The organism is Burkholderia metallica (assembly GCF_902832845.1).
In the GTDB taxonomy this organism is placed as follows: domain Bacteria; phylum Pseudomonadota; class Gammaproteobacteria; order Burkholderiales; family Burkholderiaceae; genus Burkholderia; species Burkholderia metallica.
Genome location: NZ_CADFDB010000008.1, coordinates 227,736 through 338,602, shown reverse-complemented (window position 1 = coordinate 338,602; position 110,867 = coordinate 227,736). Strand labels below are relative to the sequence as shown.

Annotated in this window: 107 protein-coding genes and 4 pseudogenes (2 of these 111 cut by a window edge); 50 read left to right on the top strand and 61 right to left on the bottom strand. The window is 68.5% G+C overall.

Annotated features, from left to right (window positions below; translation table 11 throughout):
- The 3 genes from HWX08_RS23170 to HWX08_RS23160 all read left to right on the top strand — a co-directional run.
- Nucleotides 1-162 carry the 3' portion of a porin gene (locus tag HWX08_RS23170; protein WP_174921265.1) on the top strand. The gene continues 966 nt to the left of window position 1, outside the view, so only the last 162 of its 1,128 coding nucleotides appear in the window; its start codon lies beyond the left edge, outside the window; the stop codon is at nucleotides 160-162.
- Between the two features lie 183 nt (nucleotides 163-345).
- Complete coding sequence (hutC, locus tag HWX08_RS23165; protein ID WP_069259326.1) at nucleotides 346-1,041, top strand: histidine utilization repressor; 696 nt, start codon at nucleotides 346-348, stop codon at nucleotides 1,039-1,041.
- A gap of 303 nt (nucleotides 1,042-1,344) precedes the next feature.
- Nucleotides 1,345-1,698, top strand: coding sequence for a hypothetical protein (locus HWX08_RS23160; RefSeq protein WP_069259325.1), 354 nt, complete (start codon nucleotides 1,345-1,347; stop codon nucleotides 1,696-1,698).
- 37 nt (nucleotides 1,699-1,735) lie between these two features.
- Here the strand turns inward: HWX08_RS23160 and HWX08_RS23155 are convergent, their stop codons facing one another.
- From HWX08_RS23155 to HWX08_RS23135, 5 genes and pseudogenes are all read right to left on the bottom strand, one after another.
- Nucleotides 1,736-2,545, bottom strand: a complete 810-nt coding sequence (locus HWX08_RS23155) for an alpha/beta fold hydrolase (RefSeq protein WP_069259324.1) — start codon at nucleotides 2,543-2,545, stop codon at nucleotides 1,736-1,738.
- Nucleotides 2,546-2,663: 118 nt separating this feature from the next.
- Complete coding sequence (locus HWX08_RS23150; protein ID WP_069259323.1) at nucleotides 2,664-3,581, bottom strand: LysR family transcriptional regulator; 918 nt, start codon at nucleotides 3,579-3,581, stop codon at nucleotides 2,664-2,666.
- A 191-nt stretch (nucleotides 3,582-3,772) separates the two neighbouring features.
- Complete coding sequence (locus HWX08_RS23145) at nucleotides 3,773-4,018, bottom strand: DUF3717 domain-containing protein (RefSeq protein WP_174921266.1); 246 nt, start codon at nucleotides 4,016-4,018, stop codon at nucleotides 3,773-3,775.
- Nucleotides 4,019-4,406: 388 nt separating this feature from the next.
- Nucleotides 4,407-5,729: pseudogene (locus tag HWX08_RS23140) on the bottom strand (amino acid permease); the annotation flags it as partial.
- Nucleotides 5,730-6,224: 495 nt separating this feature from the next.
- On the bottom strand, nucleotides 6,225-6,419 hold the full coding sequence (locus tag HWX08_RS23135; RefSeq protein WP_159068992.1) for a hypothetical protein: 195 nt from the start codon (nucleotides 6,417-6,419) through the stop codon (nucleotides 6,225-6,227).
- On the opposite strand from HWX08_RS23135, the gene HWX08_RS23130 reads away from it, so the two are divergent.
- The 4 genes from HWX08_RS23130 (at nucleotide 6,406) to HWX08_RS23115 (ending at nucleotide 11,555) form a co-directional block, all read left to right on the top strand.
- The gene (locus HWX08_RS23130; RefSeq protein ID WP_174921267.1) at nucleotides 6,406-7,938 is read left to right on the top strand and encodes a GGDEF domain-containing protein; all 1,533 of its coding nucleotides are present in this window, start codon (nucleotides 6,406-6,408) and stop codon (nucleotides 7,936-7,938) included. The two genes, HWX08_RS23135 and HWX08_RS23130, sit on opposite strands and share 14 nt — an antisense overlap.
- Before the next feature lie 171 nt (nucleotides 7,939-8,109).
- Complete coding sequence (locus HWX08_RS23125; protein ID WP_174921268.1) at nucleotides 8,110-9,177, top strand: FUSC family protein; 1,068 nt, start codon at nucleotides 8,110-8,112, stop codon at nucleotides 9,175-9,177.
- A 330-nt stretch (nucleotides 9,178-9,507) separates the two neighbouring features.
- Complete coding sequence (argG, locus tag HWX08_RS23120; RefSeq protein ID WP_021157353.1) at nucleotides 9,508-10,842, top strand: argininosuccinate synthase; 1,335 nt, start codon at nucleotides 9,508-9,510, stop codon at nucleotides 10,840-10,842.
- Between the two features lie 215 nt (nucleotides 10,843-11,057).
- Nucleotides 11,058-11,555, top strand: a complete 498-nt coding sequence (locus tag HWX08_RS23115; RefSeq protein WP_174921269.1) for a nucleoside/nucleotide kinase family protein — start codon at nucleotides 11,058-11,060, stop codon at nucleotides 11,553-11,555.
- Nucleotides 11,556-11,680: 125 nt separating this feature from the next.
- Here HWX08_RS23115 and HWX08_RS23110 read toward each other — a convergent pair whose 3' ends face one another.
- Nucleotides 11,681-11,905 (bottom strand): hypothetical protein, encoded by a 225-nt coding sequence (locus HWX08_RS23110; RefSeq protein WP_174921270.1) that lies wholly within the window; start codon nucleotides 11,903-11,905, stop codon nucleotides 11,681-11,683.
- Between HWX08_RS23110 and HWX08_RS23105 the strand changes: the two genes are divergently transcribed.
- Nucleotides 11,889-12,683 carry a polysaccharide lyase family 7 protein gene (locus HWX08_RS23105; protein WP_174921271.1) on the top strand — a complete coding sequence of 265 codons (795 nt, stop codon included), beginning with the start codon at nucleotides 11,889-11,891 and terminating at the stop codon, nucleotides 12,681-12,683. The genes HWX08_RS23110 and HWX08_RS23105 overlap by 17 nt on opposite strands.
- Before the next feature lie 75 nt (nucleotides 12,684-12,758).
- Here HWX08_RS23105 and HWX08_RS23100 read toward each other — a convergent pair whose 3' ends face one another.
- Entirely contained in the window at nucleotides 12,759-14,069 is a 1,311-nt protein-coding gene (locus tag HWX08_RS23100) for an MFS transporter (RefSeq protein ID WP_174921272.1), read from the bottom strand.
- Nucleotides 14,070-14,279: 210 nt separating this feature from the next.
- Nucleotides 14,280-15,362 carry a tartrate dehydrogenase gene (locus HWX08_RS23095; RefSeq protein ID WP_174921273.1) on the bottom strand — a complete coding sequence of 361 codons (1,083 nt, stop codon included), beginning with the start codon at nucleotides 15,360-15,362 and terminating at the stop codon, nucleotides 14,280-14,282.
- Nucleotides 15,363-15,470: 108 nt separating this feature from the next.
- On the opposite strand from HWX08_RS23095, the gene HWX08_RS23090 reads away from it, so the two are divergent.
- Complete coding sequence (locus tag HWX08_RS23090) at nucleotides 15,471-16,391, top strand: LysR substrate-binding domain-containing protein (RefSeq protein WP_069259316.1); 921 nt, start codon at nucleotides 15,471-15,473, stop codon at nucleotides 16,389-16,391.
- Between the two features lie 246 nt (nucleotides 16,392-16,637).
- A complete protein-coding gene (locus HWX08_RS23085) occupies nucleotides 16,638-17,150 on the top strand; it encodes a helix-turn-helix domain-containing protein (protein WP_069259315.1) in 513 nt (170 codons plus the stop codon).
- 52 nt (nucleotides 17,151-17,202) lie between these two features.
- Here the strand turns inward: HWX08_RS23085 and HWX08_RS23080 are convergent.
- The 3 genes and pseudogenes from HWX08_RS23080 to HWX08_RS23070 all read right to left on the bottom strand — a co-directional run.
- Nucleotides 17,203-17,326 (bottom strand): annotated as a pseudogene (locus HWX08_RS23080) (helix-turn-helix domain-containing protein); the annotation flags it as partial.
- 95 nt (nucleotides 17,327-17,421) lie between these two features.
- On the bottom strand, nucleotides 17,422-17,841 hold the full coding sequence (locus tag HWX08_RS23075; protein ID WP_107310289.1) for an ATP--cob(I)alamin adenosyltransferase: 420 nt from the start codon (nucleotides 17,839-17,841) through the stop codon (nucleotides 17,422-17,424).
- Between the two features lie 122 nt (nucleotides 17,842-17,963).
- Complete coding sequence (locus tag HWX08_RS23070; RefSeq protein ID WP_174921274.1) at nucleotides 17,964-18,764, bottom strand: AraC family transcriptional regulator; 801 nt, start codon at nucleotides 18,762-18,764, stop codon at nucleotides 17,964-17,966.
- 173 nt (nucleotides 18,765-18,937) lie between these two features.
- Here HWX08_RS23070 and HWX08_RS23065 point away from each other — a divergent pair, with 173 nt between their 5' ends.
- Together HWX08_RS23065 and HWX08_RS23060 are read left to right on the top strand one after the other, a co-directional pair.
- Nucleotides 18,938-19,564 (top strand): LysE family translocator, encoded by a 627-nt coding sequence (locus HWX08_RS23065; protein ID WP_069259312.1) that lies wholly within the window; start codon nucleotides 18,938-18,940, stop codon nucleotides 19,562-19,564.
- Between the two features lie 13 nt (nucleotides 19,565-19,577).
- Entirely contained in the window at nucleotides 19,578-20,327 is a 750-nt protein-coding gene (locus HWX08_RS23060; protein WP_174921275.1) for a class I SAM-dependent methyltransferase, read from the top strand.
- A gap of 20 nt (nucleotides 20,328-20,347) precedes the next feature.
- Here the strand turns inward: HWX08_RS23060 and HWX08_RS23055 are convergent, their stop codons facing one another.
- From HWX08_RS23055 to HWX08_RS23040, 4 genes are all read right to left on the bottom strand, one after another.
- Nucleotides 20,348-21,037, bottom strand: a complete 690-nt coding sequence (locus HWX08_RS23055) for a DUF2848 domain-containing protein (RefSeq protein WP_174921276.1) — start codon at nucleotides 21,035-21,037, stop codon at nucleotides 20,348-20,350.
- A 71-nt stretch (nucleotides 21,038-21,108) separates the two neighbouring features.
- A complete protein-coding gene (locus HWX08_RS23050; RefSeq protein ID WP_089453518.1) occupies nucleotides 21,109-21,495 on the bottom strand; it encodes a cupin in 387 nt (128 codons plus the stop codon).
- A 49-nt stretch (nucleotides 21,496-21,544) separates the two neighbouring features.
- On the bottom strand, nucleotides 21,545-23,023 hold the full coding sequence (locus HWX08_RS23045) for a 4-hydroxyphenylacetate 3-hydroxylase family protein (RefSeq protein WP_069259308.1): 1,479 nt from the start codon (nucleotides 23,021-23,023) through the stop codon (nucleotides 21,545-21,547).
- A 36-nt stretch (nucleotides 23,024-23,059) separates the two neighbouring features.
- Nucleotides 23,060-23,596 carry a flavin reductase family protein gene (locus HWX08_RS23040; protein WP_174921277.1) on the bottom strand — a complete coding sequence of 179 codons (537 nt, stop codon included), beginning with the start codon at nucleotides 23,594-23,596 and terminating at the stop codon, nucleotides 23,060-23,062.
- A 276-nt stretch (nucleotides 23,597-23,872) separates the two neighbouring features.
- Here HWX08_RS23040 and HWX08_RS23035 point away from each other — a divergent pair, with 276 nt between their 5' ends.
- Nucleotides 23,873-25,084: an IscS subfamily cysteine desulfurase gene (locus HWX08_RS23035; protein WP_069259306.1), complete on the top strand. Its 1,212-nt coding sequence runs from the start codon at nucleotides 23,873-23,875 to the stop codon at nucleotides 25,082-25,084.
- A 17-nt stretch (nucleotides 25,085-25,101) separates the two neighbouring features.
- Here the strand turns inward: HWX08_RS23035 and HWX08_RS23030 are convergent, their stop codons facing one another.
- Nucleotides 25,102-25,644: a MarR family winged helix-turn-helix transcriptional regulator gene (locus HWX08_RS23030; protein ID WP_069261088.1), complete on the bottom strand. Its 543-nt coding sequence runs from the start codon at nucleotides 25,642-25,644 to the stop codon at nucleotides 25,102-25,104.
- Nucleotides 25,645-25,772: 128 nt separating this feature from the next.
- Here HWX08_RS23030 and HWX08_RS23025 point away from each other — a divergent pair, with 128 nt between their 5' ends.
- Both HWX08_RS23025 and HWX08_RS23020 read left to right on the top strand, forming a co-directional pair.
- Nucleotides 25,773-26,357: a nuclear transport factor 2 family protein gene (locus HWX08_RS23025; RefSeq protein WP_174921278.1), complete on the top strand. Its 585-nt coding sequence runs from the start codon at nucleotides 25,773-25,775 to the stop codon at nucleotides 26,355-26,357.
- Between the two features lie 404 nt (nucleotides 26,358-26,761).
- On the top strand, nucleotides 26,762-27,913 hold the full coding sequence (locus HWX08_RS23020) for a DUF1176 domain-containing protein (protein ID WP_174921279.1): 1,152 nt from the start codon (nucleotides 26,762-26,764) through the stop codon (nucleotides 27,911-27,913).
- A 9-nt stretch (nucleotides 27,914-27,922) separates the two neighbouring features.
- Here the strand turns inward: HWX08_RS23020 and HWX08_RS23015 are convergent, their stop codons facing one another.
- Complete coding sequence (locus HWX08_RS23015; protein WP_174921280.1) at nucleotides 27,923-28,591, bottom strand: O-methyltransferase; 669 nt, start codon at nucleotides 28,589-28,591, stop codon at nucleotides 27,923-27,925.
- 133 nt (nucleotides 28,592-28,724) lie between these two features.
- Between HWX08_RS23015 and HWX08_RS23010 the strand changes: the two genes are divergently transcribed.
- Both HWX08_RS23010 and HWX08_RS23005 read left to right on the top strand, forming a co-directional pair.
- Nucleotides 28,725-30,020, top strand: a complete 1,296-nt coding sequence (locus HWX08_RS23010) for an O-acetylhomoserine aminocarboxypropyltransferase/cysteine synthase family protein (protein ID WP_174921281.1) — start codon at nucleotides 28,725-28,727, stop codon at nucleotides 30,018-30,020.
- 182 nt (nucleotides 30,021-30,202) lie between these two features.
- Nucleotides 30,203-30,928 (top strand): ZIP family metal transporter, encoded by a 726-nt coding sequence (locus tag HWX08_RS23005; protein ID WP_174921282.1) that lies wholly within the window; start codon nucleotides 30,203-30,205, stop codon nucleotides 30,926-30,928.
- 22 nt (nucleotides 30,929-30,950) lie between these two features.
- Here the strand turns inward: HWX08_RS23005 and HWX08_RS23000 are convergent, their stop codons facing one another.
- Nucleotides 30,951-31,412 (bottom strand): hypothetical protein, encoded by a 462-nt coding sequence (locus HWX08_RS23000; protein WP_244122755.1) that lies wholly within the window; start codon nucleotides 31,410-31,412, stop codon nucleotides 30,951-30,953.
- Between the two features lie 106 nt (nucleotides 31,413-31,518).
- Nucleotides 31,519-31,794 carry a DUF4148 domain-containing protein gene (locus HWX08_RS22995; RefSeq protein ID WP_174921284.1) on the bottom strand — a complete coding sequence of 92 codons (276 nt, stop codon included), beginning with the start codon at nucleotides 31,792-31,794 and terminating at the stop codon, nucleotides 31,519-31,521.
- Nucleotides 31,795-32,120: 326 nt separating this feature from the next.
- Between HWX08_RS22995 and HWX08_RS22990 the strand changes: the two genes are divergently transcribed.
- The gene (locus tag HWX08_RS22990) at nucleotides 32,121-33,281 is read left to right on the top strand and encodes a porin (RefSeq protein WP_174921285.1); all 1,161 of its coding nucleotides are present in this window, start codon (nucleotides 32,121-32,123) and stop codon (nucleotides 33,279-33,281) included.
- 285 nt (nucleotides 33,282-33,566) lie between these two features.
- Here the strand turns inward: HWX08_RS22990 and HWX08_RS22985 are convergent, their stop codons facing one another.
- Complete coding sequence (locus HWX08_RS22985; RefSeq protein ID WP_174921286.1) at nucleotides 33,567-33,896, bottom strand: hypothetical protein; 330 nt, start codon at nucleotides 33,894-33,896, stop codon at nucleotides 33,567-33,569.
- Between the two features lie 206 nt (nucleotides 33,897-34,102).
- Here HWX08_RS22985 and HWX08_RS22980 point away from each other — a divergent pair, with 206 nt between their 5' ends.
- Nucleotides 34,103-34,396 (top strand): DUF4148 domain-containing protein, encoded by a 294-nt coding sequence (locus HWX08_RS22980; protein WP_174921287.1) that lies wholly within the window; start codon nucleotides 34,103-34,105, stop codon nucleotides 34,394-34,396.
- 79 nt (nucleotides 34,397-34,475) lie between these two features.
- On the opposite strand, the gene HWX08_RS22975 is transcribed toward HWX08_RS22980, so the two are convergent.
- The 14 genes from HWX08_RS22975 to HWX08_RS22910 form a co-directional block, all read right to left on the bottom strand.
- A complete protein-coding gene (locus HWX08_RS22975) occupies nucleotides 34,476-35,900 on the bottom strand; it encodes a heavy metal sensor histidine kinase (RefSeq protein ID WP_174921288.1) in 1,425 nt (474 codons plus the stop codon).
- Entirely contained in the window at nucleotides 35,897-36,580 is a 684-nt protein-coding gene (irlR, locus tag HWX08_RS22970; RefSeq protein ID WP_021157388.1) for a heavy metal response regulator transcription factor IrlR, read from the bottom strand. Before irlR ends, HWX08_RS22975 begins: the two co-directional genes overlap by 4 nt.
- Nucleotides 36,580-39,804: an efflux RND transporter permease subunit gene (locus tag HWX08_RS22965; protein ID WP_174921289.1), complete on the bottom strand. Its 3,225-nt coding sequence runs from the start codon at nucleotides 39,802-39,804 to the stop codon at nucleotides 36,580-36,582. The genes irlR and HWX08_RS22965 overlap by 1 nt, the downstream gene beginning before the upstream one ends.
- A 137-nt stretch (nucleotides 39,805-39,941) precedes the next feature.
- A complete protein-coding gene (locus tag HWX08_RS22960; protein ID WP_174921290.1) occupies nucleotides 39,942-41,420 on the bottom strand; it encodes an efflux RND transporter periplasmic adaptor subunit in 1,479 nt (492 codons plus the stop codon).
- 34 nt (nucleotides 41,421-41,454) lie between these two features.
- Nucleotides 41,455-42,765 carry a TolC family protein gene (locus tag HWX08_RS22955; protein ID WP_174921291.1) on the bottom strand — a complete coding sequence of 437 codons (1,311 nt, stop codon included), beginning with the start codon at nucleotides 42,763-42,765 and terminating at the stop codon, nucleotides 41,455-41,457.
- A gap of 378 nt (nucleotides 42,766-43,143) precedes the next feature.
- A complete protein-coding gene (locus HWX08_RS22950) occupies nucleotides 43,144-43,584 on the bottom strand; it encodes an OmpA family protein (protein WP_244122756.1) in 441 nt (146 codons plus the stop codon).
- Nucleotides 43,585-43,631: 47 nt separating this feature from the next.
- Complete coding sequence (locus HWX08_RS22945; RefSeq protein ID WP_174921293.1) at nucleotides 43,632-44,303, bottom strand: M35 family metalloendopeptidase; 672 nt, start codon at nucleotides 44,301-44,303, stop codon at nucleotides 43,632-43,634.
- Nucleotides 44,296-44,844, bottom strand: a complete 549-nt coding sequence (locus tag HWX08_RS22940) for a PAAR domain-containing protein (RefSeq protein WP_174921294.1) — start codon at nucleotides 44,842-44,844, stop codon at nucleotides 44,296-44,298. Before HWX08_RS22940 ends, HWX08_RS22945 begins: the two co-directional genes overlap by 8 nt.
- A 712-nt stretch (nucleotides 44,845-45,556) precedes the next feature.
- Nucleotides 45,557-46,747, bottom strand: a complete 1,191-nt coding sequence (locus HWX08_RS22935; RefSeq protein ID WP_174921295.1) for a phosphotransferase enzyme family protein — start codon at nucleotides 46,745-46,747, stop codon at nucleotides 45,557-45,559.
- 42 nt (nucleotides 46,748-46,789) lie between these two features.
- Nucleotides 46,790-47,422, bottom strand: a complete 633-nt coding sequence (gene pnuC, locus HWX08_RS22930; protein WP_174921296.1) for a nicotinamide riboside transporter PnuC — start codon at nucleotides 47,420-47,422, stop codon at nucleotides 46,790-46,792.
- A 59-nt stretch (nucleotides 47,423-47,481) separates the two neighbouring features.
- Nucleotides 47,482-49,713 (bottom strand): TonB-dependent siderophore receptor, encoded by a 2,232-nt coding sequence (locus HWX08_RS22925; RefSeq protein WP_174921297.1) that lies wholly within the window; start codon nucleotides 49,711-49,713, stop codon nucleotides 47,482-47,484.
- Between the two features lie 561 nt (nucleotides 49,714-50,274).
- Nucleotides 50,275-50,478, bottom strand: a complete 204-nt coding sequence (locus HWX08_RS22920; RefSeq protein WP_046549365.1) for a DUF2970 domain-containing protein — start codon at nucleotides 50,476-50,478, stop codon at nucleotides 50,275-50,277.
- A gap of 123 nt (nucleotides 50,479-50,601) precedes the next feature.
- Complete coding sequence (locus HWX08_RS22915) at nucleotides 50,602-52,668, bottom strand: pyridoxamine 5'-phosphate oxidase family protein (RefSeq protein ID WP_174921298.1); 2,067 nt, start codon at nucleotides 52,666-52,668, stop codon at nucleotides 50,602-50,604.
- Between the two features lie 36 nt (nucleotides 52,669-52,704).
- A complete protein-coding gene (locus HWX08_RS22910) occupies nucleotides 52,705-53,349 on the bottom strand; it encodes a glutathione S-transferase family protein (RefSeq protein WP_069259285.1) in 645 nt (214 codons plus the stop codon).
- A gap of 127 nt (nucleotides 53,350-53,476) precedes the next feature.
- Between HWX08_RS22910 and HWX08_RS22905 the strand changes: the two genes are divergently transcribed.
- Nucleotides 53,477-54,454 (top strand): LysR family transcriptional regulator, encoded by a 978-nt coding sequence (locus HWX08_RS22905; protein ID WP_244122757.1) that lies wholly within the window; start codon nucleotides 53,477-53,479, stop codon nucleotides 54,452-54,454.
- A 107-nt stretch (nucleotides 54,455-54,561) separates the two neighbouring features.
- On the opposite strand, the gene HWX08_RS22900 is transcribed toward HWX08_RS22905, so the two are convergent.
- The 3 genes from HWX08_RS22900 to HWX08_RS22890 form a co-directional block, all read right to left on the bottom strand.
- Nucleotides 54,562-54,891 (bottom strand): type II toxin-antitoxin system RelE/ParE family toxin, encoded by a 330-nt coding sequence (locus HWX08_RS22900; protein ID WP_174921299.1) that lies wholly within the window; start codon nucleotides 54,889-54,891, stop codon nucleotides 54,562-54,564.
- A complete protein-coding gene (locus HWX08_RS22895) occupies nucleotides 54,888-55,160 on the bottom strand; it encodes a type II toxin-antitoxin system Phd/YefM family antitoxin (protein ID WP_069259282.1) in 273 nt (90 codons plus the stop codon). Before HWX08_RS22895 ends, HWX08_RS22900 begins: the two co-directional genes overlap by 4 nt.
- 94 nt (nucleotides 55,161-55,254) lie before the next feature.
- Nucleotides 55,255-55,896, bottom strand: coding sequence for a TetR/AcrR family transcriptional regulator (locus tag HWX08_RS22890; RefSeq protein WP_226239862.1), 642 nt, complete (start codon nucleotides 55,894-55,896; stop codon nucleotides 55,255-55,257).
- A 103-nt stretch (nucleotides 55,897-55,999) separates the two neighbouring features.
- Here HWX08_RS22890 and HWX08_RS22885 point away from each other — a divergent pair, with 103 nt between their 5' ends.
- From HWX08_RS22885 to HWX08_RS22875, 3 genes are read left to right on the top strand one after another with little or no spacing between them, the layout of a single operon-like run.
- Nucleotides 56,000-56,902 (top strand): SDR family NAD(P)-dependent oxidoreductase, encoded by a 903-nt coding sequence (locus HWX08_RS22885; protein ID WP_174921300.1) that lies wholly within the window; start codon nucleotides 56,000-56,002, stop codon nucleotides 56,900-56,902.
- Nucleotides 56,899-58,473: a flavin-containing monooxygenase gene (locus HWX08_RS22880; RefSeq protein WP_069259279.1), complete on the top strand. Its 1,575-nt coding sequence runs from the start codon at nucleotides 56,899-56,901 to the stop codon at nucleotides 58,471-58,473. Before HWX08_RS22885 ends, HWX08_RS22880 begins: the two co-directional genes overlap by 4 nt.
- 8 nt (nucleotides 58,474-58,481) lie before the next feature.
- Nucleotides 58,482-59,468, top strand: coding sequence for an alpha/beta fold hydrolase (locus HWX08_RS22875; protein WP_174921301.1), 987 nt, complete (start codon nucleotides 58,482-58,484; stop codon nucleotides 59,466-59,468).
- Between the two features lie 70 nt (nucleotides 59,469-59,538).
- On the opposite strand, the gene HWX08_RS22870 is transcribed toward HWX08_RS22875, so the two are convergent.
- On the bottom strand, nucleotides 59,539-59,937 hold the full coding sequence (locus tag HWX08_RS22870) for a carboxymuconolactone decarboxylase family protein (protein ID WP_069259277.1): 399 nt from the start codon (nucleotides 59,935-59,937) through the stop codon (nucleotides 59,539-59,541).
- 361 nt (nucleotides 59,938-60,298) lie between these two features.
- Between HWX08_RS22870 and HWX08_RS22865 the strand changes: the two genes are divergently transcribed.
- Both HWX08_RS22865 and HWX08_RS22860 read left to right on the top strand, forming a co-directional pair.
- The gene (locus HWX08_RS22865; RefSeq protein ID WP_175807075.1) at nucleotides 60,299-62,695 is read left to right on the top strand and encodes a collagen-like triple helix repeat-containing protein; all 2,397 of its coding nucleotides are present in this window, start codon (nucleotides 60,299-60,301) and stop codon (nucleotides 62,693-62,695) included.
- A 120-nt stretch (nucleotides 62,696-62,815) separates the two neighbouring features.
- A complete protein-coding gene (locus HWX08_RS22860) occupies nucleotides 62,816-64,099 on the top strand; it encodes an isoprenylcysteine carboxylmethyltransferase family protein (RefSeq protein ID WP_174923081.1) in 1,284 nt (427 codons plus the stop codon).
- 64 nt (nucleotides 64,100-64,163) lie between these two features.
- Here HWX08_RS22860 and cml read toward each other — a convergent pair whose 3' ends face one another.
- On the bottom strand, nucleotides 64,164-65,369 hold the full coding sequence (cml, locus tag HWX08_RS22855) for a CmlA/FloR family chloramphenicol efflux MFS transporter (protein ID WP_174923080.1): 1,206 nt from the start codon (nucleotides 65,367-65,369) through the stop codon (nucleotides 64,164-64,166).
- Nucleotides 65,370-66,057: 688 nt separating this feature from the next.
- Here cml and HWX08_RS22850 point away from each other — a divergent pair.
- Together HWX08_RS22850 and HWX08_RS22845 are read left to right on the top strand one after the other, a co-directional pair.
- Nucleotides 66,058-66,654 (top strand): histone acetyltransferase, encoded by a 597-nt coding sequence (locus tag HWX08_RS22850; RefSeq protein WP_174923078.1) that lies wholly within the window; start codon nucleotides 66,058-66,060, stop codon nucleotides 66,652-66,654.
- A gap of 54 nt (nucleotides 66,655-66,708) precedes the next feature.
- Nucleotides 66,709-67,281 carry an NADPH-dependent FMN reductase gene (locus tag HWX08_RS22845; RefSeq protein WP_174923076.1) on the top strand — a complete coding sequence of 191 codons (573 nt, stop codon included), beginning with the start codon at nucleotides 66,709-66,711 and terminating at the stop codon, nucleotides 67,279-67,281.
- 79 nt (nucleotides 67,282-67,360) lie between these two features.
- Here HWX08_RS22845 and HWX08_RS22840 read toward each other — a convergent pair whose 3' ends face one another.
- Complete coding sequence (locus HWX08_RS22840) at nucleotides 67,361-67,666, bottom strand: DUF4148 domain-containing protein (RefSeq protein WP_174923075.1); 306 nt, start codon at nucleotides 67,664-67,666, stop codon at nucleotides 67,361-67,363.
- A gap of 237 nt (nucleotides 67,667-67,903) precedes the next feature.
- Between HWX08_RS22840 and HWX08_RS22835 the strand changes: the two genes are divergently transcribed.
- Entirely contained in the window at nucleotides 67,904-68,407 is a 504-nt protein-coding gene (locus HWX08_RS22835; protein ID WP_069259269.1) for a DM13 domain-containing protein, read from the top strand.
- A 33-nt stretch (nucleotides 68,408-68,440) separates the two neighbouring features.
- Here the strand turns inward: HWX08_RS22835 and HWX08_RS22830 are convergent, their stop codons facing one another.
- The 5 genes from HWX08_RS22830 to HWX08_RS22810 all read right to left on the bottom strand — a co-directional run bounded on the left by HWX08_RS22830 (nucleotide 68,441) and on the right by HWX08_RS22810 (nucleotide 74,496).
- Complete coding sequence (locus HWX08_RS22830; RefSeq protein ID WP_069259268.1) at nucleotides 68,441-69,058, bottom strand: DUF2894 domain-containing protein; 618 nt, start codon at nucleotides 69,056-69,058, stop codon at nucleotides 68,441-68,443.
- Complete coding sequence (locus HWX08_RS22825) at nucleotides 69,055-69,699, bottom strand: OmpA family protein (protein ID WP_069259267.1); 645 nt, start codon at nucleotides 69,697-69,699, stop codon at nucleotides 69,055-69,057. The genes HWX08_RS22830 and HWX08_RS22825 overlap by 4 nt, the downstream gene beginning before the upstream one ends.
- Before the next feature lie 3 nt (nucleotides 69,700-69,702).
- Nucleotides 69,703-72,750 (bottom strand): DUF802 domain-containing protein, encoded by a 3,048-nt coding sequence (locus tag HWX08_RS22820; protein ID WP_174923073.1) that lies wholly within the window; start codon nucleotides 72,748-72,750, stop codon nucleotides 69,703-69,705.
- Nucleotides 72,751-72,760: 10 nt separating this feature from the next.
- Nucleotides 72,761-73,504 carry a DUF3348 domain-containing protein gene (locus HWX08_RS22815; RefSeq protein WP_174923071.1) on the bottom strand — a complete coding sequence of 248 codons (744 nt, stop codon included), beginning with the start codon at nucleotides 73,502-73,504 and terminating at the stop codon, nucleotides 72,761-72,763.
- 353 nt (nucleotides 73,505-73,857) lie between these two features.
- Nucleotides 73,858-74,496, bottom strand: a complete 639-nt coding sequence (locus HWX08_RS22810; RefSeq protein WP_069261083.1) for a LysE family translocator — start codon at nucleotides 74,494-74,496, stop codon at nucleotides 73,858-73,860.
- 151 nt (nucleotides 74,497-74,647) lie between these two features.
- Here HWX08_RS22810 and HWX08_RS22805 point away from each other — a divergent pair, with 151 nt between their 5' ends.
- Both HWX08_RS22805 and HWX08_RS22800 read left to right on the top strand, forming a co-directional pair.
- Entirely contained in the window at nucleotides 74,648-75,112 is a 465-nt protein-coding gene (locus tag HWX08_RS22805) for a GNAT family N-acetyltransferase (protein WP_174923069.1), read from the top strand.
- Nucleotides 75,113-75,343: 231 nt separating this feature from the next.
- The gene (locus HWX08_RS22800) at nucleotides 75,344-76,723 is read left to right on the top strand and encodes an FAD-containing oxidoreductase (protein WP_174923067.1); all 1,380 of its coding nucleotides are present in this window, start codon (nucleotides 75,344-75,346) and stop codon (nucleotides 76,721-76,723) included.
- Between the two features lie 203 nt (nucleotides 76,724-76,926).
- Here the strand turns inward: HWX08_RS22800 and HWX08_RS22795 are convergent, their stop codons facing one another.
- Nucleotides 76,927-77,820, bottom strand: coding sequence for an SDR family oxidoreductase (locus HWX08_RS22795; RefSeq protein WP_174923066.1), 894 nt, complete (start codon nucleotides 77,818-77,820; stop codon nucleotides 76,927-76,929).
- A 95-nt stretch (nucleotides 77,821-77,915) separates the two neighbouring features.
- On the opposite strand from HWX08_RS22795, the gene HWX08_RS22790 reads away from it, so the two are divergent.
- Nucleotides 77,916-78,773 (top strand): helix-turn-helix transcriptional regulator, encoded by an 858-nt coding sequence (locus tag HWX08_RS22790; protein ID WP_174923064.1) that lies wholly within the window; start codon nucleotides 77,916-77,918, stop codon nucleotides 78,771-78,773.
- Nucleotides 78,774-78,856: 83 nt separating this feature from the next.
- On the opposite strand, the gene HWX08_RS22785 is transcribed toward HWX08_RS22790, so the two are convergent.
- From HWX08_RS22785 to HWX08_RS34780, 4 genes and pseudogenes are all read right to left on the bottom strand, one after another.
- Nucleotides 78,857-79,240, bottom strand: coding sequence for a hypothetical protein (locus HWX08_RS22785; protein WP_107311452.1), 384 nt, complete (start codon nucleotides 79,238-79,240; stop codon nucleotides 78,857-78,859).
- 286 nt (nucleotides 79,241-79,526) lie between these two features.
- Nucleotides 79,527-80,866, bottom strand: a pseudogene (locus HWX08_RS22780) (serine hydrolase domain-containing protein).
- A gap of 46 nt (nucleotides 80,867-80,912) precedes the next feature.
- A complete protein-coding gene (locus tag HWX08_RS22775) occupies nucleotides 80,913-81,311 on the bottom strand; it encodes a BON domain-containing protein (protein WP_244122759.1) in 399 nt (132 codons plus the stop codon).
- Nucleotides 81,312-81,347: 36 nt separating this feature from the next.
- Nucleotides 81,348-81,593 carry a hypothetical protein gene (locus HWX08_RS34780; RefSeq protein WP_174923061.1) on the bottom strand — a complete coding sequence of 82 codons (246 nt, stop codon included), beginning with the start codon at nucleotides 81,591-81,593 and terminating at the stop codon, nucleotides 81,348-81,350.
- Nucleotides 81,594-81,700: 107 nt separating this feature from the next.
- Between HWX08_RS34780 and HWX08_RS22765 the strand changes: the two genes are divergently transcribed.
- The gene (locus HWX08_RS22765; RefSeq protein WP_174923062.1) at nucleotides 81,701-83,038 is read left to right on the top strand and encodes an MFS transporter; all 1,338 of its coding nucleotides are present in this window, start codon (nucleotides 81,701-81,703) and stop codon (nucleotides 83,036-83,038) included.
- A 155-nt stretch (nucleotides 83,039-83,193) separates the two neighbouring features.
- Here HWX08_RS22765 and HWX08_RS22760 read toward each other — a convergent pair whose 3' ends face one another.
- Together HWX08_RS22760 and HWX08_RS22755 are read right to left on the bottom strand one after the other, a co-directional pair.
- Nucleotides 83,194-84,204 carry a 3-hydroxybutyryl-CoA dehydrogenase gene (locus HWX08_RS22760; RefSeq protein WP_174922875.1) on the bottom strand — a complete coding sequence of 337 codons (1,011 nt, stop codon included), beginning with the start codon at nucleotides 84,202-84,204 and terminating at the stop codon, nucleotides 83,194-83,196.
- Nucleotides 84,201-85,307, bottom strand: coding sequence for an NAD/NADP-dependent octopine/nopaline dehydrogenase family protein (locus HWX08_RS22755; protein ID WP_174922876.1), 1,107 nt, complete (start codon nucleotides 85,305-85,307; stop codon nucleotides 84,201-84,203). Before HWX08_RS22755 ends, HWX08_RS22760 begins: the two co-directional genes overlap by 4 nt.
- Nucleotides 85,308-85,456: 149 nt before the next feature.
- Between HWX08_RS22755 and HWX08_RS22750 the strand changes: the two genes are divergently transcribed.
- Nucleotides 85,457-86,425: an AraC family transcriptional regulator gene (locus HWX08_RS22750; protein WP_174922877.1), complete on the top strand. Its 969-nt coding sequence runs from the start codon at nucleotides 85,457-85,459 to the stop codon at nucleotides 86,423-86,425.
- Nucleotides 86,422-87,459 (top strand): LysR family transcriptional regulator, encoded by a 1,038-nt coding sequence (locus HWX08_RS22745; RefSeq protein ID WP_174922878.1) that lies wholly within the window; start codon nucleotides 86,422-86,424, stop codon nucleotides 87,457-87,459. Before HWX08_RS22750 ends, HWX08_RS22745 begins: the two co-directional genes overlap by 4 nt.
- A 44-nt stretch (nucleotides 87,460-87,503) precedes the next feature.
- On the opposite strand, the gene HWX08_RS22740 is transcribed toward HWX08_RS22745, so the two are convergent.
- Nucleotides 87,504-88,622 carry a porin gene (locus tag HWX08_RS22740; protein ID WP_174922879.1) on the bottom strand — a complete coding sequence of 373 codons (1,119 nt, stop codon included), beginning with the start codon at nucleotides 88,620-88,622 and terminating at the stop codon, nucleotides 87,504-87,506.
- 412 nt (nucleotides 88,623-89,034) lie between these two features.
- Here HWX08_RS22740 and HWX08_RS22735 point away from each other — a divergent pair, with 412 nt between their 5' ends.
- Complete coding sequence (locus tag HWX08_RS22735) at nucleotides 89,035-90,432, top strand: spinster family MFS transporter (protein ID WP_174922880.1); 1,398 nt, start codon at nucleotides 89,035-89,037, stop codon at nucleotides 90,430-90,432.
- Between the two features lie 157 nt (nucleotides 90,433-90,589).
- Nucleotides 90,590-91,579 carry a PDR/VanB family oxidoreductase gene (locus tag HWX08_RS22730; protein ID WP_174922881.1) on the top strand — a complete coding sequence of 330 codons (990 nt, stop codon included), beginning with the start codon at nucleotides 90,590-90,592 and terminating at the stop codon, nucleotides 91,577-91,579.
- A gap of 23 nt (nucleotides 91,580-91,602) precedes the next feature.
- On the opposite strand, the gene HWX08_RS22725 is transcribed toward HWX08_RS22730, so the two are convergent.
- Nucleotides 91,603-92,523, bottom strand: coding sequence for a LysR family transcriptional regulator (locus HWX08_RS22725; RefSeq protein ID WP_069259250.1), 921 nt, complete (start codon nucleotides 92,521-92,523; stop codon nucleotides 91,603-91,605).
- Nucleotides 92,524-92,662: 139 nt separating this feature from the next.
- Between HWX08_RS22725 and HWX08_RS22720 the strand changes: the two genes are divergently transcribed.
- The 3 genes from HWX08_RS22720 (at nucleotide 92,663) to HWX08_RS22710 (ending at nucleotide 94,898) form a co-directional block, all read left to right on the top strand.
- Nucleotides 92,663-93,946, top strand: coding sequence for an aromatic ring-hydroxylating oxygenase subunit alpha (locus HWX08_RS22720; protein ID WP_069259249.1), 1,284 nt, complete (start codon nucleotides 92,663-92,665; stop codon nucleotides 93,944-93,946).
- Nucleotides 93,943-94,446, top strand: a complete 504-nt coding sequence (locus tag HWX08_RS22715; RefSeq protein WP_174922882.1) for an aromatic-ring-hydroxylating dioxygenase subunit beta — start codon at nucleotides 93,943-93,945, stop codon at nucleotides 94,444-94,446. The genes HWX08_RS22720 and HWX08_RS22715 overlap by 4 nt, the downstream gene beginning before the upstream one ends.
- A gap of 65 nt (nucleotides 94,447-94,511) precedes the next feature.
- On the top strand, nucleotides 94,512-94,898 hold the full coding sequence (locus tag HWX08_RS22710) for a tautomerase family protein (protein ID WP_107311471.1): 387 nt from the start codon (nucleotides 94,512-94,514) through the stop codon (nucleotides 94,896-94,898).
- A 44-nt stretch (nucleotides 94,899-94,942) separates the two neighbouring features.
- Here HWX08_RS22710 and HWX08_RS22705 read toward each other — a convergent pair whose 3' ends face one another.
- Nucleotides 94,943-96,496, bottom strand: a complete 1,554-nt coding sequence (locus HWX08_RS22705) for a sensor histidine kinase (RefSeq protein WP_174922883.1) — start codon at nucleotides 96,494-96,496, stop codon at nucleotides 94,943-94,945.
- Nucleotides 96,497-96,669: 173 nt separating this feature from the next.
- On the opposite strand from HWX08_RS22705, the gene HWX08_RS22700 reads away from it, so the two are divergent.
- The 5 genes from HWX08_RS22700 (at nucleotide 96,670) to HWX08_RS22680 (ending at nucleotide 100,823) form a co-directional block, all read left to right on the top strand.
- Entirely contained in the window at nucleotides 96,670-97,863 is a 1,194-nt protein-coding gene (locus tag HWX08_RS22700) for an acyl-CoA dehydrogenase family protein (RefSeq protein WP_174922884.1), read from the top strand.
- A gap of 93 nt (nucleotides 97,864-97,956) precedes the next feature.
- Complete coding sequence (locus HWX08_RS22695) at nucleotides 97,957-98,334, top strand: hypothetical protein (RefSeq protein ID WP_011356094.1); 378 nt, start codon at nucleotides 97,957-97,959, stop codon at nucleotides 98,332-98,334.
- Between the two features lie 8 nt (nucleotides 98,335-98,342).
- Nucleotides 98,343-98,864: a nuclear transport factor 2 family protein gene (locus tag HWX08_RS22690; protein ID WP_174922885.1), complete on the top strand. Its 522-nt coding sequence runs from the start codon at nucleotides 98,343-98,345 to the stop codon at nucleotides 98,862-98,864.
- A 31-nt stretch (nucleotides 98,865-98,895) separates the two neighbouring features.
- Nucleotides 98,896-100,020: an amidase gene (locus HWX08_RS22685; protein ID WP_174922886.1), complete on the top strand. Its 1,125-nt coding sequence runs from the start codon at nucleotides 98,896-98,898 to the stop codon at nucleotides 100,018-100,020.
- A 59-nt stretch (nucleotides 100,021-100,079) separates the two neighbouring features.
- On the top strand, nucleotides 100,080-100,823 hold the full coding sequence (locus HWX08_RS22680; protein WP_174922887.1) for an SDR family NAD(P)-dependent oxidoreductase: 744 nt from the start codon (nucleotides 100,080-100,082) through the stop codon (nucleotides 100,821-100,823).
- 39 nt (nucleotides 100,824-100,862) lie between these two features.
- Here HWX08_RS22680 and HWX08_RS22675 read toward each other — a convergent pair whose 3' ends face one another.
- On the bottom strand, nucleotides 100,863-101,495 hold the full coding sequence (locus HWX08_RS22675) for a response regulator transcription factor (RefSeq protein WP_069259241.1): 633 nt from the start codon (nucleotides 101,493-101,495) through the stop codon (nucleotides 100,863-100,865).
- Nucleotides 101,496-101,848: 353 nt separating this feature from the next.
- Here HWX08_RS22675 and hpaC point away from each other — a divergent pair, with 353 nt between their 5' ends.
- Nucleotides 101,849-102,394, top strand: coding sequence for a 4-hydroxyphenylacetate 3-monooxygenase, reductase component (gene hpaC / locus HWX08_RS22670; protein ID WP_069261080.1), 546 nt, complete (start codon nucleotides 101,849-101,851; stop codon nucleotides 102,392-102,394).
- Nucleotides 102,395-102,423: 29 nt separating this feature from the next.
- Here the strand turns inward: hpaC and HWX08_RS22665 are convergent, their stop codons facing one another.
- Entirely contained in the window at nucleotides 102,424-103,692 is a 1,269-nt protein-coding gene (locus HWX08_RS22665) for a YbfB/YjiJ family MFS transporter (protein WP_174922888.1), read from the bottom strand.
- A 153-nt stretch (nucleotides 103,693-103,845) separates the two neighbouring features.
- Nucleotides 103,846-104,433, bottom strand: a complete 588-nt coding sequence (locus tag HWX08_RS22660; RefSeq protein ID WP_174922898.1) for an RBBP9/YdeN family alpha/beta hydrolase — start codon at nucleotides 104,431-104,433, stop codon at nucleotides 103,846-103,848.
- Nucleotides 104,434-104,551: 118 nt separating this feature from the next.
- On the opposite strand from HWX08_RS22660, the gene HWX08_RS22655 reads away from it, so the two are divergent.
- The 3 genes from HWX08_RS22655 (at nucleotide 104,552) to HWX08_RS22650 (ending at nucleotide 106,493) form a co-directional block, all read left to right on the top strand.
- A complete protein-coding gene (locus HWX08_RS22655) occupies nucleotides 104,552-105,007 on the top strand; it encodes an Lrp/AsnC family transcriptional regulator (protein WP_069259238.1) in 456 nt (151 codons plus the stop codon).
- A gap of 351 nt (nucleotides 105,008-105,358) precedes the next feature.
- A complete protein-coding gene (locus HWX08_RS34625) occupies nucleotides 105,359-105,481 on the top strand; it encodes a hypothetical protein (protein ID WP_006766865.1) in 123 nt (40 codons plus the stop codon).
- Nucleotides 105,482-105,539: 58 nt separating this feature from the next.
- Nucleotides 105,540-106,493 (top strand): CgnE/CgnB domain-containing protein, encoded by a 954-nt coding sequence (locus HWX08_RS22650; protein ID WP_069259237.1) that lies wholly within the window; start codon nucleotides 105,540-105,542, stop codon nucleotides 106,491-106,493.
- Between the two features lie 19 nt (nucleotides 106,494-106,512).
- On the opposite strand, the gene HWX08_RS22645 is transcribed toward HWX08_RS22650, so the two are convergent.
- Nucleotides 106,513-107,022: a GNAT family N-acetyltransferase gene (locus tag HWX08_RS22645; protein WP_069259236.1), complete on the bottom strand. Its 510-nt coding sequence runs from the start codon at nucleotides 107,020-107,022 to the stop codon at nucleotides 106,513-106,515.
- A 463-nt stretch (nucleotides 107,023-107,485) separates the two neighbouring features.
- Here HWX08_RS22645 and HWX08_RS22640 point away from each other — a divergent pair, with 463 nt between their 5' ends.
- Together HWX08_RS22640 and HWX08_RS34430 are read left to right on the top strand one after the other, a co-directional pair.
- Nucleotides 107,486-108,040 carry an arsenate reductase/protein-tyrosine-phosphatase family protein gene (locus HWX08_RS22640; protein WP_069259234.1) on the top strand — a complete coding sequence of 185 codons (555 nt, stop codon included), beginning with the start codon at nucleotides 107,486-107,488 and terminating at the stop codon, nucleotides 108,038-108,040.
- A gap of 141 nt (nucleotides 108,041-108,181) precedes the next feature.
- Nucleotides 108,182-108,452, top strand: a pseudogene (locus HWX08_RS34430) (helix-turn-helix domain-containing transcriptional regulator); the annotation flags it as partial.
- Here the strand turns inward: HWX08_RS34430 and HWX08_RS22635 are convergent.
- Together HWX08_RS22635 and HWX08_RS22630 are read right to left on the bottom strand one after the other, a co-directional pair.
- Nucleotides 108,442-110,460 carry an LssY C-terminal domain-containing protein gene (locus HWX08_RS22635; protein WP_174922889.1) on the bottom strand — a complete coding sequence of 673 codons (2,019 nt, stop codon included), beginning with the start codon at nucleotides 110,458-110,460 and terminating at the stop codon, nucleotides 108,442-108,444. The pseudogene HWX08_RS34430 and the gene HWX08_RS22635 overlap by 11 nt on opposite strands.
- Nucleotides 110,461-110,550: 90 nt before the next feature.
- Nucleotides 110,551-110,867, bottom strand: partial view of a hypothetical protein gene (locus tag HWX08_RS22630; protein ID WP_174922890.1) — the 3' portion only. Its footprint extends 136 nt past the window's final position; only the last 317 of its 453 coding nucleotides appear in the window; its start codon lies beyond the right edge, outside the window; the stop codon is at nucleotides 110,551-110,553.

The window sequence follows — 110,867 nt, the reverse complement described above, 5'->3', positions numbered from 1 at the left end:
GCGCTGAGCAAGCGCACCGACGTCTATGCGGAAACCGTCTATCAGCATCAGTTCGGCGTGCCGTCGGGCGCGACGCTCGGGTTTGCGAACGTCACGGGGCTCGCGGCTTCGTCGAACCATACGCAGGTGGTCGGGACGGTCGGCATCCGGCATCGGTTCTGAGCGCACGCCCGTCGGCAAAGGCCGGCCGCTCTGTGCAATCCCGCATGGACGCGCGCCGGCCGAACAGGGATCATTCGGGGGAATCCGGGCCCGCGCGTCCGCGAAACCGGTACACTCGGCGCCGGGCGCGCGCCGGATCGGCATTCGGCGGCGGGCCGCTGCCGACTCTGGAATCGTGATCCCATGACCACACCGATCTATCAGGAAATCAAGGACTTCATCCTCGCGCGCATTCATGCCGGCGAATGGGCGGAAGGCGACCAGGTGCCGTCGGAGAACGAGCTGGCGCGCGAATTCAACGTCGCGCGGATGACCGTCAACCGCGCGCTGCGCGAGCTGACCGCCGAACAGGTGCTCACGCGTACGCGCGGCTCCGGCACCTACGTCGCGTCGCCGAAGTACGAATCGACGCTCGTCGCGATCCGCAGCATCTCGGACGAAGTCGCCGCGCGCGGCCACGGCTATCGCGCGCAGGTGCTGCAGGTCGGCGCGGCCGTCGCCGACGCGAAGCTCGCCGACGAGCTGCAGATCGACACCGGCAGCCCGATCTTCCATTCGCGCGTGCTGCACTTCGAGAACGACACGCCCGTGCAGCTCGAGGAGCGCTGGGTCAATCCGGCCTGCGCGCCGGAATATGCGTTGCAGGACTTCACGACGACGACGCCGAACCAGTACCTGACGCGCGTCGCGCCACTGCAGCGCGTCGAATACCGGATCGAGGCCGCGATGCCCGACGCCGAAACGCGCCGCCACCTCGCGATGGACGACCGCGAGCCGTGCCTGCTGCTGCATCGGCGCACATGGTCGCAAGGGCTGGTCGCGTCGGTCGCCAATCTGTGGCACCCGGGCAGCCGCTACCGGTTCACCGGGCATTTCTGATGCCGATGCGCGCGCTTACCGCGCGCCCGGCTGCGCCCAGCGCTCGATCGCTCTGACGGCCCGCACGGCCGAATGCGGGTGCCCGATCCCCTGCGACGGATTGCCATCGATACTTGCAAGCACCGCCGGTCGCGCAGCGCGTAGGCATTTTTACGACGATCGCAACCATCGCATGCCAAATTTCCCGCGCAGCGGTATGCTGATGTCGTACGGTTGCGCACGACGCCTCGGGTAATCCCTTCATCGGCACGTCGTCACGCCGCCGTCGCGACCGCAATCATGCGTTGCAAGGAGGGATTCGTGATGGCATCCACGCATCAGCACTTCCACCTCGAACTACGGCACGCCACCGCGCCGACCTATTTCATCAGCTACCTGTTTCCCGCATTGCTGTTCGTGTACGAACTGCTGCGCGTCGGCCAATGGATCCGCGATCACGGGATGCAGTTCGCCGCGTTCAAGCAGATGGGTTACGAATATCTGCTGATGCTGCTGTTCGTCGGGCTGCAGATCGTCGTCGAGGCGATCTTCCTGCTCGGCGCCGCGATGCGCAAGGATCATCGCGACTTCGAGCACCGGCTGCCGAACGTGGTCCTCGGGATCGGCTGCTCGATCGCACTGCTCGCGATCGATCTCGCGATCCAGCTCGCGTTCTGACGATCGGCGGGCGCAGGCCCGCCGACGGCGGTCGCGCTCACGCGCGCGCGTCGCGCAGGAACGTCGCGACAGCGGCCAGCACGTCGTCGGTCCGCTCGCGGTGCGGCATGTGTCCGCACCGGCCGAGCAACAGATACGACGACGGCCCCGCGACCTGCGCGGCGATCCGCTTCGGATGCACGTCGGACCCGTATTCGTCGTCTTCGCCGTGAATCGCGAGCGTCGCGCAGTGCACGCGCCGCAAGTCGTCGTCGAGATTCCAGTCGCGAAACGCCGGCGACAGCCACGTGTCGACCCACGCGCGCAACACCCATTCGGCCTTGTCGCCGTGATAGCGCGCGAGCCGGTCGAGCTGCCCCGGTTCGTCGAACTGCTGCCCCGCGTCGCGAATCCCGGCCAGCGTTCGATCCTCGACGAACGCCTGCGCGGCGATCGTCACGAGCGCGCGGCAGCGCTCCGGATGCGCGGCCGCGCAACCGATCGCCATCCCGCCGCCGACGCTGTGCCCGAACGCGACGAACGCATCGACGCCAAGCTGTTCGAGCAGCGTCGCGAACGCATGATCGGCCTCGTCGCGCACGAACGTCGTGCCGAGTGTGCCCGGATGACGATCGGAACGACCGAAGCCGAGACGGTCGTATGCGATCACGTCGCGCTGCGTGGCGCGCGCGAGCTGCGCGGGGAAGTCGCGCCACAGCTCGACGCAACCGAGCGAATCGTGCAGCAGCACGATCGGTGCGGCCGGCTCGCCTGCCGCCGGTTGCGCGGGGCCGCCGCGCCAGCGTTTCGCGAAGAGACGCCCTTGCGGCGTCTCGACGGTGGTCTCCTCGGTCACGATTGCGGTCATGTGTGTGATGTGCCTGTCGTCTGCATGAGAACGGCCGCCCGCCGGCGGCCGCATCGAATTGCGCGATGGTGGCCCGCGGCCGCCCGCAGCGTCAAGCAAGCCCCCACCGCCCGCGCGTTCATTCGGGCTGCGGCGGCAGATAGTCCATCTTCGCCTCGTCGTACAGCCGGTAGATCAGCGCCTGCATCGCGCGGATGTCCTCCGATTCGTCGAGCATCCGCATGCTCATGATGATCGGCGACACGAGGTTCGGATCGTCGAGCGGCTTGTAGCTGATGTCGTCGCGCTTCAGCCCGTACACGCTCTGCGGCACGACCGACACGCCCTCGCCCATCGCGACGAGGCCGAGCGCGATCTGCAGTTCGCGCGTCTCGTAGATCTTGCGCGGCTGCAACGCGCGGTCGTGAAACGCCGCGAGCACCTGGTCCGCATAGCTCGGGCGCGGCGCCTTCGGAAAGATGATCAGCGTGTCGTTCACGAGATCGTGCAGCGACAGCACGGGCTTCGCGCTGTCGAGCACGTGGCCGACCGGCAGCGCGACGATCATCCGCTCCTCGCGCAGCACGACGCGCCGCACGCTCGGATCCTCGTGGCGGATGCGCCCGAACCCGACGTCGATGCGCCCTTCCTTCAGCGCCTTGATCTGGTCCATCGTCGACATCTCGTGCAGGCTCAGCTCGACGGCCGGATACTCGCCGCGAAAACGCCGGATGATCTTCGGCAGCATCCCGTACAGCGTCGAGCCGACGAAGCCCACCGACATGCTGCGCTCGATCTTGCCGACCCGCTTCGTCATCGATTCGAGCTCGGTCGTCTGCGCGAGCAGCTGCACCGCGTGCGAATAGAAGAAGCGCCCCGCGTCGGTCAGCTTCAACGGCCGCGCATTGCGCTCGAACAGCGGCACGCCGAGCGCTTCCTCGAGCTGCTGGATCTGCCGGCTCAGCGGCGGCTGCGCGATATGCAGCCGTTCGGCCGCCCGCGTGAAATTCCGCTCTTCCGCAACCGCGACGAAGTAGCGGAGGTGTCTCAACTCCATGTTCGATGCCTCCGGACAACAATCCGGCGCTCAACCCCGGCCGGACGATGCCGTCACGATACCGCAGGCGGCGCAAACCGCCACGCGCGGCCGCGCGCCGCCCAAAGCAAAACGGGAAGCCCGCGAGCTTCCCGTTGCTTCGTCGATGCCGACGCGCGGCGCCGCGGCGCCTCGGCATCGCGCGCCGCCCGTCACACCTCGGTCGCGTAGAGCGCGTCGCGCTGCGCGTCGCTCAGCGTGTCGAGCGGCACGTCCGGCAGCTGGTAGCAGATCATCGTGCCGTACAGTTCGGCGAGGCAATTGCTGCCGGCATCGAGCGCGTAGCCGTCCTCGCCGTCCGGAGCCGGCGGGTACACTTCGCGCCACGCGTTGATCGCGGCTTCGATTCGCGCGATGGAAACGGGTCCGGCCTTCCGCTCGGCGGGTGATGCGCTCATGGATTCCTCTGGGTTGCGCGCTCCGCGGGCCGTATCGGCCCGCACGGAGCGATGAAAACGCCGGGCATCGCGCCGGCCGCCGCAGGTCGCGCGCCGGATGCCGATCCGCGCTGCGCGCCTCGCGCCGGCCGGGCCGTGGCCCGGTAGGGTCGGGCAATATAACCGGCTTTGACCCCGTGGAGGCAAAAGCCGGGCAAAAAAAACGGGAAGCGCGAGGCTTCCCGTTTCGTCGCATCGCGCGCGGCCGCATGCCGCGCCCGCGTCAACCCGCGGTTTCGCGATTCGCCACCGGCTGGCGCTGCGCGCCGCGGCTCGCGGCGATCCACGGCGCGATTTCCATGTCTTCGTAGCGCACGAAACGGCTCTTCTTCAGGAACCGGAAGCCGAGCCACACGACGAGGAACAGCGGAATGCCGACATAGGTCGCGGCCACGCCCGCCCAGTCGATCCGGTTCGCGAGGAACGCCTGATAGTCCTGGCCGAGCGCGATCACGAGGCACAGCACGAACGCGAACAGCGGGCCGAACGGGAACCACTTCGACTGGTACGGCAGCTGGTCGAGCGAGTAGCCCTGCTTCACGTAGCCCTTGCGGAACCGGTAGTGGCTCACCGCGATGCCGAGCCACGCGATGAAGCCCGTCATCCCGGACGTGTTCAGCAGCCACAGGTACACGGTCTTGTCGCCGTACAGCGACGTGAAAAAGCACAACGCGCCGACGGCCGTCGTCGCATACAGCGCGTTGCGCGGCACGCCGCCGCGCGACAGCTTCGCGAAGATCTTCGGCGCACGGCCTTCGGTCGCGAGGTTGTAGAGCATCCGCGTGGACGCATACATGCCCGAGTTGCCGGCCGACAGCACGGCGGTCAGGATCACCGCGTTCATCACGCCGGCCGCGAATGCCAGACCTGCGTGGCGGAACACGAGCGTAAACGGACTCACGCCGATGTCGGTCACGTCCGTCTTCAGCAGGTTCGGGTCGGTATAGGGAATCAGCACGCCGATCACGAAGATCGCGAACACGTAGAACAGCAGGATGCGCCAGAACACCTGGCGCACCGCGCGCGGGATCGTCGTGCGCGGGTTTTCCGATTCGCCGGCCGCGACGCCGATCAGCTCGGTGCCCTGGAACGAGAAGCCCGCGATCATCGCGACGCCCATCAACGCCGGCAGGCCGCCCGCGAACGGTGCGTCGCCGATCGTCAGGTTGCCCCAGCCGTTGCTCGGCGCGCCCTTCAGAATGCCGAAGATCATCAGCAGGCCGACGCCGATGAACGCCACCACGGTGACGACCTTGATCAGCGCGAACCAGTATTCGGCCTCGCCGAAGCCGCGCACGGTGAGCGCGTTGAGCAGGAACATCACGCCGAGGAAGGCCGCGCTCCACCACACGCCGGGCACGTCCGGAAACCAGTAATGCATCACGAGCTGCGCGGCGACGAGTTCCACCGCGATCGTCACCGCCCAGTTGTACCAGTAGTTCCAGCCGAGCGCGAAGCCGAAGCCTTCGTCCACGTATTTCGCGCCGTAGGTCGCGAACGAGCCCGACACCGGCATGAACGCAGCCATTTCGCCGAGGCTCGTCATCAGGAAGTAGACCATCAGGCCGATCAGCATGTACGCGACCATCGCGCCGCCGGGGCCCGCCTGCGAGATCGACGCGCCGGACGCGACGAACAGGCCCGTGCCGATCGAGCCGCCGATGGCGATCATCGTCAGGTGGCGCGCCTTCAGCGCGCGATGAAGCTTGGGTGGGTTCGCGGGCGAACCGGGTGGGTCGGATTTCGGAATTGCGGACATAAACGAGACGAACGTTGAGCGGGCCGGCATCCGTAGCCGGCGCATGCGGAATCGGAGCGCAGTGCGCGTCCTGCGATGCATTCGATGCAGCCCCGATTTGCGTTGCGCGGCGGGCGCCTGCGGCGAAGCGCGGATTCTACCTGATTCGCCACGGGGACAGCTCAGGTGCCGCGGCCCGCCGTCGCCGCGGAGATTTCGCGGAATCAACACGTTGGCTCCCACCGGACCGGCCATGGGCGAGGACCGGCGGAAAAACCACGCGCGTCGGGCAGCTGTCCGTTTTTCCAAATCCGCCGGTGTTGCGCCGCTGTCCGCCGCCCTCCCGTCGATACCACGCCGACGGACATAATCGCCGGGTAATCACTGGATTATTCAGACAAAACACCCAATATCGATCATTGATTCAAATCAAATCGCCTGCATGCAAAGCGGTAATGATGCGTAACCGTTGTGAATCGCCGTATCCGCATGCATGTTTTGCATGCGCGCACGAATGTCGTGAAATCGCGAGATAATGCGCCCCGATTCAAAATAATCAGTGTGCGGAATCGCCGACGATGCGCCAATCCGCCGCCCGCCGCCCCCGAGGATGAAGTCATTCACGCTGCCCGCCGCGCTGCGCCGCCATACCGCGTCGATCGTGGCCCGCATTCTGTCGCCCCGCGGCGTGCTCGTTGCGGGGATCGTGCTGCTGATGTTCAGCTGGGGACTTTCCACGTCGCTGTTAATCGAGGCGCGGCGAGATGCATACGACCATGCGGTCGAAAATGCACGCAACCTGATGCTGCTGATCGAACGCGATATCGTGCGCAATATCGAGCTCTACGATTTGTCGCTGCAGAACGTCGTCGACGGCATTGCCGACCCGGAGTTGATGACGCTGCCGCCGCGCCAGCGCCACCGGCTGCTGTTCGACCGCGCGGCGACCGGCGAATATCTGGGCTCGATCTTCGTGATGGATGCGCACGGCAATATCGTGATCGATTCGAGCGCGTCGCCCGCGCGGCAAGGCAATTTCGCCGACCGCGACTACTTCGCCGTGCATCGCGACGGGCTCGCGCAGGGCCTCTACCTCAGCCGGCCGTATGCGGCCCGGCTGCGCGGCGGCGCGCTGACGATCGCGCTCAGCCGCCGGATCAGCCGGCCCGACGGCAGTTTCGCCGGCATCGTTGTCGGCACGCTCAGCATCGACTACTTCCGCGCGCTGCTCGACGGCCTCGCGGTCGGCCAGCACGGCAGCGCGGCGATCGTCGAGGACAACGGCACGCTCGTGTCGCGGCTGCCGTTCGACGCGCGCGTGGTCGGCCTCGACCTGCACGACTCGCCGCTGTTCGTCGAATCGCAGCGCACCCGCGCCGGCGCGCTGACCGGCACCGGCGCGATCGACGGCGTGCGGCGCATCTATGTTTACAAGCATCTCGCCGGCCTGCCGCTGATCGTCGACGTCGCGCCCGCCGAAGTCGACATCTACGCGCCGTGGCTCCACCGCGCGATCTGGACCATCGTGCTGATGTGCCTGTTCACCGGCTTCATCGCGTGGGGATCGATGGCGCTGTCGCGCGAACTGCGGCGCCGGCAGATCGCCGAATCGAAGCTGTACCGGCTCGCGCACACCGATGCGCTGACGGGCCTCGACAACCGCGGCACGTTCGACGCGGTGCTCGCGAAGGAGGCACAGCGTGCGTCGCGCAGCGGCCGCCCGCTGTCGGTGCTGTTCGTCGACGTCGATCACTTCAAGGCGTTCAACGACTACTACGGCCACCCGGCCGGCGACGACGTGCTGCGGCGCGTCGCGCAAACCGCGTCGCGCTGCCTGCGCCGCGACAGCGACCACGTCGCCCGCTACGGCGGCGAGGAATTCGTCGTCACGCTGCCCGACACCGATGCGCAAGGCGCGGTGGTCGTCGCCGAGGGCATCCGGCGCGCGATCGCGGAACTCGACATCGAGCACGCGCGAAGCCCGTACCGGCGCGTCACCGCGAGCATCGGCACGGCGACCGCCGTCGACGGGCGCCTGAACGCCGCCGCGCTGCTGCGGCAAGCCGACGAGGCGCTGTACCGCGCGAAGTCCGGCGGCCGCAACCGCGTGCTGGAAGCGCAGCCGCGCACGGCCGACGCCTGACGCCACCGCGACGTGACGTGACGCGAACGCGCGCGGCAGCCGGCCGCGCCGGATGACCAACCGCACCGTGGACAGTCCCCCCGCGTTCGGCTAGCGTTACGTCTGCTGCACATGCGGCGCGGCGCCGGCCCGCGCACGCCGCCGTGCGCGTTCCGCCACTCCAGCTCCGCCATGACCACCCCGCTCCCGACCCGGCTGCCGCCGATCCTGCGCCACGCGCTCCGCCCGCTGCTCGACCCGTATCGCCGCTACCGGCACGCGAAGCTGATCCATGCGGCGCGCGTCGCGCTCGCGATTCTCGTGTCGATCGCGCTGTCCACCGGGCTGAACGTGCCGCACGGCGAATGGTCGACGATCACCGTGCTGATCGTCGTCGGCGGGCTCCAGCATCACGGCAACATCCGCAAGAAGGCGGCCGAGCGTGCGCTCGGCACGTCGATCGGCGCGCTCGCGGGGCTCGGGCTGATCCTGCTGTATTCGTTCGTGCACGCGCCGCTCGCAATCTACCTGCTGATGGCGCTCGCATGCGGCATCTGCGCGTACCACGCGATCGGCAAGGCCGGCTACATCGCGCTGCTGTCGGCGATCACGATGGTGATCGTCGCCGGGCATGGCGACAACGAGATCGTCGACGGCCTGTGGCGCGCGGTGAACGTGCTGACCGGTATCGCGATCGCGCTGGCGTTCTCGTTCGCGCTGCCCCTCTACGCCACCTACTCGTGGCGCTACAAGCTCGCCGACGCGCTGCGCGCGTGCGCGGCCGTCCATGCGCGACTCGCGGGCGACCGCCAGGTGAGCGACGACGCGCACCTGAAGGAAATGGCCGCGCTCAGCGCGCTGCTCGTGCAGTTGCGCTCGCTGATGCCGTCGGTGTCGAAGGAGTGCGAGACGTCGATGGCGCAGCTCGAAGCGATCCAGCGCAGCCTGCGCCTGTGCATCGGCTATCTGGAGATCCTGTCGAGCGCGGTGCCGGCCCGCGACGACGTCGCGGCCCGCGAATACATGCGCGTCGACATGAAGGCGATGAACCGGCGCATCCGCGACACGCTGGTCGGCGCGAGCCGCGCGCTCAAGTTCGGCACGCCGAGCCGGCTCGCGCCGCGCCGCCGGCCGGCCGAACCGCCGCACGACGCGCCGCCGCAACTGTCCGGCTACGTGTCGATCACGGCCAAGCTGGCCGGGGAAGTCGACCAGTTGCGCGAGAAACTGCTCGATACCGCGCAGTCGTGGAACATCTGACGTTGGCAGCGACCGGCGCTTTACACGCCATACTTTCAAATACCTTTCGATACGATGCGGCGGGCATCACGACGCCGACCGCCACGCTTTTTGCCCCGATCCAACCCCGATAACACGCGTCCCGAGCGGGCTCGCCGGGGGCGGAATCGCTGCGATTTCGCGCCGGCCCGCGGGGCGCTCTCCACCCGGTTAATCCCTCGTCAGGCCCGCCGCGACAGGCGCGGCGACGGTTCTGCACCAAAATCAGCCCTTGCTCCAACCTTCCGGACAGCCGATACTCGCATATTCCGCGAAATACGATCCCACCGGCTTCAATCCACGGTAATTCCTATGAGCACGATTCTCGAAAGCCTCCCGACCGGCCAGAAGGTCGGTATCGCCTTCTCCGGCGGCCTGGACACCAGCGCTGCGCTGCACTGGATGAAACTCAAGGGCGCCGTCCCGTACGCATACACGGCGAACCTCGGCCAGCCCGACGAAGACGATTACGACGCGATCCCGAAACGCGCGATCGAATACGGCGCAGCCGGCGCCCGCCTGATCGACTGCCGTGCGCAGCTCGTCGCCGAAGGCATCGCGGCGCTGCAAAGCGGCGCGTTCCACATCACGACGGCCGGCGTCACGTACTTCAATACCACGCCGATCGGCCGCGCCGTGACGGGCACGATGCTCGTCGCCGCGATGAAGGAAGACGGCGTCAACATCTGGGGCGACGGCAGCACGTACAAGGGCAACGACATCGAGCGCTTCTACCGCTACGGCCTGCTCGTGAACCCGGACCTGAAGATCTACAAGCCGTGGCTCGACCAGACGTTCATCGACGAGCTCGGCGGCCGCGCCGAAATGTCGGAATTCATGAACCAGGCCGGCTTCGCGTACAAGATGTCGGCCGAGAAGGCGTATTCGACCGATTCGAACCTGCTCGGCGCGACGCACGAAGCGAAGGATCTCGAAAGCCTCGAAAGCGGCATCAAGATCGTGAACCCGATCATGGGCGTCGCGTTCTGGCGCGACGACGTGAAGATCGCCGCGGAAGAAGTGACGGTGCGCTTCGAAGCCGGCCAGCCGGTCGCGCTGAACGGCGTCGAGTTCACCGACCCGGTCGAGCTGCTGCTGGAAGCGAACCGCATCGGCGGCCGCCACGGCCTCGGCATGAGCGACCAGATCGAGAACCGCATCATCGAGGCGAAGAGCCGCGGCATCTACGAAGCCCCGGGCCTCGCGCTGCTGTACATCGCGTACGAGCGCCTCGTCACCGGCATCCACAACGAAGACACGATCGAGCAGTACCGCGAGAACGGCCGCCGCCTCGGCCGCCTGCTGTACCAGGGCCGCTGGTTCGACCCGCAGGCGATCATGCTGCGCGAAACCGCGCAGCGCTGGGTCGCGCGCGCGATCACCGGTGAAGTGAAGATCGAACTGCGCCGCGGCAACGACTACTCGATCCTGAGCACGAAGTCGCCGAACCTCACGTATCAGCCGGAGCGCCTGTCGATGGAGAAGGTGGCGTCGACGTTCTCGCCGCGCGACCGAATCGGCCAGCTCACGATGCGCAACCTCGACATCACCGATACGCGCGACAAGCTGCGCGTGTATTCGCAAGTCGGGCTGCTGACGCCGGGCGAAGCATCGGCGCTGCCGCAGATCAAGGGCGACGACAAGTAAGCCGTTTCGCTCGACGCCATGCCGCATCGCTTGCGGCATGGCCGGGCAGGCCGCGTGGGCGGATCGAATTTCGCACATGCGGCCTGCCGCTTCTCCTCCCCCGCCTTTTTGCTTTCCCTCCGTATTCGCATCACCCCGAGTAACGCACCCGAGACGTCGCACCGCCGCCGCGTGAGTCATGGCAAGCTGCGGTCTTCCGATTCCAGCGCCGACTCATGACCGCCCTTACCGTCATCCACCTGAACGGCCCGATCAACAGCGGCAAGACGACGATCGGTGTCGCGCTCGCACGCGTGCTGCCCGACGCGCGCTTCATCGACGGCGACGATCACGATGCGCCCGAAGACGCGCCGTTCGCCGTGCAATGGGCGATCGCGCTCGAACGTCTCGTCACGCAGATCGCGAACGCGCGCGAGCGTTACCTGGTCATCGCGTATCCGATCGGCGACCCGGAATTCGAGCGACTGCGCGCCGCCTGCGATGCGCGCGACGCACGGCTGTTCGTCGTGACGCTCGCACCGCCCGAAGCGGTTGCGTCGTCGAAGCGCGGCGCGCGTGTGCTGACGGACTGGGAGCGGAGCCGGATCGCCGAGATGTATCGCGAAGGCCATGCATCGCGGCCGTTCAGCCAGATGGTGCTCGATACGTCCGACGCGACGCCCGACGCTTGCGCGGCACGGATCGCGCAGCACGTCGCCGCGCCGGCGTCGTAACCGACACGCCGGCGCGCGAATACCTCGCAGCGATCGGCGTCCATCCGCTTTTCCGGCTCGAATAGGAAAACGTTTACTCTTCCAACGCTTCTTGTTAGCATCGTCCTCGATCGGCCGGACGCGCTTCACGGAAAGCCGATTGCAAGCTTCAGATATTCCGCAATTTCCCCGAGATTTACCGCATCACTGTTCCAGCCGTCGAGCGTTACCTGCTTTCTGTATTTTGGAGTGCTTTCTATGGGCAACCGGTCTCGTTTCGACGATCGTGCGCCATAAAAGGAAAACGTTATCCACAACGTGGCACCGAGCCACGGACCATCAGAGAGAGACACCATGAAGAACAGGATCATCCCGTGCGTCATCGCCGTTCTGTCCGTTGCGTGCCTGTCCGCGTGCGGCGGCGACGATCCGGCCAGCCCGGCCGCCGCCGCCCGCCAGCAGGCCACCGCGATGGCGCTCAGCCCGTCGAATCCGCCCGGCTCGAACTTCAACCTCGCACCGTTCACGCTGCAGTTGCCGACCGGCTCGTCCGGCAAGGTCGACACGGTGAGCGGCTCGTCGCTCGCGGGCGGCTACGTGAACCCGACGTATTTCTATACGGACGGCAGCGACGGCTCGATGGTGATGATGGACCCGACGCAGGGCTGGACGACGTCCGGCTCGCTGCATCCGCGCACCGAGCTGCGCGAGAACGCGACCTGGCCGACCTCCGGCACGAACCGGCTGAATGCGACGGTGGCCGTCACGCAGGTGCCCGATCACACGACGATCGGCCAGATCTTCCAGGGCACCGGCCCGAGCAAGCCGCTGTGCGAGCTGCAGTTCACGTCCGGCGGCGTCGTGCAGCTGCTGCTCGAAAGCACCAACCAGGGCGGCAAGTCGACGACCACGCCGATCACGACGGTCGGTGTCGGAAAGAAGTTCAGCTACGCGCTGAGCCTGAGCGGCACGACGATCACCGTCACCGCGAACGGCACGACCAAGACCTTCACGATGGATTCGAGCTTCGACGGCGAGAATTTCTACTTCAAGGCGGGCGACTACGACCAGACGGCCGTGTCCGGCACGCCGCTCACGACGCCGGGCACCGTCGTGAAGTTCTATGCGCTGACGCTCACGCATGGCTGATCGCACGTAACGCAACATGGCGCCGGGCGGGCATGCGATGCGCGTCTGTCCGGCGTTTCGGCGCAAACACCGCGCTCACGAATGATGCCGCACGCCCGGCGCGACCGCTTCCCGCTCCCCCTTGCGGCTCAGCATCAGCGTGACGACCGCCGACACCGCGAGCGTGCCAGCCACCACATAGAGCCCCGCCGAATACCCGCCCGTCACGTTCTTCAGCCAGCCGATCGCGAACGGCCCGACGAACCCGCCGAGATTGCCGATCGAGTTGATCATCGCGATCCCCGCGGCCGCGCCGGCGCCCGACAGGAACGCGCTCGGCATCGCCCACAGCGGCGCCTTCGCGGCGCTGATCCCGATGTTGACGACGACCAGCGCGAGCACGGTCAGCAACGCGGTGCTCGCCTGCCCCGCGAACACGAAGCCGATGCACGCGAGCACGCACGGAATCACGACGTGCCACGTGCGCTCGCCGGTGCGATCCGAATTCCGCGCCCAGACGATCATCGCGACGACGGCGGCGATGCTCGGGATCCCGGTCAGCAAGCCCGTCTGCAGCGCGGTGAAGCCGAACTGCTTGACCATCAGCGGCGCCCACAGCCCGAGCGTGTAGAGCCCGGCCGACGTGCCGAAATAGATCAGCGCGAGCGCCAGCACGCGCGGATCGCGCAACGCCTGCCACGCGCCGGCCGTGTGCCCGGCATGCGTGTGGCGCACGTCGGCTTCGGCCTTCAGCTTCGCGATCAGCCAGTCGCGCTCGTCCGGCTGCAGCCACACGGCCTTCGACGGCGAATCGGTCAGGCACTTCAGCACGACGAAGCCGAGCACGACCGCCGGCAGCGCTTCGACGATGTACAGCATCTGCCAGTCGGCGAGCCCGAACAGCGGCGGCATCTGCATGATCGCGCCCGACAGCGGCGAACCGATCGCGGTCGAGATCGGCGCGGCCGCCATGAACCACGCGGCGGCCACCGCGCGCTGCTTCGCGGGGAACCACAGGCTCAGGTACAGGATGACGCCGGGGAAGAACCCGGCTTCGGCCACGCCGAGCAGGAAGCGCAGCACGTAGAAGCTCGTCGGCCCGGCCGCGAACGCGGATACGGCCGACACGAGGCCCCACGTGATCATCACCCGCGCGATCCAGATGCGCGCGCCGACGCGATGGAGAATCAGGTTGGACGGCACTTCGAACAGGAAGTAGCCGATGAAGAACAGGCCGCCGCCGAACCCGAACGCGGTCGGCGACAGGCCGATCGCCTTGTTCATCGTCATCGCGGCAAAGCCGACGTTGACGCGATCGAGAAAGCTGACGAAGTAAAGCAGCATCACGAACGGAATGATCCGCCACATCAGTTTCCGCGCGACGCGTGTTTCCAGATCCGCTTGCATGTGTCTCCTCCTTCGAGGTCGAGCCGTGCTCTGCCGGTGAATACTCGCCGGCGCCGCGACGAAGCGCGCGCGCCGGCACCCGGCTCGCGTCGGACGCGCGAGTCGCGGGCATCAAAAACCGCGGGGACGATGAACGGGCGGCGCCCGGCTACCGGTTGCGCACACACGCCGCCTACGTTGCGGCCCGCATGCGTAGCGTCGCGTTGATCGTCAGGCCGCAACCGCCGCGTTTGCGACGCGCTCGCACACGGCCGCCGTCACCTGCGCGGTCGTCGCGCTGCCGCCGAGGTCGCGCGTATGCAGCGACGGGTCGGCCGTCACGGCCTCGATCGCCTGCATCACGCGCGCGGCAGCGTCCGTCTCGCCGAGATGCTCGAGCAACATCACGACCGACCAGAACGTGCCGACCGGATTCGCGAGCCCCTTGCCCATGATGTCGAACGCGGAACCGTGGATCGGCTCGAACATCGACGGATAACGACGCTCGGGATCGATGTTGCCGGTCGGCGCGATACCGAGGCTGCCGGCGAGCGCGGCCGCGAGATCGCTGAGGATGTCGGCATGCAGGTTGGTCGCGACGATCGTGTCGAGCGACGCCGGCCGGTTGACCATGCGCGCGGTCGCCGCGTCGACGAGTTCCTTGTCCCACGTGACGTCCGGGAATTCCTGCGCGACCTGCTTCGCGATCTCGTCCCACATCACCATCGCGTGCCGCTGCGCGTTGCTCTTCGTGACCACGGTCAGCAGCTTGCGCGGGCGCGACTGCGCGAGCCGGAACGCGAAGCGCATGATGCGTTCCACGCCGGCGCGCGTGAGGATCGACACGTCGGTCGCGGCCTCGATCGGATGGCCCTGGTGCACGCGGCCGCCGACGCCCGCGTATTCGCCTTCGGAGTTCTCGCGGACGATGACCCAGTTCAGGTCGTCCGGCCCGCAGCGCTTCAGCGGCGCGTCGATGCCGGGCAGGATGCGCGTCGGGCGCACGTTCGCGTATTGGTCGAAGCCCTGGCAGATCTTCAGGCGCAGCCCCCACAGCGTCACATGGTCGGGCACGTCGGGGTCGCCCGCCGAGCCGAACAGGATCGCGTCCTTGCCGCGTAGCGCGTCGAGGCCGTCGGCCGGCATCATCGCGCCGTGCTGGCGGTAATAATCGGCGCCCCAGTCGAAATCCTCGAACTCGAACGCGAAGCGGTCGCTGCCGCGGGCCAGCGCTTCCAGCACCTGCTTGCCGGCCGGCACCACTTCCTTGCCGATGCCGTCGCCCGGAATCGTTGCGATACGGTAGGTCTTCATGCGGACATCCTCGATTGATCGTGAGCGTGAACGCACTTTACCGAACCAGGAGTGCAGGAACCGGCGCTAGAATCAAGGCATCTTTAACTTCGATTCACGAATCCCGTCATGGTGGATACCGTCCAGCCGGCCGATCTCGGCTTCTTCTCGACGCTGGCCGCATCGGGCAGCCTGAGCGCGGCCGCGCGCGAACTCGGGTTGACCGCGGCAGCCGTCAGCAAGCGGCTCACGCAGATGGAGCGGCGCGCGGGCGTGACGCTCGTCAACCGCACGACGCGACGGATGATGCTGACGCCCGAAGGCGACGTGTATCTCGACTACGCGCGCCGGATCCTCGACCAGATGGACGAACTCGGCGAGTTGCTCGGCAGCGCGAAGCAGCGGCCGAAGGGGCTGCTGCGCGTGAACGCGACGCTCGGTTTCGGGCGCAGCCACGTCGGCCCCGCGATCTCGCGCTTCGTCGCGCGCTATCCGGAGGTGTCGGTGCAACTGCAGTTGTCGGTCATGCCGCCGCCGCTCACCGACGACGCGTTCGATGTGTGCATCCGCTTCGGCGAGCCGCCCGACACGCGCGTCGTCGCGCGGCGGCTCGCGCCGAACCGCCGGCTGCTGTGCGCGGCGCCCGCGTATCTCGCGCGGCACGGGATGCCCGCCACGCCGCACGACCTGGCGCGGCACAACTGCATCGGCATCCGGCAAGGCGACGAAGGTTACGGGATCTGGCGCCTGACCAGCGGCCGCGGCGCGGCACGCAACACGGAAGCCGTGCGGATCAACGGCAACCTGACGACGAACGACGGCGAGATCGCCGTGAAGTGGGCGCTCGACGGGCACGGGATCCTGATGCGCGCCGAATGGGACCTCCGCGACTATCTCGCCGACGGTCGCCTCGTCGTCGTGCTGCCCGACCACGAAACGCCGAGCGCGGACATCTATGCGGTGTATGCACAGCGTCACCAGATGTCCGCGCGGATTCGCGCGTTCGTCGACTTTCTGGCGGACGAATTGGGGCGGTTGAGGGCCGTGTAGGAAACGGTCTGGATCGCGCAAGCCGCGATCGTTGCGCGCAGCCGGCCAGACGATATCCGGCCGCCGAATCGCGTTGCGCACGGAGGGATGGCCGTCAAAAATGACATTACTTTGGCTAAATTTCCTAAAAATAGCCAAAATATTTACATTCTCACTTGCCAACCGGACCCAAAGTCGCTCACGCCTCGCATCGATTACGCTAATATTTTGGCATCTTCGTTGGCAAAACATTGAAATATTAGCCTCATGGCACAAAAGACAGCCCCGCTCCTGCCGGCATCGACCCAGCTACTCGCCGAATTCGGCGAGCGGCTGAAGCTTGCTCGCCTGCGCCGGAAGCTGACGGCCAAGCAGGTTGCGGAACGCGCCGGCATGTCGCCGATGACGCTTCGTTCGCTGGAAGCCGGCGGATCGGGCGTCACCATCGGCGCCTATCTGTCCGTCATGCAGGTGCTGGGGCTCCAGGGCGATCTGGAAAAGCTGGCCGCCGCGGACGAATTCGGCCGCCGGCTTCAGGACGCCCGCCTCGTCAAACCACGATCCGCCCGACGCACCGCGCCGGCCCTCTCCGCCGCCACATCGTCCACACCCGGCCGGCGCATGCGCGCAAGCGCGCCGGCCGCCACGAAAGCGGCCGGAGCAGGCACGCCGGCAGCCGGAACCACCGAACCCGGCGATGCTCGCGGCACGACGGCAGCCGATCTGGTCGCGTTGCTGAAGCCGGCAAGAAAACGGCATGGGGAGCATCGAGGGAAATGACGACGATCGGCGTCTACGCGGATTGGGACGGCTTGCCCGAACCGCGAAAGATCGGACTCCTGCACGGTTCGCGTCGCGGTGGCGCGCGAAATGCCGAGCACCTGCGCCGCGCGCGTGAAGCTGTTCATTTCGACGATGCGCGTGAAGATGCGCATCGCGCGGATCGGATTGTCCACCGCACACCCCTGCAGGTTTGCCGCATGCCGCGGCGCCCGCTCGCGCACCGTGCATGCGTATCGAGAAACGCCGCGCCGCCGGCGCGGCCGACGGTTCAGCCGTTCGCCGCCGCGGCGCCGCGCGCCGGTTCGTCGAGCAGCCGCTGCGCGAGCGCAAGCGCGTCGTCGCGGGTTGCCGCCGCATTCAGCGGATAGCCCCACACTTTCTCGAACGCGCCCGAAAAAGCGTCGAGCGCCACGCGCCGCGACGCATCGGGCTCGATCGCGATCATCGCGGGGATCCATTCGCGCGACTGCGCACGGTTGGCCTTGCTCCATTTCGCGAGCTGCTTGCGCATCTCGTGATCGTCGCCGCCGCGATCGTCGCCGGACGGCGCATCGTCCGTCAGCAGAACGAACGGTTCGCGACGCGCGAGCAACGCATCGAGTTCGGCGATCAGGCGGGCGGGCTCGGTGTGCGTCGAACCGGTGTAACGCAACCAGACAAACGGGAATTCGGTCGTGATGATCTGCATGTCGGCCTCCAGATGAGAACGATTCTCATTTTATGGGTCAAGGTCGATCGCGTCATTTATCGTGCCGGCCAACTGCTTGCTCGATCCGGCCAATTGCATGCGAGCGGCGCGGATCGCGCCGTTCAGCGCTGCCGGTCGGTCAGGAATTGCGTCGGCGACTTGCCGGTCGCCTTGCGGAACATCGTCACGAAGCTGCTCGCGCTCTCGTAGCCGAGGTCGATCGCGATCTGGTGCACGCGGCGGCCGGTGGTCAGCATCCGCAGCGACAGCGCGACGTGCAGCCGCCGACGCCAGTCGCCGAGGCTCATTCCGAGCTCCTTCGCCGCGAGCCGCGTCAGGCTGCGCTCGCTGACGCCCGCGCGTCGCGCGAGTTCGGGCAGCGACGACTTGTCGGCCGGACAGTAGAGCAGATGATCGATCAGCTTGCGCAGCCGGCGGTCGGCCGGCATCGGCAGGTACAGATCCTCGACCGGCGCCGCGACGAGTTCGTCGAGCAGCGTCGCCATCAGCCGCCCCTGCGGCCCGTCGACGTCGTACAGGTTCGGAAAGCTCGCCGCCTTCAGCAGCAGTTCGCGCAGCAGCGGCGACACCGACAGCGTGCAGCAGCGCGCGGGCAGGTCGAGCGCGGCGGCCGGCTCGACCAGCACCGCATAGAACGTCGCGCCGGCCGAGCCGCGCGCCGCATGCGCGACGCCGCCCGGAATCCATACCGTGCATTGCGGCGGCGCACTCCACACGCCGCCTTCGATCTCGCAATAGACGACGCCGCTCAGCGTGTAGAGCAACTGCGCCTGCGGATGGCTGTGCCGCTCCAGCCTCCATTCGGGCTCGACGACCGAGCCGCCGAACACGACGAGCGGACGCGGCACGTGGAAGACTTCGTCGTCCGCTGCGGGATCGGTGATCGATGGAAGCGTGCGCATGAAACGGTGAACGATGGAGAAAAACCGGACGCCGGGCCCGCGCGTCCTTTCGTGCTTATACCAGAAAGGCGCCGGCGCGGCCGGGCGGCTGCCGAAGCCGCGTCTGCGGGCGCGCGCCGAAGCGAATACAATGCCCCGATCCCCCGCCGCTGCGCCCACCTGCCGGAGCCGCCATGTTCGACCTGACCACCCTGACCACCTTCACGGCCGTCGTCCTGGGCCTGTTCCTGATTCCCGGCCCCGCCGTGCTGCTCGTGCTGAGCCGCACCGTGCAGGGCGGCCGCAAGACCGGCATCCTGACCGGCCTCGGCGTCGCCAGCGGCGACTTCGTGCATACGCTGTTCGCGGCCGTCGGGCTGTCCGCGCTGCTGATGACGTCGGCGCTCGCGTTCAACGTCGTCAAGCTGGTCGGCGCCGCATACCTGATCTATCTCGGCGTGCGCGCGCTGCTGGAGAAGGCGTCCGATCCGTCGCTGCCGCAGGTATCCGCCGTCACGCCGCTCAACGCGTACCTGCAGGCGATTCCCGCCGAAGTGCTGAATCCGAAGACCGCGCTGTTCTTCCTCGCGTTCATGCCGCAATTCGTGCATCCGGAACGCGGCTCGACGTTCGTGCAGTTCGCGGTGCTCGGGCTGATCTTCGTCGTGCTCAGCTCGCTCTACACCACGCTGATCGCGTGCTCGATCCGCCCGCTCGGCCGCATCGTGAAGCGGCTCACGTGGCTCACGCGCTGGCAGGGGAAGATCATCGGCTCGATCTTCATCGCGCTCGGGCTGCGCGTGGCCGTGCAGCAGCGCTGACGCGCGCGGCCGCATGACGTCCGCCGGCGAAACCCTCTATACCGACCCGCGCCTCGTCGCGGTGTACGACCTGTTCAACGCGGGCGATCAGGATTTCAGGTTCTACGCGTCCGCGATCGGCGCCGCGCGGCAACGCGTTCTCGATCTCGGCTGCGGCACCGGCACGTTCGCGCGCCGGCTCGCGGCGGCCGGGCACGAGGTCGTCGCGATCGATCCCGCACCGGCGATGATCGAATACGCGCGTCGCCAGCCAGGCGCCGACACCGTGCACTGGCTCGCCTGCGGGCTCGACGGCCTGCCGCCCGGCGCGCCGTTCGATGCAGTGGCGATGACCGGGCATGCGTTCCAGTGCCTGCTGACCGACAACGCGATCGACACGACGCTGCGCGACGTGCGCCGCGTGCTCGCCGACGGCGGCCGCTTCCTGTTCGACACCCGCAACCCGCGCGTCGCGCCGTGGCGCGCGTGGACGCCCGAACATTCGGCACGCAGCGTCGCGTCGCGCGAAACGGGCATCATCGATCTTCATCATGCGGTGCGGTCCGTCGCCGACGCGATCGTGACGTTCGATACGCACTACCGTTTCCGCCGCGACGATACGGTGCTGACGAACACGAGCCGGCTGCGCTTCATCGCGCAACCCGAACTGCGGGCGCGCGTGAGCGCAGCCGGATTCTCGTCGGCCGACTGGTACGGCGACTGGCAGCACGCACCGTTCGACGACGCGACCAGCGCGGAGATCATCGCGATCTGCCGCGCGTAACCGCGCATGCGTCGACCGCGTCAGCCCGCCACGGGCAGCGTGTCCACCGCGTACGCATGCCGCAGCGTGCGCCCCAGCACCGGATCTTCCAGCTCGACCTCGAACCGCTCGGCCGGCCGGATGCCGCCGATCGCCGCCAGCGTGCCGCACAGCATCGCGGTGCCGTCGACGAAGCGGCCGTCGTGGCGGGCGAACTGCGCGAGCAGGTCGTCCGGTGCGCGCATCGCGGTCACGCTGCCTTCCTGGTACAGCACGCGCTCGTCGTCGATCGTCGCGTACGCGCGCAGCACGAGCCGATCCCAGTGCGCGGCCACGTCGTCGAACTTCCACAGCGTGTTCGCGCACGGCTTGCCGCACATCTGCTTCGACACGGTGATCCCGTAGGTCTCGACCTCGCGGTCGGTATGGTCGGACGCGACACCGACGAACGTCTCGCCGCCGTCGCGCACCAGCACGAATTCCGCTTCGCCGCTGCTCTGGCCGCCCGATACCTGGATCGCGGGTGACGGATCGAGACGATCGGCCGCGACGCGGTAGAACACCGGGGTCGTCGCCGGACGCTTGACGCCGAGCGCCTCCAGCTCGCGAATGTGCTTTTCCATGGCGACCGTGTCGCGGCCAGTCCAGCCCGCGATCACGAGCGTATCGATCGTGATCGCGCGCTCGGTGCGGCCGTCGCGACCGTCGATCGCGAACGTGATGGTTTTCATCGAATGCTCCTCGTTGCGGGCCGCACACGCAGGATGCGCGGCCGCCCGCCTCTGTCGGTAGTAGGCCGTGCTTACGCCGGGTCGTAGTAGTGGATCTCCAGCAGCACGCAGCCGCCGTTCGACTTGAACGGGCCGTGCCATGCGCCGGGCGGACGCACCGCGTACGTGTAGCCGTTGAACGGCGTGCCGCCGTTGCCGTGCTCGTCGTTGCCGACGGTCAGGTCGCCTTCGACCAGAAACACTTCCTCCCAGTAGTCGTGCACGAACGGCTTCTTCGTGTGCAGGCCGGCCGGCAGGCGCAGCAGGCGCGTGCGGCTGCCGCGCTTGCGCTCGGTGTCGAGCGCGCCGGACAGGATCAGTTCCTGCGCGCCGGACGCCGGGTCGTAGCCTTCCGGCAGCCGCCAGTCGCGCTGCATGTCCAGCGTGTGGAATTCGTCGTGAAGCTTGTTGATGGCCATCTGTCTCTCCTGAATGCGATAGCGGGTAAAGCCGGTTCGGTGCGGCCGGTCAGGCCGCGCGCGGCGTCGACAACGACTGGTTCAGCGAATAGCTGCCGAGCATCGAATCGACGAGATGCGACGCGCGCTGCCAGTCGTACGTGCGGTACGCGTGCCCCTTCGTGACGAACGACGCGCCGGCATAGAACAGCTCGTACTGGTTATGGCGCGATGCGAATTCGGAGCCGACCGCGTCCCATGCGAGCTTGAAGAACTTCACGCGCTCCTCGGACGAACATACGGGCGACTTCTGCGTCTTCTCGATGATGCGCAGCAGGTCGGGGTTCTCGAAATCGCGCGCGCTCGACGGCAGCATGATCATTCCGCCGCCGGCGAGTTCGCGCAGCGTGTTGAGCACCTTCGAATAGAGCTGCTGCGTGACGACCTGCGAGCCGTACAGCATGTTGCGGTCGGGCACGTAGAAGCCGTTGACGACGGTGCCCTTCGCTTCCATTGCGTAGACCCACGCCTCGACCATCGACGCTTCGGCCGCGAGCTGGCCCAGCGTCTCGCGCACCTGCGGGAAGGCGTTCGTGCCGTTGACCTCGGAGATCTTCAGGCCGAGCCCGACGAGGAAACGCAGCTTCGTCATCAGGCGCACCTGGCATTGATAGTTCTGGAACACGTGCGCAGGCGTCGCGTGGAACTGCTTCGCGCACATCGCGGTGTTGCCGGCGACGAAGATCCGCTCCCACGGCACCTTGACGTCGTCGAAGTACAGCACCGCGTCGTTCTCGTCGAAGCGGCTCGACAGCGGGTTGTCGAACACCGACGTCGCGTGCTCCTCGTACGACTTGCGCGACAGGATCTTCATGCCCTTCGCGTTCATCGGCACCGCGAACGACAGTGCGTACATCTCGTCGCCTTCGCGCAGCGGCTGGATGCAGCTGCAGAACACCTCGTTCGCCATGATCCCGCTCGTCGCGAGCATCTTCGCGCCGCGCACCGTGATGCCTTCGGCATCCTGATCGACGATGCCGACCGCGAGGTACTTGTCCTCCTGCTCGTGTGCCGACTTCGACTGGTTCGCCTGCGGATTCACGATCACGTAGGTCAGGAACAGGTCGTTGTCGCGGGCATAGCGGTAGTAGTCGCGCAGCGCGCCCGCGCGCGCCGGATCGTATTGCTCGAACACGTCGGCGCCCATGTACATGCCCGACAGGCACGACGCAACGTGATCGGGCGAGCGGCCCATGAAGCCGTAGTGCAGCTCCGACCACGCTTCCAGCGCGGCGCGGCGTTCGACGAGCTCGTCGTAGGACGTCGGCAGTTGCCAGATCCGGCTGACGCGGCGGCCCGAATCGGGCGAGACGAACGTCATCTTCTCGACGTTCTCGCCGCGCGCCTGGTAGTCGTACAGGCTCGCGTAGCTGCGGATCGAATTGCGGAATGCCGCGTGCGCGGTCACGTCGCCGACCGGCTGGCCGTTCAGGTAGACCTGCCGCCCGTCGCGCAGCGACGCGATGTGCTGAGTCCCGTTCTTGATCATGATGTGCTCCTGGGTGGAATGAAGCGTGGATGGCATTCAGGCAGACGGCGCATGCATGCCGTCGAGCGTGCGATAGCGGCCGCCGAAGAAGATCAGCGGGCGCCCTTCCGAGCGCGCGTGGTGCCGCGTCACGCGGCCGACGAAGATCACGTGGTCGCCGCCGTCGTATTGCGCATAGGGTTCGCATTCGAACGTCGCGAGCGCGTCGGGCAGCAGCACCGTGCCGTCGTCATCGGCGGCCGCGTCGGCGCGCCAGCCCCATTTGTCGCCGTTCGCTTTCGCGAAGCAGTTCGACAGGTGCTGCTGCGTCTCGTCGAGCACGTTCACCGCATAGCGGCCCGCGCCGGCCAGATCGTCGAGGCTCAGGCTGCGACGGTCGACCGAGAACAGGATCAGAGGCGGGTCCAGCGACACCGCATTGAACGACGCGACCGTGATGCCGATCGGCATCCCCGCTTTGCGCGGGGCGGTAATCACCGCGACGCCCGTCGCGAACATCGACAGCGCGGCGCGAAAGCGCCGCTGCTCGTCGGCGCATGCGCCGTTTCCGGTTCCGGCATGGTTCTCGCTCATCTCGTCCTCCTTGGGTTGCAACGCCGGATTCCGCAGTGGAATCCGGCCCAACAAAGCACCGTGATTTAGCTTTGTTATTTAGCTTTTATTAAATGCAAACACAAAGGCGGGTTCAAGCTGTCGTAAACCCTGACCTTGAAAGCTTTGTTTGAAAGACAACCCTACTGCCGGGATGGATGTTGCGCGGCGCCCGCGAATGTCCACGTACACTGCGCCTACCCGATGCCCCGGGGCGTGCGTGCCCCGCGGGAGATACCGCTTTCCGGAGCCGCTTCGATGCAATCCCGCCCGATCTACATGGACTACAGCGCGACGACGCCCGTCGATCCGCGCGTGGTCGACAAAATGGTGCCGTTCCTGCACGAGCAGTTCGGCAATCCGGCTTCACGCAGCCACAGCTACGGCTGGGATGCCGAGCAGGCCGTCGAGGAAGCGCGCGCGCACGTCGCCGCGCTGCTCGGCGCCGATCCGCGCGAAATCGTGTGGACCTCCGGCGCGACCGAGGGCAACAACCTCGCAATCAAGGGAGCCGCCCACTTCTACCAGGGCAAGGGCAGGCATCTCGTCACGGTGAAGACCGAGCACAAGGCCGTGCTCGATACGTGTCGCGAACTCGAACGCCAGGGCTTCGACGTCACGTATCTCGACGTGCGCGAAGACGGCCTGCTCGATCTCGACACCGTGCGGCAGGCGCTGCGCGCCGACACGATCCTGGTGTCGGTGATGCTCGCGAACAATGAAACGGGCGTGATCCAGCCGGTGGCCGACATCGGCGCGCTGTGCCGCGCGCGCGGCATCGTGTTCCACTGCGACGCCGTGCAGGCGGCCGGCAAGATTCCGGTCGACGTGAATGCGCTGAACGTCGACCTGCTGACGGTGACTGCACACAAGGTCTACGGCCCGAAGGGGATCGGTGCGCTGTACGTGCGCCGCAAGCCGCGCGTGCGCATCGAAGCGCAGATGCACGGCGGCGGCCACGAGCGCGGGATGCGTTCGGGCACACTGCCGACACACCAGATCGTCGGGATGGGCGAAGCGTTTCGGCTTGCGAAGGAAGAGATGGCGGAAGAAAGCCGCCGTGTCGGCGCGTTGCGCGACCGGCTGCTGGCCGGCCTGTCGACGCTCGACGAGGTTTACGTGAATGGCGATTTGACCCACCGGATTCCGCACAACCTGAACGTCAGCTTCAATTTCGTCGAAGGCGAATCGCTGATCATGGGAATCAAGGGTGTCGCGGTGTCGTCAGGCTCCGCGTGCACGTCGGCATCGCTGGAGCCGTCGTACGTGCTGCGCGCGCTGGGCCGCAGCGACGAGCTCGCGCACAGCTCGATCCGCTTCACGCTCGGCCGCTTCACGACCGAGGCCGAAGTCGACAGCGTGATCGCGCAGGTGCGCGACACGGTCGGCAGGCTGCGCGCGTTGAGCCCGCTGTGGGACATGCATCTCGACGGGGTCGACCTGAATACGATCGAGTGGGCCGCGCACTGAGTGCGGCCGCCCGCGCGTCAGCCTTTTTCCTGCCGCGCGATCAGGTGCGCGAGATCGAGCGTCGCGCGATCGCCGTTGGTGACGAGGCGGTCGATCACCGAGCAGAGCGCCTTGAATTCGGTCTTCGTCACGCCTTCGAACAGTACGTTGTTGATACGCTGCTGCGTGTCGGCGAGCGCCTTCAGCAGCTTCGTGCCGGCCGGCGTGACCGTGAGCCGCATCTTGCGCTTGTCGTCGGGGTCCGAGCGTTTGTCGATCAGGCCGAGCTTCTTCAGCTTGCCCGTCTCGATCGTGACGAAGGCGCCGCTCAGGTGCAGGTGATCGGCGAGACGGTTGACGGTCACGACGTCGTCGTGCGAGAGGTGGGAGACCGACACGAGCAGCGAATACTGGATGCCGGTGAGGCCGATCAGCGAGCCGAAGCCGTCGCGCACCGACAGCAGGCGGGCCGCGAACGGCAGCAGCCCGTTGATCAGGTGGCGGAATTGCGTGTCCGTGCCGTCGGTCAGGCAGGCCGGGTTGGTAATGGTCAGAACGGACTCCTCTTGCTGCTTGGCCATGACTTCGACGCTCCGTACGGTCATGCGGATTTAGCTTTGAAACGAAATTATACGGCAAAGGCACATACGCCTTTGGCCCGGCCCGGCCGGCGCCTGCGGCCCGGTTTCACGATACAGGAGGTACGTCGATGCCCTTTCCGCTTCATCCCGCGACGGTTCGCGCGCCGCTCGAATGCTATCTGCGCGCGAAGGACCTGAACCGGCCCGCGCTGATCGCCGAGTGCTTCGCGGCCGACGCCGAACTGAGCTTTTCGCTCGCGAACGACGATATCGATTTTCCGCCGCGCGTGACGGGCGCGGCCGCGATTGCGCGCACGCTGGTCGAGGAATTCGGCGAGCGGTTCGAGCGGTGCCGGACCTATTACGTTTGCACGGAACCCGAAGTCGACCCGCACGGCGTCAGCGGGATGTCGTGGCTCGTCGTGATGCGGCAGAAGGACAACGGCGCGTTGCGAATCGGGCATGGCACGTACCGCTGGCAGTTCGACGTTGACGGCGACGACGTCGCACGGATTGCCGCGCTGCATATTCACATCGCGCGGATGGATACGGTCGACGATCCGAAGGCGGCGAAGCTCGATGCGCTGCACGCGGCGTTCGGCTATCCGTGGCTGCCGGCGCACGCGCTCGCGCGCGGGTTCGCGGATGTCGCCGCCGCGCAGCCGGAGTGGGCATTCCTGGCGCCGTTCCGGAACGCAGTGGTGGGGGCGTAGCCGATTTCTTCGGCCTGGCTCTACGGATCCTGTCGCTCCACGCGGCGCTCGCGACGACGTACGCGTCATGCGCGGTCAAGCGCCTGCCGCCCCCCCTCCCAATCCAGCCCGAATCGCGCGCGAAACCTGCGCACTCGGTCCGCACCGCTCGGCGCTTCTTGCTCTGCCGCAATATAGCGGACAGCGTGCGCCCGACCTGCTCCGTTTCATGCGTGCCAGCAATGATCGTGCCCGCACTTGACGCGTCGCCGCCGCGATCGCGACGCGTTGCGGCGGTATACTCGATGCGGTTCGGCAACGCGCGCCGCCGCATGCGCCGCAGCCTTCGACCTGCGCCGCCGGCTGACGATGCGCCTGCAATCGGACCGCTTCCGCCCGCCCATCCATAGTCGATACGAACCGTCATGTCGCACCGCCTTACGCTCGCCGTCGTCGCCCTCCTCGCCGTGTCCCCGATCATTGCCCAGGCCCGTCCGCTCGCGCGGCCGCCGGTCGAGCGCGATTTCAAGAACTGGTCGGTCGTCTGCGACAACGGCAACCGCTGCATCGCCGAAAGCCACGCCGACGACATCGACGACGCAGGCACCCGCGTCATCCTGCGCGTGACGCGCGACGCCGGCCCGGACGCACCGGCATCGCTCGACATCTACGCGTCGGCGCCGCTGGACTTGCGCACCGCTCGCGTGGATGGCCGCCCGTTCGACGCAATGGCGCCCCAATGGCATGCGTTCGGCGGCAAACCGGACGATGACGAAGCGCACCCGTTCCGGATCAGGACCCACGATCCGGCGACGGTTGCCGCATGGCTCGCGGCAGCGCGCGATGCGCAACTGCTGAGCTTCGGCGATCCGGCGTCGGCACAAACGGCCCGCACGCCGTTGACGGGATTGAATGCGGCGCTGCTGCTGATCGACGACACGCAGGGCCGGGTCGGCACCGTCACGGCGCTGCTGCGCCCCGGCAGCCGGCCCGCGTCGTCGGTGCCGGCCGCGCCCGCATTGCCGCCCGCCGTCACCCCGGCACCGACCACCGCGACCCTCGCGGCCGCCGAGCAGCGCCCGCTCGTCGACGCGGTGCTCGCGAAATTCGGCGACGACGTGAAGCAATGCGCGGCCGATGTCGAAGATGAAATGCCGGCAAGCGATCGCAGGAAGGCGTCGCGCGCGGTGGCGATCTCCGCCGACGAAGCGCTCGTCGCGATACCGTGCCAGACCAGCAGCATGTATAACCACACCGACCTGTGGTACCGCGTGCGGCGAACCGCGCCCTATGCGCCGACGGCGATGAACTTCGGCGAAAACGCGAACGCGGGGCTCGATTCGGCGTCGTTCGCGAACGAACTGACCGACGCCGGCTACGACCGCACCCGCGCGACGCTGTCGAGCAAGGTCCGGCTGCGCAGTGCCGGCGACTGCGGCTCGAGCGCGTCGTGGATCTTCGACGGCCGGCGCTTCATGCTCGACGACATCGCCACGCACGGCACCTGCAACGGCCTCTTCGACGATCAGTGGCCACGCCTGTATCGACGGGCCGACGCGGCAGGCACCGCGCGCTGACGCGTCACGTTACGCGCCGACGATCGAGATCGAGAACCCGTCCCAGCCCTTCTGGCCTACCGTCTGCACGGCGGTCGTCGTGAGATTCGGGGCGGCCGCGAGACGCGCGAACCCGTCGCGCACGCCGACCACGTCGGGCTCGCGATTGTCCGGATCGGCCACGCGCCCGCCGCGCACCACGTTGTCGACGACGATCACCGTGCCGGGCCGCGACAGCTTCAGCGCCGCGTCGAGATAGGCCGGGTTGTTGTCCTTGTCCGCATCGATGAAGATGAAATCGAACGGCGCCTCGCCTGCGTCGATGAGCCGTGCGAGGCTGTCCTTCGCGCGGCCGACCATTACCGTCACGGCCTGCTCGAATCCGGCACGCGCGATGTTCCGCGTCGCGACCTTCGCATGCTCGGGGTTCAGTTCGAGCGTCACGAGCGTGCCGCCCGGCGGCAACGCGCGCGCGAGCCAGATCGTGCTGTAGCCGCCGAGTGTGCCGACTTCGAGGATGCGCCGCGCGCCGCGAATCGTCGCGAGCAGTTGCAGCAGCTTGCCCTGGTTCGGCGCGACGTTGATCGCGGGCAGCCCGGCCGCGTCGCTCGCCGCCAGCGCGGCGTCGAGCGCATCGTCGGACGGCACGAGCGTCGCCGACAAATACGCATCCACCTGGTTCCATCGATCCTGATTCATCGCGCGCCCCCTCGTTTGTGGAACAGGCATTTTATGCGTCGCGCCGCCATAAGCAACCCACCATTCGTTCTAAGGGCAGCCGCGGACGTGCTCCTATAATCGCCCGACCACCACAACTACAGATGGAGCACCCATGACCGATCAGGCCGCATCGAACTGGCGCCTCGAAACCATCGCCGTGCACGGCGGATATCGTCCCGACCCGACCACGCGCGCGGTCGCCGTGCCGATCTACCAGACCGTTGCGTACGCATTCGACGACACGCAGCACGGCGCCGACCTGTTCGACCTGAAGGTCCAGGGCAACATCTACACGCGGATCATGAACCCGACGACGGACGTGCTCGAGCAGCGGATCGCCGCGCTCGAGGGCGGCATCGGCGCGCTCGCGCTTGCATCGGGGCAATCGGCCGTCACGTACGCGATCCAGACGATCGCGGAAGCCGGCGACAACATCGTGTCCGCGAGTTCGCTGTACGGCGGCACCTACAACCTGTTCGCGCATACGCTGCCGCAATACGGGATCACCACGCGCTTCGCCGATCCGCGCGATCCCGCGTCGTTCGCACCGCTGATCGACGCGCGCACGAAGGCGATCTTCGCGGAATCGGTCGGCAACCCGCTCGGCAACGTCACCGACATCGCCGCGCTCGCGGAAGTCGCGCATCGGCACGGGATTCCGCTGATCGTCGACAACACGGTGCCGTCGCCGTACCTGCTGCGTCCGTTCGAGCATGGCGCGGACATCGTCGTGCACTCGCTGACGAAGTATCTCGGCGGCCACGGCACGAGCCTGGGCGGCGCGATCGTCGATTCCGGCAAGTTCCCGTGGGCCGAGCATGCGGACCGCTTCAAGCGGCTGAACGAGCCGGACGTCAGCTATCACGGCGTCGTCTATACGCAAGCGCTCGGGCCGGCCGCCTATATCGGCCGCGCGCGCGTGGTGCCGCTGCGCAACATGGGCGCGGCCATCTCGCCGTTCAATGCGTTCCAGATTCTTCAGGGTATCGAAACGCTGGCGCTGCGTGTCGAGCGAATCAGCGACAACGCGCTGAAGATCGCGCAGCATCTCGCGCGCCACGAGCACGTCGAATGGGTGAACTATGCGGGCCTGCCCGATCATCCCGACCATCCGCTCGTCGCACGCTACCTGTCGGGCCGCGCGCCGGGCATCCTGACGTTCGGCGTGAAAGGCGGCCGCGACGGCGGTGCGAAGTTCCAGGACGCGCTGAAGCTATTCACGCGGCTCGTCAACATCGGCGACACGAAGTCGCTCGCGACCCATCCGGCATCGACCACGCACCGGCAACTGTCGCCGGTCGAACTCGCGAAGGCCGGCGTGAAGGAAGAAACGGTGCGGCTGTCGATCGGCATCGAGCATGTCGACGACCTGCTCGCCGATCTCGACCAGGCGCTCGCGCAGCTTTGACCGGCCCGGCCGCGCCGGCTTGCCGGTGCGGCCTGCATCGAACGGGTTGACCTTGAAGCGGCTTCAAGGTGTTCAATCTGCGGTCGATGCCGGGGCGATGCCCGGCGCGTACGATCCGTACCACGCAACCGGGCAGCACGATGCCGAGCCCGCCGCGGTACGCCAACCGTTCGAGAGGCCCCATGACACCGACCGCGAAGCTTGCGCTGCTCACGTTACCGCCGTTGCTGGCCGCCTGTTTCGGCGCCGTCGCCGCCGCCTGGCGCGCGCCCGGCCCGAAAACGTCCAGCGTCATCCAGCATTTCACCGGCGGCATCGTGTTCGCGGCCGCGGCGCTCGAACTGCTGCCGCAGGACCGCGCGCACGCGCTGTTTCCGGTCGTCGTCGGTTTCGTGCTTGGCCTCGCGCTGATGCTCGCGATCCGTGCGCTGTCCGGCGCGATCGAGACGCGCTTCGAGGCAGCGCGGCTGCCCGTGAGCCTCGTCATCGTCACCGCGATCGATCTCGTCATCGACGGCCTCGTGCTCGGCATCGCGTTCTCCGCGAGCGACGAAAGCGGCATCATCCTGACCGTCGCACTGACGCTCGAAGTGCTGTTTCTCGCGCTGTCGGTCAGTGCGGCGCTCGCGGCCGCCGGCATCGGCCGTCTGCCGTCGGTCGCCGTGCCGGTCGGGCTCGCGGCGCTGCTGAGCCTCGCGGCCGTCGCCGGCAACGCGGCGTTCGCCGGGCTTCCGGCCCCTATCTACGCGGCCCTGCTCGGGTTGGGCACCGTCGCGCTGTTGTACCTCGTCACCGAGGAGCTGCTGGTCGAAGCGCACGAAGTGCCGGAGACGCCGTTCGCGACGGCCGCGTTCTTCATCGGCTTCATCGTGTTCTTCCTGATCGAAGGATCGGTGAAGGCCGGATAAGCGCGACGCGGCCGCGCACCGGCTACCACGTGGTCGCGCCCGCCGGATACGTATCGACGATGCGGGTGCCGTTGACGGGCGTCACGCCTGCGTTGCGCAGCGCGGCCCACAGGTCGATCGCATGTTCGCGCGACTTGCGGCTGCAGTCGTCGGTCAGCACGTTCAGCGCGATCACTTCGTCACGCGTCGTCAGTTGCACCTGCTCCTTCAGCTTGCGCGACTGATGCGATGCGGTGCGGACGTCGCCGAGCAGGACCTGCGTTGCCGCAACGGTCGATTCGCCGCCCGCGTCGGCCGGCACGAACGTCAGCCGGCCGTTGTCGACCTCGCATTGCCCTTGCGCGAACGTCGCGCTCCACTCGCCTGCCGGGACGGCTGCATACTCGCAACGCATCCGCTCGTTCGCGCGCCGGCCGACGTCGTGCGCCGACGCGTGCGACAACGCCCGTTCCGGCCAGCCGGCCGCCATGGCGGCCGTCGACATCAGGCACGCCGCCAGTACGATTCCTTTCGCGCAATTGCGCATGTCATGCTCCTGTTCGAATGGGAGGCGGCCGACGGGCACTGTGTCGCCAGCCGCAAATGAACGATCAACGCGCCGCGAAGCGCTTGTCGTGCGCGTCGAGCCACGGCGCCGCCTCGCCGCGATGCACCGTCGCGCGATGGATTTCCTGGTTGCGCGCGACCGTGGCCGGGCTCGCCGGATAGTCGTGATTCGGGCTCGGGATCACGCCGTCGTGGCGCGCCCGTACCAGCTCCTGCCGGACTTCCTGACGGGTCTTCTGCTGCGCGGCTACCGCCTGCGAAAAGGCCGCCATCGACAGTGCGGCAGCGGCAATGACGATCATCGGTCGCTGAAGGTTCATGTTGTTCACTCCTTGCTGAAAAGCCCTGACGGGAGGGGAGCCTTCACTTTGATCCGGTAGCGGTGCGCAATCGTGATCGCCACATGACGGTTTCGTCACCGATCCGGCATCTTCTGCATCGCAGTGCGAATCAAATGCGTCGCATGCTTCGACGCGCATGACGCCGCGATGACATTTTTCTCATTTGTCCGTCACCGTCACGATCCGAACGCTTCCCAGAATCGGCAACGCGATGGGGATATTCCGCATTCGGCGGCACGACGCACAGCGTCGCGTGGAATCGACCCAAGCTCGCAACGATCATCTTGAATACCAGGGGGCACTCCATGAAAACGCCAATTCGGCTCGCCATGATGTCGGGCGCGCTGCTCGCGACCGCAAATGCGGCGCAAGCGTCGGAAGTCACGTTATACGGCCTGTTCGATACGTCGCTGACCTACGTATGGAACGCCAACGCGGACGGCAAGCACCTCGTCGGCCTCGGCAACGGCAATCTGCTCGGCAACCGCTTCGGCGTGAAGGGCTCGGAAGACCTCGGCGGCGGCCTGAAGGCGATCTTCACGCTGGAAAACGGCTTCAATCCGAACACCGGCGCGCTCGGGCAAGGCAACCGGATGTTCGGCCGGCAGGCATTCGTCGGCCTCGAGAGCGCGCGCTGGGGCACGCTGACGCTCGGCCGCCAGTACGACGCGCTCGCGGATGTCGCGTGGCCGGTCACCGGCGACTTCTACTTCGGCAGCGTCTACGCGACACCCGGCGACGTCGACAACTACGACACGTCGTCGCGCACCGACAACGCGGTCAAATACACATCGCCCGTGATGAGCGGATTCCAGTTCGTCGGCATGTATGCGCTCGGCGGCGTGGCCGGCAAGCGTGGCGCCGGGCAGACCTGGTCGGCCGGCCTGTCGTACAGCAACGGCCCGGTCGACGCGGCGGGCGGCTACTACTACGCGGCCAATCGCGCATCGCTCGCCGACGGCATCCGGACCGGCTGGAACGGCACCTCCGACGGCACGTTCGACGGGTCGCTCGTCAATGGCGGCTATGTCTCCGCGAAATCGATCGGCATCGCGCGCGGCGCGCTGCGCTACAGCTTCGCGCCGTTCGCGGTCGGCATCGACTACAGCAACGCGCTGTACAAGGCCGATGCGATGTCCGCGTTTCGCAGCACGCAGAAGTACGACACCGCACGCGGCTTCTTCAACTATCAGGCGACGCCCGCGCTGCTCGTCGGCGTCGGCTACAGCTACACCCGCGCCCGCGGCGACACGGGCGCGACCTATCATCAGGTATCGGCCGGCGCCGACTATGTGCTGTCCAAGCGCACCGATCTCTATGCGGTCGGTGCGTGGCAACGGGCGAACGGCGAACAGCGCACGTTCGACGGCGGCACGCAGACGGCGCAGGCGTCGATCGGCTCCTACGGCTACGGCGGAACGCGCACGCAGGGCATCGTCAATCTCGGGCTGCGCCACCGGTTCTGAGCGCGGCGGGAAGATACGCGCCGCATGACGAAGTTTTCATGTTGCGGTCAGGTTCGCGAAGCTTCGCATCGCTACGATCGGATACGTGACGGGCAGCGCCCGTTCCAGACCACGCAAGCGGGTCGCTGCCGCACGGCACGTCACGCGTTAGGCCCGGACACGTCGAGTGCCGGGCCTCTTTTTTTGCCATCGCGACGGACCGGATGATGGTCCGGGCGGGAACGCTCCCTTGAACCGCGAGATCTGTCGATGCAAGCGCAGTCACCGAAGACCGGACGATCGCGCTCAACGCGTACCGTTGCGCTGCGGAAACAGGCACGTATGCGTTTTTACATACAGGTTCGGATTGCCGCAGCGATGCCCTGCATAGTCGATCTGCTCGCCAGGCATGAGGTCGGCCGGCGCCGGCTTGCGCGCGGCGGCGGGCGCGGTCGAAGCGGTGCCGGAGCGTGTCGACGCGCAGCCAGCCAGCAACGGGACGATCAGGACTGCGATCAAGGTTAAACGAAGGACGGGACGATGCACTTTTCGGTCCGGAGTGAAAGTCTGAACAGGGCCGCCCGCTTGCGAGACTGCTGCAGCGAACGGCGCGAACGCCGCGGGCCACGTAGCCATCGGCAGACTTCATGTTCCGCTTCGCGCACATCGCCCCCGTGACGCGAACATGACGATCGCGTCAGATCGGTCGCGTCCGAACGGCGCATCGCCGCGTCAAGCAATCTGACGCATTTTTCATCTCGCGATCACGATCACGCAGGGCTGCTTTCGCATACTGGGTCCACGGTTCGCCACCCGGCGGCCCCGATCACGGAGAGCACTCGATGAAAACCGCAAAATTCGCAGCACTGATCGTCACCGCCACGCTGTCGTTCGGCGCGGCCACACAAGCCGCCTTCGCGCAGACACAGACGCAAACGCAGGGCAAGACCCGCGCGCAGGTCGCCAACGAACTGAAGCAGGCGCAGCACGACGGCGTCGTGCCGATGAGCAAGACGCAGTACCCGCCGAGCGGCGAGCTGGTCGCGCGCAACAAGGAGCTGCACGGGATCTCCGTGCATGGCGGCGAGAAGAAGCCGCAGACCGACAACCACGACAAGCTGACCGCGCAGCAGTGACGCTCGGCCACGCCACCACGGGCAGCACGCCGCGCGCGGCCGCCTCAGGGCGAACGCGCGGGCGGCCCCGCCCGCGATGTCAGGTGCGGATGGTGGCCGGCCGGTTCGGCTCGGCCGGCCGTCGCGGAAAGCGCAGCCAGAACGTCGTGCGGCGGCCCGGGTCGCTGTCGACGCCGCATTCGCCGCCGTGATTGTCCATGATCGACCGGACGATCGCGAGGCCGAGCCCCGTTCCGGACGCCGAATTGTGTCGCGACGGATCGACGCGATAGAAGCGCTCGAAGATCCGCCCGACATGCTGCGCGTCGATGCCGGGCCCCGTATCCGACACGGCGATCGTCGTCGCGCCGCCCTGCTCGACGCAGTCGATCGTCACGACGCTGCCGCGCGGCGCGTACCTCAGCGCATTGGACAGCAGGTTGCTCAGCGCGCGCTGGTACAGCGTCAGATCCGCATCGACCCACGCGTGGCCGTCGACCTTCACCTGCACGCCCGCATCCTCCGCGAGCGGCTCGTAGTAGCCGGCCACCCGCTCCGCCTCCTCCGCCGCATTCAACCGCCGCACGTCGATCGACGTGCCGGCCTGCTCCGAACGCGCGAGAAACAGCATGTCCTCGATCATCCGCGACAGCCGCTGATATTCGTCGATGCTCGACTCGATCACGCTCCGATAGTCATCCGCGCCGCGCGGCTGCGACAGTGCGACCTGCGCGGCCGCCTGCAGGTTCGTGAGCGGCGTGCGCATGTCGTGCGCGAGATTCGACGAGAACTGGCTCAACCTCGTGAACGATTCGTTCAGCCGTTCGAGCATGCCGTTGAACGCATGCTCGAGCTCCTTCAGCTCGCCGGCCGTATCGAGCGCCGGCAGCGGATGCGCGAGCCGGCTCGTCGACATCTGCTCGGCGCGCGCCGCGAACCGCCGCAGCGGGCTCAGCCCGAGCGCCGCGATGCCGTACGCGACCGCCGCCGCGAGCACCACGCCGAACACCTCGATCACGACGATCGTATAGGCATGCGTGCGCAGTAGCAGCATGTCGGCGCTGCGGTCGTACTGCACTGCGACGCGCACCGTCGGCGCATCGGCGCCGGCGAGCGGCACGACCGTCACGAGATACCGCTGCCGCGCACCGGGCGGCGCGACGCCGACGGGCACGCGCCCCGCGTCGAGCGACAGCAGCGGCGCCACCGGCCGGAAGCCGGGCGTGCCGACGAGGCGCGTGCCCGTCGCGTCGTAGATCGCGAGATCCATGTTCGGATGGCCGTGCAACTGGTCGATCCAGATATCGGTGTTGCGCGCGACGTCCGCCGTCGAGCGCGCTTCGCCCAGGTGCGCGCCCAGCGCGGCGGAAATGCCGGCCATCTGCTCGGCCGCCGTCGTTTCGACGCGATTGCTGAGCGCTTCGTACAGCGCGACCCCGCTCGACGCGAGGATCACCGACGTCGACAGGATGATCAGCGCGGTCAGGCGTCCGCGCAGCGTGCGCGGCAGCAGGCGCGCGATCATGCGGCCGCGCCGCCGCGCGCTTCGAGCACGTAGCCCATCCCGCGCACGGTGTGGATCAGCTTCGGGTCGTACGCGTCGTCGATCTTCGAGCGCAGCCGGCGGATCGCCGAATCGACGACGTTCGTGTCGCTGTTGAAGTTCATGTCCCAGACCTGCGACGCGATCGTCGCGCGCGGCAGGATCTCGCCCTCGCGGCGCATCAGCAGCCACAGCAGCGCGAATTCCTTCGCGGTCAGCAGGATCGTGTCGCCCTGCCGCGTGGCTTTGCGGCGCGTCAGGTCGAGTTCGAGGTCGGCCACGCGCAGCGTGTTCGAATCGCGCGGCTGGCCGCGCCGCAGGATCGACTTGATGCGCGCCGTGAGCTCGACGAAGTCGAACGGCTTCGCCAGATAATCGTCGGCGCCGAGTTCGAGGCCCTTCACGCGATCGCCGACGTCGTCGCGCGCGGTGAGGAACAGCACCGGCGTCGACTTGCTGCGCCGCAGGTTCTGCAGCAGCGTCCAGCCGTCCTGCCCGGGCAGCATCACGTCGAGCACGAGCAGGTCGTACTCTTCGGTCTCGGCCTGATGCTGGCCCGTGATGCCGTCCTCGACCCAGTCGACGACGTAGCCGGCTTCGGTCAGCCCCTTGCGCAGATACGCGCCCGTCTTCGGTTCATCCTCGACAATCAGAATTCGCATCACGCATCACCCTTGAAGAAACCCAGCCGGCGCAGCACGCCCGAGCCGAAGCCGCCGCCGACGCTGCCCCGCAGCGCCGCGCGCCACGACACCGCATGGCTGACGCGATACAGCACGGGCAGCACCAGCAGCGTCAGCGCCGTGGACGACAGGATACCGCCGATCACGACCGTCGCGAGCGGGCGCTGGACCTCGGCGCCGGTGCCGGTCGCGAACGCCATCGGCAGGAAGCCGAGCGACGCGACGAGCGCCGTCATCAGCACCGGCCGCAATCGCGTGAGCGCGCCTTCGCGCACCGCCGCGTCGAGCGGCGTCCCTTCGTCGCGCAGGTTGCGGATGAACGAGATCATCACGAGCCCGTTGAGCACCGCCACGCCGGACAGCGCGATGAAGCCGACCGCCGCGGTGATCGACAGCGGAATCCCGCGCAGCCACAGCGAAACCACACCGCCGCTCAGCGCGAACGGAATGCCGGTGAACACGAGCAGCCCGTCCTTCACGTTGTTGAACATCACGAACAGCAGCACGAACACCATGAACAGCGCGAGCGGCACGACGAGCTTCAGGCGCTCGCTCGCGCTCTGCAACTGTTCGAACTGCCCGCCCCACGACAGCCAGTAGCCGGCCGGCACGCGCACGTCCTGCTGCAGCCGCTCGCGCGCATCGGCGACGAAAGAGCCGACGTCGCGGCCGCGCACGTTCGCGCTGACGACCACCCGCCGCTTGCCGTCCTCGCGGCTGATCTGGTTCGGGCCCGGCGCGACGTCGATCGTCGCGAGCTCGGCGAGCGGCACGTACGGCGCCGCCGCGAGCGGTGCGCGTGCGCCTGCGGCCGGCGCCGGCAATGCGATCGGCAAGCGCTTGATCGCCTCGATGTCCGAGCGCAGCTCGTCGGGCAGCCGCACGACGATGTCGAAGCGGCGGTCGCCCTGGAACAGCGTGCCGGCCTTCTGCCCGCCGACGGCCGCGGCCACCGAATCCTGCAGGTCGGCCACGCTCACGCCGTAGCGCGCGAGCTTGTCGCGATCGAGGTTGACGGTCAGCACCGGCAGGCCGGTGGTCTGCTCGACCTTCACTTCGGACGCGCCCGCCACCTTCTGCAGCGCGGCCGCGATCTGCTCGCCCGTCTGGTTCAGCACGGCCATGTCGTCGCCGAAGACCTTCACCGCGACGTCGCTGCGCACGCCCGAGATCAGCTCGTTGAAGCGCAGCTGGATCGGCTGCGAGAACTCGTACGCGTTGCCCGGCAGTTCGGCGAGCGCGTCCTCGATCTCGCGCACGAGCCGGTCGCGCGGCTTCTTCGGGTCGGGCCACGTGTCGGCCGGCTTCAGCATGATGTAGCCGTCCGACAGGTTCGGCGGCATCGGGTCGGCCGCGATCTCGGCGGTGCCGGTGCGCGCGAACACGCGCTCGATCTCGGGGAAACGCGCCTTCAGCGTCTTTTCGATCGACTTCTGCATCTCCACCGACTGCGACAGGCTCGTGCCGGGAATCCGCAGCGCGGAAACGGCCAGGTCGCCTTCGTTCAGGCTCGGAATGAACTCGCTGCCGAGCCGCGTCGCCAGCCCGAGCGTGACGAGCACGATCGCACCCGCGCCGAGCATCACGCGCGCCGGGCGCGTCATGAACGCGGCGAGGACCGGCTCGTACGCGCGCCGCGCCCAGCCCATCAGCCGGTTCTCCTTTTCCTCGACGCGTTCGCCGATGAACAGCGCGACGGCCGCCGGAATGAACGTGACGGTCAGCACCATCGCGGCCGCGAGCGCCATCACGACGGTGATCGCCATCGGATGGAACATCTTGCCTTCGACACCCGTCAGCGCAAAGATCGGCAGGTACACGACCATGATGATCAGTTGCCCGAAGATCAGCGCGCGACGCGCTTCCTGCGATGCGCCGAACACTTCGGCAAAGCGCTCGTCGCGCGTGAGCGGCCGGCCGGCGGCGGCCTGCGCATGCGCGAGCCGCCTCACGCAGTTCTCGACGATCACCACCGCGCCGTCGACGATGATCCCGAAGTCGAGCGCGCCGAGGCTCATCAGGTTCGCGCTCACCTTCGCGTTGACCATCCCGGTGAAGGTCATCAGCATCGACAGCGGGATCACGAGCGCGGTGATCAGCGCCGCGCGCAGGTTGCCGAGGAACAGGAACAGCACCGCGATCACGAGGATCGCGCCTTCGAGCAGGTTCTTCTTCACCGTCGCGACGGCCTTCTCGACGAGCACGGTGCGGTCGTACACGGGAATCGCCTTCACGCCCGACGGCAGCGTGCGGTTCACGTCCTCCATCTTCGCGGCGACGGCCTTCGCGACCGTGCGGCTGTTCTCGCCCATCAGCATGAAGACCGTGCCGAGCACGACCTCCTCGCCGTCCGACGTCGCGGCGCCCGTGCGCAGCTCGCGACCGATGTCGACGAGCCCGACGTCCTTCATTCGCACCGGTACGCCGCCGACGTTGGTCAGCACGATGTTCGCGATGTCGTCGACGGTGCGCGCCTGGCCCGGCACGCGCACCAGATACTGTTCGCCGCGCTTCTCGATGTAGCCGGCGCCGACGTTGTCGTTGTTGCGCTCCAGCGCGCGCACGACGTCGGCGAGCGTGAGCCCGTACGACATCAGCTTCGCCGGGTTCGGCGCGACGCGGTATTCCTTCACGTAGCCGCCGATCGAGTTCACCTCCGTCACGCCACGCACGTTGCGCAACTGCGGGCGGACGACCCAGTCCTGCAGCTCGCGCAGGTCGGCCGCGGTATATCGCGTGCCGTCGGGCTTGCGCGCGGCCGCGTCGGCCTCGACGGTCCACAGGTAGATCTCGCCGAGGCCCGTCGACGTCGGCCCCATCGCGGGCGCGATGCCGGGCGGCAGCTTGTCCTTCGCCTCCTGGATGCGCTCGTTGACGAGCTGCCGCGCGAAATAGATGTCGGTGCCGTCCTTGAAGATCACGGTGACCTGCGACAGCCCGTAGCGCGAAATCGAGCGCGTCTGTTCGAGGCCCGGCAGGCCCGCCATCACCGTTTCGACCGGATAGGTGATGCGCTGCTCGGCCTCCAGCGGCGAATAGCCGGGCGCGGCCGTGTTGATCTGGACCTGCACGTTCGTGATGTCGGGCACCGCGTCGATCGGCAGCTTCTGGTAGCTGAATACGCCGAGCGCGGCCACCGCCGCGATCGCCAGCATCACGAGCCAGCGGTGCGCAATCGCAAAGCGGATCAGGCGTTCAAACATGGCGGGATTCCTTGAAGCGGGGCACGGTCGCCCGCACCGGACGAGCCGCCCGGCCGGTCACCCGGTGGGCCGGAAAGCGGGCCGCATACCGGGCCAAGAACCGGGCCGCGAGTTGCGCCACCGCGCATACGTCACGCTCATTCATGTTCCGCGCTCCCCTTGCCGAGTTCGGCCTTCAGCACGAAGCTGTTCGACGCCGCGTATTCCTGGCCCGGTTTGAGCCCCTTCAGCACTTCGGTCGCACGCTCGTCGCGCCGCCCCGTTTCGACGGCCTGCGCGACGAAGCCCTTCGGCGAGCGCACGAACACGGACGGTGCGCCGTCGACGTCCTGCAGCGCGTCGGTCGCGACCGCGAGCGGCACGCCCTGCCTGCCCGCGTCGACCGACACGTTCACGAACATCCCGGGCCGCCACACGCCGTCCGGGTTCGGCAGCACGACGCGCGCGGGCGCGGTGCGCGTCTGTTCGCCGAGCAGCGAACCCACGTACGCGATCGGGCCGCTCGAACGCGATTCGAACGCGGTCGCGACGACCGTCGCGTCGCGACCGACCCGCACGTCGTTCAACCGCTGTGCCGGCACCGCCATTTCGGCCCATACCGTCGACAGGTCGGAAATCACGAACATGCTGGCGTCGGCGGCGATCGCTTCGCCCGGTGTCGCGTGCTTCTCGACGATCGTGCCCGCGAACGGCGCGCGCAGTTCGTAGCGGTTCAGCGCGCCCGCGCCGACCGGCGCATTCAGCGCGGCGAGCTTCTGCCGCGCGTTCTGCACGGCGATCTCGGCTTCACGCAACTGCACCTGCGCCTGCTGGTAGTCCTGCTCGGCCGAAATGCGCTCCTGCCACAGCGTGCGTTCGCGCGCGTAGGTCGCGCGCGCGCCCGACAGCCGGCGCTCGGCCGTCAGCAGTTCGCTGCGCCGGTCGGCCAGATCGGTGCTCGCGATCACGGCGAGCACCTGCCCCTTCGCGACGTTCTGCCCGAGCGACACCGATACCTGTTCGACGATGCCGGCCACGCGCGGCACCACGTGCGCGGTGCGGTCCTCGTTGAACTTGATCTCGCCCGGCAACTGGAACGGCGTCGCTATCTGCGCGGGGCCTGCCTTCGCGAGCGCGATCTTCGAAGCGGCGAGCTGCGCGTCGGTCAGCGCAATCGCGCCGTCGGCGCGTGCGAACGGGAACGACGCGGCTTCGCTGCCCGCCTTCACGTCGATCGTCGCGTCGAACACGTGCGGCTTCGCAATCGACTGCGCGGACACGAACTTCTGGCCGGCCGCATCGAAACGCAGCGGTTCGTGCGTGCGGTCGTAGCGCACCAGCGTGCCGGATACGGTGACGCCCTTGTCGGCCGGCTTGCCGTCGACGAACGGATAGACGACGAGGCGCGCATCGCCGGGCTTTTCCGTCATCACGATTTCGACGGACAGCTTGCCGCGCTTGAGCACGACGCCGCCACGCTCGCCGGCGGCTTCGGTCGGCGAAGCTGCCGTGGAGGCGGTGGAAGCGGCCGGTGCGGCCGCGCCGCCGCCGTTGCGCGTGACGCCGAGTGCGCCGAGGACGATCCCGGCGCCGCCGAGCACGACCGCCGCGATGATCAGGATTCTGCTGCGTGACATGGTGATCCTTCAGGTAATAGAGGCGTCCGTTGCGCTATTGCGCGACCGGTGCAAGCGGTGCGAGCGGCGTACCGACGAGCCGGCCGATGTCGGCGCGGGCCGTATGTGCGTCGGCAAGCGCGCGCACGTATTGCGACTGGCCCTGGAACAGCGTGCGCTGCGCGTCGAGCACGTCGAGGAAGCTGAACTTCCCGAGTTCGTAGCCGCGTGACATCGCGTCGAGTGCGACGCGCGCGGCCGGCAGGATGTCGCCCTTCAGCCGCTGCGCTTCCTGCGCGGCGGCTTCGAAATTCGCGTACGCCTGTGTGAGTTCCAGCCGCAGACGCATGCGTTCGCGATCGAGATCGGCGTTCGCGCGCTCGGCCTTGTGCGTCGCCTCGAGCAGCGCGCCCTTGTTCGTGTTGAACAGCGGAATCGGGATCGACACGCCGACCACCGCCTGGTTGTCCGGCACGCCGCCCGTGGTCACGCGCTTCACGCCCGCGCTGATCGTCACGTCCGGAATGCGCCGCGCGCGTTCGAGCGACACGGCCGCGTTCGAGCGCAGCATCTCGGCGCGCGCGACCCGCGCGAGCGGCGCATCGTCGATCTGCGCGGTCAGCGCGGACAGCGGCGCCACCGGCGGCACCGCTTCGAGATCGCCGAGCACCGCCACCCGGCCGTCGCGCGCTTCGCCCATCACCGCGTTCAGCTTTTCACGTGCGACCTCGACCCGGCCGCGCGCGGTCACGACTTCGATCTGCACGCCCGCCGCCGCCACGTGCGCCTTGGTCGCCTCGACCGGCGACACCTTGCCGGCCTGCGCACGGCGGCTCGCGAGATCCGCGGAGCGCGCGGCGATCGCGGCCGACTCCTCTGTCACCTGAAGCTGGCGCTGCGCGGCGAGCAGCCCGTAGAACGCGGCGATCACGTCGGCGCGCACGACGGCGCCCTGCTCGTCGAGCGACGCATCGGCCGCTTCCCTGCCGTACGACGCGACGTCGACGCGCGCGCTGCGCTTGCCGCCGAGTTCGATCGTCTGGTTGATCAGCGCGGTCGACGTGCGTTCGGCGCGGCGAAACCCTTCCTGCAGGAACGAGATTTCCGGGTTCGGGCGTGCGCCGGCTTGCAGCAGCGCGCCTGCGGACGCATCGACGTCGGCGCGCGCGCCGCGCAGCGCCGGGTTGTTGCGGGCGGCGACCGACAGCACGTCGGCGAGCGTCAACGGCGGAACAGGGGGCGCGTCGGGGGGCGGGGCGGCGATTGGCGCGGCGCTGCCGGACGTCGCCGGCGCTGGCGACGGCTGCGCATGAGCCGTCGCGGCCATCGCGAAGATGACGGCCACGACGAGGTTGAGCTTGAGCATGTTCGGTTCTGCGGTAACGGTTTGCGACCGATGCTACGGTCAGGCCGCAGTGCGAACATGAGGCGAAGATGATATTTCCGTCATCTTCGGGGCGGCAGCGCGTGAGCGCGCAGCAATTGGATGAAGCGGTGTGTCACTACACCGACCCGCTAGCGCAACGTATTCCGTTCATGAATACGTGGGCGGCGCACGTCACAAATGACATGCAGAAGTTGTCCAGCAACGCTCGCCAGCGAGCGCCGGAACCTATGGCTTCGCGCACGAGCTAACAGCGAGTGTCACGCGCGCGGTGAGCGACGCCAGCGCGAAACGTCTCGGTCTCGTGTTTGATTGCAAGAAAAAGAAGCCCAGCCGATACGGCGCCACACTGCGCTGAAATTACTTGATCGCCTTGCTTGTCGGCGTCACGCGAGGATCATCGCAAAGCCGCGCGCAACTGCCCTTACATATCGGCGTCAACTCGATCACGATTTGATGGATAGTCATCGTGCCGTCGGGATGCTTAACCACCATCTCATCTGTGAACGTCTTCTTGTCAATCAATATGTTCTCGCTCTTGATGCCAAGTTGCTGCAGATATGCTTTAACAATGTCGGCTCGGGTCTCCTTCAATCTCTCCACATTTTTTTCGTTTTTATATGCACCCGCAATCACAACCGCTTGAATTTCCACATCGGGCCATTGCTTCGCCTCAATCACGATATTGGCTATTGCGAGCCTGTCGGCATTGGAAATATCAGTGGCATTGAACGGCAGTTGGATCTGCGCCTCCTCTCCGATAGTACACGCGACAGCCGGTCCGTCGAAGAATGCGAACACCAGGATTGCCAGAGCCGACAGAAAAGACTTCAAACACCGTGTGATGATCATTGAATAACAACCCTATCAAATGTCGCAATATACCCAGTTATGCTATCGGCGTTCTTGATCGCACAATCCGAATTATTCATTGCAAAAACCTTCATGCCAATTTCAGTATCGCCATAAACAATATCGTCGGAATTAAATGTGTCAGTGTAATGCGTGCACTCATGAATCAAAACTTTTACTTTTGCGGCATGGAATAGCTCACCGTTTGAAGTAGAGCAGAATTTTGAATAGATTGCTATGACTCGCCGTTCGGAATCAGGCTTACAGACTCCCGCATGATTCGAGCCGGTATCAGGTACAACGGCGCACGACAGGCTCCGGTTGAGATCGCTGTCCCAGCGAACAATTTTCTCCGGAACAAGCTCTTGCATGGCTTTCAGCAGGCGAGGCAGGCCAGCGACTAGTGTGCTTCTGATCTCCTCATCTGCGCGGCCGAAGTAAGTTTTGGCTCGATCCTGCTCGCTTCTGTCCCATCGCGTAACCGCCGCGATACGATCCTGAATCAAGACCACACCCGCATCTCGCGCACGCATTACCACATCGGCGAATTGCTTATTCGTCATATTTGGGCATATCGGCGCCATGTTGACGTCAACGTAGACCTTCGATCCAGGTGTCGTGTTCGTGGCAGCGGAGTCGTGAACGATTTCGTAACCGTCATTAGGCATTTTCGCTCCTCACAATTTCAAGGCAAAGCGATTCGGCATTGGTTGTCGTGACGCGCTGTGTATGGCCGGTAGCATCCGTGACGCCGCTGAATACCTTCCCGGCCGCGGTACGAATTCGATATTGCAATCTCGCCAACGGTCGGCCGGTATCGGCGTCGCGGAGAACAAATTGTTCGTCGTGTTCAGTCCGTCCCGCCACCACCGAACGCGAAACGCTTCGCCCCGTCAGCGCAGCCGCTTCCTCCGCCGTGAAAGTCATTCTCATGTTGCGCTCTGCGTAGAAAACCGGCGGCGGGCTGCAGTCGCACACGTTGATATCGCCGCTCAATGCCCATTGCTTGCCGTTCGGGCCTGTCCCTGGCCAGCGTGGCCCCTCCGGTGCAATGAATCCTTCTTGCCTACAGGTCGTGCAGTAGGTTTTCATGCCGAGCGTGGCGATTTGTACTGCCGGAGGCGGATTAGAACAGGTCACAGTGTCGAGACCCTCGGTGATGATCGCGCTCCCCGCGCGGTCGCCCTTGGCGAGGAAAAACCGGATCATGTCGCAGCCTCCTGGTTCTCGCCATTCGGGAGTTCGCAACCCACGAAGGTAAACGGCGTGCAGTCCGGGTAATCCGCGACGCCAAGGCTACTGATCGCTTTTGCTGCTTGTTCGTTCGTCATCCTGCATCCCTCTCTGGTTAAGTGGGTGAAAGGTGCTCCACGCCAACTTAACGCCAATCCGACAGAGGGATAAATCATCCATGTACGAAAATTCGGTAACGACCATCTGGTACACGAATGAAAGCCATGAAGATCTCTCGGATGCAAAGAGGTGAGCGCAATTTCCGGGTATCGGACGGCGCGGCGTCGGCCCGGATGCCCGCACTGTCCGAATTTTTTTGGCTGCAATGCGCACATGTCGCCACGTTCGTCTAAAACGACTGAACGACGGGATTCGCGAATTAAAATGCCGGACGCGCGTTTCCAGCGCTCGTCTTTATTGGCGGCTGACTCTCGTCCTGATTTGCCGGGCGGCCGATTTCGTATTGAAGTTGTGCGGGCCGCGTGGCGCGATGCAAGGGTCCGCCGTCCGGACGCGCGTAGCACGCCGCAGTAATCGGCGCTCAGTCGCCACGACCATTGGCCACGGCGCGGAAACGAAGGGCAATCTAAGGCTTGTGGGAAGCCACGCCGAAGGTGGGTTCAGACGAGTTGCCGCCGGCCAGATCCGACAGCACGCGCTACATACGCCCCAGTGCCAAATACACCGCTCAAGTTTGCCCGTTCCTTATCTGCCTGCGACGCTGCAGCCATGCGAGCAGCTGTCGCCCATCCGGCTCGCCGAACCATCGCGCATGCCCGATCAGGTACCCGTCGTACGCGATGTCGACGATCGCCGGCGCATCGATGATGCAGCCGAAATAAGCGACTTCCGACAGCGCAAACTCCGTATGCACGATCGGCAGCAGCGCGACCAGCGCCGCATAGGCTTCGTCACCCAGTGGCTCGAGCGATTCGTAGCCGTCGAGCAGCGCGTCGATCTGCGCGTATTCGACGCGGCGCGCATCGGCCGGCGCCATCCAGTCGACCGTATTGCGCTCGATCGCTAGCGCGAGGTCCATCACCGCGCAGGTGCGATCCGCCAGCCCGAAATCGAGCACGGTCCGCACCTGTGCGCCGGGCCCCGCCTCGGTCCACAACAGATTCGACGCATGCCAGTCGCCGTGGGTCCACAGCGGCGCAAGCGCAGGCAACAGCGGCACGAGCCGCGCGTGATACGGGCCGATCGCGTCGGCCACGTCGCCGCGCCAGTCGCGCGCGCCGAGCGCACGCACGAGCAGCGGCTGCGCGTCGACCCAGCGTTCGAGCGCGCCCGCCAGATCGGCGGACGACAGCACACGAAAACTCGACAGCAGCGTCCGCACGGGCCGCGCCGGCGCTTCGTAGCCGGCCGATGCGCGATGCAGTTCGGCCAGCGCGCGGCCGGCCGCGTATGCATGCGAAGCATGCGTGAACGGCTGCCACGACATCACGCCGCGATACGGGTCGACACCCGGTGCGCGCACGTGCACTTCGTAGGTCCACTCGCCGGACGCGAATGCGGTCGCGCCGTCGCGAGCCGCAAGAATGTCGACCACGGGCATCCCGCGTTCGCGCAGATGCGCGATGAAACGATGCTCTTCCTCGAGCCCCTCGACATCGCGCAGGCTCACGTGATGACGCTTGACGAACAGCCCGCGGCCGTCCGTCATCTGCACCAGCACGGCCGCCGCGAACTGCCGCGGGCTGTGCCAGGTGAGCCGCGCGGGCTCGCCGGCGCCGTCGATCCGTGCGAGCACCGCCGCCACCTCGTCGTGCGTCATCAGCGGCCAGTCGCGTTCGGCCTGCTCGCCGTCGACGCCGAATTGCGGCGGCGCGACCTCACGCGACAGGTTTCCGTCCGGCTCGAGTGGGAATGACATGAACGACGTTGCTCCGTAGTTGAATCCGAATCGGCGCGCGAATCAGCGCGCGCCGTCGCCCGTCGCCAGCGCACCACCGGCCGCCGCGCGCAGCGCCGCGGCCGTGCGGCTCCAGTCGCGCCAGCCGACGACGGCGAGCCCGATGAACAGCGCATAGAGTCCGGCCGTCAGATACAGTTCCTTGAACACGAACATCCCGACGTACACGACGTTCACGACGATCCACAGCCCCCACGACGCGATGTAGCGCCGCGCGGTCCAGTATTGCGCGACGAGGCTGAACGCGGTCAGCGACGCATCGACGAACGGGAGTGCCGCATCGGTCCAGCGCGCCATCATGCCGCCGAGCAGCGCGCTGCCGACGACGGCCGCGACCAGGTCGGGCAGCATCTGCATCGGCCGCACGCCGGTGACGGGTGCGACGTCGCCCGCCGGCGCCGCGCCGCCTTCGGCTTCACGCGCACGCTGCGCGAGCCAGCGCTGCCAGCCGTACACCTGCAGCACCGCGAACGCGCCCTGCAGCAGCATTTCCGAATACAGCTTCGCGTCGAAGAAGATCCAGCCGTACAGCGCGACCGACACGAGCCCGACCGGCCAGCACAGCATGCGCCGCTTCGCGGTCAGCCAAATCGCGAGCGCGCTGACGATCACGCCGGCGATTTCAAGTGGGGACATCGTCTGTGCTCTCCAGGTTGGCTGCCGGGGCCGCGCGTCACGCGGCCGGTTCCGGACGATCAGAAATCATAGGTCAACGACACGCGCGCGGTGCGCGGCGCACCCGGGAACAGGTACGCATCGCCCTGCTGCTCGCCCGCGTCGCGCCAGTAGAACTTGTTGAACAGATTGTCCACCGACACGCGCAACACCGTGCGATGGCCGCCGATCTTCGTCGTGTAGCGCGCGCCGAGATTGAACACGAACCACGACGGCACGCGCGCGGTGCCCTCTTCGTTCGCGTTGCGGGCCGCGCTGTACTCCACGCCGCCCAGCACGTTCAGCCCCGCGACGCCCGGCACCGCGTAGTCCGCGTACAGCGACGCGCGCAACGCGGGCACGTTGATGATCTGGTGCCCTTCGTACGCCGGCGACCCGGAATCGTAGGCCCGCGCGCGAATCGCCGCGACGCTCGCGGTCAGCCCCAGCCGCTCGGTCACGCGCCCGGCCGCGCCGAGTTCGATCCCCTGGTGCCGCTGCGTGCCGCGCTGCACGAACGTGTAACTCGTACCCGATGCGTCCGGATCGGCGAACTGGAACGGCTTGCTGATCGAGAACACCGCGGCCGTGAGGCTCAGCCGGTCGAGCCAGTCGTATTTTGCGCCGAGCTCGAACTGGTGCGATTCGACGGGCGGCAGGAACGCATACGCGTTGGTCGCGCGCACGGGGGCCTGGTCGCCGAGCGACAGCGCCTTGCTGTACGACGCGTACAGCGACAGCACGTTCACCGGTTTGTAGACGAGCGCGACCTGCGGCAGAAACACCGAGCGGTCGGTATGTGTCGCATCGCCGTCGAGGCTGCTCCAGCTGCGCTGGCGCAGCAGCACTTCCTTGCCGCCCGCGAGCACCTGCCAGTGTTCGCCGATGCTGATGCGGTCGAGCCCGAACACACCGTACTGCCACGCATCGAGGCGCGGATACGACGGCCCCGGCGAATTCGGCGAAGGCGCGAAAGTCACGTCGGGCCCGTAGATGTTCTCGCTGCCCACGTAGTCGTACACGGCGTCGGCCATGCTCACGACGCGGCGCTGCACGCTCACGCCGAGCGTCAGTTCGTGCCGCAGCGGGCCCGTCGCGAACTTGCCCGTCGTGACCGCGCGCAGATCGTCGTTGCGCCGGTATTCGCCGGGGCTGCGGAAGTCGTACACGTCGTAGTCGCCGTTCGCGCCGAAGAAGAACGGCGACGTCGCGCCGGCCGCGCAACTGGCCGCGTACGAGCAGCCGTATGCGAACGCGCTGTTGTCGTCGATCATCGTGCGGCTGCGGCCGGCGGCGATGTAGGCTTTCCAGTCGTCGTTGAACTGGTAGTCGAAGCGCGCGTTCAGGTTCAGCGCGTCGGTCGTCACCGGTTTCGCCCACGGCTGCGTGCCAAGCGCCTTCGACGTCGTCTTGACCGACGGCACGACGGTGCCGCCGAGCAACTGGTAGCCGGGCGCGGAACGCTGGATCCACTGCTGGAATTCGGCGTTGAGCTGCAGGCTCGCACGCGGGCTGATGTCCCAGTCGGCGGCGATCGAGCCGAACGTGCGCCGTCCGTTCGTGCCGTCGACATACGAGTGCATGTTCTCCTTCGCGGCATTGATCCGGAAGCCGAACTGATTGTCGGGGCCGAAGCGGCGGCCGAGATCGACGGCCGCCGACGTCGAGCCGCGGCTGTCGACGCCGCCCGTCACGCTCGCGACGTTCGCAGAGCGCTTGGTCACGAAGTTGATCACGCCGCCCGGCGCGACGACGCCGCTGTCGATGCCCGCGAGCCCTTTCAGGATCTCGACGCGCTCCTTGTTCTCGAGCGGCACGTTCTGCTCGCCGGACACCGTCAGCCCGTCGATCCGGATCGCGCTCGCCAGATCGACCGGAAACCCGCGGATCGCGAAACCTTCGAAATAGCCGACCGGCGCATAGTCGTTGACGACCGACGCGTCGTTGCGCACGACGTCGCTCAACCGCTTCGCCTGCTGGTCGTCGAGCTGCGCACGCGTGACGACACTCACCGACGCCGGCGTGTCGCGCAGCGGCGCATCGTCGAGCCCCGCGACCGATGCATTGCGCACGCGCAGCGCATTGCCGCGCTCGCCGCTCACCGTGATCGTCGGCAGCGTCGCGCCGCCGGCCGCTCCGGCGTCCGGCGCCGGCGTGTCGCCCTGCGCCGCGGCGGCCTGCACCGCGAAAAGCGTGATGCCGACACCGACGCCAAGTCCGACCTTCGCGCGCCGCCGCCTTGCGCGCGACGCTGTTGTTTTATTCACCGTCATTGTTCTGGATGGAAAACTCGCCACTCGACCCTGTCGAAACACGTTACGAAGCTGCATTACGAATGCTGCGAAGCGCGCGCCCGCGAACGGCTCCGCGCCCGAGCGCCGGACGCGTGCGTCGGCACGATATTCATCCGACGAATCGGACGACACGGCACGCGCGCGGGCCGACCGGTCGGGAAGACGCAGGATGGGACATCGGATTCAGGTGACGCGCCGGGAACCGACGCAGCCGTCGACGGTTCGTCGGGGGCGTGTCGGGCGGCCGGCGGCATCGCGCGGTCTTGTCATGCGGGGGACGCTTCGAACGCCTCGGTGCGGGCGCGACGCATTTGCGCGCACCGTTCGCTGGAACGGCGGCATGCCCGTCGCGCGCGACATCGCGGCGCGGCGCGCATTTTACCCCGGGCGGGGCTGAACGCCCTGGAATCGGGCGAAAAGGGGGGAAGCGGGATTCGTGCGGCACGGCGACGGTGCCCATACGGGCCAGCGCATTCGTGCGCGGCCGCGCGGCCTGCGAGCGGAGCGGGCACGTTCGCCCGCTCGCGATCCGGCTGCCGGTCAGAACCCCTGCATCGTCACGGTCGGATCGACGACCAGATGCACGACGCCGTAAATCACCGCACCGACGAGCACCGCGAGGATGATCGCGACGAACGGCAGCAGCGTGAAGTTGACGTTCGCGAGATCGGCTGCGTGCGCCTTGCTGTTGCGTACGCCGAAGAAACTCCACAGGACCAGCTTGATCATGCCGAGCAGTTTCATGATGACGCTCCTTTCATCGAATCGGTTGACGCTATCGTCGATCCAACCGGTCTCCGAAAAAAGCAGCAGTTGCGTGCGCTTTTCGCGCAGCAGGCCGTCTGCGGCGGCGTGTCGCAGGCGCCGTCAGCGGTCGAGCACGAGCGGCGCCGTGGCCCCTTGCGCGGGCCGTGCGACGCACAGCAGCGCACTGCCGGGTGCGACCGGCGCGTCGGGCGCCGAGTTGTAGGCGACCGCGCCGGACAGCACGCGCGTTGCGCACGTGCCGCACGAACCGGAGCGGCATTCGGACGGCACGGCCACGCGCTGCCCTTCCGCGAATTCGAGCAGCGTGCCGTCGGCGGGCGTCCATGCGGCTTCACGCCCCGAGCGCCGGAACACGACGGGCACGCCCGCCACCGCCGGCAGGCCCGCCGCGCGGGTGGCGCTGCGCGCGACGCTCGACGGCCCGAACGCCTCGAAACGGATGCGCTCGTCCGGCACGTTCAGCGCGCGCAGCCCGTCGTACAGGTCGCGCATGAACGCGGCCGGCCCGCACAGGTAGAAGTCGTAGTCGTCGAATGTGAGCAGCCGCTTCAGTTGCGCGATGTCGATGCGGCCCGCCCGCGCTGCCGTGCCGTCGTGCGGGCGGCTGTCGAACCAGTGGAGCGACAGCCGCGCATCGGCGGCCGCGATACGCGCCAGTTCCGCCGCGAACGGCCGGTCGGCCGCTTCACGCGCCCCATGCACGAACACCACGCGGCGCGACGGTGCGGCGTCGGCCAGCGCGCGGCGCAGCATCGCGATCATCGGCGTAATGCCGATGCCGGCCGACACGAGCACGGCCGGACGCGGGCTCGCGAGATCGAACGTGAAGCGGCCGCGCGGCATCTGCGCGTCGAGCGTCATGCCCGCCTGTGCGTGATCGTGCAGCCACGCCGATACGCGTCCTTCGCGCTTCACGGTGATCCGGTAATGCGCGCCGCCCGGTGCATCGGACAGCGTATAGCTGCGGATCGCCGCTGAATCGCCGCCCGGCAGCGCGACGCGCAGCGTCAGGTGCTGGCCGGCTTCGTAGGCAGGTAATGCGCCGCCGTCCGCCGCTTCGAAATGGAACGAGCGGATCGCGCGCGCTTCGTCGACGATCTTCGCGATGCGCAGCGGCCGCCACGCCGGTGCCGATACCGGTGCCGATGCGGACGGCACCGAAGCGGCCGCCGTCGCCACCGCTCCACCCGCGGCGGCCGCCATCGCCGGGAACTGCGGCGCGCGCTCGACCGCCGACCATTGGAACGGCAGCACCGCGCGCATGCGCCGCACTTCCCGCACGTGGAACCGCACGACGCGCTGCGCACCGTCGAACGACGCGACGAGCGGCCCGTCCCACACGATCTCGGCGCGCGCGGCGACATACACGAGGTCGCCGCTGTCGAAATCGACGAAGAGCAGCCCCGCGCGCGGATCGTGCTGCAAATTGCCGAGCGTGTTGAAGAAGCGGTTGCCGCTGAAATCCGGCGTCGTCAGCGTGCGCGCGTCGTCGACGCGCACGAAGCCCGGCATCCCGCCGCGATGCGACACGTCCGCGCCGCGCGCGGCGCCCGCGTCCGCCGACGTGTTCGCGCTCGCGACGAAGAACGTATCGGCCTGCGCGAGCAGCGCGCGATCGGCGTCGTTCAGCCGGTCCGACACGTCGGGCTCGACCTGCGCATCGCCATCGCGCGCGACGAACGTCGGCTTGCGACCCTGGATGTATTTCGCGCAGTTGCCGAAGCTCTGTTCGACCGCGATCGTCAGCACGTCGCCGTCGACCGCCCGCACGATACCGTTCACGCGATTGCGCCGCCGCGTATCGAATTCGATGCCGAGCCCGCCGAGCGGCGCGCCCGCGCGCCACGCGCCGGCCAGCGGATCGCCGGGCAGCGCGCGCGCCGCGATGCGCAGCGTGCGCGCATCGGGCGACGTCACGAACCCTGGCTCACCGGCGCGCAGCGTCGCCCACGGCTGGCCGTGCGCATCGACACCGCCAAGCACGAAGAACGGCAGTTGCGCGAAAAACGTCCGGTGCTGGTCCGGCATGAAGCGCCGGATCCCGCGCCGGCCGGCCGAACCCGCGGCCTCGGTCACGCCCGCGCGCTGCTGCACGGCCAGCTCGCCCGCGTGAAACGGCGCGGTGTCGAGTTCCCATCCCGGTACGACGGCGGTCGGGGCGTTCATCATGTTCTCCGTGGGCAGGCGTGGCTTCGGCTGGCGTTACGCGGCGAGCAGGCCCGCGCGCGTCGTCGGCATCGCGACGAAGCCCGGCAGCGCCTCGACGCGCGCGAGCCACGCCCGCACGTGCGGATACGGTTCGAGCGACACGCCGCCTTCCGGTGCGTGTGCGATGTACGTGTACGCGGCGATGTCCGCGATCGTCGGTTGCGCGCCGGCCGCGAACGGCTTGGCGGCCAGCTCGCGGTCGATCACGTCGAGCACCTTCGCGGCCGTGCGCTTGGCGGCCTCCGGGTCGAGCTGGGCGCCGAACACGGTCACGAGCCGCGCGGCCGCCGGGCCGGACGCGATCGGGCCGGCCGCATACGACAGCCAGCGCTGCACGACGGCCGCGCCGACCGGGTCGTCGGGCAGCCAGTGCGCGTCGCCGTAGCGCTTCGCGAGGTACACGAGAATCGCGTTCGAATCGGCGATCACCGTGCCGCCGTCGTCGATCACCGGCACCTGCCCGAGCGGATTGAGCGCGAGGAACGCCGGTTCGCGCTGCGCACCGGCCGCGAGATCGACGTCGATGGTCTCGGACGGCAAGCCGAGCAGCGACAGGAACAACCGGACGCGATGCGCGTGCCCGGACAGCAGGAACGAATACACACGGATCGGCGAGGCGGGCTGGCGGGAAGCAGACATGGAAAACGCTCCGGAATCTCGCGTCGCCGGGAGTCGGCGACGAACCCCTGCAGCGTAGCGCTCGCCGTTCGTCACCAGAAGACGGATAATCGACGAAACATTATCCTTTCCCATAGGACAATCGACGATGGCCGACTTGCGCGACGTGAACCTGAACCGGCTGGCGATCTTCGTCGCGGTGGTCGATGCCGGCTCGCTGACGGCCGCGGCCGAGCGGCTCGGCCTCGCGAAGACGGTCGTCAGCACGCACATGCAGCGCCTCGAATCAGAGGTCGGCGCGAACCTGCTGGTGCGCACGACGCGCCGGCTGAGCGTGACCGACGCGGGGCGCGCGTTCTACGACGCGTGCCGCGACATCGTGCGCGCCGCCGAAAGCGCGCTCGACGCGGTGTCGTCCGACGCGGGGCCGCTGCGCGGCACGCTGCGCGTGAGCGTGCCGATCGACTACGGCGCGCAGGTCGTCGCGCCGGCCGTCGTCGCGCTGCGCGACGCGCATCCGGGGCTCGATGTCGAACTCATCGCGAACGATCGCGTGGTCGATCTCGTCGCGGACAACCTCGACGTCGCGATCCGCATCGGCCGCCTCGCCGATTCGAACTATCGCGCGGTGCAGCTCGGCACGTACGAGAAATGGCTGGTCGCGAGCCCGGCGTTCGTCGCGCGGCACGGGCTGCCGCGCGATCCGGATGCGCTCGCCGCGCTGCCGTTCGTGATGCTGTCGACGCTGGCGCGTCCGCACACGGTCGAGCTTGAAAGTGCGAACGGGGGCAGCGCGTCGGTGCGCTGCATCCCGCATTTCGTGTCGAACACCGCGACGGCTTGCCGGGCGATCGTGCTGGCCGGCGGCGCATTCGGCCTGCTGACGGATTTCTCAACCGCGGAGGACATCGCGGCCGGCCGGCTCGTGCGGCTGCTGCCTGCGTGGCGCTCGGCGCCGGCGGGGATTCATGCGGTGTTTCCGTCGACGCGTCTGCCGTCGCCGAAGGTGCGCGCGTTCATCGACGCGATGAAGGGGCGTATCGGCGCCGGCGCGACAAACGCGAAAATTATCCCCGCCGAGCGCCGCGCGTCCGGCAAGCGGTCGGTGGCCCGCAACGCGCGATAGCAACGCATCGATCGAGTCAGTCGTGCCCGTCGACGAGAACGTGCGGGCCGGAACGTGCAAGCGCGCGGATCGAAACGCGCGAACGGCGAGTGACGTTCCGATCTGCTTCAATGAGCAAGCATGAGCCTTCTCATAAGCAACGATTTCAGATCCTTCCGCGTATCGCAGACGATATGGACATAGAGGGTGTCGGCGCGCACTTCGTAAATGATGCGATTCATTCCGGCAACGACCTGCCGATATTGACCGACGTCGATATTCGCAAGCTCGTCGGGAGTCCTGCCCTGTTTCGGAAAAGCGCGAATCGATGCAATGACATCCTTGATCTGGCCATAGCCTGCTCGCCAGATTTCCGCGCCGAAATTCGAAACGAGATAGCGCTTCAACACCTTCAGATCTTCTTCCGCCGAACGAAGGATAACGACACGAAGTGTCATTGATCGTCGTCCTTGTCGAGATCTGCAAAGACATCCTCGGCCGGACGAAAGTGGCCTTGATCGATCTCCCGATTGCCCAGTGCAATCAGCTTGAGAAGCGCGAGCGTCTCTTCCTGCTCCTCGTACGACTTGACATCCATCACGACGAGCTTCGCTTCGCCGTTCTGGGTGATCAGCATCGGCTCGCGACTCTCCGAAATGTCCTTGACGATCTCGGCCGCATGGCTCTTGAGATAGCTGATGGGTTTGACCTGGGTAGAGAATTTCATGAGAGCATCGTCCAGCATGGCCGCAACAGGACCGATTATAGTCCGAATTTAGTCTCGAAATTGAACGTGCGCCGACGCCTCGCGCCGCTCCGGTTCAATCCTGCTCCCGCAACGTCCCCAGCAGCACCTTCCTGCAACTGGCCACCATCTGCGCCTCCGGATCGCGATAGTCGGTGAGCAGCCACGCCGCGCCGACGTTCGTCATCGCGCCCACCAGCGCGAGCCCGATCAGCCGCTGCTCGGTGCGCTCCGCGGGCGTCGCCGCTTCGCGCGGCGCGCCGATCGCCATGATCAGCTTGCCGAAGTCGATCAGCATGCGCTGGTAGGTCATGTCGGTGTCCGCGCTCACGCCCATCACCTCGAGCAGCAGCACGCGCGCCGCGCACGGGTCGCGCAGGAACGCGAAGAACGCCGCGAGCCCCGCATCGACGCTCGCGTGCAGATCGCCGCCGCGCTCGGCCACCGCCCGCGCGACCGCGTCGTGCAGTTGCTGCGCGTGATGCAGGTAGGTGCAGCGCAGCAAATCCTCGGTGCTGTCGAACGCCGCATAGAAATAGCGATCGTTCAGCTTCGCTTCCTGGCAAATCGACCGCACGGTCGCCTTGCGGAACCCGACCGTGCCGAACACGCGCGTCGCCGCGCGGATCAGCGCGTCGCGGCGCTCGGCGGCCCGCACCTCGGGCGCCACGCCGCCATATGCGCGGCCCCGTTTTTCCGTTTCGAGTGCTTTCTCCATTCCGCTATTTGACATCAGGACACCCGAAAACTAAAGTGGTGACGACCAACACCACAATAGACGCGCCGCCGGTGCAGCACAAGCGGAACGGGAGGAGCAACGGATGAACGGGTTTTCCGGCAAGGTCGCCGCGATCACGGGCGCCGGTTCGGGCATGGGCCGCAGCCTTGCGGTCGAACTCGCGCGACGCGGTTGCGATGTCGCGCTCGCCGACATCGACGAAACCGGGCTCGCCGGCACGGCGGCTGCCTGCGCGCGGCACGGCGTGCGCACAAGCACGCGGCGGCTCGACGTCGCCGACCGCGACGCGGTGTTCGCGTGGGCCGATTTCGTGCGCGCCGAGCACGGCAAGGTCAACCTGATCTTCAACAACGCGGGCGTGTCGCTGGCCGCGAGCGCCGAAACCGCGCGCATCGCCGATCTCGAATGGATCGTCGGCATCAACTTCTGGGGCGTCGTGCACGGCACGCAGGCGTTCCTGCCGCATCTGCGCGCGTCGGGCGACGGGCACGTCGTCAACACGTCGAGCCTGTTCGGCCTCGTCGCGATGCCGACGCAGAGCGCGTACAACGCGACCAAATTCGCGGTGCGCGGCTTCACCGAGGCGCTGCGGATGGAACTCGAACTCGACGGCGCGCCGGTGAGCGCAACCTGCGTGCATCCGGGCGGCGTCGCGACGAACATCGTCGACGCGAGCCGCGTCGACACCAGCATCCACACACTGACGGGCCAGGACGAAGCGACCCATCGCCGCCAGGCGAACCGCCTGATCAACACGACGACGGCCAACGACGCCGCGCGGCAGATCCTCGCGGGGGTCGAGCGCAATGCGCGCCGCGTGCTCGTCGGCGCCGACGCGCGCCGGCTCGACAAGATCGCGCGCCTGCTCGGCGCCGGCTACCAGTGGCTGATGCTGCGCCACGTGCGGCGCGCCCGCGCCCGCAATCTGGAACGTGCGGCCGCCCCGGCCGCGCGCCCGACCACCCCGACCAAGGACCCCGCATGACCTCGACGACGACCGACCGGCGCGACGCGCCGCCCGCCCGCGGCGCCCGCCCGGACGGCCACGACCTCGACGTGCTGATCGTCGGCGCCGGCCTGTCCGGCATCGGCGCCGCCTATCACCTGAAACGGCGCTGCCCGGATGCGAGCGTCGCCATCGTCGAGGCGCGCGACGCGATCGGCGGCACGTGGGACCTGTTCCGCTATCCTGGCGTCCGTTCGGACTCCGACATGTTCACGCTCGGCTACAGCTTCCGTCCGTGGCACAGCGACAAGGCGATCTCGGACGGCCAGACGATCCTCGACTACATCCGCGACACCGCACGCACGTACGGCATCGACAAGACGATCCGCTACGGCCAGAAGGTGGTCGCGGCCGACTGGGACTCGAACCGCGCGCGCTGGACGGTGCACGTCGAGCGCACGCGGGACGGCGCGACCGACACGCTCGTGTACACATGCCGCTTCCTGTTCATGTGCAGCGGCTACTACGACTACGACGCCGGCTACCGGCCCGACTGGGCCGGCATGGACACGTTCGAAGGCACGCTCGTGCATCCGCAGCACTGGCCGAAGGACCTGGCGTACGCGAACCGGCGCGTCGTCGTGATCGGCAGCGGCGCGACGGCCGTCACGCTCGTGCCGTCGATGGCGGCCGACGCGCAGCACGTGACGATGCTGCAGCGCTCGCCGACCTACATCGTGTCGCTGCCCGCGCGCGACAAGATCGCGAACGCGCTGCGCCGCGTGCTGCCGTCGCGGCTCGCGCACCGGCTCGTACGCGTAAAGAACGTACTGCTGACGATCTACCTGTACAACGTGTCGCGCCGCAAGCCCGAGCAGACGAAGAAATTCATCATCCGCGCGGCCGGCAAGCAGCTCGGGCCGGATTTCGACGTCGCGAAGCACCTGACGCCGCGCTACATGCCGTGGGACCAGCGCCTGTGCCTCGTGCCGAACGGCGATCTGTTCAAGGCGATCCGCGCGGGCCGCGCATCGATCGTCACCGACGAGATCGAGCGCTTCACACCGACCGGCCTCCAGCTGAAGAGCGGCCAGCAGCTCGACGCCGACGTGATCGTCACCGCGACCGGGCTGAAGGTAAAGCTGCTCGGCGGCGCGCGCGTCACGGTCGACGGCCGCCCGGTCGACCTGCCGGAGACGGTGTCCTACAAGGGCATGATGTACAGCGGCGTGCCGAACCTCGCGTCGTCGTTCGGCTACACGAACGCATCGTGGACGCTGAAGGCCGAGCTGATCGCGCGCTACGTGTGCCGGCTGCTGAACCACATGCGCGCGAACGGCTACGACACCTGCGTGCCGCGGCTCGGGGCCGGCGACATCGGCGACGTGCCGGCCGTCAACCTGAGTTCGGGCTACATCCAGCGCGCGGCCGGCATCCTGCCGAAGCAGGGCCACCGCAAGCCGTGGAAGTTCCACCAAAACTACGTGCGCGATCTCGCATCGCTGAAGTTCAGCCCGCTCGCCGATTCGGCGATGCAATTCGAACGCCGTGCGACGGGCGCCCCGGCTGCCGCGACGCCGGTTGCCGAACCCGCACTCGAAACCCGCTGAGGCCAGACATGACTCCTACGCTCCATCTGATCCAGAACGTGCTGCTCGGCGTCGTCGCGGTGCTCGCCGCGCTCGCGCTGTTTACCGCTTACGTGGCCCGCCGCGTGACGCGCGCGTTTCCGCCCGAAGGCCGCTTCGTCGACATCGGCGGCGACCGCATCCACTACGTCGAATACGGCAGCGGCCCGCCGCTCGTGTTCGTGCACGGGCTCGCCGGGCAGTTGCGCAACTTCGCGTACCTGCCGCTCACGCGGCTCGCGCAACGGCATCGCGTGATCCTCATCGACCGCCCGGGCGCCGGCCGCTCGCTGCGCGGCGCGAGCTCGCAGGCGAACGTGTTCGCGCAGGCCCGCACGGTCGCCGCGTTCATCGACGCGCTGAAGCTCGACAAGCCCGTGCTGGTCGGCCACTCGCTCGGCGGCGCGATCGCGCTGGCGGTCGGCCTCAACCATGCGGACCGCGTGAGCCGGCTCGCGCTGATCGCGCCGTTGTCGCACGAGCAGAGCGAGCCGCCGGCGCCGTTCAAGCCGCTGATGCTGCCGTCGCCGCTGGTACGCCGCTTCGTGTCGTGGACCTTCGCGATTCCGCTGACGATCCTGACGGGCCGCAAGGCCGTCCAGCAGGTGTTCGCGCCGGAAGCCGTGCCGCGCGACTTCCCGGTCAAGGGCGGCGGGCTGCTCGGGATGCGCCCGCACGTGTTCTATGCGACCGCGACCGACCTGCTGTCGGCGCCCGTCGACCTGCCCGCGATGGTGCGCCGCTACGCTGATCTCGCGCTGCCGGTCGACGTGCTGTACGGCCGTGCCGACCCGATCCTGAACTGGCGCGATCACGGCGAAGCGCTCGCGAAGAAGTCGGCGCGCGTGCGGCTGAAGGTCGTCGACGGCGGGCACATGCTGCCGGTCACGCTTCCTGACGCGACCGCCGACTGGCTGCTCGAAGTCGCCGCCGCGCCGGCCGATGGCGTCGCGCAGACGGCGCGGGTCGCGCACTGACGTGCTGGCGCACCGGAACGCGGCGCGGATCGAAGCGGGAACCTGATCCGGCGCCGCGCCGGCGGCGGGATCAGGATTCGTCGTCGGGCACCGACAGCCCGAGATCCGATATCACCTCGCGCGCACTGCGGAATGCCTCGACCGCCGCCGGCGCGCCCGCATACAGCGCGCTGTGCAGCAAGACCTCGCGGATCTCGACGAGGCTCGCGCCGTTGTTGAGCGCGCCGCGAATGTGCCCCTTCAGTTCCGTACTGCGGCCGAGCGCCGCCAGCATCGCGCACGTGCACAGGCTGCGCGTCTTCAGGTCGATCCCGCCCCGCTGCCACGTACTGCCCCACGCGTGCTCGTTCAGCCAGTTCTGCAGCGGGCGTGAAAAGCCGTCGAGATCGCGCATCGCGCGCTCGACGAACGCCGCGCCCATCACGTCGATGCGTCGCGCCTTGCCGTATTCCCTGTCCTGTTCGCTCATGTCCGTGTCCTGTGTGGATGGAGTCGCGGCCGCTTCGGCTTCGTCGGCAGCCGGGGATCGCGCCATGTTCGTCGGGCCGGCGCATCTCGTCAAAGATGGGCCCCTCGGTTCGCGGCCGGCCGCGTGACGCGATATCGAACGCTACGTAACATCGCGCCGCGCGTTACGGCGGCTTACGGGAACATCGCAACCGCCTCGCCGGCGCACCCCGCGTGCCCGTCGCGCGAAAAACCCGTTACACCGTTTAAATCGCGCAGATATTCCCGATTTCTGCAATAAAGCTCGACACCGTTTCGGGGAATCTGCCATGGCGCGAAATTTGCAGAGATGGCCGGGACACACTTCCAATGTCGAGGCCAACATGCACACACTCTTCAAGAAGACGACGGTAACGATGGCCGTCTCGTCGTTGCTCGCGCTCTACGGTTGCGGCTCGGTCGATGGACCGACCACCCCGCCGACGATCAAGCCGAGCACGTCAGGGACGAGCGGCAGCTCGGGGACTTCGGGTACGTCGGGCGGCGGGACTTCGGGGACTTCGGGCGGCGGCAGTTCGGGTACGTCGGGTAGTTCTGGGACCTCGGGTACTTCCTCGGGCACTTCCGGCACCTCGGGCACCTCCGGTACGTCGGGAACTTCCGGAACTTCCGGCACTTCCGGCACTTCCGGCACTTCCGGCACTTCCGGCACTTCCGGCACTTCCGGCACTTCCGGCACTTCCGGCACTTCCGGCACTTCCGGTACGTCGGGTACTTCCGGTACGTCGGGTACTTCCGGCACCTCGGGCACCTCGGGCACTTCCGGCACCTCGGGCACTTCCGGTACCTCGGGCACTTCCGGTACCTCGGGCACTTCCGGTACCTCGGGCACCTCCGGTACGTCGGGTACTTCCGGTACGTCAGGCACCTCCGGTACGTCAGGCACCTCCGGTACGTCAGGCACCTCCGGTACGTCGGGCACCTCCGGTACGTCGGGTACTTCCGGTACGTCAGGCACCTCCGGTACTTCGGGTACTTCCGGTACTTCTGGCACCTCCGGTACCTCGGGCACTTCCGGTACGTCGGGCACTTCTGGTACGTCCGGCACTTCCGGTACGTCGGGTACTTCCGGTACGTCAGGCACTTCCGGTACCTCGGGTACCTCGGGCACCTCGGGCACCTCGGGCACCTCGGGTACTTCCGGCACGTCGGGCACTTCCGGTACGTCCGGTACTTCCGGTACGTCGGGTACTTCCGGTACGTCGGGTACTTCCGGTACGTCAGGCACTTCCGGTACCTCGGGCACGTCGGGCACTTCCGGCACGTCGGGCACTTCCGGCACGTCGGGCACCTCCGGTACCTCGGGCACCTCCGGTACGTCAGGTACTTCCGGCACCTCCGGCACTTCCGGCACTTCCGGCACCTCCGGCACCGGCGTCACCCCGCTCGGCAACGTCCTGCAGAAATCCGGCAATCTCGTGACGGCAATCGGCACGACGGTGGCGAATGGCGGCGGCCAGATCGGCGGCGTGCAGATCCCCGGCACGAACCCGACGACGGCCACCAGCGTCGGCAACGCGGTCACGAGCCTCGGCAACGGCGTGCAGGCGCTCGGCAACGGCGTTGCGGCCGGCCTCGGCTCGATCGGCGTGTCGGCCAACCCGCTCGGACCGACGCTGACGTCGACCACCGGCCTGCTGACCGGCACCGGCGGCGCGGTCAACAGCCTCGGCAACGCGGTCAAGAGCCTCGGCTCGGGCCCGCTGTCGCCGCTGTCGCCGGTCACGACGCTCGTCGGCGATCTCGTCGGCACGGTCGGCGGCGCCGTCAACTCGACCGCGTCGGGCCTCAACACGGCACTGAACAGCTCGCCGGTCCAGCAGCTCGAGACGCAGATCGGCAAGGTGATCAACCCGATCACGAACACGCTGACCGGCGGTGTCACGACGCCGGGCGCCACCCAGACGCTCGGCGGCGTGACGCTGCTCGGCACGCCGCTCAACGGCCTGCTGAGCGCGCTCGGCAACGGCCTCGCCAGCGCCGGCACGAAGGTCGGCGGTGCAACCGACAACCCGGTCGGCGCCGGTCTCGGCGGCGTCGTGGCGCAGCTCGGCAACACGGTGACGTCCACCGGCGGTCTCGTCCACGACAACAACGCCGGCAGTTCCAGCAGCGGCACGGGCGGCAGCAACCCGCTCGCCCCGATCACGGGCCTGCTCGGCACGCTGACGGGCGGGCTGGGCGGCCTGGGCGGCGGCAGCTCGAGCGGTTCTGGAGGCACCAGCGGCACGAGCAGCGGCGGCCCGCTCGGCCCGGTCACGGGCCTGCTCGGCTCGCTGACGGGTGCGCTCGGCGGCCTCGGTTCGGGCGGCACGAGCGGCACCGGCGGAACGAGTGGCACCGGCGGCACCAGCGGCACCGGTGGCGTGGGTGTCGGCGGCCTGCTGGCGCCGGTCACCAACCTCGTCAACGCGCTGACGCCGCTCGGCGCCAGCCTCACCGGCACGGTCACGACGCCGGGCGGCAACGTGACGGGCACGCTCGGCGGCCTGCTGACGAGCGGCCCGGTCGGCGCGGTGGCCGGTGCGGTGACGACGCCGGCAGGCGGCGCGGCCGCCGGCGGGGCGGCGGGCGTGGTCACGACGCCGGCCGGCGGCGGCACCGTGGTGGGCGGCCTGACCGGCAGCTCGAACGGCGGCACCGCGGGCGGCGCCGGCAACCTGCTGTCGCCGGTGACGAACCTCCTCGGCGGCCTGCTCGGCGGCGGCAACAAGAAGTAACGCTTTACCTATCAGAACCACAGGCCAATGGCCGGGCACGCATCCATACCAAGCCCGGCCGACGGCCGGCGTCACCCGCCAAGCGGGGGCGCCGGCCCTCACTCGTACGAGGACCCGATCATGAATTCGACGCTCGACGGCATCGCAGCGGTTCAGGACCGCCCACCCCGTTCCGCCACGCCCCTGCGCGCCGGCCTGCTCGGCATTGCCGCCGGGCTCTTCGCGCTGTGGATCACGCGCGGCCAGCCGACCCTCGATGCAGCCTCGCGCGCGGTCATCGCGAGCCTCGCGATCATCGGCACGATCGCGCTGCACGAAATCTTCATCTCGCGCGTCTACCTGCGCCCGAGCGCGGGCCTGTCGCGGCAGGCGGTCCGGCCGCTCGGCATCGCGCGCGTCGCGACGCGGCTCGGCGCATTGACGTCGATCTATGCGGGCATCGGCGTGATCTACTGGCTGCTGCCCGAATATCACGGCGCGTTCTACCTGCCGTTCTGGTCGCTGCTGCGCTCGCTCGCGCCGTACGTGATCGTCGCCGCGCCGTTCTACTTCGCATGGATGGACCGCCACCAGCGCGAGACCGACGACGCGTACCTGCTGTGGGGCCGCTTCCTGTTCCGCCGCGAGCAGCCCGCGAGCTGGAAGCCGGTGCGCGAGATGCTGGCCGGCTGGGGCGTGAAGGCGTTCTTCCTGCCGCTGATGACCGTCTACCTGTCGAAAGACGCCGATCACCTGACCGCGTCGCTTGCGAACGCGATGCATGCGCCGGCGTCGATCGCGACCTTCATGTTCATGTACGACCTGTCGTTCACGATGGACCTGATGTTCGGCACCGTCGGCTACCTGTGCACGTTCCGCATCCTCGACAGCCACGTGCGCACCGTCGAGCCGACCACGCTCGGCTGGGTGGCCGCGCTGATGTGCTACCAGCCGTTCTGGTCGCTGTTCTCGAACAACTACATCCGCTACGAAGGCTCGATGTTCTGGGACAACTGGCTGGCGTCGGCCCCGACGCTGCGCGTGATCTGGGGCACGGTGATCATCCTGCTGCTGCTGACCTACGCGCTGTGCACGATCTCGTTCGGGTTGCGGTTCTCGAACCTCACGAACCGCGGGATCATCACGTCGGGCCCGTACCGCTTCACGAAGCATCCGGCGTACATCACGAAGAACCTGTCGTACTGGATGGTGTCGGTGCCGTTCGTGGAGCCGCACGGCTGGCAGATCGGGCTGATGCACTGCGCGGGGCTCGTCGCGGTCAACCTGATCTACTACACGCGGGCGAAGACGGAAGAGCGCCATTTGATGCGTGATCCTGACTATCGCGCGTATGCGGAGTGGATCGCGCAGCACGGATTGTTCGCGCGGATCAGGCAGGCGTTCGGCGTGCAGCAGGCGGCGTGATCGGCGCTTCCGGGCCGGGGGGCCGGTCACGCATCGGCCCTGCCCGCCCCACGCGCCCCTCGGTTCATCCGCGCTTGCGCGTCAGTACGGCGAGCGCGACGACGCATGCCGCCGGCATGACGAAGCAAAACGCGGCCAGCGGCCACGGCGTATCGCCGGGCAGCACCAGCGTCACGAACGTGCCGGCCCCGCCGACGATCAGGCTCTGGACGCAGTAATACAGCGACACGGCCGTGCCCGCCGTGTCGTCGAACTCTCGAAGCGCACCGTTCGCCGTCACCGACGACATCAGCACGATGCCGATCGCGACGATCCACATCGGCATCACGAACGCGGCGAACGACGGCGCCATCAGGGCCGTGCATGCCGCCAGCACGATCGCGCCGGCCATCATGACGCCGGCGCCGCGCACGAAACAGCCCGGAATCCCCCAGTTCGACACGCACCATCGCGCCAAACGCGCGGCAACGATCATCACGATCGCGACGGTGGCGAACGCCGCGCTGAATGCGGTGCGGGAATAGCCGGCCTGCCCGACCAGCACCCGCGGCGCAATCGAAAAGAACACGAAAAATGCGCCCATGGCCGTGCCGAACCCGAGCGAATAGACGAGGAAGGACGGGCTGCGCAGGATCGAGACGACGGGTTGCCGCGGCTTGCCGGCGGCCCGCGGCCGCGTTTCGTGCCAACGCGGCCACGCGCGGCCGAACGCCACGCATCCGGCGCCGCCGAGCATCACGAAAATCGCGCGCCAGCCGAAACCGTGCGCGATGCCCGCGCCGAGCATCGGCCCGAGCGCGGGGACGAACGCGAGGATCGCGCCGAACTGGCTGTAGAGCGTGCTGCTTTCCGGACGATCGGCATACACATCGCGCACCGTTGCAAAGGTCGCGACGAGCGCGGCGGACGCACCCAGCGCCTGCAGCAGCCGCAACGCGACGAACACGCCGCCGCTGCCCGCCGTCGCGAGCGCGAGGGAAGCCGCCGAGAACAAAAGCGCGCCGCCCAGGAGCACGGGTCGACGCCCGATCCGGTCCGACAACGGGCCGAACACCAGCTGGCCCACGCCGAGGACGATCATGTAGACGCTCAGCGTCAGCTGCACCACGGCGGCCGACGTGTGCAGCGCGGACGGCATCTCCGGCACCACCGGCAGATACACGTCCATCGCGAGCGACGCGAGGAGATCGAAAGGGGCCATCAGCAGCAAGGCCGACGGCAGCGAGCAAGCCCATACGGGCGGGGTGTGGTTTCGGGTTTGATCAGGCATGACGAAGCATCCGCTCGGAAAAGGGAAATCCGGCGGCAATCTGCCTGCTGAGTCATCGACGAGAGGAGATCGCCGCAACAACCGGGTGAAGCAGGTTGTTGCGGCTCAGCGATCCGAGGACGGGCCCGCTCCCATGGTCAGATCCTTGTGGAGTTCGTTTGCCGGGAAGTGTATGCGATTTCCCGCATGAAAGCGGGCTGCGGCCGGAAACGGTCACGCGGACGATTCCGGATCCTCGCGGTGAATCGTCACGCACCCACCGGCCGACATGCGACCAATCGTCGCGAAACAGCCGCTTTCTCCGCTTTTCGTCGCTTTTCTCCGCCGGTCCGATTGCCGCGCTGCGGCACCTCGCGTAGGGTGCTGGCCGTCCGCACACGATCCGTCGCGCCGACACCCGACCGTCGTCACGCACGACGGCCGCGCGGGCCGTGCCCGCCGCTCACCGTCTCCGCGATGCCGCCCGCCGGCGCCGCGCATTCATGAGGAGAGAGACGTGATCCACAAAGTCCTGATCCTGTTCGCACTCTGCATCGCGGGCCTCGCCGCGATCGCCGCCGGTTTCCAGCACATCCCCAGCTGATTCGCGGCCCCGGCCCGCTTCGCGGGGCCCGGGGGCCGCACCCATTCCTTTTCCCTGTTGCGATGAACCACTTTCTCGGACCGCCCGGGACGGGCGGCCTTTGCCATGCGCATCGACGTACACCATTCCCAGCACGACATCGACGATGAACTCGACACCCTCTACGCGCGCCTGCATCAGCCGGGCCATCGCCTGCACGGCCTGCCTGCGGTCGCGCTCGGCCGCTCGGACCTGATCGTCCGCCACCGCGAGGCGGACGGCGAATACTTCCTGTATGTCGAAGATCCGGCCGCGCGCCAGCTCGCCGGCTACACGGTATTCAACCGCCTGCCCGAAATTCCGCGCCGCGCGGATCGCTACCTGCGCGCACCGCATACGCGGCTACGCGGGTCGGCGCAACGCAAGGGCCTTGCGACCACGCTGTATCGCTGGGGGCTCGACGCGGGCCTGTGCCTGATCAGCGGCGCGCGCCAGTCGGTCGGCGCCGCGCAACTATGGACCGCGCTCGCGCAGGATTACCGTCACGGCTTCGTCGATATCGAAGGGCGCGCGCTGCGTTATCTCGGCGAAACCGTCGCCGACGACGTGCACGGCGCGCTGCATACGCGGCGGCTGATGCTCGGTCACGGGTGGGAGATAGAAGAATTCGCGCGCGTGACGGGGATGGGGATGGCCGGCGTCGACCGAACGCCGGTGCGATAATCCGTGCGATCCGCGCGACGCTGCTGCGCGACACGCAAATCGACACGCTCATTGATGGCTACCGAACCCCGTCCCCACTCAGCCCCCCGCTTCGACATCGTCGCACTGTGCGGCAGCCTGCGCGCGCAGTCGTACAACGCGGCGCTGCTCGACGCGGCCGCGCTCGTCGCGCCGCCCGACATGCGCATCGTGCGCTTCGATCGTCTCGGCGAATTCCCGCTGTTCAATCCCGATGCCGAATATCCGTCGCCGCCCGCCGTGCGCGATTTGATCGAGCGCCTGAACGCGGCCGACGGCGTGCTGATCGCGAGCCCGGAATACGCGCACGGCGTGACGGGCGTCATGAAGAACGCGCTGGACTGGGTCGTGGGATGCGAAGCCGTCGTGTACAAACCGGTCGCCGTACTGAATGCGTCGCCGCGCGCGACGCATGCGGACGCGGCGCTGCGGGAAACACTGTCGGTGATGTCCGCGCACATCGTCGAGCGCGCGTCGATCGCGCTGCCGATCCTCGGCAGCCAGCTCGATGCGGCGGGCATCGCCGCGCATCCGCCGTTCGCGTCGGCGCTGGCCGATGCGTTGCACGCGCTCGGCGCGGCAATTGCCGAAGGCGCGCCGCCGGGCTGACGTTGCGCATTCGCAAACGCATCGCAGTCCAGACGAATCGGACATTGCGCCTGTCGACAGGCGCAATGTCCTGTGCAGATCATCGTCCGCGATAGATCGGCCGGTCGGCGGCAATCGAGCCCGATTCGCTCGCGGTCGGCGACATCGTCCCGTATCCGCTCGTATCGGCAACCGACGTACCCGTCGAGCCGATCTTCGTCAGCGCTTCCGCCAGTTTCGCCGGATAGTGCGGGTCTTCGCCGGTCTGACGGTAGCCGGCCGTGTGCAATGCGGCCAGTTCGGCCGTGACTTCCGCGCGCGTCACGGTGGACTGCGGCGCGGCCCATGCGGAAACGGAAGCGGTCGCGGCAACCGTCGCGAGAACATACAGAGCAAGCTTGTTCATGTGAACTCTCCTTGGCATCGACGACGTTGTCGACAGAGAGTGAGTCGAGCCGCGAGCGCAAAGATGACACGCGCCGGCGAAAATTTTCGGCATTGTGTCGCCATGCGGCTGCCGGGCCCCGCGCCGTGGAGACGGGCTGCGCAAATAAATGCCGGCCGGGTGTCAGATTCTGGCGGCCCGCGCGACTACAGGGTCGTGGCGCTGCGCCACCCTCTGTTTCCGCTCATGGGGTCCGACATGAAAACCAGAATCTGGATACCGATCGCGTCGCATCTCGCGACGGGTCTCGTTGCATTCGCCGCGGGCATCTACGTGCTTCCGATCCTGACGGCATCGGAGGGCGCAAGCGCCGTCGAACTGCAAGTGGCCGCCGAAAACACACGCCATACCGGTCGCTTCGAACGCGGCCTGCCGGGCAGCGACCTGCTGCACTGGGCCGACGGCAAGCTGACCATCACCGATTCGTCGATCGCCTTCGAAGGCGACGTAGCACCGGGGCCCGACTACAAGATCTACCTCGTTCCGGAATTCGTCGACACCAAGGCGTCGTTCCTCGCGATCAAGGCGCGTGCCGCGCGCGTGGCCGACCTGAAGACGTTCGGCAACTTCGTCGTGCCGCTTCCCGCCGACGTGAACCCCGCGCAGTACACGTCGGTCGTGATCTGGTGCGAGCGCTTTTCGAAGTTCATCAGCGCGGCCCGGTATCGAAGCGCCGCGAAGTCGGGCTCGGTGTCGATGTAACCGGCTGCCGCCGCAGCGGCGCGTGGTCGCGCACTACCGGCTCTTGGTCCGCGTGCCCTTCTTCACCGTCTTCGCGCGCGGCACTTCCTTCTCGGGCTGCGCGCCGCCGCCGGCGAGATCCTCGAGCCACGCGAGCGCATCGACGTACGACAGGAACTGCTGCAGGTATTCCGGCGACAGCTCGCGCATCGTCGCGAGCGACCGGTGCACGAGACTGTTCGAATTGAGCGGCCCCGCATTGCGCGGCACCTGGTCGAGCGACTGGCGGTACTGCTGTTCCGTGCGGACTTTCGACCACATCGTGCGGAAGTAGTCGACCAGCTCGGGATCGAGCCCGCGCCGGTCGGCCTGCGCATCGCGCGCAAGCCGTTCGACGAGGTCCGCGATCGCGCCGCGCACGGGCGCACCTGCCGCGGCGTCCGCAGTGTCGCGCGCCACCTTCGCTTCATCGGCCCGCGCCACGACCTCCGCGAAGCCTTCGATCAGCGTCGCCAGCCGTGCGTCGAGCAATTCGCGCGCGCTGCCATCGAGCACGGCCGCGCGCCGTTCGAGCGCGTCGATCCGGTGAAAACGCACCGGATCGAGCCGGTCGGCGCCCTGCTCGCGCCACGCGTCGAGCGTCGCGCGCACGTGCGTCGCGTCGAGCGTCACTTCGCCTTCCCTCCGTTCGACGCCGACTTGCGCGGCACCGGCGCGATTTCCACGCGACGGTTCTTCGCGCGGCCTTCATCGTCCGCGTTCGAGCTGACCGGCTGTTCGGAGCCGAACGCCGCCGCGAACACCGACGACGCCGGCACGCCGGCGTCGATCAACGCACGCGTGACCGTCAGCGCGCGCTTGGCCGACAGCTCCCAGTTGTCCGCGAATCGGCGGTTGCCGGCATGCACCTGCTGGTCGTCGGCGAAGCCGCTGATCATCAGGAGCTCGTCGCGCGTCTTCAGGTAGGTGCCCAGCGGCGCGGCCAGCGTCTGCAGCAGATCGCGGCCCGCGGGCTGCAACTGGTCGGAGTTCAGCGCGAACAGCACGCTGCCGCTGATACCGATGCGCCCGTTCACGAGCGTCACGCGGCCGGCCGCGAGCGGCCCGGCGAGCGCCTGCTCCAGCGATTTGCGCTGCTGCGCTTCCTGCTGGCGCGCCCGCACGGCTTCCTCGAGCTTCGATGTGAGCTGAAGCTGCATGCCGATCACGCCGACGAGGATCAGCACGAACGCGCCGAGCAGCACCGACATCAGGTCGGCGAAGGCGGGCCACACCGGCGCGGATGACGCGCCGCCGTCGATTTCGTCGTGCATGCGTTACGCTCCGACGGACGCCCGCCGGCCGGCGAGCTGCTGCAGGTCTTCGACGATCTGCTTCTGCGACATCATGCTCAGGTCGATCACCTCGCGCGCCTGCGCGACGTAATACTCGAGCTGCTCGTCGCTACGCGCGAGCGACTTCTCGAGCGCGGCCTCGATGCGTTGCAGATGGGTCAGCAGCTTGTCGTTCGATTCGCCGAACACCTGCACGGCGGCGCCGAACGCATCGCCGAGGCTCGCCACTTCGACGGCACCGGCCGTGACCTGCGCGGCCACCGAGTCGAGCTTGCGCGTTTCGGCATCGACGGTGTCGTTGAAGCGCGCGCCGACGCGATCGAGCAGGTCGGCCGACGTGCTGACGAGCGCATCGATCGCGGTGCGCTGTTCGGTCGACGCGTGATTGACCGCGCCGAGCAGCGTTTCGAGCGTCGCGAGCAGACGGCTGCGCTCCTCGAGCATCGCGGTGTCGTGCGCGAGGCTGTCGGACAGGCGCTGACGCAGCTCGGCGACGACGTCGGCCGCGGCCTTCGGCGCCTCCGAGGCAGCCTGCACGAGACGCGCGATCTCGTTGATCGTGTCGCCCGCATGCACTTTCGCCTGCGCGGTGATGTCGTTCGCGGTGCGGGCCAGCGTGTCGCAGATGTCCTGCTGACGCGTCGCGGCCTGCGCGCTCGCTTGCGCCCATTCGTCGCGCAGCGCGGCGGCCATCGCGGCGAGCGAGTCGTTCCATGCGGCGAGGCGTGCTTCGTCGCGCGCGGCCAGTTGCGTCTGCAAGCTCGCGTGCGAATCGCGGATCGTCGACAGCAAGTCGTTCGAGCGTTGTTCGAACGTCGCGGCCTGTGCGCTCAGGTCACGCGTCGTTTGTGCGAGCGCATCGCAGATTTCCTGCTGGCGGCCCACGCTGTGTGCGCCCGCGCGCTGCCATTCGTCGCCGAGCTTCGCGGCCATCGCGGCCAGCGAGTCGTTCCATTTCGACAGGCGTTCTTCATCGCGTGCGGCAAGCTGCGTTTGCAGACCCGTATGCGAATCGCGGATCGTCGACAGCAAGTCGTTCGAGCGTTGTTCGAACGTCGCCGCCTGTGCGCTCAGGTCACGCGTCGTTTGCGCGAGCGCGTCGCAGATTTCCTGCTGACGGCCCGCGCTGTGCACGCCCGCGCGCTGCCATTCGTCACCGAGCTTCGCGGCCATCGCGGCCAGCGAGTCGTTCCATTTCGACAGGCGTTCTTCATCCCGTGCGGCAAGCTGCGTTTGCAGGCCCGTATGCGAATCGCGGATCGTCGACAGCAGGTCATTCGAGCGTTGCTCGAACGTCGCGGCCTGTGCGCTCAGGTCGCGCGTCGTTTGCGCGAGTGCGTCGCAGATTTCCTGCTGACGGCCCACGCTGTGTGCGCCCGCGCGCTGCCATTCGTCGCCGAGCTTCGCGGCCATCGCGGCCAGTGATGCGTTCCATGCAGACAGGCGTTCTTCATCGCGTGCGGCAAGCTGCGTTTGCAGGCCCGTATGCGAATCGCGAATCGTCGACAGCAGGTCGTTGGAGCGTTGTTCGAATGTCGCGGCCTGTACCGAAAGCTCACGCGTCGTTTGTGCGAGTGCGTCGCAGATTTCCTGCTGACGGCCCGCACTGTGCGCGCCCGCGCGCTGCCATTCGTCGCCGAGCTTTGCAGCCATCGCGGCCAGCGAGTCGTTCCACGCGGCGAGGCGTGCTTCGTCGCGCGCGGCCAGTTGCGTCTGCAGGCTCGTGTGCGACTCGCGCATCGCGGCGAGCGTCGCACCCGAATGGCGTTCGAACGTCGCGGCGGCTTCGCCCAGCGCACGCGCATGCTGGCCGGCGAGCGCCTCGCCGACCTGCTCCTGACGCGACAGCGCATCGCGCCACGCGTCCGACAGGCAGTTTTCAGTCGATTCGAGGCGCGTCGCGACGCCGTCGAGCAGATCCGTCGAACGCTGCGCGAACGTATCGGTGAACTGGCCGAGCGTCGTCTGCAGCTGTTGCGCGACCGCGTCGCCCGCGCGGCGCTGTTCGTCGAGCGCACGGTTCCAGACGGCCGTCACGTTGCCGGTGGTCTTTTCGAAACCGTCCGTCAGCCCGTCGAGCTGACGTTGCACGGCGCCCGTCACGGTGTCGCGCAGCGCGGCCATTTCCTGCGCGAGCCCCGTCATCGTCGCGGCGACGACCGGTTGCAGCGCGGCGCCGGCCACGCGCGCGCTTTCGGCGGCGCTTTCCTTCAGCGCGTCGCCGACGTTCGACGCGAGGCCCGCATACGCGCGCTCGGTCCGGTCGAAAAACGCCTGCTGGCTTTCGAGCTGGCGATCGTGCAGCGCGACGCTGCGCGCCTCGAGCGTCGTCATCATCGTCTGCAGCCGGTCGACCAGCGCCGGCATCACGTCGGCCTGGCGCTGCAGCAGCCGGAACGATTCGTCGCGCTGGTGCGCGGACGAATGCACGCGCAACGTCGTCGCGATCTTCGCGTCGAGCTGCTGCGCCGCGTCGATCCGCTCGCGGCGCACGAGCGCGGACAGCAGCCCGAGCATCGCGGACGTCGCGACGCCGGCAATCGACGTGCCGAACGCGAACCCGAGGCCCTTCACCGGCGCGATCAGCGATGCGCGGATCGCGTCGAGGTCGGTCGCGCTTTCGAGCGCGGCGCCCGTGCCCTTCAGCGTGACGACCATCCCGAGCAGCGTGCCGAGCATGCCGAGCAGCACGAGCAGGCCGACGAGGTACGGCGTGAGCGCCGGGCCCGGCAGCGCGACGCGCGCGCCTTCGACCCGCGCACGCACCGCGCCGCGCAGGCCCGGGTGCAGCGTGTCGAGCCACGTGTCGAGCTTCGCGGGCGGCTCGGTCAGGCCGGCGACCGCGCGCGACAGCGTGGCGGTGGCCTGCCGGTAGCGCAGCAGTTCCCATGCGCCTGCGACGTAGCACGCGGCGATCAGCAGCGTGACGGCCGCCGCCAGCGGGTTCGACGCGGCATAGCCGGCGCCGATCCAGCCCACAGCGAGCAGACCGGCGACGAAGACAACGAGATCAAGGCGAATTCTGGACATAGCGTGTTGATTAGCTGGTGCGAAGGGCCGCGAGCAGCCCGTCCACCGTTTGAAACCGGACTTCGAGTTCGGCCAGCAGGATGCTTTGCATCTCGTCGCGAAACGTCTCGAGCCATGCGCCGGGCACGAGCGCCGCGGCGGCCTCGGCCGGCTCGACTGCCGCTGCGGCGGCTTCCGCATCGGCCAGCGCCTGCCGCTCCGCGTCGCGCAGCCGCCCGAAACGCGTGGCGAGCAGCGCGGGCACGGCCGACAGCAGGCTGCGCTCGCGCGCGCCGAGCACGCGCTCCATGATCGCGTCGAGCGTCGCGAGCCGCGCCATCCCGGACGAGCGTGCGGCGACCGCGACCCGCAGGCGGCCGCGCAACTGGCCGATCGCCGTTTCCATGTCCTGCTGCAACGCCAGGTAACGCTGGCGGAAGTCGGCGAAATCGGCAGTGTCGGCGGCCGGCGGCGGCGGATCGCCGGGCCGGCGCCGCGCGCGCGGCCGGTTGGCGGCCGTGATCGCCTGCGCGAGCTCGTGGCGCACGCGCGCGCAGTCGCGCTCCGCGTCGTAGCCGCGCACGCCGGCCGCGACGCCGGGCGCGCTCGCGTTCAGCGCGGACGACAGCGTGATCGCGTCGGTCCAGCCGAGCCACTGGCTCAGCCGGTCGGACAGCGTCTGCCGGGATTCCGCGACGTCGGCATCGGCCACGCGCGCGAGGAGCCGGACGAGCGCCGGGCCGCTCAGCGCCGGGCGCGGAGGTGCTTGCACCATGCTGCAAACCGTCAAAAAAGGCAGCAGTTTACACGTCGTCGGGGAGCCGACCGCCGGAATCGGGGGAGCGGCGCCGTCCGGCGCGGCGCGCGACGGACGCGAACGCCCGCCCGGCAAGGCTCGGCGGGCGGCGGCGGGGCTTGGGAACATCGCCGGCGGCGGCTCGGCCAGCCGTCGGATCGGGGTGCCGGTTGGGTCGACGGGTGAGTCGGGCGGAATGAACGGCGCTTTCTTATCCCGGACACGCGTTAGCGGGACGGTTCAAGCCGCTCTCGCCGTTCGAACCATTCGCTCCGGCGACCGCCCACGAAACCGGCCAGCCGCCGTGCGATCCCGCCCGAAAACGAAAGCGCTCAGATCCCCGCTTTCGGCGCGTTCAGGATCAGCCGCAGCCCGAGCAGCGTGATCGCGCCGGCGGCGACGCGGTCAACCCACTTCTTCGCGCGCAGATAAAGCTCCCGCGGCCGGCGCGTGGAAAAGCACAGCGCGACGATCGTGTACCAGCCGAACTCCACGCCGAACACGAGCGGCGGCAGCGCCAGATAGCACCACACCGGCGGATGCTGCGGGAGCAGCGCCGCGAAGATGCTGCCGTACCAGATCGCCGTCTTCGGGTTGCTGAGCTGCGTCGTGAGGCCCGTCAGGAACGACTTGCGGGCGCTGCCGCCCGCCATCGCCTGCGGATCGTCCATCGCGATCGGCCGGTCGGCGCCGCGCCAGATCTTCGACGCCATGTAGATCAGATACGCACCGCCCGCCACCTTGAGGCCCACGTACAGCCATTCGACGGCCTGCAGCAGCGTATAGAGCCCGGCCAGCGCGACGCCGCCGAATACGATGCCGCCGATGCCCATGCCGAGCGCGGTGGCCAGCCCGTCGCGACGCGACAGCCCGATCGAATTGCGGGCAACCAGCACGAAGCTCGGGCCCGGGATCATCGCGCCGAGAAACAGCGCCGCCAGGATGGCGAGTACGGCGGCCGATGCAGTCATCGAAGTCTCCTTGATGAGCGACGCCGAATCGCCGGCGCCTGCGTGTCGTTTCCGATGGTCGAAGCGCCGATTCTGGCACGCTTCGTACATGACCGAAAGCGGCATTGCGCTGCTATGCTGGCCCTGTTTCCCGCGATTCGCGCCACCCGCCATGATCGAGATCCGCGCCGCCCGCTATCCCGACGATGCCCGCGTCGTCGAGGCAATCTTCCGCGAGTACATCGCGAGCCCGACCGTCAGCCTCGCATTCCAGGACTACGAGCCCGAGATCGCCGCGCTGCCCGGCAAGTACGCGGCGCCGCGCGGGTTGCTGCTGCTCGCGTGGCGCGGCGAGCGCGCGGTGGGCTGCGCGGCGTTTCGCGAGATCGACGCGACGACCTGCGAGATGAAGCGCGTCTATGTGCGTCCCGACGCGCGCGGGCTGAACGTCGGCCGCGAATTGGTCGAACGGCTGCTGCGCGACGCGAAGGCAGCCGGCTATGCGCGCATGTGTCTCGACGTACTGCCCGAGTTCGTGGCCGCCCGGCAACTGTATGCGTCGCTCGGCTTCACGCCCGCGCCGCCCGTCGCGTTCAACCCTGTGCCGGGCACCGAGTTTCTCGGGCGCGATTTGTAGTCCCGCCGTCGACACCCCGTTCCTCCTTTCGACAGGACACTCCGTCATGCGTGCTTTCCGCCTGTCCATCGCGCCAACCAAGTGGAAATACCTAGTCCGTCGGCATTCCGTGTGTCGACGCGCGCCTCGCGGCAACCGGCCCGCGGGTCTACCATAGGCGCTTGCCGTCGCGCGGCAGACAGCTTGCGTGCGCGTCGCTCCGCAGGTGAACCGCACAGGAAGGAGTACGTCATGACGCAACACTTCGACGCGATCGTCATCGGCACCGGGCAGGCCGGACCGCCGCTCGCCGCGCGGCTATCCGCCGCCGGCCTGAAAGTCGCGATCGTCGAGCGCGGGCGCTTCGGCGGCACCTGCGTGAACACCGGCTGCATTCCGACCAAGACGCTGATCGCGAGCGCGTACGCCGCGCAGCTCGCCCGGCGCGCCGGCGAATACGGCGTGTCGGTCGGCGGCCCGGTCACCGTCGACATGAAAGCCGTGAAGGCGCGCAAGGACCAGATCTCCGGCCGCTCGAACCACGGCGTCGAGCAATGGGTGCGCGGCCTCGCGAACACGACCGTGTTTCAGGGTCACGCCCGATTCGAGCGCGCCGATACGGTGCGGGTGGGCGACGACGTGCTCGAAGCGGCGCGCATCTTCATCAACGTCGGCGGGCGCGCGCAGGTGCCGGACATGCCGGGCCTCGACACGGTGCCGTACCTGACCAACTCGACGATGATGGACGTCGACTTCCTGCCCGACCATCTCGTTATCGTCGGCGGCAGCTATATCGGGCTCGAATTCGGTCAGATGTATCGCCGCTTCGGATCGCAGGTCACGATCATCGAGAAGGGGCCGCGCCTCATCCGCCGCGAGGACGAAGACGTCTCGCAAGCCGTGCGCGAGATTCTCGAGAACGAAGGAATCGACGTGCAACTCGACGCGAACTGCCTGAGCGCGCGGCGCGACGGCAACGGCGTGGCGGTCGGCCTCGACTGCGCGGGCGGCGGCCGCGAGGTCGCGGGCTCGCACCTGCTGCTCGCGGTCGGGCGCGTGCCGAACACCGACGATCTCGGGCTCGACCGGGCCGGCGTCGCCACCGACGCACGCGGCTACATCACCGTCGACGAGCAATTGCGCACGAACGTGCCCGGCATCTGGGCACTCGGCGACTGCAACGGGCGCGGCGCGTTCACGCACACCGCGTACAACGACTACGAGATCGTCGCGGCGAACCTGCTCGACGACGATCCGCGCAAGGTGTCCGACCGCATCACGGCCTACGCGATGTACATCGACCCGCCGCTCGGCCGCGTCGGCATGACGCTCGCGGAAGCGAAGCAGACGGGCCGCCGGCTGCTCGTCGGCACGCGCCCGATGACGCGCGTCGGACGGGCGGTCGAGAAAGGCGAAAGCCAGGGGTTCATGAAAGTGATCGTCGATGCGGACAGCCACGCGATCCTCGGCGCGTCGATCCTCGGCGTGACCGGCGACGAAGTCGTGCACGGGATGCTCGACGTGATGGCTGCCGGCGCGCCGTACACGACGATCAGCCGCGCGATGCACATCCACCCGACCGTGTCGGAGCTCGTGCCGACGCTGCTGCAGGATCTGCATCCGGTCGAATGACGCGCGGCGCTTGATCGTCCACGCGCCCGCGACGGGCGCGCCGAAGCCGCCGATCGCGAGCACGTTCGATCGCATTCCACAACATCATGGAAGCGCATCGATACGGGGAAGCTGGTGCGCAGGCCGCGAAGATCGTCGTCGCGGCCTGAACGCCGCGGGCGCGGTGTGCCGGTCGAACCCGACCGATCGCCGCGCCCGCGCGCTCAGGCTTCGAAATACCGCGGCCGGTCGATATCGGCCAGCAGCCCGGGCTGCGTCGGCGCCCAGTCGAGCGATGCACGCGTGCGCTCGCTCGTTGCGGGCGCATCCATCCCCGCGAACATCGCGAACCAGCCGAAATGCTCGCCGGCTTCCGCCGTCGTTTTCGCGACGACCGGCACGTTCAGCCGGCGGCCGATGACCTCCGCAATCTCGCGGAACCGCACGCCCGTATCGTCGACCGCGTGATAGCGCGCACCGGCCACGCCGCGCTCGATCGCGAGCCGGTACACGCGCGCCGCGTCGAGCCGGTGCACGGCCGGCCAGCGGTTGTCGCCGTCGCCGATATAGGCCGACGCCCCTTTCTCCCGCGCGAACGCGATCAGGCGCGGCACGAAGCCGTGATCGCCGTCGCCATGCACGGACGGCGGCAGGCGCACGACCGACGCATGCACGCCGCGGGCTTCCAGCGCGACCGCCGTCGCTTCGGACGCACGCGGGTACGACGACGACACCGGCACGTGCGGATCGTCTTCCGTCGCCGCGCGCCCGGGCGCGACGAGCGCGAGGCCCGACGTGACGACCAGCGGCCGCGCCGAGCCCGCGAGCACCGCGCCGATCGTCTCGATCGCGCGACGGTCGAGTTCGCAGTTCTGCGCGAAGCGCAAGAAGTCGTGATTGAATCCCGTATGAATCACCGCATCGGCGGCTTCGGCGCCGCGCGCGAGGCTGTCTGGGTCCTCCAGCGACCCGAGATGGACGTCGGCACCCGCGGCCGCCACCGACGCGGCAGCCGCGTCGGACCGCGCGAGACCGAGCACCGAGTGCCCGGCGGCAATCAGTTCGGCGACGACGGCGGAGCCGACGAATCCCGACGCTCCAGTCACAAAGACACGCATGTTCAAACCCTCCGGATGGCATGGAGGCTTACTATCCGTCGATGGCCGCGCACGGTGAAGTCGTGACGGTTTACCGGTAAACGAACTAACAGGATATGGCTGACACCCGCGACAACCTGCTCGGTGCGTACCTGCGTGACCGCCGCGAAAAACTCGACCCGGCCGCGCTCGGCCTGCCGGCCACCCGCCGCCGCACGCCCGGCCTGCGGCGCGAGGAAGTCGCGCAGCGCGCGCACGTGAGCGCCGCGTGGTACACGTGGCTCGAACAGGGGCGCGGCGGCGCGCCGTCGGCCGACGTGCTCGACCGGCTCGCCCGCGCGTTGCTGCTGAACGACGCCGAGCGCGAGCATCTGTTCCTGATCGGCCTCGGCCACCTGCCGGAAGTGCGCTATCTCGCGAGCGGCCAGGTGTCGCCGCGCGTGCAGCACGTGCTCGATTCGCTCGACGCGAGCCCCGCGATCGTGCGCTCGGCGACGTGGGACGTCGTCGCGTGGAACGACGCGGCGGCCGCGACGCTGACCGACTACGCGACGCTCGCGCCGGAACGGCGCAACATCCTGCGGCTCATCTTCGTCGATCCGCGCGTGCGCGGCGCGCAGACGAACTGGGAACGCGTCGCGCGGTTCGCGGTGGGTGCGTTTCGCGCCGACGTCGCGCGCGGCGGCGCGACACGGGCCGTGCAGGCGTTCGTCGACGAAATGCGCGCGGCGAGCGCGGAGTTCGACGCGCTGTGGCGCGACCACGATATCCGGTCGCACGAAGAAGGAACCAAGGAGATCCACCATCCGGCAGTCGGGCGAATCGCGCTCGAATATTCGGCGTTCGCGGTGAACGGCCGGCCCGACCAGACGCTCGTGATCTTCACGCCGGAAACGGCGGCCGACCGCGCACGCGTGCGGTCGCTGGTGGCCGCACGCGCGCAGGCGCTGGCCGGGCAGATGCCCGTTGCATGACGGCGCGCGATTTCGTCTGACGAAGGCGCCGTAGCGCCGTATCGCCGCCCGCTACGCGAGATACGGCGACCGGAAAATGTCGGTTACGCCGCTCGCTGCAACAGGTCGGTGGCGAACGACTTCGCATGCTCGACTGCTTCCTGCGCGTCGCCGAACACACCGAGCTGATCCCAGTGCTCCTCGGCCGCATACGTGCCCTTCACCGCAAGCGCCCGCTGCACGCTCAACTGCGCGGCGTATCGGCCGTCGTCCAGCGGCCGCGCCGTCGCGACGACCTTGTGCGGCGGGCTCGCGCGCTCCGGCTGGATCAGCTCGACGGCGCCGTCGGCCACGCCGATGTTCATCAACTCGTTCCGGGCCTTGCAGTCCGGGCAGTAGAAGCACCAGCCGGCATCCTCGCGATGAGGCCTGACCTGCCCGCGTGCCAGCACGGCACGGCATTCAACGTTTTCGCAGATGAACGGCATGGCAGTCTCCGAAGTTGTTTGACGGAAATCCTAGCATGTCCGTCGGCGCGCAACCACCGGCATCGGCATCGACCGGATTCCCGGCCGGCCGCCCCGGATCGCCGCGCCGCTCGATGCATACTCGATGCATACGCGATCGACCGTTCCGCACCGCATGCCACGCCCATGCCCGCTTTCTCGACTGGATGGCGATCAACGCGCGCTGCGCGCAATGGATACGCGCCGGAACCGGCAGATCGAGCGGTAATCCCGCGGCGGCCCCTTCGCGGCCACGGTTGTAACCGCGTTACCGCAGTTGGTGCGCCACCGCTCGCGCCACCGCACTCAATGCATCGCCACGCTCGAGCGCCGCACGCGGCCGTGCCGCCGCGCCCTGCGCATCGAGCGCGCGCGGCGCGAAGTCGGGCGACGACGAGAACTTGACGATCGTCAGCGCGCTCTTCGGCTCGACGAGGATCGACTGGCCGAACCGCCCCGCCGCCGCGAACGCGCCCTGACCGTCGTTCACCTGGTACCAGTAGTCGCGATACGCATAGCCGTCCTTGCCGGCGACCACGTTGCCCTTCGCGAACAGCGCCGCGTTGTGCGCGGGCTGCAGCGCCGCGCGTATCGCCGCGGCGGGCAGCGCGCCGCGTGCACCGGCGAGCCCGGTGCGCACGCGCTCGGCAAAGCGCGCGGCGTCGCGCAGCGTCGTGTACAGGCCCCGCTCGCCATCGCCATCGCGTTGCGGTCGACGACGCCGTAGGCGTCGTCTTCCGCGAAATCGCGCCATAGCCAGCTCTCGACCAGCGCGCTCCACGACTGCCCCGTCGCGCGCTGCATCGCCCATGCGACGGCTTCCGGCGACCCGCTCTGGTAGAACCACACGCTGCCGGGCGCGACGTCCGGCACGCGTCGCACGGTCAGCAGGAAATCGGCGATGCTGGCCGGTGCGCCTTCGCGGTGCGGCAGCAACCCGACCGCACCGAACAGGCCGAGATCGGGCGGAATGCCCGGCGCGTACGCGGTGGGCACTTCCATGTCCAGGTTCTGCTGCAGCGTGGCGCTGCCGAACGGCGTGTCGGCGAGTTCCGGTACCGTGCGCGAGAGCGGCGCGCCCGCGTCGAGCACGCCCGCTTCGATCATCTGTGCGGCGACCAGCCCCGTCACCGATTTCGTCATCGACGCCCATGCGTGCGGCTGGTCGGGCCGGAACCCGTCGAAGTAGCGCTCGTAGACGATCCGGCCGCGCTGCACGACGAGGAAGCCGTCGGTGCGCGTCGCGCGCAGGTAGGCATCGAGTGTCAGCGTCTCACCGCCGATCGTCACGGGCAACGCGTCGAGGCCGGGCGCCGGCCGCTCCGGCAGCGGCATCGGCGCGGCCGCGTGCCGGATGCCGGCCGTCGGCGCGAGCAGCCGCGTGTTGCACAACGCCCAGCGCAGGCGCGCCGGCGTGAACGCGTTCGCCTTGTCGACGATCTGGTCGGCCGGCGGCGGAAAACCCTGCATCATGCCCGGCGTGGCGCCGTCGATTGCAGGAGGTGCGGCGTGCGCGGTCGCGGCAAGCGCGAGGCCGCCGGCTGGCGTGAACGTGCCGGCCAGCCGGCCGGTGCGCCGGACAGCGGTGAAGCGTCGACGAAGTCGCATCGGATTATGTCTCGTAGTGAAAGGAAAAACGACCGCGCGCGGCCACTCACGGCTGCTGGCCGTCGATGCGCAGCAGGTTCGACACCGACGCGCCCCCGTCGACGCGCCGCGCCACCGCCGCCGCGAGATTCGCCTGGTTCGTATCGGTGACGGAACCGCCGAGCGTCACGCTGCCGTCGCGCACCCGGACGAGGATGCGAGTGGCATTCAGGTTCTTCGTGCGCGCGAGCGCCGTGCTGACGCGGCGCTGCAGCTTGCGGTCGGCCGCCTTGCGTTGTGCGGGCGACAAGCCGGCCGACGCAGGCGCCTGCGCCGACGCCTGCACGGCCGCATCCGCCGAGACCGGCACCGCCGCGCTCGCGGCTTCGGGTTGCGCATGCGCGGCGACGGTCAAGCATGTCGCCGTCAGCAGCGCCGCAGCCAGTCGGGATGAAGTTCGCATCATCGAATCGCACTCCTGAAAATAATTGAAAGAGACACCTCAGAACTGCGTCATCAGCCCGATCGACACGCCGGTCGTCGCGCTCGCGCCGCGCCGCAGGTTCAGCGCCGCGAGCGTCGCCGGGTCGAGCATGACCTGCGGGCCGGCGAACTGAAACTGGACCGCCGCATCGGCGCGATGCATCGCGCGGGCGCGTACGTGCCGCCGCTCGCGCAGCGGATGATCGCGCTGCTGCGGGACAGCGCGGCAGCGCACGCCGACCATCATTTGCGGGAGTGATGACACGCCCCTTTTTCTGCGGATTTGACCGGGGCCGGCGGGGCCGACAACACTAACCCGCAGTGCCGCACACAGACAGACGGCACGCGCCCGCGTCCCCTTCAGAGTCCGCCATGTACCCGACCGACACCGTGCAATCCCCGAGCGCCGTCCGGCCGCTCGCCGACCGGCAACTGCGCCGGATCGTCATCGCCTCCGTCGCCGGCAACGCGATGGAGTGGTACGACTTCTTCGTGTACGGCACGGCCGCGGCGCTCGTGTTCGGCCACGTGTTCTTTCCGCCCGGCGCGTCGCCGCTCGCGGGCAGCCTCGCCGCGTTCGCGGCCTTCGCGCTCGGCTTCGTCGCGCGGCCGCTCGGCGGAATCGTGTTCGGCCATGTCGGCGATCGCTACGGGCGCAAGGCGTCGCTCGTGTGGACGCTGCTGATCATGGGCGCGTCGACCTTCGCGATCGGGCTGCTGCCGACCTATGCGCAGGTCGGCGTTTGGGCGCCGGCGGCGCTCGTCGCGCTGCGCCTGCTGCAAGGCGTCGCGTCCGGCGGCGAATGGGGCGGCGGCGTGCTGATGATCAGCGAGAACGCGCCGCCGGAGCAGCGCGGCTATTACGCGGCGTGGAGCCAGCTCGGCGTGGGCGGCGGCTTCGTACTGTCGTCGGCCGCGTTTCTCGCCGCGCAGGCGCTGCCGGACGACGCATTCCGCACCTGGGGCTGGCGGCTGCCGTTCCTCGCGAGCATCGTCATCTTCGCGATCGGCATCTACATCCGCCGCCATCTGCCCGAGAGCCGCGACTTCGAGCAGGCCGGCAAGCAGGGCGCGCACACGCATCTGCCGATCGTCGCGTGCATCCGGCGTCATCCGAAGGAAATCCTGCTCGCGATGGGGCTGCGCGTGGCCGAGAACGGCGGCGCCTACATCTTTCTCGCGTTCTCGCTCGTCTACGGCAAGTACGTCGGCATTCCGAACGGCGTGATGCTGACCGGCGTGATGATCGCGATGATCGTCGAGATGGGCGCGATGCTCGCGTGGGGCCGGCTGTCCGACCGGATCGGCCGCAAGCCGGTGTACCTGATCGGCGCACTGAGCCTCGTCGCGTGCGCGTTCCCGTTCTTCTGGCTGCTCGATACGCGCGTGACGCCGCTCGTCTGGCTCGCGCTGACGGTCGGCACGGCCGTGAGCCACGGCGCGATGATCGGCACGCTGCCCGCGCTCGTCGGCGAGCTGTTCAGCACCGAGGTGCGCTACTCGGGCGTCGCGCTCGGGCATGAAGTCGCGTCGATCTTCGCGGGCGGGATGTCGCCACTGATCGCGACCGCGCTGCTCGCGCGCTATCACGCGTCGTGGCCGGTGTCGCTGTTCCTCGTCGCGCTCGGCCTCGTGACCGTCGCGACGCTGTGCGTGATGCGCGAGACGCGTGTCGCGCCCGATGCCGGCAGCCGCGGCGATCCGGCGTGAGTGCGCGGACGGTTCCGGGGCTGGGGCCGGGCGCCGCCGCGCCGATGGCGATGGCGATGCGGTTGCCGTTTCCGGCCGGTAGGCGACGCGCCGGTTCGCTGCGCCGCGCACGCGCCGCTGCGGCACCGGGCGCGCTCGCGGCCGCGACGTCCGGGCTACGCGTCGCCGCCACGCCGCGCGCCGTCGAACACCGGCGCGAGTCCCAGGTGTTCGAGCAGCCGCGCGAATTCGCCGAGCCGCTGCCGCATGTACGCGGGCACGTCCACGTTCGCGTAGTCGTGGAAGCCCGCGCCGGTACGCACGCCGTCGCGCCCGGCTTCCATGTTGCGCACGACGCTCGCGGCCGGCGCGAAGCGCGGGCCGATCTCGCCGGCCAGGTACTGCGACGCGTAGTACAGGATGTCGCAGCCGCCCCAGTCGATGAACTCCAGCAGCCCGAGCACCGCGAAGCGCGGGCCGAAGCCGGTGCGGATCGCCGTGTCGATGTCCGCCGCGCTCGCCACGCCTTCCTCGACCATCCGCGCGGCCTCGTTCATCGCGAGTGCCTGGATGCGCGGCACGATATAGCCGGGCGCCGGCCCGCAGATCACCGGCTTCTTGCCGACGCGTTCGAGCAGCGCGGCCAGTGCGTCGACGACGGCCTGATTCGTCGCGTCGCTGCGGCTGATCTCGACGAGCGGCATCAGCAGCGCCGGATTCAGCCAGTGCGCATTCAGCATCCGTTCCGGGTGCGCGACATGGCGCTGCAACGCGGTGACGACGAACGTCGACGTGGTCGACGCGATCGTTGCATGCGCATCGACATGCCCGCCGAGCCAGCGAAGCGCGTCAGCCTTCGCATCGAGCACTTCGGGGAGCGCCTCGAACACGATGCGCGCATCGCGCACCGCGTCGGCCGCGCCGTCCCGCGCGACGATCGCGATACGCGCGACGACCGCGTCGACCTGTGCGGCGTCGATGCGGCCGAACGCGACCTGCGCGTGCAACGGCCGGGCGATCTCGTCGCGCGTGCGCGCGTCGAACGCGCTTTGCGCGGCCGCGTCGCGCCGCTTGAAGTCGATCAACGTCACGTCGATCCCGGCAAAGGCGAACACGAGCGCGATCCCCTGCCCCATGCGTCCCGCGCCGAGCACGTGCACGCGCGTCACGTCGGCGCCCGCCCTCATGCCGCGTACCCCGCGTCGAGCAGCGTGCGCATCGCGTCCGTCGACAGCGCCGCGAGGCCGAGCCGTTCCAGCGTGCGGCCTTCCGCATACAGGTCGCGCACCGCGACCGCGCTCGCGATGCTGAGCAGCCCTTGCGCAACCGGTGTCGGCACGCCGGCGCGGCGCCCGCACGACACGATGAACGACAGCCCGAGCCGGGTGTCCTCGAGCATGTAGCGATGCGTACGCAGATCGATCTTCTCGCGCCAGTCGCCGCTATCGGTCAGCTTGCCGTGCGCGCCGCGCCCGTACATCCACTCGTCGCCGTCGGTCGCATAGTGATCGGCGAGCGGGAAATGCGGCGCGCGATAGCCGAGCGCTTCGCGCACGGCGATGCGTTCGGCGTCGAGCGCGTTCGTCACGCGCCGGATCGACGGCTGCGTGCCTTCGTTGTGAATGTCCCACGCGTCGAAGTGTTCGAGCGGTCCGGCGTTCATCAGGATCAGCGGCGGGTGAATCACGGGGCCCGCGTTCATCAGCGCGCCGGACAGCGCATCCTCGACCGGCTCGACCGACGGATAGCCCGCGCGCAGCACGTCGAACGCCCAGCCGGCCGCCTGCGCCGGAAACACGCCGGTCGGCAGACGCGTCGCGTACGCGCTGATCACGACGTCGTTGTCGCCGTGCTTGCGCACGAGGTACGGCAGCGTGCCCGTTTCGGCGAACGCGACGCGCGCACGGTTGCCCGCGTCGGCCGCCGCGCGGGCGAACACGACGCTGCCGAACGTGCCGGGCGGCAGGAACACGACCTGGCCGTCTTCCAGCAGCGGCGCGACCTGCGCGGCGAGCGCGTCGTGCGACGTGGCCGGCAGCGGCACCACGACGAGCTGCGCACCGCGCAGCGCGGCCGCGAGATCGTCGGTCAGGCGGATCGCGCCGCGCGCGTCGCCGAGCGGCACGGTCCGCGTGCCGCGATAGTCGGTCACGTTCAGCACGCCGAGCTCGCGCAGCCGCGCGTGGGGCGCGCGATCGCGCCGCCACCACGTCACGTCGTGGCCCTTTTCGAGCAGGTCGATCGCCGCCGCATGGCAGCCGTGGCCGCCGCCCAGAACACATGCCTTCATCGTCTTCTCCCGGTGATTGAGTGCTTCCGAGACTACGCGGCCGCGTCGCCGGCGTCGCTTCAAAACGCGCAACGGCACGCCCGTTCACGCAACGCAATCGCGGCGATGCGCAGGCCGCCGCGCCCCCGCATCCGCTACGAGGCCCATGAATGGACATCGCCCTTTCACGCCATGCGCCGAACCGGCTCGGCACACTGCAGGCGCCCGACGAAGTCGAACGCGCGGTCGCGTACCGGCTCGGCCCGCACCGGATGGCCGCGTACGGCCGCGATCCGTTTCATGCGGAGCTGTATGAAGTGCCGCTGCATCACGGCGCGCTACTCGAACTGTGCTACGGCCGCGAAACGCGCATCGATTTCGGCGACGACGCCGATCACTTCCTGTTCAGGCTGACGCTCGCGGGCACATGCGAGCTGCAGGCCGGCCGCGCAGTCGCGCGGGCGGGCCCCGGCGAACTGACCGTGTCGTCGCCCGCGCTCGCGAGCCGCCTGCGCACGAGCGCCGACTGCCGCAACCTCGTGCTGCGGCTCGAACGCGGCGCGCTCGAACGCAAGCTGCAGCACATGCTGCACGCGACGCTCACGCGGCCGCTGCAGTTCGACCTCGCGGCCGGCGGCGCGGGCGCGGCGCTCGCGCTGCCGACCTTCGAATACCTGTGCCGGCTCGGTGCGCAGCCGGGCATCGGCACGGCCGCGACGAGCTTCGGTGCCGACCTCACCGCGTGGCTGATGTCGCTGCTGCTCACGCACCTGCCGCATTCGTACAGCGATGCGCTCGCGCGCGGCACGCCGCCGTTGCCGGCGCACGTGCGCCGTGCGTGCGATCACGTCGATGCGCACCTCGGCGAGCCGCTCGCGCTCGCCGCGCTGGCGGCCGTCGGAGGGGTCGCGCCGCGCACGCTGCAGCACGCGTTCCGCGCGTTCCTGCACACCACGCCGGCCGCGTACGTGCGCGAACGCCGGCTCGCCGCCGTGCACGCGGCGCTACAGCGCGGCGACGCGCGCAGCGTGACCGACGTGCTGATCGCGCACGGCATCCACGGCTTCGGCCATTTCGCGAAGGCATATGCGCGGCGTTACGGCCACGTGCCTTCCGTCACCGCGAGGCAGACACGATGACGCATACCGCTCCCGGCCGCCCGGCGGCCCCGGCCCGCCCCGAACCCGCGCCTCACGACGGCGATTCGCCCGACGGCCTGCGTGTGCAGGACCTCGATCTCAACCTGTTGAAGACGTTTCGCGCGGTCTACGAGGCGCGGCACGTCGGCCGCGCGGCGCTGCGGCTCGGCGTCACGCAGCCGTCCGTCAGCTACGCGCTCGGCCGGCTGCGGCTGATGTTCCGCGATGCGCTGTTCGTGCGCACCGGCACCGGCGTCGAGCCGACGCCGCGCGCGCAGCGGCTCGCGATATCGGTCGACAAGGCGCTCGCGATATTGCAGGACGTGCTCGACGAAGGCTCGCGCTTCGCGCCCGACAGCACGCAGCGCGTGTTTCGTCTGCACATGAGCGATTTCGCGGCGAGCGCGTTCCTGCCGACGCTGCTCGCCGCGTTCGACCAGCGCGCGCCGGGTGCCGTGATCGAGACGCTGCACGTCGACGAATGCCAGCTCAACGTCGCGCTCGAATCGGGGCGCATCGACTTCGCGCTCGGGCAGTTCGCCGACGCGTCGAGCCACTTCCGGCGCGCCGCACTGCTGCACGAGCGCTGCGTGCTGCTGATGCCGCGCCGCACCGCGCAACGCATGGCGTTGCCCGACGATTACGTGCTCGACGGCGCGGCGCCCGACGCGCTGCGCTTCGTCGCGGTCACGTCGCATCCGCAATCGATGCAGTTGCTGGAGCGTCACGCGCTGATGCCGCGGGTGCGCGCGGCGCTGCCCGATTTCATGGTGGTGCCCGCGCTGCTGCAGGACGGCGACTATGCGCTGATCCTGCCGGAGACGATCGCGATCACGTTCGCGGCGCGGCAGCCGTGCGCGCTGTACGAGATCGCCGATGCCGGCGAATGGGCCGTCAATGCGTACTGGCACCGGCGTTTCGACGCCGACCCCGGCCATCGCTGGCTGCGCGCGCTGCTGCTCGAACTGTTCAACATCGGCGAGCGGGCGCCGTTCGATGCATGGCTCGCGCCGCAGCCGCCTGCCTGCGCGTAGCGGCGCAAGCAGGCACGCGCGCGGGCGCGGTGCGGCCGGCGCGGTCAGAACGCCGTGAGGATGCCCGCGACGATCGAGCTGGCGGTCGCGCCCGGCCGGGCGACCGCGACGCCGCCGCCCGCCGCGCCGTTCACGACGAAGCGCGCATGCGCGCCGTTGCGCACCATCGCGGCGCCCGTGTACAGCACCGTGCGCTTCGACAGCGGATAGTCGAAGCGGATGCCGTACGAATCGGCGTTGCCGTCGCTGTCGGCAACCTTGCGGTAATGGCCGACGCTCAGCAGCAGCGATGCACGCCCGATCGGCACCGTCGCGCTCAGCTCCATGATGTCGCTGTGCGGATACGCGCTCTGGCTGTCGATCGCGGTCGCGACGTCGGGGCCGCCGCGATGGCGCATGTACAGCGCGGCGACCTTCACGACGCGGAAGTCGTACGAAATCGCGCCGAGCGTGTAGTTGCCGTTCGCGGCCGGGCTCGTGTCGCCGAGTGCGGCCGCGGCCGCCGGGCTGAACTTCTGCTGCATATAGTCGACGTCGACCGACAGCCCGCCGCGCACGTAGTTGAGCCCGGCGCCGTACGTGTCGCCGAGCGTCGCCGGCTGTCCGGCCGCGCCGTTGGCGCCGCGCGCGGCCATCGCGCGCAGCATGAAGCCCGCGTAGCGCGGCGACGTGTAGCGCATCGAGTTGCGCACGCGCAGGAACGCGGGCCCGACGAAGTTGTTCGTCGCATTGCCCCACGCGAGCCCCGCGCCGAGGCCCGGCAGGCTGTACGTGACGAGCGTCGTGTGCAAGATCGTGTAAAGCTCGCCGAGCTGCACGCCGCCGAACGGCCCCGTGATGCCGACCCACGCCTCGCGGCCGAACAGCGCGCTGCTGTTCGACAGTGCGCCGCTGGCCGCGTTGAAGCCGTCCTCGAGCTTGAAGATCGTCGCATAGCCGCCGCCGAGATCCTCGGAGCCCCTGATCCCCCACTGCGACGCGAACAGGTTGCCGCTGCCCATGCGCGTCACGTGGTTCGGCCCGGCGTTCGCGTATTCGATCGCGGTGTCGATGCGGCCGTAGAGCGTCACGCTCGACTGCGCGGCGGCCGGCAGCGCGATGCACGCGAGCAGCGCGGCAAGCGGTACGGCAAGCCGGTCGGCCCGCCCGTTCGGTTGGTTCATGTTGGTCGTCCCGTAGAAGTGCCGGCGCCGTTCGGCTGCGCGCCGCGTGGTGTGAGGCGCGCTCGCCGCAACGGGCCGGCGCTGCCGATCGAAAACGGGCCGAGTCTAGGAACGACAATTTCGGACGTCGACGCAATGCGCTCTATAACGCTTATAGATGCGTCGCATGATGTGCACGCGCCCCGCCGCAGGCGCGCTGCGCGGCGGCCCGCGCGCACGACCCTGGTGTTTTCTTTATCCGGGTCGGTAGATGCCCGTGTGGCGGCGCTGTCACTCCGGCTATGGCGGCCGAATTTGGCCGACTACGCTGCGTCTCCGACACGTGCCCCCGCACGCTTTCGCGCCGCGCAGGCGCGCGGCCCGCAAGGCCGCCGCCCCGCGCGTTTCCCCCGCCCGCTCCTGGAGAATCCGCATGTCCGCATCCACGGCCCGCGCTGCCGACGGCAAGCGCTATACGTACGAATGGTATGTCGTCGTCATCTGCATGCTCGCGTACGTCTTTTCGTTCGTCGACCGCCAGGTCCTCGTGCTGATGATCGAACCGATCAAGCGCGACCTGCACCTGTCCGACACGCAGTTCAGCCTGCTGAACGGCTTCGCGTTCTCGCTGTTCTATGCGGTGATGGGGCTGCCCGTCGCGTATCTCGCCGACCGCTACGCGCGCCCGCGGATCATCTCGCTCGGCATCGCGCTGTGGAGCGTCGCGACCGCCGCGTGCGGGATGAGCCAGCATTTCGTACAGATGTTCATCGCGCGCATGGGGGTGGGCGTCGGCGAGGCCGCGCTGTCGCCCGGCGCGTATTCGATGCTCGCCGACTACTTCCCGAAGGAGAAGCTCGGCCGCGCGATCGCCGTGTATTCGCTCGGCTCGTTCATCGGCGGCGGCGTTGCGTTCCTGATCGGCGGCTACGTGATCGCGCTGCTCAAGCATGCGAGCGCGTTCACGCTGCCGGTCGTCGGGCAGGTGCATGCGTGGCAGGTCACGTTCCTGATCGTCGGGCTGCCGGGGATCCTCGTTGCGCTGCTGTTCGCCGCGACCGTGCGCGACCCGCAGCGCAAGGGGCTCGCGCAGGATCGCTCGGGCGCCGTGCGGCGCGTGTCGATGCGCGATTCGCTGCGCTTCGTCGGCACGCATCGCGCGACCTTCTCGTGTCACTACCTCGGCTTCTCGTTCTACGCGATGACGCTGTACTGCCTGCTGAGCTGGACGCCCGCGTTCTATATCCGCCGCTTCGGAATGACGGCCGTCGAAGCCGGCTACACGCTCGGCATCGTGCTGCTGGTCGCGAACACGGCCGGCGTGTTCTGCGGCGGCTGGCTCAACGACTGGCTGCTGCGGCGCGGCCGTGCCGATGCGCCGATGCGCGCCGGCGCGATCGGCGCCGCGTGCATGGTGATCCCCGCGACGCTGTTCACGCAGCTCGACAGCCTGCAGGCGTCGCTCGCGACGCTGGTCGTCGCGATGTTCTTCGCGTCGTTCCCGATGCCGACGTCGACCGCCGCGATGCAGACGCTCGCGCCGAACCAGATGCGCGCGCAGATCTCCGCGCTGTTCCTGCTCGTGTCGAACCTGATCGCGCTCGGAATCGGCACGACCGTCGTCGCGCTGTTCACCGACCGCGTGTTCGGCGCGCCGGCGGCGGTCGGCCATTCGATGTCGATCGTCAACGTCGCGGCGGCCACGCTCGCCGCGCTACTGCTCGCCGCCGGGTGCCGGCACTATCGCCGCAGCCTCGATCGCGAACGCGGTCATGCGTCGGCAGCCGCACCGCACGCGGCCGAAGCAGCCAGCGCGATCGCCGCGCGCTAAATACGGCGCACATTTTGCGTCGCGACCATCATCCATCCGGCTGATTCAGGCATCGTTTTTTTATCGATTTGATTTATGCGATGCCCGTCCCTATTCTCGATCGCATGACGGCGCGGGCCCTGCCGCGCCGTGTTTTCCTTACCCCACGGATTGCCCCATGCAAGCACACCGCCACCAGGTCCGGATCGACGCGCTGATCGACGCGGCGCAGGACATCCGCTGTTTCCGGGTTTCGCGCGTCGACGGCCAGCCGTTCGACGCGTACGAACCGGGCGCCCATATCGACGTCACCGCGCCGTCCGGCATCACGCGGCAATACTCGCTGTGCGGCAACCCGGACGAGCGCGGCAGCTATCTCTTCGCGGTGAAGAAGGAGGCGCAGTCGCGCGGCGGCTCGCGCTCGCTGCACGACGACGTGCGGGTGGGTGCGGAGCTGTCGATCGGCGCGCCGCGCAACCTGTTTCGTCTGGCGAACGACGCGAGCGAGCACGTGCTGATCGCGGCCGGCATCGGCATCACGCCGTTGCTGTCGATGGCGTATGCGCTGCACAAGCGCGGCGCGCGCTACCGGCTGCACTACTTCGCGCGCAGCCGCGAGCATGCGGCGTTCGTCGACGAACTGGCGGCCGAGCCGTTCGCGTCGCACGTGACGTTTCACTACGGCGTCGAGCCCGATGCGCTCGCGGCCGAACTGGGCCGCTGCGTCGAAGCGGTCGATGCGCACGCGCATGTCTATACGTGCGGCCCGGGGCCGTTCATGGACGCGGTCGTCGCGGCAGCCGCGACGCGCGTGCCCGACGATGCGATCCATCTCGAACGTTTCGCGGCAGACCCCGTCGCCGCCGATGCGGGCCGCGTCGAAGCCGGCGACGGCCCGGCCGACGGCTTCGAAGTGCGCCTGCAACGCAGCGGCCAATCGGTGCGCGTCGCGCCCGACGCGTCGATCGTCGACGCGCTCGCGCGCATCGGCATCGAAGTCGACACGTCCTGCGGCGAAGGCGTGTGCGGCACCTGTATGGTGCCGGTGATCGACGGCGAGCCCGATCATCGCGACCACTGTCTCAGCAAGGCCGAGCGCGCGAGCAACACGGTGATCTGCTGTTGCGTGTCGCGGGCGCGTTCGCCGGTGCTCGTGCTCGATCTTTGACCGGCGGCGCAACGCATCACGCATCACGCATCGTCGAACCGCTCGACGAGCTCGGTCAGCAGCGAACGCATCCACGCATTCCCCTCGTCTTCATGAAAGTGCTCGTGCCAGTGCATCGTCACCGGCGCGGGCGGCAGCACGACGGGCAAGTCGTACAGGCGAAACGCGTTGTCGCGGTTCAGGATCTGCGCGAGCCGCTTCGGCAGCGTCGCGTACAGATCGGTGACCGACAGCACGCTCGGCAACGCGACGAAGTGCGGCACTTCGAGCGCGATGTTGCGGCCCACGCCCTGCGCGCGCAGCGCGTCGTCGAGTGCATGATGGCTGTGCTCGACCGACTTCACGTTCACGTGCGCGGCACGCACGAACTGCTCGAGGCTCAGCGCGGCCGCCGCCGGCAACCCGCGCCGGCGCCCCGTCATGCACACGTAGGTTTCCTCGAACAGCACCTGGTGCCGCGTGCGCGGCATCAGCTCGGGCAGGTTGCCGATCGCGAAATCGAGCCGGCTCGCGCGCAGCGCTTCCTCGATCTCCTCCACCGGCAGCGGCTGCACGCTGAGCGTCACGCGCGGCGCCCGCTCGCGCAGCGCCTGGCAGATCGCCGGCAGGTACGCCATCTCGCCCGCGTCCGACAGCGACAGCCGGAACGTGCGCGTGCTGGTGGCCGGATCGAAGCGCTCCGCATAGCGCAGCGCCACGCGCACCATGTCGAGCGCCTTGCCGACGATGCCCGCGAGTTCCAGTGCGACCGGCGTCGGCTGCATGCCCGAGCGCGTGCGCACGAACAGCGGATCGTCGAACAGCGTGCGCAACCGGCCGAGCGAATAGCTGACGGCCGGCTGAGACAGCGCGAGACGCTCGCCGGCCTTCGTCAGACTGCGCTCCTCGACGATCGCCTGGAACACGCGCAGCAGGTTCAGATCGAGATGATCGACCGACGTCATCGTAGCCTCCATCATTTGCCGTATTTATTGATCCGCCAATTTTAGATCAATTTGACGGATATGTAGCGGAAGACGAGACTGGGTACTCGATACCGCGCGCGACGCGGCCCCCTTTCGCGACTCTTTCCCCACGACAACGATGAGCGACATTGCCTACCAGACGATCGACACCCGCGCGTTGCATGGCCTCGCGCAGCCCGACCGCATCGCGCCAGCGATGTATCACGATCCCGCGCTGTTCGAAGCCGAGCTCGAGCGCATCTTCTACCGCACCTGGATCTGGGTCGCGCACGAAAGCGAGCTGCCGAACCCGGGCGACTTCGTCACGACGACGATCGGCCGCCAGCCGGTGATCGTCGTGCGCGACAGGACCGGCGACATCAACGTGCTGCAGAACCGCTGCCGCCACCGCGGCGCGACCGTGTGCGAATCGCACAAGGGCAACGCGAAGGGCTTCACGTGTCCGTATCACAGCTGGTCGTACGCGCTCGACGGCACGCTGCGCGCGCTGCCGTACGGCGACGGCTACGAAGGCGTGTGCGAGAAAGGCGAGCTGCCGCTCGTGAAGCTGCGCGTCGGCGTGTACCAGGGGCTGATCTTCGCGAGCTTCAACGACGCGATCGAACCGCTCGAGGATTTCCTCGGCGGCGCGAAGCCGTGGATCGACCTGTTCATGAAGCAGGGCGCCGGCTACCCGATCAAGGCGAACGGCGAGCACAAGTTCAAGTTCAAGGGCAACTGGAAGATCCAGCTCGAGAACACGACCGACCTCTATCACTTCCCGGTCGTGCACAAGTCGTGGATGAAATCGATCGACGACGAAACGGCCGCCGCGATCACGAGCTTCATGACGAGCGAGCACGCGTTCTGCCGCGGGCTCGGTAACGGCCACAGCCTCGCGGTGCTGATGCCCGAACTGATCGACCTCGACGACGACGACGGCGCGCCGCTGCCCGAGCGCTTCGCGCCGCTCGCGGCGAAGCTCGCCGAGCGCCATTCGCCCGACGAAGTGCGCCGCATCGTGCGTTCGCTGCTGGGTGTCGGCTTCAATCTGAACCTGTTCCCGAACCTCGCGCTGTCGATGGCGTTCTTCCGCGTGCTGCGGCCGATCTCGGCGAACGAAACCGAGATCCGTCACGTCGCGCTCGCGATGGACGGCGGCCCGGACGAAGCGAACCGCGAACGGCTGCGCATCCACGAGCACTTCCAGGGCCCGTTCGGCTTCGGCAGCCCCGACGACGCGGAAGCATGGGAACGCGTGCAGCGCGGCGCGCATGCGGGCCCCGACGTGCCGATCCTCGTGAATCGCGGGCTGAACCGCGAGACGACCGCCGCGAACGGCGAAAAGACCGCGCATGCGACCGACGAAACCGGCATGCGCGAGGCCTACCAGCAATGGCGCAAGATGATGGAGCAACAGTGATGGACGACCGCAACGCCCTCTTTTCCGAGCAGACCTTCGCCCGCGCGGTCGAATTCGTGTGGCGCGAAGCCGAGATGCTCGACCGCCGCGACTACCGCGCGTGGCTCGACCTGTGGGCCCCGGCCGGCCACTACGTGGTGCCGATCGACCCCGACACGACCGATTTCGCGGCGACGCTGAACTACGTGTACGACGACCACGACATGCGCGAGAAGCGCGTGCAGCGAATGGTGTCCGGCTACTCGGCGTCGGCGACCGACGCGGCGCGCACGGTGCGCACCGTGTCGCGCTTCACGCTGGAAAGCGGCAGCGCCGACACCGTCGAGCTGAAATCGGCGCAGGTCGTCGTCGCGTACAAGCGCGGCGTCGCGACGCTGTTCGCGGCCGACGTCACGCACAAGCTGCACATCGATGCCGAAGGCGAGATGCGGATCGCCGAGAAGGTCGTGCGCCTGATCGACTCGACCGAAGCGCTCAGCGCGATCGGCTTCCTGCTGTAAGCCGTGGCCGGTTCACCGCTGCACACGCAAAGGTGAACCGGTCACCTTCACCTTTCCGGACGACCATGCCCACCCTCGAAGTTTTCCTGCCGGCCGGCCACGACGACGCCCGCAAGGCCGAACTGATTGCACGGCTGACCGCTGCGACCGTCGACGCGATCGGCGCGCCGGCCGAATCCGTGCGCGTGCTGCTCACCGAATTGCCGGCGACGCATGTCGGCCTCGGCGGCCGCAGCGCCGCCGATGGCGCACCGCCGTCGCTGCCGGTGATCGTCGCGATCCTGATCGCCGGCCGCACCGACGACCAGAAGCGCGCGCTGATCGCCGCGCTGTCCGATGCCGGCGCGCACGTGCTCGATGCACCGCTGCAGGCCACGCGCGTGATCATCAAGGACATTCCGAACACCGACTTCGGCATCGGCGGCCGGACCGCGCGGGCGCTGGGGCGCTGATCGTGCGCCGCGCGCCGCCGCCCGGCCGTGACGCGACGCAGCCGCTACGCGTGCGCACCGGCGAGCGGCAGCGTCACGCGGCAGTCGAGGCCGCCGCCGTCGGCCGGGCTCGCCGCGATCCGCCCGCCGTGGCGCGTCACGATGCTCTTGCACAGCGACAGCCCGATTCCGTTACCGCCGGCTTTCGACGACGAGAACCCGTCGAACAGCCGGTCGTGCGCATCGGCCGCAATCCCCGGGCCGTTGTCGATCGCGCGCAGTTCGGCCTGGCCGCCGACATTCGCGGTGCCGAGCGTCAGCGTGCGCGGCACCTGTTCGCAACCGGCGAACGCCTCGATCGCGTTGAACGCGAGATTCAGGATCACCTGCCCGATCAGCACGCGCTCGCAGCGGATCGGCAGCGGCGCATCGGCCTGCACGATCGCGACCGTCACGCCGGCCTCCCTCGCGCGCAGCTCGATGAAATACGCGACGTCCGCGAGGATGTCGCGCAGATCGGCGAGCGCGACGACCGGCTCGCGCTTCACGATGAACTCGCGCACGCTCTTGATGATCAGCGCCGCATGCTCGGCCTGCCGGTCGGCGCTGCGCAGCCCCCAGATCGCGTCGTCGATCGCGCCGCGCGCGTTCAGCCGCTGCACCGCGCCTTCGATGAAATTGCGCACGGCCGCGAGCGGCTGGCTCAGCTCGTGCGCGATCACGCTCGCCATCTCGCCCATCGCGTTGTAGCGGCCCGCGTGTTCGAGCATGCGCGCTTCGGCCCGGCGCGCGTCCTCGATCGCGACTTCGTCGCTCACGTCGCGAAACTGCACGAGCAGCCCGTCGAGATCGTCCGCGATCTCGACCTGCCGGCACAGGATGCGCAACCAGCACGGCGAGCCGTCGCGCCGCACGATCCGGTAGCGCTGCGGCGCCGACGGATGCGCGGAGGGCGCATCGCGCAGTTGCGCGACGAGCCGGTCGCGGTCGGCTTCCGAGCAGTAGTCGAGCACCGCGCCGAGCGCTTCGTCGGGCGCGAGCCCGAGCACGCGGCGGCCCGACTCGCTGATGAACTGCACGCCGCCGTGCGGCGTCACGACCGCGATGCCTTCGTCGAGGTCCTGCATGAACTCGCGCAGCCGCGCCTCGTAGCGGCGCAGTTGCTGGCGCACCGCCTCTTCCGCGCTGATGTCGCGGAACTGCACCATCACGACGTCGCGCCCGCGCAGCGGCACGTAGGTGGCGGTCGCCTCGGACAGCATGTCGACGCCCGTGCGCGACCGGTAGCACCACTCGTACACCTGCGGCCCGTCGACGCGCGCGCGATCCCACGCGCTCACGGCGATTTCGCGCTGGTATTTCGGCTCGGGGCGCGTCATGTCCGGCGCCTTCAGCGGCAACAGCTCCTCGACGGAAAAGCCGAGCGCGATGCACGCGGCGCGGTTCGCCCACACGATCGCCCGGGTGTGCGCGTCGTGCAGCAGCACGCAGGTCGTCAGCGCGTCGAGCAGCCGGTGGAAATCGTCTTCGTCGGGGAAGCTCATGATCGGCACAGGATGAGGCCGCGCGGCATCGCGCGGCCGGAAACCCAACATAGCACCGGCGCGCGCCGCCCGCATCTGAAGATTTCTTTAGTGCGGCACGGAACGTCACCAGTGGCGCGGCCCAACGCACCAATTGCTGCGCGTTTTCGGCGTTTCTAGACTGGCTGCATCGTCGTGCCGCCGGCCCGAAACCCGCCCGGCACGCATGCCGCCCCGCATTCGCACCCTTATCCGCCCAGGAGACATCCATGCCGCAAGCCGCCCTCGCCATCGAACCCGCGCCGAGCGCTCCGCCCGGGGCACGCACGTCGGCCGCGCCGTTGTCGGCGCTCGACGCGGTGATCGAGACCGTCGCCGCGCGCCGCGACGAATTCGACCGCCTGTCGCACGTGCCGCGCGACGTGATCGCGCTGTTCAAGCAGGCCGGCATCTATCGCGCGGGCACGCCGCGCCGCTTCGGCGGCGATGCGCTCGCGCCGGGCGCGTTCCTCGACATGATCGAACGCATCGCGACCGCCGACGGCTCGGCCGCGTGGGTCGCGAGCTTCGGCTCCGCGAACGTGTATCTCGCCGCGCTGCCGCTCGAGACCCAGGCCGAGCTGTACGCCGGCGGCCCCGACCAGGTGTTCGCGGGCGGCCTGTTCCCGGTGCAGCCCGCGCAGGCCGCGCCGGGCGGCTGGCGCGTGAACGGCACGTGGAAATTCGCGAGCGGCTGCAAGGGCGCCGACTGGCTCGGCGTCGGCATCGCCGTGCCGGGCGCGCAGGACGCCGCGCCGAACAAGCCGCGCACGGCCGTGTTCCGCGCGACCGACGTCGAGATCGTCGAGAACTGGAGCGTGGTCGGCATGCAGGGCACCGGCAGCCACGACCTGCGCGTGGACGACCGCTTCGTGCCCGAAGCGTGGACCTTCGTGCGCGGCGGCGAGCCGACCGTCGACGAGCCGCTGTACCGCTACCCGACCGTCGCGTATGCGGCGCAGGTGCTGGCCGTCGTGAACCTCGGGCTCGCGCGCGCGGCGCTCGACGTCGTGAACCGCATGTCGGGCGGCCGGCAGACGACCACCGGCGCGCCGCGTCTGGCCGATCGCGCGTACTACCGGATCGAGCTCGCGAAGGCCGAAGCGCAACTGCGCTCGGCGCGCGCGTTCTTCTACGACGCCACCGACACCGTGTGGCAATCGATCCTCGCCGGCAACCCGGTGACGCCCGAGCAGGTCAGCCTGCTGCGGCTCGCGGCCACGCATATCGCACGCGAAGGCGCGAGCGTCGTCGAACGCGCATACCGCCTCGGCGGCACGGCGGCGATCTATCGCACGCACCCGCTGCAGCGGCTGCTGCGCGACGCGATGGTCGTCACGCAGCACGCGTTTCTCGGCGAAGGCAACTTCGACGGCGCCGGCGCGGTGTTCACCGGCATCGCGCCGTTTCCCGGTTATCTGTAACCTGCGTCGACCGATTTTTTCTGACGCGCACGAAGCCGAAGCCCCGTCGCCGGCCGGTTCATGCGCCCCACCGATTTCTCTGGAGAACCCGATATGTCCGATTCGAATCCGCTGCCGCTGCGCGTCCTGTTCTGCTGCGGCGTGTCGCAAAACTTCTTCGACCTGCCGCGCGAGAAGATCGGCGAAGTGTGGCAGGCGTACGGCGCGATGCTCGCCGCCGTCGAAGCGATGCCCGGCGTGCGCGTGCTCGGCGTGATGGACGACGACCGCCTCGTGGTCGGTCAGGCCGACGGCGCGCCGTGGACCTTCTACATCATGGCCGACGTCGCCGACTTCGACACGACGGTCGCCGTGTGCAACCTGTATCGCACGACGCCGGTCGGCGAATACAACCTGTGGCGCTACGGCAAGATCGAGGCGCGGGTCGGCCGCGCGCTGACCGTGCCGCCGGCCGCGAAGCCCGCGGCGTGAGACGCGCGATGACCGACCTCGCGCCCGGCCTGATCGACGCGCTCGCGCAGCGCGTGGCGGCGCTCGATGCAGAGCGCGCGGTGCGCGCGACGATCACGCGTTACATGGCGCTGTGCGACGTGCCCGAGAATGCCGGCGACGGCCCGTCGCTCGCGGAACTGTTCACCGCCGACGCCGTATGGGAAGGCATCGGCCCGCAGTACGCGCGCAAGTTCGGCCGCGTCGAAGGCACGGCCGCGATCGTCGCGATGCTCGGCCGCTACCTGCCGCCCGATCCGCATTTCTCGGCGAACCTGCATTTCCTGACGTCGGAATCGATCGAAATCGACGCCGGCCTCACGCACGCGCGCGGCCGCTGGATCATGCTGCAGGCGTCGCGTTACGGCGACGGCACGGCCGAGCTGATCGCCGCACGGCTGACCGTCGATTTCGCGCCGGCCGGCGACGGCGCCGCATGGCCGATCCGCCATTTCCGCACCGAACGCGTGCTCGACGGCCCGTGGCCGCTCGCCGCCGCGCCACGGTCCTGATGCTTCCTTCCGTTTTCGCACGAACCCGACCATGACAGGCTTCATCGACACCTTCACGCTCGGCGGCCCCGGCCCCACGATCGCGATCAAGGACACGATCGACATCGCGGGCCATCCGACCCGCGCGGCGAGCCGCGCGCTGGCCGACGCGCCGCCGGCCGCGCAACACGCGGACGTGGTCCGCCTGCTGCTCGACGCCGGCTGGCAGATCGCCGGCAAGGCGAACATGCACGAGCTCGCGTTCGGCATGACCGGCATCAACGACTACACGGGCACGCCCGTCAATCCGCAGGACGCCGCGCGCATTCCCGGCGGCTCGTCGAGCGGCTCCGCATCGCTCGTCGGGCTCGGCGCGGTCGACGCGGCGCTCGGCACCGACACGGGCGGCTCGATTCGTGGGCCGGCCGCATGCTGCGGCGTGGCCGGGCTGAAGCCGACGTTCGGCCGCGTATCGCGGCACGGCGTCGCGCCGGCCGAGACCACGCTCGATTGCGTCGGGCCGTTCGCACGCGATATCCGCACGCTGGTCGCGGTGATGGCCGCGATCGCGCCGGACTTCGACCGGACGCAAGCAGCGGCCGCCGCCGCGGGTTGCACGGTCGCGCACATCTTCGTCGACGCCGATCCGGCGATCGCCGCCGCGCTCGACGCGGCCGTGCGCGCGTCGGGTCTTCGCTCGCATGCGCTCGCGCTCGACGAGATGCCGGCTGCGTTCGCGGCCGGGCTCACCGTGATCAACGCGGAAACGTCGCGCGCGTCCGGTCATCTGGTCGCGACCGGCAAACTTGGCGCGGACCTCGATGCGCGACTGCGCGCCGCTGCAACGACGACGCCCGCGGCATTGCAGGAAGCCGAAGCCGTGCGCGCCCGCTTCACCGCGCAGGTCGACACCGCGCTCGACCACGCGGACGTGATCGTGCTGCCGACCTTGCCCGCGCTGCCGATCACATTGCAGCAGGCCCGCGACGGCGTGTCGGTAATCGCGATGTCGTCGCTGATCCGGCCGTTCAACCTGAGCGGCCATCCGGCGCTCAGCCTGCCGCTGCCGCTCGCCGGTTCGCCGTTGAAGGCCGGCCTGCAGATCGTCGGGCGCAAGGGCGCGGACGAGCAGGTCTGCGCGATCGCGGCCCACTTCGAAGCGGCACTCGCCGCATGAATCACGATGCGGGCGCGGCGGTATGCGGTACGCGCCCGCGAACCACGGAAACACGCACCATGTCAGACCGAGTCGTCCTCGTCACCGGCGCCGCGCGCGGCCTCGGCGCCGTCATCGCCGAACGCTTTCATGCGGCCGGCTACCGCGTCGCACTGGCCGATATCGCGGCCGATGCGATCCATGCGCATGCGCGCGAACTCGACCCGTGCGGCGAACGCGCGATCGCGCTGCCGCTCGACGTCACGTCCAAACGCGATTTCGAAGCCGCGCGCGATGCGCTCGTCGCGCGCTGGGGCGCAATCGACGTGCTGGTGAACAACGCGGGGGCATCGAAGGTCGTGCCCGCGATGGAGATCACGGCCGAGCAGTTCGACCAGGTGATCGACGTGAACCTGCGCAGCGTGCTGTTCGGCTGCCAGGTATTCGGCCAGTATTTCGCCGCGCGCGGCGCGGGCCGCATCGTCAACATCGCGTCGCTCGCCGGGCAGAACGGCGGCTCGGCGACAGGCGCGCACTACGCGGCCGCAAAGGGCGGCACGCTGACGCTGACCAAGGTGTTCGCGCGCGACCTCGCCGCGCAGGGCGTGACCGTCAACGCGATCTCGCCGGGCCCGCTCGACTTGCCGATCGTGTACGAAAGCGTCGCGCCGGAGAAGCTGCGCCAGGTACTCGCGAGCCTGCCCGGCGGCAAGCTCGGCTCGGCCGGCTTCGTCGCGGATGCGGCCGTGCTGCTCGCGTCGGGCGACGCGCATTTCGCGAACGGCGCGTGCTGGGACATCAACGGCGGGTTGTACATGCGCTGAACACGGCGCGCCGGGCGTCGCCGAGGCCGCGTCGCCGCGCTAGCGCGCCGCGTCGCCGCCGTCGCCCCACACGACCATCACGTCGCGCACGAGCGCGGCGATCGACGTCGCGCCGAGCTTCTCCTTGATGCTCGCGCGATGCACGTCGACGGTCTTCACGCTGATCGACAGATCCGATGCGATCTGCTTGCTGCCCTTGCCGTCCACCACGCCGCGCAGCACTTCCTTCTCGCGCGCGGTCAGCGCATCGAGCCGCTGACGCAGTTCGCGGTGACGCTGGCTGACCGCATGGCGCTGCTGCGCGAGCCGCAGCGCGCGTTGCACGCGTTCGAGCATCTGCTGCGAGTTGTACGGCTTCTCGACGAAATCGATCGCGCCGTTCTGCAGCGCGCGCACGGACATCGGGATATCGCCATGGCCGCTGACGAAGATCACCGGCAGCGTCGCGCCGCGCGCGTTCAGTTCCGCCTGCACGTCGAAGCCGCTCTTCTCCGGCATCCGCACGTCGAGCACGAGGCACGCGGGCAGGTTCACGTCGAAGCGCGCGAGAAAATCGGCCGCGTTCGCGAATCCTTCGGACGCGATGCCGACCGATTCGAGCAGCCACGCGAGCGATGTCCGCATGCCGCTGTCGTCGTCGACGATGTATACGATCGGTGCGGGTGACGTCATCGCGGGTGTCTCGCTGAATATTGGAAGGGGTATCGCACGCTGCGCAGACGAGGCCGGTTGTCGGCACGCCGCGCACGTCGTTCGCTGGGGGTGTGCGGCACATCATAACGAGCCGAAAACCCGCTGAGAACCCCTTCACGTCCCGCACGAGCGGGCAATCGCGCTTTTTTTCGCGCGCCGCGCCGTGCATCTAGGTAGAACCTTTAGACGCGTTGGCGAGAACGCCATCTCCGTCGTCAATCGTGCGAATGGTCGCCGGCGTTTTCGCGACGTACGCTTGGGTCGTCGTCGGCGATCCGGCGCTGCACCGGCGGCGCCGCACGATCGCCGCTTTCGTTCACTCAGGAGCGCCCATGTCTTCCACGACCGATATCCCGCGACCGGCACGCGTCGAGCCGACCGACGCGCAGAAGGCCTTCCGGCAAGCGATGGCCCACCTCGGCGCGGCCGTCAACGTGATCACCACCGCCGGGCCGCACGGCCGCTGCGGGATCACCGCGAGCGCCGTGTGCTCCGTCACCGATACGCCGCCGACGCTGCTCGTGTGCATGAACCGTTCGAGCGCGATGCACGCGACCTTCGAGCGCAACCGGCATGTCTGCATCAACGTGCTGCCGGCCGAACACGAGCAACTCGCGCGACACTTCGCGGGGCTCACCGACCTGCCGATGGAACGGCGCTTCGACCTGCCCGTGTGGGAACGCGGCGAGCAGGACGTGCCGGTGCTGCGCGACGCGCTCGCGAGCCTGCAGGGCACGATCGCCGACATGAAGGACGTCGGCTCGCATTCGGTGATGTTCATCGAAGCCAGCACGATCCGCGTGCGCGACGACGGCGACAGCCTGATCTACTTCAGCCGGGCGTTTCATCGCGTGTCGCGCACCGCGTGCGTGCGGTGAGCGGCGCGTTCACCGCTAGTCGCGCGTGACTACGCGGCGGCCCGCAACGCGCGCTGCCCGGCCGCGAGCGCGGCACCCGCGAACAGCGTCAGCGCCGAATACACGAGCCCGCGCGCGAGCCCCGCGCTGTCCGAGACCCAGCCGATCGCGACCGGCCCGGCGATCTGCCCGAACGCAAAGACCGTCGTGAACGCGCTGATCCCCTTCGCCCAGCCGTCGGTCGGCAGGTTGTGACGCACGAAGGCCGTCGTCGACGCCACCGCCGACAGGAACGTCGCGCCGAACAGCACGCCCGACGCGAACGCGGCCGCCGGATGCACGAACAGCGCCGGCATCAGCGTCGCGATGCCGAGCAGCGCGTTGAGCACGGCGAGCGCCTGGCCGCCGCGCATCCGGTCGAGCAGCCCCGACCAGAGCCGCGCCGACACGACGGTCGCGACGCCGAGCATCACGTAGAACGCGGCGACCACCGTGCCGCTCATGCCCGCGCCGCGCAGCAGCGCGACGATGAACGTCATGTAGCCGATATAGCCGACGCCGAACAGCCCGTAGCCGGCCAGCGCGAGCGCGAAGCGCACGGGGCTCGCCGTCGCCGCCGGCACCGCGCCGTCGCGCGGCGCGCCCGGTGCCGCGTGCGCGCGCTCGATGCGGCGCGCGGCCGACACGGCCACCACCGAGAACAACACGCAGGCGAACGCGAGCGCAAACCACGCGGGCTGCCAGCCATGGTCACCGTGCGAAAGCGTGGCCGGCACGAGCAGCGACGACGCGACGATGCCCCACCCGGTGCCGCCGTAGTAGAGCCCGAGCAGCAAGCCCGCATCGCGCGGCGACGCCGACGCGAGCCGCGCGGCCAGCACGCCGCCGCTGATGAAGATCAGCGCGCTGCCGACGCCGGTTGCGAGCCGCTGCACGAGCAGCGCGTGCATGCCCGACGACAGCCCGCATGCGGCCATCAGCAACGCGGTCAGCACGCAGCCGGCCGCGAGCAGCGTGCGTGCGCGCCAGCGCCGCGACAGCCACGGAAACGCGAGCGCGCCGATCAGATAACCGGCCGCGTTCGCGGTGTTCAGCGCGCCGGCCTGCGCGAAGGTCCAGCCGAGATCGGCCTTCATCGGCGGCAGCAGCAGTGCATACGAAAAGCGCGCGAGGCCGAGCGCGATCGCGCTGCCGAGCGACAGGCCGATCGCGAGCCGCCACGCAGCGATGCGTTCGGGGTCACGGTCGGGGCGGGATCGGGTCGCGCCGGCGTCCGGCCGCGACGGGCCGGCACGCTCCGGTTGCGGCGCTGTGCGCATCGAGTGTCTCCTTGTCTTCTGATGTCGGTCGAAGCCGTGGTGAGTCGCGTCGGCGCAACGTGTGTCGTCTGTCGCGCGCGCGTCGATTCCGACGGTCGAGGCTTCCGGTTCCGTCGGTCGATCATACGCGAGCCGTCGCGGGCCGGAATGCGTTCACGACGCGCCGCGCGGGAGAACGGAAATCGCCGGCCTGCACTCTCCGCGCAACCCTGCCGCGAAGGCCGTGAACAACGCGCGCCCTTCGGGCCACTCCGCCAATCCCGCTTCCGCATTCAGATGGCCGCGCGGGCCGAGCAGCAGCGGCGTCGCGCCACGCTCGCTCGCCCACGCGATGCCGCGCCCGGACGGGTCGTACCCGTCGTTCGAACTGGCGATCGCCAGCACCGGCACGCCGCCGAAATCGCCATCCGGCAGATCCGCGAATGCAGCGGCCGCGGCCGGAAATCGCGGACCGCCCGGATCGGGCACCGCAACGAGCCACACGCCGCGCACGACACGCGCCGACGCCGCCCGCCAGTGCGCGAACAGCAGGCAGCCCAGCGAATGACAGATCAACACCGGCGGCGTGGCGGCCTGCACGACGGCTTCATCGAGCGCCGCGATCCAGTCGCGCAGGTCGGGCGCATCCCACGACGCGGGCGCTATGCGGATGGCGCCCGGCAACGCGGCCTCCCAGTGGCTCTGCCAATGCGCCGGGCCCGAGTTGCCGATCCCCGGCACGATCACGATCGTCTGATCCATCTCCGTCTCCACGATTAAGCGAGCTCGCAGTCTGGCCTGCCGCAAACCGGCCGGGAATGGCAAATCATCGGATATTGAGACAATATGCCGATGAATTAACGGCAACGGGAACGCGGACATGTCGAACGGAGAACTCGATCGCCTGGATCTTTCGATCCTCGAAGCGCTGCAGGAAAACGCGCGGATGCCGCTGTCCGAAGTGGGCCGGCGCATCGGGCTGTCGCAGCCCGCCACGTCGGAGCGCGTCAAGCGGCTGGAAGAGCGCGGCATCATCGCGGGCTACGGCGCGCGGATCGACCCGGCCGCGCTCGGGTTGGGGATGATGGCCATCATCCGGCTGAAGACGACGCACGAACATATCAAGCCCGCGCTGCGCGCGTTCGCCGAGATGCCGCACGTCATCGAAGTGCACCGGATGACCGGCGACGATTGCTTCCTGCTGAAAGTGCTCGTGCCGACACCGGGGCAACTGGAAACCCTCATCGACGCGATTGCCCGCTTCGGCGCGGTCACAACGTCGCTGGTGCTGCGCTCCGAGCCGGCCAAACCGATCGGCAAGGCGCTGCTCGGCTGATACGCGCGTCGAATTGCCGGCGCGTCGCCGATTGCAATGATCGCAACGATCGAGCCGATTGAATTGCCGATGAAAAAACGCCGAATGCGATGCGGCGATTCCGAATCCGGTCATTAAAAAAACGACGTCGAATCCGTCATTCGCTTTAACCGTGCTTGACCGCACACGAGCGAAAATCCCCGCTGTTTAGCACGCGTCGGCTAAAAACCTTGCAACGCATTGCATTCGCAAATTCGTCAGACTAATATCAACGCCACTCGTCGCGCATTCACGAAATGCGAAATGAGGAGTGGCCATTTTTCTGCCACGTTTTCATGTTGAAACGCTCATGTTCACCACAGGAGGATTCACATGCAGGATACTCAGCAGATCGAATTGCTTGACTGGATGCAGGAAGACACGCATCCCGAGGCCGTCGACATGATGGTCGAGGACGCCGTGGTGCCGTTCGGCACCGCGCTCTGGCCGGTCTGAGCGGGCCAACCGTTCTCGCGGAAGGGCTGCGGCCCTTCCGCCGTTTCCGGAGACACGCATGCTGAACCTGCACCGCGCGCTGGGCTTCCACCCCGCGCTGCGCGACAAGCTGGCGCGCGGCGAATCGGGAAAACTGCTGGTCGGCCATGACATCCGCAACCGCGACATCGCGTTGCGCGCCTTCTCCGCCCTGCCCGATTCGCTCGACGCGACCACCCTCTGCCTCGAAAGCACGCCGCCCGCCGACATCGCCGCCGCGCTCGATCGCGCCGATCTGTTCGTGCTGCTGTACGACTCGTCGTGCCTGCCGAAGCCGTCGCCGAGCGGCCCGCCGTTCCTCGCGGCGATCCGCCCCGCGATCGTCGAGCACTGGAGCAAGTCGGTACTGTTCAAGGATTACGGCCCGCATCTCGACGAGGCGTTCGCCGAATCGCTCGACGACATCGCCGCACGCAACGGCCGGCTGATCGACGCGGCCTCGCGCGCGTCGCAGATCCGCTTCGTCGACGAAGCCGGCAACACGCTCACGGGCTCGCTTGCGCCCGACCAGAAATGGACGAGCGTGGACGGCATGGGCAACCTCGACGTCGTGCCCGGCGAGATCGCGACGCACGTGACCGACCTCAACGGCTCGGTCGTGTTCAGCGGCACGTTTCTCGGCACCGTGCCGTTCGCGATCAAGTACAAGGTCGTCGAACGCCTGGCGACCCTGCGCGTCGAGAACAGCACGATCGTCGATTTCGACACCGACGACGAAGGCTTCCGGCGCGATTTCTCGACCTATCTCGACCGGCATGCGAATCACCGGCGGATCGAGGAATTCGGCATCGGCACGAACCTCGGGATTCGCGGGCTGTACGGCCGCAACGCGGGGTTCGAGGAACGTCATCCGGGCCTGCACCTCGGGCTCGGCGGCGGCGAAAACGGCAGCCACCATCTCGACCTGATCTTTGCGCGCGGCACGCTCGCGCTCGACGAACGGATCGTGTTCGACGGCGCGTTCGCCGTCTGACGACCCGGCCGCGGCGGCCTCAGGCTTCAGCGGCCTGCGGGCCGCCGAGCCACTTGTACATCACGAGGCAGTCGACGAAGCCGAGCCGCGCGTGACGATACGCGCGCGGCAGGCGGCCGACGATGTCGAATCCGAGCTTCTGCCACAGCGCGACCGCCACCTCGTTCGTCGAGACGACCGAGTTGAACTGCATCGCGAGGAAGCCGCGCTCGCGCGCGACCTGCTGCGAGTGTTCGCACATCAGGCGCGCGACGCCGCGACCGCGCGCGTCCTCGCTCACCATGTAGCCGCAGTTGCTCACGTGATTGCCGGGCCCCGCCGCGTTCGCCTTCAGGTAATACGAACCGAGCAGCACGCCATGCTCTTCGGCGATCCACGTGCACAGCGGCGCATCGAGCCACAGTGCGCGCGCCGCGTCCTGCGTCGGCGCCGGATCGAATGCATAGGTTTCCTGAGCAGCGACGATCGCGCGGTAGGTCGGCCAGAAGCGCGGGAAATCGTCGTCGGTCATCGGGCGAATCGTGATCATGCGGGGTCTCTCGTGATGGAAATGTCGGCAGCCGGGTCAGCGATCGTACCGTGATTCACGAACGGCCGCCGCCTCGTTGCGCGGCGCTGCGAGCAACGTGCCGCACATTGGCTCGCACATCGGCACCGTCGGCGGATTCGCATGCGGCGGCAGCCGGGCGGGCAACACGCGGTCGAATGCGTGGCTGTGCGCGCGACGCACTGCGGACGCTGGCAGCATCAGCGCCGGAACAGGTGGCGGTGACGGCGTGACGATGCCGCAGTCACGCACCACGAACGGGACCGTGGCTCGCGACTTCCCCGATTGGGCTCAACGTGCATGCGGCGCCACCGGGCCGGCTTGCCACGAAGCGACGCTATCTTGCGAAAACCAGACGTTTATTTTTTTCCGTCGCAAGCGGCCGTCATGATCTCCCTCAAGCCCCGGCGCGCCGCCGGGGCGCCCCCACCCTCGAGGAGACATCATGAAAAGAAGGTACACCCTCACCACCCTGGCGCTGCTCTGCTGCGTCGGCATCCAGTGCGCGACGCCGGCATTCGCCGAAGAGCCGAAGAAGGTGGCGTTCGTCGACACGGGCAACACCGGGCGCAGCGTGATGGCCGAAGCGATCGCCGGCCAGTTGATCGCGCAGCGCCATGCGCATGTCGCGGTGATTTCGCGCGCGGTCGACGAAGATCCGTACGACGAAAAGCCCGAAGAGAACGGCGTGATCCTGATGAAGCGCCGCGGCATCGACACGTCCGCGCACAGGTCGGTGCAGTTGAACGCTAACGACGTCCGGCATTCCGACGTGATCCTGACGATGACCGACAAACACAAGGAAAAGGTGCTCGCGCTCTATCCGTCGGCCGCCGGCAAGGTATTCACGCTCGCCGAATATGCGTCCGGGAAGCACGTCGACGTGCCCGACGCGTGGGGCAAGCCGATCGACTTCTACGAAGCGGTGACCACGCAGCTCGACACCTACATCCCGGCCGCACTCGACAAGATCGCGACGGCTGCGCCGGCGAAGCAGTAATGCCGGCAGAACCTGTCGGCTCGCCGCGCGCAACGCGCCGGCGCCGACAGGTTCGTCGTTCACGTCGTTCCGCCCGGACACGCCACCCACCGCACGCGCCCGCCATCGGGCCATTAATTGTCTGCGTGGCGATGGAGTCCGCTCGACGCCCCCGACAATCGCGCGACCGGCCTGATTGCGCTGCGCACGGTCGCGCAAGCGTACGGCCCGCTCGGCACCGTCGCCGCCGAAGCCGGCATCCGCCGCGAATCGCTGTATCGCGTGCTGCCCCCCAACGGCAACCCGACGCTGAAAACCCTGCTCGTGTTGCTCAAGCATCGGCACGCGCCTATCCGCCGTCCCGGCGCAACCAGCGCACGCGCAAGACATCACGCGTCACACACAAGCAGCTCACCACCCGCTCACGGGCTGACCATCCACACCAGCAGCATCTGCGTCGGCGCGGCCGCCATCCCCGCCGGCGGATGCGCGAGCGTCGGCTCGACCGCCAGCGCCTGCGCAATCGTCGCCGCGTCGTCGACGGGCGTCGTGCGCACGATCGTCATCAGCCGCGCCGGCCGGTGCAGCGTCTCGCGATACAGCGCGCCGTACCACAGCGGTCGCAAGCCGAGCGCGTCCTGCAACACGTACGGATAACGCCACAGCCGCAGCACGAGACGGCTTTCCGGCCGGCCCGGATCGACGCGGACGAACACGCGCCGCGTGCTTTCGCCGTGCGTGTAGCGCGGCAGCACCGGCAGCGTGTCGGCCGGCGCCTGCGGCAACAGCCAGCGCAGCGCGGTGGCCGGCGACCACGGCGTCGCGCGCTGCCAGCCGGCCTGCGCGAGATGCCGGTCGAGCGTGTCCGACGTCGCGCTCCATTGCAGCGGCAGATATTCCTCGCGATCGCCGCCGATCTCGGTGCGGCGCAGCGGCACGCGCAGCCATCCGCCGTGCAACCACTGATCGACCGTCATCGCGACCACGTCGCCGACGTGCGGGCGCGCCGCGCGATCGAGCTGCCATTGCGCGGGCACCGTCCATACGCCGGCCGTCGCGAGCACCACCGCCACCGCGACGACCGCGCCCCTCGGCTGCACGTGCTCGCGCACGCGCCAGTACGCATACGCACCGGCCAGCAACGCGAACCAGGCCAGCCCGAGGCTCCAGCCGCCGAGCAGGCCCGACAGCCACGTGTCGCCGACATACAGCCGCGCGAAGCCGCCGAGCACGATCCACAGCACCACCGCCGTCACGACCGGAATCCGCCATCGCGCGGGCCGGTCGCGCGCGAGCACCCAGCCGAGGCCGCTGCTCGCGAGAATCGCGAACGCGGCTTCGGCATCGGGCAGCGGCACGTGCAGCGCGCCGGGCGGCAGGCTCGCCGGCGTCGCGCCGGGCACGCCCGCGCCGAACACCGGCACGAGCACGACCGCCACCCCCACCGTCGTGAGCCACCACGCGGCCGTCAGCCAGCAGCGATGGATCATCAGCCAGACGAGAAACGCGGCCGCGACGATCAGCCCCGTATCGTGTCCGTGCAGCACGGCCAGCGCGCGCATCGCGGCATCCACCGGCGGCGTGCGCAGGTTCTGCAGGAACGCATACAGCGCAATGTCCGCATGCATCAGCGGATCGTTCGCGACGACATCCTGCACGAGCCCCGCGAACAGCCACACGCAGCCGACGAACAGCAGCGCGAACACGGGCACCGCGCCCGGCAGCCCGCGCACATAGGCGATCGCGTCGTGCAGCCGCGCGCCGAACCGCGGCCAGCGGCGCGCGCACGCGTGCACGCTTTCGACGAACGCCCGTCGCAGCAGCGGCCAGCCGCGCCGCAGCGCGACGCGCACGCCGACCCACACGAGCGCGACCAGCGCCGCGACGACCAGCAGGATCGCGGCGACCCGCACGCTGATCGCCGCGGCCAGCGCGGCCGACGCCCCGAACAGGATGCCCGGCGCGACGTGCACGGGCGCCCAGACGAGCGCCGACACGACGTTGACCGGATAGAACGACCGGCGCGGCAGCGTCGCGCAGCCGACGACGACCGGCACGACCGCGCGCACCGGCGCCAGAAAGCGCGCGAGCACGATGCTCTTCATCCCGTGACGCAGCACGAATTCCTCGCCGCGCGCGTACGCGGCCGCATAGCCGAAGCGCGCCCACGCGTCGCGGATCATCCCGCGGTAGCGCCGCCCGAGCTCGTAGCTGATTCCGTCGCCGACCACGGCGCCGACCGCCGCGACGCCGATCGTCGTCCAGCCGTCGAGCGCGCCCGCGCCGATCAGCGCGCCGGCCGCGAACATCACGGCGCCCGCCGGCACGATCGTGCCGATCAGCGCGATCGCCTCCGCGCAGGCCGTCACGAACACGATCGCGAGCACGAGCAGCGGATGGGTGCCGATCGCGCCGATCCATGCGTGGATCGTGTCGCTCATCCTCCGCTCCAGGGCGGGGCGAACGCGGGGCCGGCAATGGCAGGGGGAGCGTTCATCGTGAGAGGCGCGCGCTCGCGCCGGCGTGGCGGATCAATCGAACTCGTGCTGTCGCGCATCGGCCTCGAGCGGCGCATCGTGGTAGCCGACCGTCGCGATTTCCTGCAGATAGCGCGCCAGAAACGCGCCGATCGATCCGGCGGCCTCGTACTGATGCACATGGCGGAATTCGTGGGTCAGCAGGCGGCGCGTATCCTGCCCGCGCAGCACGTACACCACGTGACCGAGCGTGAGCCCGATCGTCCCCGGCGACAGCAGCCCCGTGTCGCGCGCGATCGCGGCGAGCGAAGGCGTCTCGGGGAACGGCATGCGCTCGACGGTCACCAAACGAATCCGCTCCGGTTGCGCGA

Bases quoted from the DNA above. Each gene is read 5' to 3' on its own strand.
- irlR (WP_021157388.1), bottom strand. From the start codon at position 36,580: ATGCGAATTCTGATTGTCGAGGATGAACCGAAGACGGGCGCGTATCTG.
- HWX08_RS23060 (WP_174921275.1), top strand. From the start codon at position 19,578: ATGACGTCCGCCGGCGAAACCCTCTATACCGACCCGCGCCTCGTCGCG.
- HWX08_RS22675 (WP_069259241.1), bottom strand. From the start codon at position 101,495: ATGACGTCACCCGCACCGATCGTATACATCGTCGACGACGACAGCGGC.
- HWX08_RS22660 (WP_174922898.1), bottom strand. From the start codon at position 104,433: ATGGATCAGACGATCGTGATCGTGCCGGGGATCGGCAACTCGGGCCCG.
- HWX08_RS22870 (WP_069259277.1), bottom strand. From the start codon at position 59,937: ATGAGCGAACAGGACAGGGAATACGGCAAGGCGCGACGCATCGACGTG.
- HWX08_RS22725 (WP_069259250.1), bottom strand. From the start codon at position 92,523: ATGACGTCGGTCGATCATCTCGATCTGAACCTGCTGCGCGTGTTCCAG.
- HWX08_RS23015 (WP_174921280.1), bottom strand. From the start codon at position 28,591: ATGAATCAGGATCGATGGAACCAGGTGGATGCGTATTTGTCGGCGACG.
- HWX08_RS22800 (WP_174923067.1), top strand. From the start codon at position 75,344: ATGACGCAACACTTCGACGCGATCGTCATCGGCACCGGGCAGGCCGGA.
- HWX08_RS23075 (WP_107310289.1), bottom strand. From the start codon at position 17,841: ATGCAGATCATCACGACCGAATTCCCGTTTGTCTGGTTGCGTTACACC.
- HWX08_RS23065 (WP_069259312.1), top strand. From the start codon at position 18,938: ATGTTCGACCTGACCACCCTGACCACCTTCACGGCCGTCGTCCTGGGC.
- HWX08_RS22805 (WP_174923069.1), top strand. From the start codon at position 74,648: ATGATCGAGATCCGCGCCGCCCGCTATCCCGACGATGCCCGCGTCGTC.
- HWX08_RS23150 (WP_069259323.1), bottom strand. From the start codon at position 3,581: ATGGAGTTGAGACACCTCCGCTACTTCGTCGCGGTTGCGGAAGAGCGG.
- HWX08_RS23025 (WP_174921278.1), top strand. From the start codon at position 25,773: ATGCCCTTTCCGCTTCATCCCGCGACGGTTCGCGCGCCGCTCGAATGC.
- HWX08_RS22900 (WP_174921299.1), bottom strand. From the start codon at position 54,891: ATGACACTTCGTGTCGTTATCCTTCGTTCGGCGGAAGAAGATCTGAAG.
- HWX08_RS22755 (WP_174922876.1), bottom strand. From the start codon at position 85,307: ATGAAGGCATGTGTTCTGGGCGGCGGCCACGGCTGCCATGCGGCGGCG.
- HWX08_RS22810 (WP_069261083.1), bottom strand. From the start codon at position 74,496: ATGACTGCATCGGCCGCCGTACTCGCCATCCTGGCGGCGCTGTTTCTC.
- argG (WP_021157353.1), top strand. From the start codon at position 9,508: ATGAGCACGATTCTCGAAAGCCTCCCGACCGGCCAGAAGGTCGGTATC.
- HWX08_RS22980 (WP_174921287.1), top strand. From the start codon at position 34,103: ATGAAAACCGCAAAATTCGCAGCACTGATCGTCACCGCCACGCTGTCG.
- HWX08_RS22745 (WP_174922878.1), top strand. From the start codon at position 86,422: ATGACGCATACCGCTCCCGGCCGCCCGGCGGCCCCGGCCCGCCCCGAA.
- HWX08_RS23160 (WP_069259325.1), top strand. From the start codon at position 1,345: ATGGCATCCACGCATCAGCACTTCCACCTCGAACTACGGCACGCCACC.
- HWX08_RS23095 (WP_174921273.1), bottom strand. From the start codon at position 15,362: ATGAAGACCTACCGTATCGCAACGATTCCGGGCGACGGCATCGGCAAG.
- HWX08_RS22995 (WP_174921284.1), bottom strand. From the start codon at position 31,794: ATGAACCTTCAGCGACCGATGATCGTCATTGCCGCTGCCGCACTGTCG.
- HWX08_RS22875 (WP_174921301.1), top strand. From the start codon at position 58,482: ATGACTCCTACGCTCCATCTGATCCAGAACGTGCTGCTCGGCGTCGTC.
- HWX08_RS23000 (WP_244122755.1), bottom strand. From the start codon at position 31,412: ATGTCGACGGCCGCCATGGCGGCCGGCTGGCCGGAACGGGCGTTGTCG.
- HWX08_RS22945 (WP_174921293.1), bottom strand. From the start codon at position 44,303: ATGCCTAATGACGGTTACGAAATCGTTCACGACTCCGCTGCCACGAAC.
- HWX08_RS22645 (WP_069259236.1), bottom strand. From the start codon at position 107,022: ATGATCACGATTCGCCCGATGACCGACGACGATTTCCCGCGCTTCTGG.
- HWX08_RS23145 (WP_174921266.1), bottom strand. From the start codon at position 4,018: ATGAGCGCATCACCCGCCGAGCGGAAGGCCGGACCCGTTTCCATCGCG.
- HWX08_RS22860 (WP_174923081.1), top strand. From the start codon at position 62,816: ATGAATTCGACGCTCGACGGCATCGCAGCGGTTCAGGACCGCCCACCC.
- HWX08_RS22635 (WP_174922889.1), bottom strand. From the start codon at position 110,460: ATGAGCGACACGATCCACGCATGGATCGGCGCGATCGGCACCCATCCG.
- pnuC (WP_174921296.1), bottom strand. From the start codon at position 47,422: ATGTCCCCACTTGAAATCGCCGGCGTGATCGTCAGCGCGCTCGCGATT.
- HWX08_RS23005 (WP_174921282.1), top strand. From the start codon at position 30,203: ATGACACCGACCGCGAAGCTTGCGCTGCTCACGTTACCGCCGTTGCTG.
- HWX08_RS22790 (WP_174923064.1), top strand. From the start codon at position 77,916: ATGGCTGACACCCGCGACAACCTGCTCGGTGCGTACCTGCGTGACCGC.
- HWX08_RS22730 (WP_174922881.1), top strand. From the start codon at position 90,590: ATGCAAGCACACCGCCACCAGGTCCGGATCGACGCGCTGATCGACGCG.
- HWX08_RS22940 (WP_174921294.1), bottom strand. From the start codon at position 44,844: ATGATCCGGTTTTTCCTCGCCAAGGGCGACCGCGCGGGGAGCGCGATC.
- HWX08_RS23050 (WP_089453518.1), bottom strand. From the start codon at position 21,495: ATGGCCATCAACAAGCTTCACGACGAATTCCACACGCTGGACATGCAG.
- HWX08_RS22685 (WP_174922886.1), top strand. From the start codon at position 98,896: ATGACAGGCTTCATCGACACCTTCACGCTCGGCGGCCCCGGCCCCACG.
- HWX08_RS23040 (WP_174921277.1), bottom strand. From the start codon at position 23,596: ATGAGCGAGAACCATGCCGGAACCGGAAACGGCGCATGCGCCGACGAG.
- HWX08_RS22680 (WP_174922887.1), top strand. From the start codon at position 100,080: ATGTCAGACCGAGTCGTCCTCGTCACCGGCGCCGCGCGCGGCCTCGGC.
- HWX08_RS23030 (WP_069261088.1), bottom strand. From the start codon at position 25,644: ATGGCCAAGCAGCAAGAGGAGTCCGTTCTGACCATTACCAACCCGGCC.
- HWX08_RS22845 (WP_174923076.1), top strand. From the start codon at position 66,709: ATGGCTACCGAACCCCGTCCCCACTCAGCCCCCCGCTTCGACATCGTC.
- HWX08_RS22650 (WP_069259237.1), top strand. From the start codon at position 105,540: ATGCTGAACCTGCACCGCGCGCTGGGCTTCCACCCCGCGCTGCGCGAC.
- HWX08_RS23155 (WP_069259324.1), bottom strand. From the start codon at position 2,545: ATGACCGCAATCGTGACCGAGGAGACCACCGTCGAGACGCCGCAAGGG.
- HWX08_RS22665 (WP_174922888.1), bottom strand. From the start codon at position 103,692: ATGCGCACAGCGCCGCAACCGGAGCGTGCCGGCCCGTCGCGGCCGGAC.
- HWX08_RS22985 (WP_174921286.1), bottom strand. From the start codon at position 33,896: ATGGCTACGTGGCCCGCGGCGTTCGCGCCGTTCGCTGCAGCAGTCTCG.
- HWX08_RS23035 (WP_069259306.1), top strand. From the start codon at position 23,873: ATGCAATCCCGCCCGATCTACATGGACTACAGCGCGACGACGCCCGTC.
- HWX08_RS22835 (WP_069259269.1), top strand. From the start codon at position 67,904: ATGAAAACCAGAATCTGGATACCGATCGCGTCGCATCTCGCGACGGGT.
- HWX08_RS22865 (WP_175807075.1), top strand. From the start codon at position 60,299: ATGCACACACTCTTCAAGAAGACGACGGTAACGATGGCCGTCTCGTCG.
- HWX08_RS23010 (WP_174921281.1), top strand. From the start codon at position 28,725: ATGACCGATCAGGCCGCATCGAACTGGCGCCTCGAAACCATCGCCGTG.
- HWX08_RS22720 (WP_069259249.1), top strand. From the start codon at position 92,663: ATGAGCGACATTGCCTACCAGACGATCGACACCCGCGCGTTGCATGGC.
- HWX08_RS22820 (WP_174923073.1), bottom strand. From the start codon at position 72,750: ATGTCCAGAATTCGCCTTGATCTCGTTGTCTTCGTCGCCGGTCTGCTC.
- HWX08_RS22640 (WP_069259234.1), top strand. From the start codon at position 107,486: ATGAAAAGAAGGTACACCCTCACCACCCTGGCGCTGCTCTGCTGCGTC.
- HWX08_RS23105 (WP_174921271.1), top strand. From the start codon at position 11,889: ATGAAGAACAGGATCATCCCGTGCGTCATCGCCGTTCTGTCCGTTGCG.
- HWX08_RS22750 (WP_174922877.1), top strand. From the start codon at position 85,457: ATGGACATCGCCCTTTCACGCCATGCGCCGAACCGGCTCGGCACACTG.
- HWX08_RS23055 (WP_174921276.1), bottom strand. From the start codon at position 21,037: ATGAAAACCATCACGTTCGCGATCGACGGTCGCGACGGCCGCACCGAG.
- HWX08_RS22815 (WP_174923071.1), bottom strand. From the start codon at position 73,504: ATGGTGCAAGCACCTCCGCGCCCGGCGCTGAGCGGCCCGGCGCTCGTC.
- HWX08_RS22690 (WP_174922885.1), top strand. From the start codon at position 98,343: ATGACCGACCTCGCGCCCGGCCTGATCGACGCGCTCGCGCAGCGCGTG.
- HWX08_RS22840 (WP_174923075.1), bottom strand. From the start codon at position 67,666: ATGAACAAGCTTGCTCTGTATGTTCTCGCGACGGTTGCCGCGACCGCT.
- HWX08_RS22965 (WP_174921289.1), bottom strand. From the start codon at position 39,804: ATGTTTGAACGCCTGATCCGCTTTGCGATTGCGCACCGCTGGCTCGTG.
- HWX08_RS23100 (WP_174921272.1), bottom strand. From the start codon at position 14,069: ATGCAAGCGGATCTGGAAACACGCGTCGCGCGGAAACTGATGTGGCGG.
- hpaC (WP_069261080.1), top strand. From the start codon at position 101,849: ATGTCTTCCACGACCGATATCCCGCGACCGGCACGCGTCGAGCCGACC.
- HWX08_RS22890 (WP_226239862.1), bottom strand. From the start codon at position 55,896: ATGGAGAAAGCACTCGAAACGGAAAAACGGGGCCGCGCATATGGCGGC.
- hutC (WP_069259326.1), top strand. From the start codon at position 346: ATGACCACACCGATCTATCAGGAAATCAAGGACTTCATCCTCGCGCGC.
- HWX08_RS22775 (WP_244122759.1), bottom strand. From the start codon at position 81,311: ATGATGCGAACTTCATCCCGACTGGCTGCGGCGCTGCTGACGGCGACA.
- HWX08_RS22975 (WP_174921288.1), bottom strand. From the start codon at position 35,900: ATGATCGCGCGCCTGCTGCCGCGCACGCTGCGCGGACGCCTGACCGCG.
- HWX08_RS22915 (WP_174921298.1), bottom strand. From the start codon at position 52,668: ATGAACGCCCCGACCGCCGTCGTACCGGGATGGGAACTCGACACCGCG.
- HWX08_RS22990 (WP_174921285.1), top strand. From the start codon at position 32,121: ATGAAAACGCCAATTCGGCTCGCCATGATGTCGGGCGCGCTGCTCGCG.
- HWX08_RS22960 (WP_174921290.1), bottom strand. From the start codon at position 41,420: ATGTCACGCAGCAGAATCCTGATCATCGCGGCGGTCGTGCTCGGCGGC.
- HWX08_RS22695 (WP_011356094.1), top strand. From the start codon at position 97,957: ATGTCCGATTCGAATCCGCTGCCGCTGCGCGTCCTGTTCTGCTGCGGC.
- HWX08_RS23115 (WP_174921269.1), top strand. From the start codon at position 11,058: ATGACCGCCCTTACCGTCATCCACCTGAACGGCCCGATCAACAGCGGC.
- HWX08_RS22925 (WP_174921297.1), bottom strand. From the start codon at position 49,713: ATGACGGTGAATAAAACAACAGCGTCGCGCGCAAGGCGGCGGCGCGCG.
- HWX08_RS22700 (WP_174922884.1), top strand. From the start codon at position 96,670: ATGCCGCAAGCCGCCCTCGCCATCGAACCCGCGCCGAGCGCTCCGCCC.
- HWX08_RS23085 (WP_069259315.1), top strand. From the start codon at position 16,638: ATGGCACAAAAGACAGCCCCGCTCCTGCCGGCATCGACCCAGCTACTC.
- HWX08_RS22895 (WP_069259282.1), bottom strand. From the start codon at position 55,160: ATGAAATTCTCTACCCAGGTCAAACCCATCAGCTATCTCAAGAGCCAT.
- HWX08_RS23070 (WP_174921274.1), bottom strand. From the start codon at position 18,764: ATGCGCACGCTTCCATCGATCACCGATCCCGCAGCGGACGACGAAGTC.
- HWX08_RS22850 (WP_174923078.1), top strand. From the start codon at position 66,058: ATGCGCATCGACGTACACCATTCCCAGCACGACATCGACGATGAACTC.
- HWX08_RS22910 (WP_069259285.1), bottom strand. From the start codon at position 53,349: ATGTCTGCTTCCCGCCAGCCCGCCTCGCCGATCCGTGTGTATTCGTTC.
- HWX08_RS22710 (WP_107311471.1), top strand. From the start codon at position 94,512: ATGCCCACCCTCGAAGTTTTCCTGCCGGCCGGCCACGACGACGCCCGC.
- HWX08_RS22955 (WP_174921291.1), bottom strand. From the start codon at position 42,765: ATGCTCAAGCTCAACCTCGTCGTGGCCGTCATCTTCGCGATGGCCGCG.
- HWX08_RS22905 (WP_244122757.1), top strand. From the start codon at position 53,477: ATGGCCGACTTGCGCGACGTGAACCTGAACCGGCTGGCGATCTTCGTC.
- HWX08_RS23020 (WP_174921279.1), top strand. From the start codon at position 26,762: ATGTCGCACCGCCTTACGCTCGCCGTCGTCGCCCTCCTCGCCGTGTCC.
- HWX08_RS22705 (WP_174922883.1), bottom strand. From the start codon at position 96,496: ATGCGGGCGGCGCGCGCCGGTGCTATGTTGGGTTTCCGGCCGCGCGAT.
- HWX08_RS22765 (WP_174923062.1), top strand. From the start codon at position 81,701: ATGTACCCGACCGACACCGTGCAATCCCCGAGCGCCGTCCGGCCGCTC.
- HWX08_RS23110 (WP_174921270.1), bottom strand. From the start codon at position 11,905: ATGATCCTGTTCTTCATGGTGTCTCTCTCTGATGGTCCGTGGCTCGGT.
- HWX08_RS23045 (WP_069259308.1), bottom strand. From the start codon at position 23,023: ATGATCAAGAACGGGACTCAGCACATCGCGTCGCTGCGCGACGGGCGG.
- HWX08_RS22760 (WP_174922875.1), bottom strand. From the start codon at position 84,204: ATGAGGGCGGGCGCCGACGTGACGCGCGTGCACGTGCTCGGCGCGGGA.
- cml (WP_174923080.1), bottom strand. From the start codon at position 65,369: ATGCCTGATCAAACCCGAAACCACACCCCGCCCGTATGGGCTTGCTCG.
- HWX08_RS34625 (WP_006766865.1), top strand. From the start codon at position 105,359: ATGCAGGATACTCAGCAGATCGAATTGCTTGACTGGATGCAGGAAGAC.
- HWX08_RS22795 (WP_174923066.1), bottom strand. From the start codon at position 77,820: ATGCGTGTCTTTGTGACTGGAGCGTCGGGATTCGTCGGCTCCGCCGTC.
- HWX08_RS22825 (WP_069259267.1), bottom strand. From the start codon at position 69,699: ATGCACGACGAAATCGACGGCGGCGCGTCATCCGCGCCGGTGTGGCCC.
- HWX08_RS22920 (WP_046549365.1), bottom strand. From the start codon at position 50,478: ATGAAACTGCTCGGCATGATCAAGCTGGTCCTGTGGAGTTTCTTCGGC.
- HWX08_RS22885 (WP_174921300.1), top strand. From the start codon at position 56,000: ATGAACGGGTTTTCCGGCAAGGTCGCCGCGATCACGGGCGCCGGTTCG.
- HWX08_RS22880 (WP_069259279.1), top strand. From the start codon at position 56,899: ATGACCTCGACGACGACCGACCGGCGCGACGCGCCGCCCGCCCGCGGC.
- HWX08_RS23130 (WP_174921267.1), top strand. From the start codon at position 6,406: ATGAAGTCATTCACGCTGCCCGCCGCGCTGCGCCGCCATACCGCGTCG.
- HWX08_RS23090 (WP_069259316.1), top strand. From the start codon at position 15,471: ATGGTGGATACCGTCCAGCCGGCCGATCTCGGCTTCTTCTCGACGCTG.
- HWX08_RS22655 (WP_069259238.1), top strand. From the start codon at position 104,552: ATGTCGAACGGAGAACTCGATCGCCTGGATCTTTCGATCCTCGAAGCG.
- HWX08_RS22935 (WP_174921295.1), bottom strand. From the start codon at position 46,747: ATGTCATTCCCACTCGAGCCGGACGGAAACCTGTCGCGTGAGGTCGCG.
- HWX08_RS22740 (WP_174922879.1), bottom strand. From the start codon at position 88,622: ATGAACCAACCGAACGGGCGGGCCGACCGGCTTGCCGTACCGCTTGCC.
- HWX08_RS23125 (WP_174921268.1), top strand. From the start codon at position 8,110: ATGACCACCCCGCTCCCGACCCGGCTGCCGCCGATCCTGCGCCACGCG.
- HWX08_RS22785 (WP_107311452.1), bottom strand. From the start codon at position 79,240: ATGCCGTTCATCTGCGAAAACGTTGAATGCCGTGCCGTGCTGGCACGC.
- HWX08_RS22735 (WP_174922880.1), top strand. From the start codon at position 89,035: ATGTCCGCATCCACGGCCCGCGCTGCCGACGGCAAGCGCTATACGTAC.